Consider the following 113,390-nt stretch of genomic DNA (forward strand, 5'->3'; position numbering starts at 1 on the left):
ATTCCTTTCCTGGGACGACGGGGTTCGCGACAGATTCCGACGGCGGTGCCGCCGTCGGGCGGCAGGTCGCCTGAGTGAGCACCAGCAGCCCACAGACACACAGCACGCCGCCCGTCGCAGCGAGTGCCACATCAACCGACCCGGCCGCGGCGATGCCGCCGACGAGTGGGCCGAGCATCATGCCGAGGCTGTAGCTCACGTTGAACGCGGCGTAGACGGTGGCGTAGGCGCGGCCGCTATGGCGCTCGGCAACCGAGGCAAGTTCTGGCAGCGCTGGCACGATGACGAGCCCGTAGACGATGGCGAACGTGACGAGCACGGCGCTGATCGCGAACGCGGTGTCGGCGAAAGCGAACCCGGGCAGCACTCCGCCGCAGGCGACGAGTCCCGCGCCGATCATGCAGTCGCGGCGCCAGCGGTCGGCGGCGATGCCGATCAGCGGGCTGGTCGCGGCGTTGGCGAGGGTAGCCGCGCCGAATGCCAAGCCCACCACGAGTGGTCCCGCGCCCAGCGCGTCCAATTCCAGCGGCAGAATCGGCTCGAGCATGCTCAGCGCCGATGCCGCAGCGAACACCGCGATCACCGTGCCGCGCAGGCCTCGGTCGTAGAGCAGCCTGCGGACCGGTGGACTTGGCGCGCCCGGCCGTGACGGCTCTGCGATCAGCTGTAGCTGCGCCAGCCCGCTCGTCACGGTGATTGCCGCAAGGACGAGGAATGGCGCCCGGTGCCCGCCCAGTTCAGCGAGCGCGCCGCCGACCGGCGGGCCGAGCACGAGACCAGCCGACATGCACGCCATCACCGTGCCCATGGACCGCCCGACCCGCTCACGCGGGACGAGGTCAGCCACCAGCGCGATTCCCGCGGTCCACACTGCTGCGGCGGCCGCGCCCTGCAGGAACCGAGCGGCGAGCAGCAGCGCATAAGTGTCGGCAGCCGTATAGATCACCGTGGTGACCGCCAGTGCTGCGGAGCCGAGCAGTATTGGCCGCCGTCTGCCGTACCGGTTTGAGTACCAGGCGAGCAGCGGGGTCGCCAGCACGAGCCCGACCGCGTAGGAGGCGAACAGCACGCCGATGGCGAAGCTGGAGGCGCCCAGGTCCGCGGTGTAGACCGGCAGCACCGGCACGACGACGCTGTAGAGCATGCTGTCGACCAGCATGGCGACGCACACCGCGGCGACTCCGGCAACCGTCGCAGGCGAGGCTGGCCCTTTGGATACCGCCACTTCAAACTCCGAGCAGGGTCGGTTCAGCGACGTCATCCACCAACTCCGCAGCGATCGCGGAGACCACGTGGTCGAGCTGCGCGCGGGTGTGAGTTGCCATGAAGCTCATCCGCAGCCGGCACGACGCCGCGGGCGGCACCACCGCGTTGACGTACACCCCTCGGGCGAGGAGGTTCTTCCACACCGAGAAGGTGCGCAGCACGTTCTCCAGTGGCACTGGGACGATCGGGGTCATGCTTGCACCGATGTTCACGCCTCGATCGGTCAGCGCGCGACGCACATACGCGGCGTTGCTCTGGGCACGCTCGGCCCGCCACGGCTCCTCAGTGAGCACCCGCAGCGCCGCCAGCGCCGCCGCGGTGTTCGCCGGCGTCATGCTGGCGCTGAAAATGAGGCTCCGGGCGTGATGGCGCAGGTAGTGGATGACCTCGCGGCTTCCGACGACGGCACCGCCGGCCGAGGCCAGGGACTTGGAGAAGGTGACCGTGATGAGGTCCGCCTGGGGACCGCCGGACCCATCAGGTACGGCGAAGTGCGCCTCGGTGCCTCGCCCGCCTGCGAGCACACCAAGCCCATGCGCGTCGTCGAGCAGGACCCGCGCGCCGTACCGGCGTGCCAGTTCATCGACCTCTGGCAGCGAGCAGATGTCGCCTGCCATCGAGTACACGCCCTCGACCGCCACCAGGACCCCTGCGTCCGGTGAGCGCGCGGCGAGCTGCTGCTCCAGCGAAGCGGCGTCATTGTGCCGGAAGAACTTGACCCTCGCGCCGCTAAGCCGGGCCGCGTCGATCGCCGAGGCGTGCGCCTCCTGATCAAGCAGCACCACGTCGCCGCGGCTCGCGATGGCGCTGATCGTGCCGAGGTTGGCCTGGAAGCCGGTAGGAAAGACCAGTGCGTCTTCCTTGCGGTAGAACTCCGCTAGCTTCGCCTCCAGTTCCTCGTGCAATCGCAGGTTGCCGTTGAGGAGCCGGGACCCGGTGCAGGACGTGCCGAACTTGGCCAGCGCCGCGGCGCTGGCCTCGATCACCCGGGGGTCATTGGTCAGACCAAGGTAGTTGTTCGAGCCGCACATGATCGCGTCCTTGCCGGCCAGGCGTACCTCGGTCCCTTCGTGCCGGTCGAGGACGCCGAAGTACGGGTACAGGCCTGCGGCAATCGCGTCTCGGGCGTCGGTGTAACCGTGGATCTTGTCGAACACGTCCATCGTCGGTGTCTTCTCTCTACTTCTGGACAGCCCAACCCATCCACCGCTCACGTAGCCGGGACGACCCAACAGGTGCTACGATGACCGACCGTCTGGACGGTTTGGAGGGGTTTTGCTGCGGAAACGGATCCTTGACGGTGCTGAGCGGCTCCTGCTGAAGGAGGGATTGGATGGCTTTCGACTCGACGCGGTCGCCGCTGAGGCGGGCGTCAGCAAAGGTGGGTTGCTGCATCACTTCAGAAGCAAGCAGGCGCTTGTCGACGGTGTCTTGCTGAGACGAGTCGATGAGTTCGACGCGTTTCTTCCTGAGCCAGGCGACCCGCCTGGGGTGTTCACCCGCGCGTGGCTGGACGCTGCTGTCCCCGAGGTTGCTCCGGAGACCGGGGGTTCACACGACCAGATCGTGGTCGTGTTGTTGAGCGCGCTCGCCGGAGGATCGTCGATGGAGATCCTGCGCGAGCGCTACGAAACCTGGCAGCACAAACTGGCGGCCGACGGCCTCGACCCGGTGGTAGCGACTCTCGTGCGAGTGGCCGCAGATGGCTGGTGGTTGAGCCACGTGCTCAACCTGGCGCCCCCGCAGGGTCTGCTATACCAACAGATGCGTGCCGAGATCCTGCGGCTGCTTTCTTAGCCGTGAATGTAGCGCCGTTGGCTGTGCATGCCCTCGACACTTCAGATGCGACGAATGCCTCAGCTCGAAGGGTCGCCGACATGAGCCCCGAAAATGTGACGACCGTTCGCACGAATATGGATCATTGTCTCGACCGGTGCTCAACGTCGAGCATGACCCGCCGATGGAGGTCTTCATGGCCTGTTCCTCCTGGTTCATCAGAGTCGACCCAGCCGAGCATGCCCCATGCCCAGCTTCATATTGACGTCGAGTTGTCAGGTGCCTGCTGCGAACATATGGCAAACAGGTGGAGGTAAGTGTGTACGCGCACTTTTGTCTGACCCGACAGCAAAGGTGACAAGCGGTTCGGGCATTCGTTCACTGTGAGTCACGCGGGGCGAGGCAGAGCGCAACTTATGTTCGCAGCAGCACCTGGGGCCCAAAGAAAGCGATGCTCTACACTCTGACGTCGCGAAAGTCGGCGCGGCGGAGTGATCAAGAAAGGGTGCCTGCTGCTTCCGAATGCCTCACCGTGCGGAGGGAGGCTCGAAGACAATTGTCTCCGTCACTGCGAGGAGCATCTGCGTGGAACCAACATGTCCGGCAGCACGTGGCCATATGTCACCCGACCACAGGTAACGGAGGTGCGCTAGTGCGCTCATTAGAACCGGACAAGGACTTCAGCGCCTTTACCACGTATAAGCTGATCAGGCCAATCGAGTGGGTTGCGCCGCTACTTCAGGCCACCAACATGGTCACCAGCATCATTAACGACAAGTACCTGCCGTATGGGCGTACTGTTATGGTGGGGTTGGCTGTGCTGCACATCGCGCTCGCGATATTCTCAGTATGCCACCGAGGATCGCTGACCCGCGGCGGCGCTTGGCCCGCCGCCTGGGCGGCCTCGATGCTCGTGATGCCACTCATACTGGTGCACCTCATCGCCCCCGGTGACTACGGGTCAACCGGGGTCGGTTTCCAAATGGGCGGCTATGCCATGATCACGCTGGCCGTCTTCGCCTTCCATCCGTGGTGGATACACTTTCCGAACCGCCTTACCCAATGGTCAGTGCAGGTTACCCTCGTCCTGATTGTTGCATTCGAACCGCTGTTGCTCGTCGGATCCATGAGGAACTGGGAACTCGATGCCGCCCACTACAAAAGCGCGCTGGTCCACGCAATATGGGTCGCTGTTTGGTATGCCGTAGGAATGGGAATTGGTGCGCTGTGCAGGATTGCCGTCGAAGGAGAACGAGAAGCATTGCTCACGAGTTTCCGTGAGGCGCTTCTTGGGCTGCACAACATCGCTTCCACGGCCGCCATACGAATCGAATCGGGGGAAGATGCCAGGCAGGTCGCACGGGAATTCAAAGCTGCGGTGAACCGGCGCCAACGTCGGCTATTGACCAAAGATGCGCGAATTTCAGTGGCGAGCATCCTCTCGGATGCCATCGAGATGTTCGGCACCGCCCTCCGTGTCCCGCCCGAGAGTCCGGGAATGGTCAGTCTCCATCGTGACACCGCCATCCCATTCGAAGACGGCCTACATAGCCTGCTGAAAAATATCGTGGTTCACGGCGGGGGTGTGGGCGAGGTCGAGTTCGAAACCGACGGCCATCTGGCCGTTTTGTCAGTTCGTGACTGCGGTCCAGGCTTCAATGAGAGTCGACTGGACGACGAAGGCGGCAACCTGTTCCTCATACGTCAGAACATTCGAAAAGTGGGCGGCGAGCTCAGGAAGTTGCCTTCGGAAAATGGATCTGTCCTTCAGTTGACTGTTCCGTTCAATCCATCAAGGTAGGAACATGGCATATCTTGTTGTCGAAGACATGGTATCGAACGCGGTCGGGGCGTATACCGAGCTGCGTCGAGATTCCATGCACGAAGTGCATGTGGCGACCGACCTGCGCGAGGGAATCAGCCTGCTGTCGAAGTATCGATACCACGCAATGTTGGTGGATATTCTCTTTCAAGAACACAGCAGGGAATTCCAGCAGCGATTGAGATCTCGAAAGGTAACCCTCGGCGATCCGGAACTTCACCTCAGCGGTCTCGCATTGGTGCATGCTGCCCGACGGTTGCCCCAGGGGCCCAAATGCGTACTGTGGACGACAGGCGACGACAACCGTCATTTGCACCTTCGGTTCGCCTACGAAGAACTCGGCGTCCGTGCCTTCTGTTCGAAGTCGAATACGAGGCAGCTCGTCCGGGCTATGGAACACGCCACAGCGGGAGAAGAGTTCATTGATCCGCCGCTGGCCATGTATGTTTCTGGCTCAAGCGGTCTTCAGGTAAGAGATCTACTGCTAGACGATCCCACGAAATTGAAGATTTGGCGCCTGCACGCTCTTGGGATACACCGGCAGCAGAAGATCGCCAAAGAGGTCGGCCTTACTTATGGCGCCACTCGCACCGCCATCGGCGCCATGCGGCGAAAGCTCGGGAGATTTGACTCAGGATTGGACGCCGAGAACAGCCCCGGCGGAGAGATCATCCGATACTCTGCGCAGAATTGGGAGTTTCTTCTCGATGACACCGTCAAGAGGATGTATCCGTGAAGCGTAGAAAAGAGCGCAACGAGCCGCAAGTCTTGACACGCCCCAGTCATCGATGGTCGTACATTGTCCTTGTCGGGGTGGTACTGCTAGGTTTCTTCCTTGCAATTACGCTGCCGAATGCGCAGCCGCAGGAGCTACGGTTGCGGGTTTCCTGTCTGTCAGGTGCTCGCGTCGTGGGTGTCTGGGTGGAGGCCGAACGAGGCGGATCAGGATGGGCCGAGTCAACAGGGGAAAATGGTGACGACAAAGACGCCTACCGCTACCGCCTTGAATTCGGCGGCGAATTCCACGCCAACATCGGGTGCGGCGGCAACTCGGGGGACTGGAAGATATCTGCCCAATCCGGTTCCAAGGCCAACACGCAACGCACTTTGGAATGCGATGATCTAGCTCCTGGTCCCGTATGGCGTTGCCGGGACACGTCTTGACGTGCTTCGCGCACGACAGCTCGGCTCAGACAAATGTCTCTCGTGACGCCTGACCTAAATGCTGTGTGAGATAGTAAACAGGGTGGACCTTTCGAGAGACTCGGCAAGCCGCAGGACCTGCCGAGTTCTCGAACGTCCTATTTCGCGCCATGCATCGGCTCCGATGCGGGGTGTGAACCGGCAGAGGCAAGACTGTTCGTACATGCGGCCATCATAATTACAGGAGGACACTGTGAGACAGAGGCGCCAAATGGGTATCGTGGGCGTAGTCGCCGGAATCATTTTCTCCATTCTAGGAACAATCGCTCTGCCTGTGCAGGCTCGTGCTGCGAGTTCGGCATCAGACTTTGCCGAACGTGTTCGGTACGCGAACGAGACGATCGACCTCACCTACGACCAGTATGTCGCCCGTCAGCAAGATTTCCGTGCCCACGGCTGCGCGTCCGCCGCGCCGCCGGCCGATCAGGTCTGCGGGAAGCCGACTCCATACGACAGTTTCGATTGGAACGACGACGGCTGCAGCGGTGTCGACATTATCGGCCGGTTGTCGAACGTGTACCGTAATCTGTTCAACAAGCCATGCCGGCTACATGACTTCGGATACCGCAACTTCGGTAAGGGGTTGACTCTCGGGCGTACGGAGAGTAAACGGACCGAGATTGACGCCCGTTTCCGCGTCGAGATGGAGCGGCTGTGCAACGCGACCTTCACGAGATGGTGGCAAGCGGCGAACAAGCAGCTCTGCCTGCGAGAAGCCGATGTGGTCTGGGCGGCGGTGCACTACAACCCGTTCGAGAACTGGAACTCTCCCGTCTTTCCAAATGAGTGCTGCACGCCGCCGTCGACACTCACACCCACACCCACACCCACACCGTCGACGTCGACGGCCCCGCCGTCAACGTCGACCACCGGGCCGGTAACGTCGGCCCCGCCTGCGCCTGGACCAGCCACTGTGACCCTCGCGCAAGGCCCTTCGTCGCCGGTGGGATCCCGCTACGCAATCACCCTGTCGTCGTTCCCCTCGAACACTGCGGTCACCATCACGTGCCATGACTCAGTAGACTCTGGAGGCTTCTACACCTTCGCATTGACAACAGACTCAAGTGGTGGTGCCTACACCGCGAGTCAGTGCTACTCCGGCGATCATCCCGATCACTGGGTGCGCGCAGACGGTGTCGAATCCAGTCATGTGACCTGGTAAGACGGCACGGTCGTGGCCTTCGACATCAAGGCCACACTTGAGGAGACGATCATCGGAGAGCTGCTGGAGCCGATGCGCCCGGCGGGCTGATCCGGCTCTCGTGTCGATGATGGTGGCGAACGAACTGGCCCACCTTTGAAATGGGTTAAGGGCCAGCACGTTCGCCGGCACCGCGGTGTACCCACCGCAGTGTGCGCGCCACCCGCACAGAAGAATGCGGGACCGCGACCAGTGACGAGGAACAGGTCTCTTCCCTGTTCGCCAAGGCCGTCGACCAACTCGACCGCGCCGGAGTCGAGCATCGGCAGGCTCGCCTAGCTTGAGTTTTAACCTGTTCGGCGGGGTCGTGGGTTGCTCGACCTGGTGTTCTTGCCGTGCTTGGATTTTCGGGTGTTCGTGCTGGTGACGGTATGGACGTCATGACGTGATGCGGGTCGTTGATTGGGTGTTCCGGCGGGACGTCCAGGGCCGGGCTGTGAGGGTTTCGGGACACCGGCTGGACAGGCGAGCTGTGGACGCAGGTTCCGAAACCCTCGGCGGACCCGCGCTGGGGTGAGCCGGCCCGCTGGTCGGGGTTTCTCCCAGGGGCGGCGCAGATCCGCTGTGAGCTCACGGGCCAGGCGCAGCTGGGTGTAGGCGGTCAGCAGCAGCCAGGTCCAGCGGTCGGCTGCCTCGGGCGAGCGAAGTTTCGGGGTGGTCCAGCCGAGGGTTTGCTTGAGCATGCGGAAGGTGTGTTCGATGTCGAACCGGCGCAGGAACGCCTGCCAGGCCAGGTCGACCTCGGCGTGGTCGAGGCCGGTGCGGGAGTGCCAGAGCCACACGGGTTTCGGGATCGCGCCGGAGGGCAGGCGCTGGACTTCGAGCCGGATCACGGTGCCTTCGATGATCGGCAAGGGACCGTCGTGGCCGGCCCAGGCGATGCGGTGGGTCAGTCGTGGGTGAAGCCGGTCCCAGGCCCGGATCAGCGCGGGACCGTAGAGCCGGGTCGTGGTGTCGGTGACGACGTCGGGTTGCCCCCAGGTGGCCGGGTCGCCGAAGGCGAGTTCGTTGCCGTGGCGACGAGGTCTGCCTAGCGTGGCGGGCGGCTGCGGAGGGACCGGGCTGTGCAGGACCCGGTCGGTGCGCATCCGCACCAGCACGGTGATCGGGAGATCGGCCAGCACGTGGGCCAGGCGGGGGCCGTCGTAGCCGGCGTCGGCGACCAGCAGGATCTCCGGGTCGCCCGGCCGCCAGTGCCCGGCCGCGACCAGGCGACCCACCACGGCGCGCAGTTGCCGGGCGGTCACGTTCGCGGCGTTGTCGCCGGGTGTGAGCCGGACCGCGTCCAGCGGCGCGGTCCACGAACCCCCGCCCTGACTCCAGCGCCACGATCACGGAGTAGGGCCAGCCCGGCACCATCATGTGCTGATCCTTCCCGCGGCCGTAGGTGTGACACAAGATCCGCTGCGGGCAGGTGTGGGCTTCGGGACGCAGCCAGCAGGTCACGTCCACCGCCAGGACCAGCCGGCCGTCCGCGGCGCGAGGCAGCGAGACCCTGCTCAAAGCGGTGCGTAACCGATCGATGTCGATGCGTCCGCGTGCCAGCGCGGCATAGCTGCTGCCGTGGCCACGACGGTGCTCACCGGCCAGCGACAGCTCCGCGATCGACCGCACCGGGCCGTCCGCGCACAACACCGCCTCGGTCAGCTCGAACAACGCGTCCGCCCGCCGGGTCAGGCATCGGTGGAACTCTTGCCGGAGCGCAGAGAGCTCCCCGGCCGCGCCGGCGTCACCGGTGTGATGCACACTGATCAATTGAAGCCTTTGGTTCGATCTTCCGTCTGTCGCAAGAAGGAATGATCGACCAGGGGCTTCACTCATGATCGGCAGGGTCTCCGTCGACCACTCAGACGTTAAAACTCAAGCTAGGGCGTGTCCTGTAAGCGGTTGAGCTGGACCTCTGGTAATCGTGTGCGGTGGTTGGCCGAGGAGAACTGACAGACCGGGCATGGGCAGTGATCGAACCGCTGCTGCCACCGCAACAAAGCGGTGGCCGGCGGTGGCGGGACCACCGCCAGGTGATCAACGCGATCCTCTGGAAACTCCGCACCGGTGCCCCGTGGCGTGACCTGCCCGAACGCTTCGGTCCCTGGAAACCGCGCACGAACGACTGCGGCTGTGGACTGCAGACGGGACCTGGGACAAGATCCTCGACCACGTCATCGTCAAAGACGACGCTCTTTCGCCTGACGAGGCACTGGCTTTACTTGAAGACAAAGTTGGCACGGAACGAATTGAGGCCGATCTTCACCTCGCAAATGAAGTCGTCCGCCATTGCGGCTATCACCCGCTGGCAGTAGCACTTGTGGCTGGCTTGTTAGTGAGTCACTCCACCTGGTCGCTCAGCTACTTGATTCGAGAGTTGGAGAAGGCAGTCGCGCGTCTGCCCCGGGAATAAGAAAGCGACCATCCGAAAGAGTGATCTTCAAGTTGTCGTCCCCGTCTTGCGTAGCGCGACGTCGCGCACATGTAAGGGACGTGAAACTGCAGGTCAGGGCGCATAGATCACTTTCGACGCTCGGAAAACTGGACCAGGGCGACGCCGCGGCCGAGTCGTGAGCGGACCGCGGTAGCGACGGTGGTCTTGCCAGCGCCGGACGGGCCCCGGAGCACGACCAGCTGGGTGTGCGGTGAGCCAGTCGGTCCGATCGGCGGTTCCTGTGACGTCGCTGTCGTTGGCGGTGTAGCCGTTTCAGGCGCTGCCGCATGAGACCTGATCGATCCGGCGTCGGCGGGCTTGAGGTGCGGTTCGTCGCTGCGCGCGGTCACGATGCTCACTAGTACCCGACGAGCTGGATGACGGTGGACGGGGACCGCCTCGTCCGGGTTCGCTCACGCGGTGCGCGGGTTTCAGCGTGGCACCGAGCGGTGCAGGAATCCGCGCCGGCCACTGATCGTCTACGCGCAGGCTTGGCGCCACTGCAACGCGGCGCGCCAGGTCGCGATCAAGGCTTCGTCGTCGGCGAAGCCGGGCGTGGCGCCGAGCGGTACCCACGTCTGCTCCACCGGCCGCCCGTCTTCGACGTGCACCACGCAGATCCCGGTGTAGCGCAGCACCTCACCCTCCGGCTCGGCGGAGATGCTGACTTCGCGGCTGGTCACCACCAGTCGCACTTGCCGTTCACTCATTACGCGTACCCGCCCGCCTCGTAGTCGACAATATCATCGCGCATAATCCGCCATTTGTAGCAAGTTCTCCTCTCGTTGTGGCGCGAATCGCTCGCAGCGGAACCTTATGGCCGGATGTCGGGTTCCCGTCCCGCGAAGAGCCGCGATCGCGTCGTTCTGCGCGCGACGTGCTGTGCAGCTGGTGCGGACAGGACAAGGAAAGCGCCTGAGGCGGCGGCAGTCTCGGGGGAGGAAAGCTGCCGCCGGTTTCAGGCCCGCGGCGGATGCCGCAATGCCGATGTCGGCCTGCCGTTCCCGGTTGTTACGCCGTCGACGCGTCGGCGAGGTGTCTGCGAAAGTGTGCGGTACCGAGCTTTTCGCCGTCGAAAAGCGTCGTCGGCGGGAAGCCGGGCGGGGTGCCGGGCTCGCCCCTACGCGAGCCCGGCACCCCGCATCCCCTGGTGGCGACCTCGGGCTACCTAGCCGTCGAGGACGCCGGTCCCCGCGCGCGGCTCCGACAACTGCGCACGCCGGTGAAACTCCCACATCTGCGTTCCGTGACGAGAGTGCAGATCATGAACACCCGGCCGGGGGATGTTCGACAGCTACGCGAGGCGACGGTCCACGTTGCTCTCCGCCGACTTCCCGCAGGTCGACCGCGGTATCGCTCCCATGACGGACTTCTGCAGCTGGCTAGTGTAGTTGGGCGTAGGACTGGTCTATTCGAGTTACGGTGACCTGCGGAAACGTGCTGCATGTCGACCTTCGGGAGCTGGTGGCCGGGACGGAGGCAGCCATGGCGGCGAGGCGATGCGACGGGACGGGTGCTGCACCTGGCCGGCCTGTTCGACTCGGGGGCCGCCTGAGCGCTTGTGTCGTCGCGGCGTCCAGGCCATTCGGATACGTTACGTCGGTGTCGTTCGATTTGACGAGGTTGGGCAGTCAGCGGTTCGAGCACTTGGTGCAGGCGCTGGCGCTGGACCATATCGGCCCCGGCGTAAAGATCTTTGGGGCTGGCCCCGACGGCGGCCGCGAAGCCACCTTCACCGGCGATGTGGACCTCGGGGGCGCTGTGGCGTGGTCGGGCTACGGAGTCATCCAGGCCAAGTACCGGAGCCGGCTGACCAGCACTTCCGACGACCAGAAATGGTTCTTCGAGCGAGTCACCGAAGAACTCGATGCATGGATAGATCCCACAAGCTTCCGCAGCTATCGTCAGCCGAAATACTTTGTCATCGCGACGAACGTGCCTCTGACCGCGGTCGCCGAGTCCGGTGGACTCGACCGCCTCGACAAGCTCATCGCTCGTTATCGCGACCTGAAAGACGAAAAAGGCCGCCCGATCGGTCTTCCTGGCATCGAGGGCCATGTGGTCTGGCACGCCGAGTACCTCTACCGTCTGCTGGAGGGCAACGAGAGCGTCCGCCACGCGTACGCCGATCTGGTCCTCCCAGGTGATGTCCTGAGCCGGCTCTACGACTCCCTCGCCGATAGCGAGGATCGCGTCGCGGAGGCGTGGATCGCCTACCTCGCCCGGTCGATCACCGCCGACTCCAACGTCGAGCTGGGAGAGTCGGGCGATCACGAGAACACCCCGTTCGCCCTGGCCGACGTCGCTGTGGACCTGCCTGCCACATTCAGCAACCCGCAGGACAACACAACGGCGCTCACGGCGATTGTTCAGCGTGCTGACCAGGTCCTTCACCCTGCGTTCCGCCCAGTGGCGAACGATCGAATGGTGGTCCTGGGTGGGCCCGGGTCCGGGAAGTCGACGCTGTCGAAGCTGGTGTGCCAGATCTATCGCAGCGCGATGCTCGCCACCTTCGCCCAAGGTCGGGTGACCCGGCAGGTCAGCAGACTGGCGAGTGACCTGAGGGAAGCATTCGTCGCCGGCGGGCTCGCCCACCCCAGCCTGCACCGGCTGCCCGTGAGGGTGGTGCTGAGCGCGTATGCCGACGCCGTCAGCGGACCTGGTGAACTGACGTTGCTCCAGTACGTGACCGACCTGATCAACCACCGGGCCTCGGATCCGATCAACGTCACCGAGACCAAGAAACTGATGGTGAAGTGGCCTACGCTCCTGGTCCTCGACGGCCTTGACGAGGTCTCCTCGGCCACAGTGCGCGCTGAAGTATCCACCAGGATCGTGGACTTCCTCACCGAGATGGCGGCAGCGCAGGCCGACGTGCTGGTGTTGTGCACGTCGCGTCCGATCGGCTATGAGGACGACGAACGTGTGGGCTACGAGCGCCTGGAACTGCTGCCGCTGACCGTCGACGACGCGACCCACTACGCGCGCCGCCTGTTGGCCAAGCGCTTCCAGGACAACCCCGATCGGCAAGACCTGACGCTGCAACGGATCGTGGAGTCGGCGAACAACGACGACATTGCCAAGGTCATGACGACACCGCTGCAGGTGACGATCTTGACACTGATCCTGGAGCGCCGCACCCGAGCGCCCGCGAGCCGGTGGGCGCTGTTCAGCGCCTACTACGAGACGATCTTTGCCCGCGAATGCAACAAGGCTGGTGCCCTCGGCGAGCTCCTGGAGCGCCATCAGGGGCTTATCAATGAGATCCATCAGCGATGCGCGCTGACCATCCATTGCCGAGCTGAGCGGGCGGGTGACGCCGAGTCGATCCTGCCGGTCGATGAGGTCGAACGGATCGCCCAGGCCACCCTAGACAAAGACGGCTTCGCAGCCGCAGCAGCTGAATCGCTGATCGAGCAGCTTCTTCGGCTTGAGCGGGAACGCCTGGTACTCATGGTGCCGCGCCAGGACGGCCTGGCGTTCGAGGTCCGTAGCCTGACCGAGTTCTTCGCCGCGCGAGCGCTCATGGCCGACGAGGACGTGGCGGACACGCTGCAGCTGCTCACCCCGTCGGCGCACTGGAACAACACCTGGCTGCTGGCGGCGGGCCACATCTTCAGCGAACGCCGCAGCTTGCGGGACGCGGTGGTGGCCAGGCTCGACAGGACTGATCAGGACTCGTGGGCGTGCCGGCTGGTCATGCCCGGCGCGTTGCTGGCCATCGATGCGCTGGCCGACGGTCTGGCCGCGGGCGCGCCGGGTTACGAAATCCAGCTCGCGCAATCCGCGATGCGCCTGCTCAGCGGGCCGATCGGCTCGCACGTGACTCGACTCGCCCACACGCTGGCACCGCTGATGAGCGCGTCAGCGCCGATGACGGCCGCGGTCTACCGGGACGTCGATGCACGAATCGCGCAAGGAACGCCGGGGGCGGTCCGCGCGTTTCTGTCCGGCCTCGCCAGTTCGGGCGTGGATGAGGTGGACACGGCCGCCACTGCGAAGCTGGCGCGATACGACGAGACGAAGGAGACGACGCCGAGCCGACCGGTCGGCACCGGGGGTGACGGCCATGCGCTCATTGACCTCCATGACCGTCTGAAGTCCTGCGGTGTGCCCGATCCCTATCTTGCGCGAGTGTCGATTTCGACAGCTGCGCTGTCCGTCAGTTACGACGGAACAGCCAGAACAAGTTGGGTGCCCTCCGCACGTGAGGTGCTGGCCGAGTATGCGATGGGTTCCGCAGATGAACAGTTTCCTGCACGACGGCTCCTGAGCGAGGCGATGCAGCGCGACGACGTGAGCCGCGTCCTGCTCAGCGACACCGACTAGACGGAATCGGCTTACGCGCCTGCTGCTCACTCTCCGTCACTCGACCATTGTCCGTCCGGCCGCCCGGCGGCTCGCTCGGGGTTTCCAGCCCGTCACGGATGAAAGCACCGGGGTCTCGCGCTGGTCACCTCCGCCGACGCTGACGGGTCGCGTGCGATGCTCGGGAGCGTGAACGACCTCTACGCGCGCTTCCAGATTGCCCGCCCCGACTACCTCGGGGACGACCACTGGGCCTGCATCGAGCGGGAAGCGGACCGACTATGGCGCTCATTGGGCGCGGGCGACGGCTCTCAGGCACTCAGCGACATAAAATGCCTGGTGGAAAGCATTTCCCGCATCGTGCTGGAGATCGACGGAAGCCCAGCAGCAGCCAACACCGCGTTCGACACGGTCGTCACCCAGGCACACACGTTGCTGACCGGGCAGCCAGGGCACGAATTGGCTAATCAGTCCACGTTCGGTCAGCTCGCGACCCAGGCAAGCAAGATCGCGAGGAACCTCGGAAACATCAGGAACGAGTTCGGGGGTGGGCACGGTCGTGCGCGGACACCCGATCTCCGCAATGAGATGGTCGCTCTCGCTCTCGATGGTGGACTGCTCTGGTCCCGGTGGGCGTTGCGACGGCTCGGCTACTTCTCGGAAGGCCGTCCGACCTCGCTGATCAACGACCTCGTGGTGACGGGCGAGACCTTCTATGCGGGCACGCTGGAGCGGCGCCTACTCGCTGCGAATCTCCCCGGATTGGATCCGCGGCACCAGCGCAGCATCGGCGTGGCTGTCGGACAGCGTGTGATGCGAGGGACGTTCGTGGTCCGACGTGATGGGCTTGAGCCGTGCCTGGAGTCGGACGATTTGAGTACCTGGCCTCGGGATTACCGCATCGGCGTTGCCTACGGTCTGTGGTTCGATCCCATCGGCGGACTGACGCTGACGGCAAGTTCACTCGAGGACGCGCTTGGGGTGCTGGGACCCGTGCCGGATGGCGCGACCGACCTCGCCGACTGGGTGGCCAGGATCGCCGAGCGGAGATCCCCGGGCGGCCTCGGCGGGGAGTTCGCAGCATCGTTGGCTGCCGAGCAATTCGTTCGGCGGTGGATCACGTTTCGGCCTGCTAGCGAGCATGCGCCATTGACGGCACTCGCTGAGCTCATCAAGCCAGAGCCGCCGTTCTGACGGGCGTAACGCCAGGCTGGGTCTGTCTGTCGTCTGGTGGCTCGCCGCAATGCGTATGTACCGTGTGCGCCCGGCCATCTCCGTCCGTCATGCCGGAGGCAACGAGCGATTGGACGGGGCATGTCCGGAACGAATCCGGCGGAGACTGTCGTGATTGAGGTATGACTCAGATCGACGAGTGGACCGGTCAAGGCAGGGAGCAGCAGGTGACGGAGGGTGAGGTGTACGGCGAACAGGAGCCGACCCCTGCCGAGGTGCTGGAGTGGCGCCGCGATCACGTGTTCCTCCCGGAGGCGGACGCCTGCCCGGAGGAGTACCCGCACCTGCGGAACGTCTCGGCCGGGTACGTCTTCGGTGGCGTGGTCCGGCCGCTCGAACCGGCTGCGCCGGAGTACGTGACCCTCCCGGCCGCCCACACCCGACCTGAAGAGTTCCTCGCGATCGCACAGTGGAACATGCTGTGGGAAGCAGCCCAGTTCCGGCGGCGCTTCTTCGACCTGGACGACCTGCCGGAGCCGATGGCCAGGATCGCCGACCTCGGCGACGTCAACGTCACCTTCGTGCCGCGGACGCGGGCGCGGTACTTCGAGTACGCGCCACTGTTCCACCTGCTGCCTAAGCGAGTGCTGGACATGTTCGGGCTGCCGTTGCTGCGGGGCGGCCAGTGGCCATTCATGGCCGACTGGTCGGGCATCGACGACTTCCTGTCGCCCGATTTCGAGGAGCGGCTGGCCCGCGCGTGGGCGTGGACGGTGTGGCCGCACCTGGTGTCGGGGTCGAAGATGAAGGCGTTCTCGGCCGACGACCCGATCCGGCTGCTGGCTCACAACCTGGACTTCTGGGTGCCCGCCGTCACCGCCACCATCCAGGAGCGCCTGCGGGACTTCCCCGAGGTCGACAAGGGCAAGGCACCCGGCCCGGTCACTTTGGAGGACGGCAGCGTGCTCGCCGGGGCCGTCGCCGGCAACCCGCGGACGGGCGGACAAGTCTGGTTCGGCGAGGACGATGCCTGCGACGCCGTAGTCGAGACCGTGGAGGCAGCCGACCGGACCGGCCGGCTGCGCGGCATCCTGGACGCGGTTCGGTCCCACCGGGTCGAGGACGACTTCTCCAGCCACTGGTCGTACGCCCGCGAGGACTTCGAACGCAAGCTGCACGGGAAGCGGCGCAAGGTGACGGTGAAATTCGTCGAGCTGACCGACACCGTCCCCGTCCAGGGGCCGGAAAGCGGGGTGCTGGGCAACCTGATCACCAACGACTTCCTCACGCTCCTGGATGGCCGGAACCGGCAGATCGTCGTGCTGCTCAGCAGCGGCGTCACCAGCAAGACCGAGATCGCTGACCTTCTCGGGTATGCCAACCACAGCGCCGTGTCGAAGCGACTCGCGCAGATCCGCCGTGCCGCCGAGGCGTACTTCGACGAGAACTGACCCCTCTGCTCGACTCAGCCGCGCTCGACACCACCCGTGTGAGTGATCATGGCCGAGGTAGAAGAGGTGCCCAGGCACCTAAGTTCTCTCAACAGGGCGCCGCCGCGTGGCGCATCAGCGACCACGTCTGCGGCCTCACCAACCACGACAACGACTGCGCCCGGGGAACCAGCGGCGACGGACAAGCCGCTCGATATGACCGGCCTCGACCAGCTTCAAGACGTCGCGGCGGATCGCAGCGGCCGAGTAACAACGAGAATTACGCAGCTCAGCCACATCGGTTTCGTCAGTGCTGGAGGGCGTACTCACTCTAGTGGATCACGCGGCATGCGGCGTTGAACATGTTGCGGGCGACAGCTTCGTTCACTCGTTCGCCGGGGGTGAGTGGCCGGCCAGAAGGACCGTCCCAATCAACGTAGAACCCGCTCATTTTGCCCTCGCCGACCGCCTTGACGAACTTGCTGCCGTCGGCGGTCATGACGCCACGGGCATGGTTCCAGACAGCTCCCCCGCCGCCCCCGGGTGGCCGCACGCTGTCGAGGAGCGCCCCTGACCACTCCCGAGTCTTGGGGTCGTGGGTCTTCAGATCACTCCAGAAGTTGCTCCAGTTCGCGGGCGGCCTGGTGGCGACCTCCTCGCAGAGCCGGAACTTGCCGTACTCCTCGATTGCCAGGGCGGCGAGGGCGTACGACCGAGCCCACTTGTGGTGTTCGAGCAGGACCTTGACGTCATCGAGTAGCGTAACGGCGTTGGCCAGGGCCGCTTTCCCCAAAGCGCGTGCTTGCTCAGGCGTGAGCGCCGTCGTTCGCGGGGGCATGGTGTACTCCTTCGATCAGGAGGAGAAGCCTGATCGATCGCTGGTCGGCGGTCAAACCGGTTACTACGCTGTCTCCGACCGGCGGGCTGCAACACTTCCGCGGCACGAGCTGTGCAAGGGCGACAGGCCTGGAGCCGCTCGTCCTGTTCCTGGCGGTTAGCGCGCTAGCCCGGTCCCGCTACCTGAGTTTCGTCTACCCGGTTCACGGCAAGAAGGCATGCGGCCTCGTCGCTGGCTTCGATCCGGCCGCAGGTTCGCGCGGCCGGTATCGATCGACTTGCTGCCGGGCGTCCTCGCAGTTTCGGAGAACACGCCACGCGATCGGGGCAGTGCGCAGGGGCTGAGCTGCTCATCGAGGGAGTCTCCGCAGAGGGACCTAGGCTCGGGTCCCCTCGCGGAAGATGGTGAGGAGTCCGCGGCAACGGACCCTCGTGCGCTTCGAGCCTCGCCTGGACGATTCGACAGAGGTTCTGGGTCGTACGCCCCCTTGTCGTAACGAGCGACCAGATGCGTTCCCTGTTTGAGACAAACACTGGAAAAAGCGTCGCCGCCAGGGCTGACGTGTGCAGCGCGTGATCACGACGTGAAGCAGTAGCCGAAATCGGATCTAACTAGCAAGGAAGATACACGCGCTGAATATTACGTTCAGGTAACGGCTATTACGGAGAATATGACAGATTGTTGCCGACGGTCACTCGGCGGACAAGGATCTCCGTAACCTGGCCACGTGCCGAGGATCTCCACCCTGGACGGCAATCCGGGAACCTCGCCGAGGCCGACTCGCCTGGACGATTTGATCAAGGAGGATTCCGGTGTCTCCACTGGTGGGCAGATCCATGCCCTTGTACCGCCCGCGCCCCGGGCGGAGAAAATCGGCCCTGCCGGCCGAAGTCGACCCCGCAGTGAAAGCGCTGAAGAAGTGGCTGCGCGGATTCGTCGGTGACATGTCGCTGGAGGACGTCGCCGCAGCCGCGAGGTACTCCATCAGCGCCGTGTCGAGCGCGCTCGGTGGCGCCGAGCTGCCCCGGCTGCGGCTGGTTCAGGGCATCGCGACCGGCGTGAACGCGCCGGCGCACGAGGCCCACCGGCTCTGGTGGGCCGCCGCGCTGGAGGAGTTCACCAAGCGCCATCCGGACCCGCCGGCAGACCCGGTCGCCCAGCTCGCGCAGGACCTGCGCCGCGTCATGCTCCGCAACGACCTGGGCAAGACCGAGGTGCTGCGCCGAATGGTCCGGCTGTGCGAGTCCAAGGGCAACGTCACCACGGCTATGTCGCGGGCCACTCTCTGTCGGCTGCTGGCCGGGGCGACGCTGCCGCGAACCAACCAGATGTCTGTCTTCCTGCGGGTGCTGAACCTGCGCGACGACGAAGTCGAGGCGTTGATCAGCCGCTACGAGCGGCTCATGGCCGCTCGCCGCGGCGGGCGGCAACCGGTGGCATCGGCACGCCAGCAGGTTACGATCGGCGCCGGCTGATGAGCGGCGGCAACGTCATCGGGCTGATCGAGAAGATCGTCACTAGCACCCCGAACACTCTCCGGACGGTGCTGGCAATCGTGTTCGTGATCGTCACCGTCGCGTTCTGTTTGTGGGTGCTGAAGGCCAACTTGACGGCCGGGCCGATCAGCGTCACTGGCCGGGAACCGGTCGATACCGGTACCGCACCCTGCTTGCCGGACACCGCGACGAGGACGGTGTCGGTTGTCTGCAGCCGCTGACCGGCCGCGTCCGACGCCTTCCCGGTCTGCCGACACCGGATCCGGCGGCGTCACCGCCGCCGGATCCGGTGATCTGCTTGCCACTGAGTCCGCCGCCGTTGAGGGTGACCCTCGGGCCGTCGAACGGTTGCTGGCCGCGATCCGTCCGCTGGTGGTGCGGTACTGCCGCGCCCGGATCGGTCATAAGGAGTGCGCGGGAGTCTCGGCTGACGACGTCGCGCAGGAAGTGTGCCTCGCGGTGCTGACCGCGCTGCCCAATTACCGGGATAGTGGACGGCCATTCCTGGCTTTCGTCTACGGGATCGCCCAGCACAAGGTGGCCGACGCGCATCGTGCGGCAGCCCGCAACCGGGCCGAACCGGTTCCCGAGCTGCCCGAACAACATGCCACCGGGCGCGGGCCCGAGAGCGATGCCTTGGCCGGCGAGCTCAACAAGCGCATGAGCGAGGCGCTAAGGCTCCTGCCGCTGCGCCAACGAGAGGTCGTCGTCTTGCGTGTCGTTGTCGGTCTCTCGGCGGAGGAGACCGGTGACGCCTTGGGGATGTCGCCGGGCGGGGTCCGGGTGGCACAGCACCGCGCATTGGCCCAATTGCGCAAGGTCTGGGTCGACGCTGAAGATTGACCCGCATCACGCCGGTGATCGCCCATACGATCTGCGTCCAGCGGTCTAGTCGAGCGGACCGCGCCGTGCAGTGCCGCGATGAGTACGTCGGCGGCCTTCGGCTGGTCGACCGCCGCGCCTGGGACCTCGTCGGATTGCTGGCCGTTAACGTGGTGAGGCCGACGCCCTTCGGTAGGTCAAGACCACATCGATCGCCGAGTCGACGAGAGTCTGACGATGCTGCACGCGCACCGCGACGAGCCGGTGTCCGGTCACCTCGTCACCACGGCGGGCTTTCTGACCGCCGGCTACGCCGCCCAGGCGGCTGCAGCGACGCGGCGCCGTGGAAGCGTGACGTGACATCGACGCCGAGCCGGAAAACGGCGGTGATCTTGATCAGGCGTCTGTTGACGTGCGCGAGTGGCGCCCAGTGACTTCGAGTCGGCATTCGGGACCCTCGTGGGCCTGACGCACCGCGTAGATGACGTTGTCGAAAATGATCAGTACGGCAATGTCGAATAGAAGGAGCGGAAGACCGACAACACGGCGCTGGCCCGGGTGTCCGGTCCGAGGTCTGGGTCGTCACTTGGCCCCGGTGGCCGACGGCGGTCATCAGGTTGTGGGACTTGACCGAGTTCGCGACCAGCGTCCGCCGTGGACCTTGATGGCGAGGTGCTCGGCGGGCGCGGCCGTCCGCGCTCTCTGCGAAGCTCTGGGCATCGCCCGAGGGACGGGCCGCTCATCGAGGGCAAATCCGCGAGGGTGGACCCGGGCGTAGGCCCGGGTCCACCCTCGGAAGAGGGTGAGGAGTCCGCGGCAACGGATCCTCGCGTGCTTCGAGCCTCGCCTGGACGATTCGACGGAGGTTCTCGGTCTTACGCTCTCTTGTCGTAACGAACGACCAGAAGCGTTCCCCGTCTGAGACAAACAGCGGAGAAAGCGTCGCTACCTGGGGCGACGTTTTAAACGCATGATCACATTGTGAGGTTCGATGTCAGTACCCCGTGGGCCGCACCCGGCTCGGCCGCCTTACGCCGCGGTGGGCATTAACGGCCTTCGCGTCGCTGGACGGTGAGCTATGCCGTCGACAAACACGTCGCATCGAACTGGACACGCAGAAGACCAAAGCGGGTGCCAGGTAGCCGAGCGCGTGCCCGGCTCCTAGGTCGCGTCAGCGCGGGCAGCTCATGCGGAACCCCACTCGACGCCGGCTGCCTCGAACCGGTCCAGGTAGAGCAACACTCCTCGCACCTCTTTGGCGGTGAGCAGGAGGTGCTGAAGCACCGCCTGGTGAATCAGAAGATCGTTCACGCCGCCGAGTTGCGTGTACAGTTCCGCCTTCTCATAATCCAGGTGGTAACTGTCGCCGTAATACTGAAGGTCGACCAAGTCGGCTGGATAGAGCTCGTTTTCCTTCTTTTTTCCTGAAGGTTTGTACCATCGATTCCGCTCCTCGCGCTGGGCTTTGCGTAGCGCGCCCCACTTCTTCGCGAGATCGTCGAACCCCAGTCTTTTTAGTTCCTGGACAACGACATTGTTGATCGTTTCGAGCGCCACGCCGCCCGAGTCGTTGCGCTGCTCGAAGACGCGGGCGTCGAGCATGAGCAGTCTTAGCCGGTCCGGGTCGGCGCGTGTGCCCTCAACCTGAAAGGTGCCGTCGGCGAGTCGCACCGCTTGCGTCCGGACGTGCGTTACCTTCTGAACCAGCGGGTTGGCTTGCAGTATGGCCGCCTTCTCGCGGAATTTAGCGATTCGTGCGGACGGTGACCACGAGGGCACGGTTGGCATGCACGGATTCCTTTGTGCTCGGGCGGCGTTGCGATACCCGAAGTTTCCCACGTTAACCCGGTTCGAGTACACCGTTAGCCTTGATTTCGCCGTCCGAGGTCGTAGAACTCGGCGCATGGTTCCGCCACTTCAACCTGCTGACGGTAGCGCTCCAGCGGCGCCGTGGCTTCGCTTGTGTGCGCTCGTGTGGCCGGATGAAGAGCGGCTGGCCTCAGTAACGGAGTGTCATGTTGTCAAATTGTTGACATCGGGCAGCCGACGATGGATGTCGACGGCTTCGCTGATCGCGACCACAGCGTCGTCGTGCCGGCCCAGATCACCGAGCCGGTTCGCGAGGTCAACCCGGGCCTGTCCTGCGGGACCTGCCGCGCCTCCTGTCGCGGTGAAGACCAGAACTGCGACGACTACACGTTCAATCGAGGCATCTCTGGCACTGTCGGGCTCGGTGCCTGCCTGGTCGCGCTCGCGCTGGGCCGCACCCGTGTCCTCGGTGCCGACCGCGACGCCGCGCTGCTGGCCGACGTCAAGGCGATTGCGCCGGACCGCATCGACGTCGACGCCGTCAGCATCGGCGACCTGCGCACCTGGGGCGTCTTGAACCCACGGCGTCAAGCTAGGGTTTGGGAGATGCAGCAACCGCCGCCTCCGACCATCGTGGTCAATCCGCCGGTTCCGGACGTAATCGTCAATCCGCCTCCCTCGCCCTCCACAGCGCAGACCGTGACCACTCTGATCCTGCCTGTCCTCTCGGCGATTCTCGCTGCCGTGGCGACGCACGTCTTCGCCCAACAACGGGCCAAGGCCGACGCCGTCGAGTCTCGACGGCGCGAGGAGCTTGGTTACGCAGCTGCGATGTTGGCCGCAGCGATACCGTGGGTCCGGGCAGCCGAATACTGCGTTCAGTACATGGCTCTGAAGGTCCACGACGAGGGACTGGCGGAGATTGTGGCCCGTCACACGGAGAAACTGAACGTCGCCGACAGGGAGTTCCTTATTGCGAGAACTACCGCGAAATTGGCTATTGGGAACGTCGCGGTCATGGAATGTATCAAGAAAATCCAAGACAGCTATGACGGCTTCGCGGAGAGGTTCGATCAAGCGCGACGTGGGCTTGGCGTGAAGGACAACGTCGCGGAGTGCCGACGCTTTCGGGAGCTACTCGACCAGATGAACAGCGCAGTTGCAGCTAACTACGCTCCAAAGGTCAAACTCGGTCGATCGAGTAAATGAAGTGGTCGTCAGGTGGCCAGCGCAGCGGGCGGTGCGGAGCCAGGGGCGGGCCGTTGGTTCACCTAGCGACACGCCGAGTTTGAGACCAGGTCTTAGCGCGGCAAGGTTTAACGGGCGGGGCGGTGAACTTCTCGCCTGACGACCCACGAGTGTCAATCGACGAGAATGACGAAGCGCCGGACGGCTCTACTCGGTGAGGGGGTGGATTGCTGAGACCTTAACGCAGAAGGATACGTAGAGTGCGTACTGATAGCCGGCGCGTAACTTGCCGTCGAGTTTGTCGTATCCGAGTTGCATACCGGGATCATGGAAATATGAATCGGGCAGCGACAACCCTGTGGAGCCGAAACTATTCGTTTGCAGTTTGCTGGTTCCGGGAACGAGATCAAGACGAACTGCGCTTTCGGAGGAGAGCAGTAGTACGTACCAATACTTACTCGGGTTTGCGTTTGCGGTAGTTAGTATCGCACTCGTAACGGCCTGTCCGGCGGATTCAGTCTTCGGATCACCAACTACGTCTGGAAAGTTAATTCGTAGCCTTAGGTCTTCGATAGTGTGTGATCCGTCTGCATCGAGACTGTCTGCAACGGAGTTTTCAGCATAAACTCGAAACTGAAGGCGGTCGCCGTCTGAAATCTTTTCATGCCGCCCCCATAGTGAATCATTTCCTTTGCAATCTGCTGCCACGTGGCGAACGCCGTAAAACTGTCGCTCGTCTCCGATGTTAGGGTTATCTGAGATCGAGTTTAGTGTCACGTAGGCGGCCGGCCTACTCATAGTAAAAATCTGCCGTTCTGGCCCCCAGCCGGGTGCGATGTTGGCTTCCCGCTGGTCGGGCGCCGGCACGGGCGACGCGGGCGCAGTCATGCTGGGCAATTGGCTGCCAGTCGCAGGGTTCCAAGCATCCTCAATCGGCTTGGCTAGTACCGGTAATCCGAAAGCGACGATCAATGCAACAGTGGCCAATGCCACACCAGCTTCTACCTTGCGCTGTTTGCGTAAGTATAACCAAGTGATTACGCAGCCTGCGAGTATTATGCCCAGTCCGACGGCGCTGATAACGACAGGACGCGTCATGGCTCCCCTGATGGCAATTGTCTCGAACTCCCTACCGAGGAGTCGCCTGCTCCACGTGTCACGTTACGCTTGACGTTGGATCGTCGAAGGAGTCTGCGGCAGGTAGCTGTCGCAGGTACGCGCTCTGATCTGCGGTGTGAGTGCTATGGTCAAGTTGTAGCCCCCGTAGCTCAGGGGATAGAGCACGGCTCTCCTAAAGCCGGTGTCGCAGGTTCGATTCCTGCCGGGGGCGCTCTGACCAGGCATTATGCTTGGAATTGGGCTGGATGTAGGTCGTCTGTCTGATGACGGATCGCGAGTCAAAGGCTTACGAAGGCCGTGACGACAGTCGGCTCGCCCGAGTTACGGACGATCAGCTCGAAGTCGCCGATGTCGGCGTCGGCTCCGGCGGTGTGCCGCCTGACGGCGCTTCGCAAGAGCCGGTCGAGCTGCCGAGCATCTGCGGGGTCCGCCTCGGCGGCGAACACCTTCACCGCACTGCCGAGGTAGTGCAACTCGAGGTTAAGCGGGCGCTGTCCTTCTCTGCGTAAAGCTGCTGCTACTGACTGTCCATCTTTAGGTTGCTCGGTCGTGGGCTGTTGAGGAGCGGGGCGCAAGATCAGCGGGCGCTTGCCTCTGCCGCCTGCTGAAAGCATGCCCCACTGTCGGAGCAGGTCGGCTGCACGGTGGGCGGTGCCGACGGCGACCTCGTAGGTGGCGGCTACCTCCTTAATCGAGGGTGCGACAGATCCATCGGCTAGATCACCGGCGAGGATCCGGCTGCGGATGCGCGAGGCGACGCGCTCGAACGGCGCTTCCGGAGCTGTCTTGGCCCGCTCGATCTGGTCGAGCACGGCGGGGAGCTCGGGCAGCCGGGCTGCGAGGTCGCCAGCCGCCCGCTGGTGTGCCTCGGAGGCCCAGGCGGCGTAGAAGCGCAGAGTCGTGCTTCCGCCGCCGCCGTGGCCGAGACGGCCGGCCACGGTGCGGATGTCCACGCCGGCGGCGATGAGTTCCGTGGCGTTGAAGTGCCGCAAGCATTTGAGCTGGGTGTCGAGGCCCATGGCGCGAGTCATCCGGCGGTAGCGCTGAGTGACCGATCGCGGTCTCAGCGGCGTACTGTGGTCCGGCTTCAGCGAGAAGAAGAACGCGTCGTCGTCCAGGTCGTATCCGGCCTCGGACGCTGCGGCGTCGAGGGCGGCCCAGTAGTCGATCAGCAGCTGGTTCGAAGTGTCGTCCAGGACGATGTGGCGGGCGATCTCGTTCTTGATGCCTTTCTCGATGAGCTCGTTGGTCTCGTCGAGCTGGGCGATGGCGTCCCGCAGGTACAGAACCTTCTTGATCGGATCGTGGTGGCGACGGCGCAGCGCCACGACTTCGCCGCGGCGGGCTCCGGAGATCATGGCGATGAAGAGGAGCACGCCCCAGGTGAGTTCCCGGCGGAACGCCTCGTTCACGATCGCGGCGGCGTCCGTGGTGCTCGGCGGAACCGGGTCGGTTTTCTCGAACGACGGCGGCGCGAGCCCGTCGATCGGGTTGACCGACCACCACTCCCATTCCGCGAGCGCCATCGTGTACGCGCCGGAGAGGATCGCGTGAATTTTGCGGACCGTGTTGTTGGCCAGGCCCTTGCACCGGTGTTTCCGGCAGCGGGCATCGCACTCGTGCTTCCGGGACGTGCGGTGCTCGATCCAATTCGTATTGGTGCAATGGTGGCGGCACCGCTGGCAATCCTTGTAGAGGGCGCGGATCGTTTTCCGGGCGTCCTTGGTTGCGCTCTTGCTGCCGATGTAGGGAATGATGTGCCGGGCGATTAGGCTGCCGTCTTTTTCGATGGTGGTGCGTGCGGCCTTGCGCTCGTCCTGGTAGTTGAGCACCAGGTGGCCGATGTCGACCTTCGTTTTCGGGTGCCGTTGTTCGTCGACCTCGTTGAGCAGGCGGGTGAGGGCTACCTCTGCCTGGTGTTCGTCGTCCGGGCCGGGCGGGACGATGACGGTCGGTCGGTGCCGCTTGCCGGTGATCGGGTCCGCCCCGGCGTCGACACGGACCCGCAGGGATCCGCTGTCCAGGCGGTCGATGGAACCTCGGTGCCGGCTGCGCCTGCTGCTGTGACCACTGCGAGTGCGCTTGCCCCGGGTGGGTGTCGCCGTCGTCTCTGCCGTGTTCATGTCCCGATGATATTGAAATTTTCGGGTCACGTTTCGGGTCACGACGGTGCCGTCGAGCTGAAGCGCGTCTCGCTGACCTGCATCAACTAGCGAAGTTCGAGGGTGTGACGCCCACATTAGGAGAGCGGTGCTCTATCCCCTGAGCTACGAGGGCGTGTACTGCCAGCCTCAGCGTACCGGGCCCGGGACACGCGCAGGCGTAGGGGCACGGATGGAGTAACCCGACCTCCGTCGTCACCCGACTGAGTGGTTCTGACCGCGGCCCTACACCCCCAGGGTGGGCCTATGGCGCCTGACCTGGTCGGACCAGCAGCTCACCTGGTCGTGTCTGGTTTCGAACTGCTGAACAACAGTAGGTAACCTTCGTTAACGGGACGCGGGGAGCCGCCTCCTACTGGCTGTTGCGGAGGGCTTCGTTGATCAAGCTCATGTTCGCCGACGACGAGGAACTGGTGCGCTCGGGGTTGCGCGCGATGATGTCCGGGGCCCAGGACATCGAGATCGTGGGCGAGGCGAGCGACGGCAGATCCGCGGTGGAAGTCGCCCGCCGTTATCACCCTGACGTGGCCCTTCTCGACATCAAGATGCGCGCGCCCGACGATGGCATCCGGGCGCTGCGGGCCATCCTCGCGCTGCCCGATCCGCCCACCGTCGCCATGCTGACCACCTTCGACATCGACGAGTACGTGAGCCTCGCGCTGCGGCTCGGGGCCAACGGCTTCCTGCTGAAGGACATCGACCCCGCCGCGCTGCTCCGGGCCGTGCGTGACCTGGCCAAGGGCGGCGCCGTCCTCGATCCGGGGGTGGCCGCGCGGATGGTGCAGTCGCACCGGGACGAACAACGCGCTGCTCAGCCGGCTCGCAAGCTGCTCGCCTCGCTGTCCGAACGGGAACGCGAGGTCGTCGCACTGATCGGGCAGGGTCTCAGCAACGCCGAGATCGGGGGCCGGCTCCACCTGTCCGAGGCCACCGTCAAGGGGTACGTCTCCGCCGTGCTCTCCAAGATCGGGGCGGCCAACCGCGTGCAGGCCGCGCTGCTGGCCTACCGCGGTGGCCTGCTCGACCAATAGATGCTGCTCACGGCGCTGGAGTTCCTCGGGCTCGTCGCCTTCGCGGCGTCCGGGGCGCTGGCCGCCGTGCGGGCCCGGCTCGACGTCTTCGGCGTCGTCGTGGTCGGGCTCACCACCGCGCTCGGCGGTGGGGTCATCCGGGACGTCCTGCTCGGCATCCACCCGCCGACGACGCTGCGGAACTGGCCCTACCTCGCCGTCTGCGCGGTGACGGCGCTCGTCGTGTTCGCCTTCCACCCGCAGGTCGCGCGGCTGCGGCGGGGCGTGCTGCTCGCCGACGCGCTCGGCCTCGGCGTGTTCGCCACCGCCGGGACGACCATCGCGCTCAACGCCGGCGCGACCGTCTACGCCGCGTGCTTGATCGGCATGACGACCGGGATCGGCGGTGGTGCCGTGCGCGATCTGCTGCTCCGGGAAATCCCGCTGGTCCTGCGGAAGGAGATCTACGCCGTGGCCGCGCTGGCCGGCTCGGTGCTCGTCGCCGTCGGTCACGCTCTGCGACTGCCCGAAGGGCCGGTCACCGTCGTGGCGGCCGCGGCCGTGGTGGCCGTGCGGATGGTCGCGCTCTGGCGGCACTGGAACGCGCCGGTCGCGCGTGGTCCGGAGTGAGAGAAACTCTTTGTGTGTTCTGTGTGTGTTCTTAGGCGAGTCTCAGCACGCTGAGTAAAACTATCGCCATGCGCATCCTTGTGGTGGACGACGACCGCGCCGTCCGTGATTCGCTCCGGCGGTCCCTGGAGTTCAACGGCTACCAGGTCGAGCTGGCCAGCGACGGTGCGCAGGCGCTGGAGGCGATCATCGCCAACCGGCCGGACGCGATGGTCCTGGACGTCATGATGCCGCGGCTCGACGGCTTGGAGGTCGCCCGCCGCCTGCGCAGCACCGGCGACGACCTGCCGATCCTCGTGCTGACGGCCCGCGACACCGTCTCGGACCGGGTGTCCGGGCTGGACGCCGGCGCCGACGACTACCTGCCGAAACCGTTCGCGCTCGAGGAACTGCTCGCCAGGCTGCGCGCGCTGCTGCGCCGCGCCGTCCCGGAAGGACCCAACGGACAGGCGTCCGAGACACTGTCCTTCGCGGACCTCACCCTCGACCCGGGCACGCGCGAGGTCCGCCGCGGCGGCCGCGAGATCAGCCTGACCCGGACCGAGTTCGCACTGCTCGAGCTGTTCCTTTCCTACCCGAAGCACGTCCTCACGCGGGGCCGGATACTGGAGGAAGTATGGGGTTACGACTTCCCGACGTCGGGCAACGCCCTGGAGGTCTACGTCGGCTATTTGCGCCGCAAGACGGAGGCCGAAGCGGAGCCGAGGCTGATCCACACGGTGCGGGGGGTGGGTTACGTCCTGAGGGAAACCCCGCCGTGATCGACCCGCCGGGGGAGGAGGACCCGCGCGGCACCCGCTGGGGTACGCGCCGGTTCTCCCTGCGCGGCCGGGTGACCCTGCTCGCCGCGGCCTGCGTGGCCGGCGCCGTCGCGCTGGTCTCCCTCGGCGCGTACATGGTCGTCAGCAGCAACCTCTACCAGCAGCTGGACGACGGCCTCGTCGCGCGCGCCGAGGCGGCGGTCAACTCGCCGCAGGTGCAGACCGAGCTGCGGCAGGTCCCCGGCGCCTTCCTGGCGAGCGCGGATCTGCAGATCGGGCAGCTCAACGCCGCCCCCGACGTCCAGCACGCCGTGATGACCTACCCGCTGTCGAGCTCGGCGCCGCCGTTCGACCAGCGGGAGCTCGACGTCGCCAACGGCGATTCGCCGCAGTCGCTGCGGACGGACTTCCACACGGACAGCCGGGTCGTCGCGCTGCCCTCCGGGCACGGCGAGGCCATCGTGCTGGCCCAGTCGATGGGCCCGACCAAGCGCACGCTGAACGAGCTCGCGCTGGTGCTGTTCCTGATCGGCGGCGCGGGCATCCTGGTCGCCGCCGCGGCGGGCACCGCGGTCGCGCGCGCCGGCCTGCGCCCGGTCGACCGGCTGACGTCGGCCGCCGAGCGCGTCTCCAAGACCGGTGACCTGCGGCCGATCCCGGTCAGCGGCGACGACGAGCTGGCCCGCCTCACCCAGACGTTCAACACCATGCTCGGCACGGTCGCGGACTCGCAGGAGCGGCAGCGCCAGCTGGTCGCGGACGCGGGCCACGAGCTGCGGACGCCGTTGACGTCGTTGCGCACCAACCTCGAGCTGCTGCTCGCCGCGAGCAAGCCGGGCGCGCCGCCGCTGCCGGACGCCGACCGCGTCGACATCGTCGCGGACATCAGCGGCCAGCTCGACGAGCTGACCCAGCTCATCGGCGACCTCGTCGAGCTCGCCCGCCAGGACGAGCCGCGCGAACGCTTCGAGCGCGTCGAGCTGCTGGACGTCGTCGAGCGGGCGCTGGACCGGGCGCGGCGCCGCGCGGGCGAGATCAACTTCGACGTCTCGCTGCAGCCGTGGGTGCTCACCGGGGACAACAGCTCGATCGAACGCGCCATCCTGAACCTGCTGGACAACGCGGTGAAGTTCTCGCCGCCGGACGCGACGGTCTGGGTGCGGCTCTACCCGCTCGGCGACGGCACGGCGGTGGTCGAGGTGGCGGACGCCGGCCCGGGCATCGCCGAGGAGGACCTGCCGAAGGTGTTCGACCGCTTCTACCGCTCGTCGGAGGCGCGGACGCTGCCCGGTTCCGGACTCGGCCTCGCGATCGTCAAGCACGCGGCCGAGCGCCACGGCGGGGCGGTCTACGCCGCGCGGGCGCCGGAGGGCGGCGCGCTGATGACGATCCGGCTGCCGGGCGCACCCGGCTGAGGTCGCAGTCGCGTAACTCCCGGGACGGCCGCCGTGGTGTCCGGCCAGGATCGGCGCATGCTGCTGCGTCGATGCCTGGCCGCCGGGGGAGCCGGCGTGGTCGCGGCGGTGACCGTGACGCAGGTGCCGACGACCGGCTGGTGCACCGGAGGCAGCTGCGTTCTCCTTCCGTTCGTACTGGTTCCGCTCGTGCTGCTGGCCGCCGTCCTGCTCGCCTGGGCGGTCATGGGCGTGGCCAGCGTCCCCCCGAGGTTGGCTGGCCGCGCTGGTCACCTCCGACGCGCTGCCGGCGGGTTGCGCTCGTGTCGCCGGTGGTGGTGTTGTTCGGCTGGGGTGTTCTGCTGCCCCTTGTGGTTCCCGGCCTGTGACCTGGTGTTTCAAAGTTCACCCCGATCGCCTCAGCGGATACCGTGTTGAATCGTGTAGGATTTTGTGTGGTTGGGGAGCCGACTCGGGACGGAGTGAACGGTGCTGGCGCGTCAGCGACAGGCGGTGATCCTGGAAGAGGCACGCCGGACCGGCGCGGTCCGGGTCAGTGACCTCGTGACCAGGCTGGGCGTGTCCGACATGACGGTGCGCCGCGACCTGGACGTCCTCGCCGGGCGCGGGCTCGTCGAGAAGGTTTACGGCGGTGCCACGTCGATCGTCGGCAAGAGCACCGACGAACCCGGTTTCGAGGCCAAGTCCGTCCGCCAGCGCGCGCAGAAGGAAGCGATCGCCGAGCTCGCGGCGAACCTCGTCCGGCCGGGCACCGCGATCGGCATCTCCGCCGGCACCACCACGTGGACGCTCGCGCGGGCGCTCGACGCGATCTCCGGGCTCACCATCGTGACCAACTCGATCCAGGTCGCGGACGTCCTGCGCGGGTCGACGCAGCCGGACCGCACCGTCGTGCTCACCGGCGGCGTGCGGACGCCGTCGGACGCGCTGGTCGGGCCGGTCGCCGTGCACAGCCTGCGGTCGCTGCACCTCGACGTCGTCTTCCTCGGGGTGCACGGGATGTCCGACGGGCCGGGGTTCACGACGCCGAACCTGACCGAGAGCGAGACCGACCGCGCGCTGGTCGAGGCCGGGCGCAAGCTGGTCGTGCTCGCCGACCACACCAAGTGGGGCACCGTCGGCATCTCGACGATCGCCGACCTGGACGAGGCCGACGTCGTCGTCACCGACGACGGGATTTCCGCCGAAGCCAAGGAAATACTCGCCGAAAGGGCAGGGGAACTCATGATCGCCGAGACGGCGGAGACAGTCGAGGCTGAAGAAGCGTGAAGCGCACGTCACGGCGCCTGGCCGATGGCCGGGAGATCATCTACTTCGACCAGCCCGGCGCGCCCGAGCGCGTCGCCGAGGACACCCGCGACCTGCCGCCGGTTTCGGCCGCGTCGGAGATCCGGCTCGACCCGCTGACCCACGAGTGGGTCGCGATGGCCGCGCACCGGCAGACGCGGACGTACAAGCCGCCCGCCGACCTCTGTCCACTGTGTCCGAGCAAGCCCGGAAAACCCAGTGAGATCCCGGAAAGCGACTACGACGTCGTCGTGTTCGAGAACCGCTTTCCGTCCTTCGCCGAGGATGTGACCGGCGAACCGACCACTGTGGACGGTCTCGGGCTGGTGCCGGTCAAGCCGGGGCGCGGTCGCTGCGAGGTCGTCTGCTTCACCAGCAACCACGACGGTTCCTTCGCCGGTCTGACACCGAAGCAGGTGCGGGCCGTGGTGGACGCCTGGGCCGACCGGACCGCCGGACTGTCCGAAGTGCCCGGTGTGGAGCAGGTCTTCCCGTTCGAGAACCGCGGTGAGGAGATCGGCGTCACGCTGTCCCACCCGCACGGGCAGATCTACGGCTACCCGTTCGTCACGCCCCGGACCGCGCGCATGCTCGACGTCGCCCGCGCCTACCAGGCCGAACACGGGCGCCCGGTGCTCGGTGACGTCCTGGCGGCCGAACGCAAGTCCGGCGCGCGCGTCGTGGCGTCCGGTGAGCACTGGACGGCGTTCGTGCCGCCGGCGGCCCGCTGGCCGGTCCAGGTGCAGATCGTGCCGCACCGGCAGGTTCCGGACATCCCCGCGCTGACCGACGCCGAGCGCGACGACTTCGCCGACGTCTACCTGGACGTCCTGCGCCGCTGTGACGCCCTGTACGACCGGCCGTTGCCCTACATCGCGGCGTGGCACCAGGCGCCGGTGCGCCAGGACCGCGAGCTCGGCTGGCTCCACCTGGAGCTGTTCTCCGTGTTGCGCGCGAAGGACAAGCTGAAGTACCTGGCGGGGTCCGAATCGGGCATGGCGGTCTGGGTGAACGACGCGACACCGGAGCAAATCGCGGAACGGCTCCGCGCGGCGGGGTGACCCGGCCATACTCATCTCCGATGCACAGGTTCGGCTCAGGAACCTCTCAGGACCGTCCCGCAAGGTGATGACATGACCGAGAACGACCCCACCGCGCACGACCCCGCGACCCCGCGGCCTTCCGCGGACGCCCAGCCCGGCTCCGGGCAGGATGCCGCTCAGGGCGGTTGGGCCGGGAGTCCTTACGGCGAGCAGAGCGCGCCCGCCAGTCCGTACGGCGAGCAGAGCGCGTCCGGCAGCCCCTACGGCGACCCGGGCACGGCGACTCCGTCCGGGGGCACACCGCACTACGCGGCGCCGGCCGAGCCGTCCTACCACGCGGTCACGGGGGCCGACCCGTCCTACGGGGCGCAGAGCGCGAACCCCTGGTCCGCGCCGAGTGCGCAGACGCCGCCGCAGGGTCACCCCCAGCAGAGCGTCTACCCGCCGCCGAACACGTACGGGCCGCCCGGCACGTCGATCTACAACGCGCCCGCCGCCCCGCCGCCGAAGCAGAAGCGTTCCGGCGGCAAGCTGCTCGCCGGCGTCGCGCTGGTCGCGCTGCTGGTCGGCGGCATCGCCGGCGGCACGGTCGGGTACCTGACGGGCGGGACGTCGGGCCCGTCGAGCAACGCGCTCGACGCGCCGAAGCCGGCCCAGCAGACCGGCAACGCGCCCGCAGGCTCGGTCGAGTCCGTCGCGCAGAAGCTGTCGCCGAGCGTCGTCGAGCTGCAGGTGAGCGGGCAGCAGGGGGCCGGCGAGGGCTCCGGGTTCGTCATCAGCACCGACGGCTACATCCTGACCAACAACCACGTCGTCGAGGTCGCCGCGGGCGGCGGGCAGATCCAGGCCGTGTTCCAGGACGGCCGGAAGGCTGCCGCCAAGGTCGTCGGCCGCGACCCGACCACGGACATCGCGGTGGTCAAGGTCGACGGCGTCGGCAACCTGACCCCGGTCGAGATCGGCCGGTCCGACGACCTGCGTGTCGGCCAGTCCGTCGTCGCCATCGGCTCGCCGTTCGAGCTGGCCGGCACGGTCACCTCGGGCATCGTCAGCTCGCTGCACCGGCCGGTGCGGGCGGGCGGCAGCACCGGTGACCAGACCACGGTGATGGACGCCGTCCAGACCGACGCGGCGATCAACCCGGGCAACTCGGGCGGTCCGCTGGCCAACATGTCCGGCCAGGTCATCGGCATCAACTCGGCGATCTACAGCCCGCAGTCCGCGCAGGGTGGCCAGGGGCAGGGCCAGGGCGCGTCCGAGGGCGGCAACGTCGGCATCGGCTTCGCCATCCCGATCGACCAGGCCCGCCGCACGGCGGACACGATCATCAAGACCGGCCAGGCCGTGCAGACCTACATCGGCGCGCAGGTCAAGGACGCCCCGCAGGGCGGCGCCGAGCTCGGCGCCATCACGGCGGGCAGCCCGGCGGAGAAGGCCGGCCTGAAGTCCGGCGACATCGTGACGAAGATCGACGACCGGAACATCGACTCGTCCGACACGCTCGTCGCCGCGATCCGCACCCGGGCGCCGGACGAGAAGGCGACGTTCACCCTCCAGGGTGGCCGCACGGTCGAGGTGACCCTCGGCGGGCAGCCCGTCACCCCCAACTGATCCATTCCAGACGCTCGGCCGCCCTGGCGCGGCCGAGACCAACTTGGCTCGACCCCCGTAGCTTTCGGGGCCGGACCCACAAGGCCACGCGCGACCGGATTTCGATGCCGGTCGCGCGTGGCCGTATTTGTGGGGGCTTGCGGACGGGCTGTTCGCGTGTCTGGCTGGGCATCGCGCGTGATCAGGGAGGCATCACGCGTGATTGGAGGGTCGACACACGTGATTGGAAGGGCATCACGCGTGTCTGGAGGGACGACACGCGTACCTGGGTGGACGACACGCGTACCTGGAGGGTCGGCTTGCGTACCTGGGAGGTCGGGTTGCGTGCCTGGAGGGTCGGTTAGGTGCGGCGAGTTTGTGGGCGGGTGGGGCGTTTGCGGTGGGGTGTCAGGCGGTGGCGTAGGGCCGTCAGGACTACCGCCAGCCAGACCGCGGCCAGGGTCAAGGTGAGGCCTAGCGCTGGGTTGCCGTCGTGGAGGCCGGGCATGGGCGCGGTGCCGTAGGGACGCCAGAGCAGCGGGAACGCCAGGATCAGCAGGACGCCCGTGAGGACGGTGCCGGTGACCACCGGGGTCTTCCAGGGTTGCGGGAGGACGCGGGCCAAGGTGAGGCCGAGGATCGCCGTCAGTGGGGCGATGACGGCGTCGTTGAGGATCGGGCCGCCCACGAGCCAGCCGATCGTGCCGAAGACGTCCGGGCGCAACGGCAGCGCGTAGTCGGCGAACAGGACCACACCCCACACCAGGGCCGCGAGGCCCGGTAAGGCGAGGAGTACACGCGCGCTCTTCACAGGGCCTCCAGTTTTGTGACCCACTTCGTCTGCAGCACCCCGGGCCGGTTCGGCGCGATGATCCGGCACGGGAAGCCGTGGTCGAGGTCGAGGACGTCGCCGTTGAGCTCCAGCGCGAGCAGTGTCAGGTCGTCGGCCGTGTGCTCGCCCGGGAGCACGCTGACGCCGTACAGCCCGGCACGCTCCAAAGAGGACACTCGCACCGCCGTGCCCGGTTGTGACCCGGTGGCCTTCAGCAGCGTCGGCAGGGAAATCCCGCGCCAGGTCGCCGACTGGCTCCAGCCCTCGACGCACGCGATCGGCAGCTCGGCCGTCGTCTGCGGCAGGGCGCGCAGCTCGTCGAGCGAGAACTTCGTGGTGCCGCGCGGGGTCACCACCGAGAGCCGCCAGACCGCCGCCTGCGCCGTCTGCGTGACGCCCGCGGCCACGGCCGTGCGGTTCACCGGCAGGCCCTGCGTGCCCTTGCCCGTCTTCCAGGCGAGGCCGGAAACGCCGCGCAGGAAGGGAACCGTGGCCCCGGCGGTGGCGACCACCGCGACGCCGGTCGCCAGTCCCGTGGTGCGGAGGAAGCCGCGCCGCGACAGTCCGACGGCCGGCGTTTCCTCGATTTCCGAGTTGAACCGGCTCAGCGCGCGGCGGATGACCGGCAGCTTGACCGCGACGTGCACCAGGATCGACCCGATCGCCAGCCACGCGACCGCGTAGTGGACCTGCGGGAAGTAGAACCCCCACGGGTAGTTCTGCGCGACGTTCAGCAGGCCGGTCGTCAGCTCGAAGAACGCCGAACCCGACAGCACCAGGATCGAGAGACGTTCGAGAGCGTGCGGCAGCGAGCGGACCAGCGGCCGGCCGAACAGCTTCGGGTAGACGCTCCACAGTTTCGCCAGCAGCAGGGGAATCGACGCCACGCCGGAGATCACGTGCAGCCCCTGCGTGACCCGGTAGAGCCCGACCGGGCGGCTCGGCCAGAAGAACCACTCCGGCGGGTGCTGGATGAAGTGGCTGATCAGGCCCGTCACGAAGCAGGTCGTGAACGTGACCGCGAGCGCCAGCCCGATCTTCGACGTCACGCGCTCGTGGTGCGCCGCCGCCTCGAACTGTTCTTCCTTGGGGATCGGCAGCTGGTCGACGCGGTCGTTCAGCCGGGCCCGGGCTTCGCGGGCGCGCACCGCGAGGGGCGTGCGTTTGGGCTTCACGGCTTCTCCAACCGGGCGAACCAGCGGTGGCCGTGCCGGGTGGTGCGGTGGACGTGCAGCCCGGCCCGGTTCGCGACCTCGGCGATGGCGTCCGCGCCGACCCAGGCCCAGGTGAACCACGCGACGTCGGCGTGGCCGGGCCGCAGCCGGACGCGCTCGTGCCGCAGGCCGCCGCCGGGTGGGTCCAGTTCCACCAGGACATCGCCGTCATCGGCGATCAGTTCGGCCGCACGACGCAGCAGCACCGCGGGGTCGCCGCCGATGCCGATGTTGCCGTCGGCCAGCAGGACGTGCCGCCAGCGGCCTTCGCCGGGCACGTGGTCGAAGACGTTGCGGTGCAACGCACTCCCGCCGCGACGCCGGGTCAGGCGGACGGCTGTGCGTGAGCTGTCCACGCCCAGCGCGACGATGCCGCGTTCGGCCAACGCGGCGGTCAGCCGACCCGGGCCGCAGCCGATGTCGAGGGTCGGGCCGGTGCAGGCGTCGAGCAGCACCTCGTCGCCGTCGGACGCCTGGGCCCAACGCTCGACCGGCAACTCGATCTGTTCGCCGCTGGGCAGCTCGAGCCAGCAGCGGTGGCCGAGCAGGCCGCGGTCGAACTCGCTTCCGGTGCTCGCCGGCGCCGTCATCAGGCGGCCGCCCGATCAACGGCCGCGACGGCGCGGGCGAACCGGCTGTCCGGGCATTCGAGCGCCACTCGGCGAGCGTCGGTCATCGTGTCCACATCGGACAGTTCGGCCGCCTGCCACGGCTCCAGCCCGCACGTGATGAGGGCACGCAGCGTGCGTTCGCCGGTGTCGTCGCGGGACATCGGGACGCCCGCGAGGGCCTGCGCCCGCCGCGGGTCGGTGAGGCCGAGGGCCCACCAGCCGCCGTCCGCGGCCGGGCCGAGCACGCAGTCACGGCCGTCTTGCAGGACCGGGGCGATCGTCGCGGCCAGCGAATCCGGCGTGACCTGCGGGGTGTCCATGCCGATCTGCAGGATCGGGAGGCCGGCGTGCACCGCGGCGGCGTCGGCGTGGGCGTTCGCCAGCCGGGCGCCGAAGTCCCAGCCACGCTGCGGGATCACGGTCGCGCGGCGCAGCGCGACCCCGATTTCGGCGCCCCGGGCGGCGGCGTCGAGGTCGCCGGTCATCGCGACGACCGGCGCGGCGCCGGGTACCGCGCAGGCCGCGTCAAGGGTGTCGAGCAACGCGGACGCGGCGATCTCCGCCGCCTGGGCCGGTGTCGCGGGCGGGCAGAGCCGGGTCTTGGCGAACCCCGGCACCGGCGCCTTGGCCACGACCAGCAGCACGAATTCGGCCTTCATCGCGCCAGCACCCGCCCGAAGTCGCGGACCGCACGCAGCGTGCCCCGCACCGAGCCGGACACCTTCGACTTCGTGCCCTTCGCCCGCTCGCCGTACCGGACGTCGAACTCGCGGACCCGCCACCCGGCGCGCTGCGCCCTGATCAGCAGCTCGAGGGGATAGCCGAACGCGCGATCCGTGATGCCGAGGCCGAGCAGCGCTTGCCGGTCCGCGGCGCGCAACGGCGCGATGTCCCGCACCGGCAGCCCACGGGTGCGCAGCAACAGCGACAGCACGACGTTGCCCGCCCGCGCGTGCCACGGCCACACCCCGGGCCCGGTCGGCACCCGGCGTCCGACGGCCAGGTCGGCGCCGGCCACGACCGCCGCCACCAGCCGCGGCAGGTCGGCGAGGTCCAGGGAGCCGTCGGCGTCGGCGAAGCACACGATGTCCGCGGTGGCGGCTTCCAAGCCGGTGTGCACGGCCGCGCCGTACCCGCGACGCGGCTCGTGGACCACCTTCGCGCCGAGCGCGGCGGCCACTTCGGGTGAGCCGTCGGCCGAGCCGTTGTCGACCACGATCGCGCGGTAGCCCGGCGGCAGTCCGCCGAGCACACCGGGCAGGGCGCCCGCCTCGTCGAGGCAGGGAAGGACCACGTCCACTTCCAAGTCAGTCACGCCGCTGACGGTAGGTCTATCGTGGACGGTGGGAAACCGTTGCAGTGCTTACTGAATCATGACATTGACCGATCGGGTGACGAGTTCTTACCGGCTCGTTACGGCTGCCGTCGCCGGACCGCGGATCCCGGCACAGGGCCCTAAGGTGGACGGCGATGAGCGAGCCGAAGTCGGCAGCCGGGCTTGCCGAGCCGTCTGCCCGCGAACCCGAAGACCTGCCACCCGATCGACCCGCGCGCCGCGCCCGCCGGGCCGATCTCCTCGCCGTCGCGGCGGCCGTGGTGCTCGTAGCTGCGGCCGCCGCGGCCGGCCTCTACTACAACCGGCCGAACTCCGGTGTGGTCATCTTCGTCAGCGCGCCGCCGCTGTTCGCCGACTGGCTGCCGCACGTCGGCCCCGGGTCGGTGTTCGCGGTGCTCATCGCCGCAGCGGTGGTGCTTTACGGCCCGGTCCTGGCCACTCGCCTGCCGTGGCGCCGCGCCCTCGTCGCCGGCTACTTCGCGTCGCTCGCCTGGATCTTTTCGCTGACCTTGGTCGACGGCTGGGCGCGCGGGTTCGCCGGGCACCTCACCATTCCCCAGGAGTACCTGCACGAGGTACCCGGGATCACCGACATCCCGCGGATGATGCGCGAGTTCTCCTCCCGCATCCTCGACTTCCAGCCGAACTCCTGGACCACTCACGTGTCCGGGCACCCGCCGGGCGCGACGCTGGTCTTCGTCTGGCTGGACCGGCTCGGCCTGCACGGCGGCGCGTGGGCGGCGACGGCCGTCGTGCTCGTCGGCAGCCTGGTGGCGGTGGCCGTGCCCGCCACGGTCGCCTTGCTCGGCCGGCCGGAAGCGGCTCGCTCGGTGCTGCCCTTCGCCGTGCTCACCCCCGGTGCGGTGTGGATCGGCGTGTCGGCGGACGGCCTGTTCGCCGGGGTGACGGCGACCGGCCTGGCGTTGCTGGCGCTGTCCGCGAACGGGTTCGCCCACGGCCGCCGGTACGCCGTCCCCGCCGGGCTGGCCGCGGGCGGGCTGCTGGGCTTCGGCATCTTTCTGTCCTACGGACTGGTGCTGCTGGGCGTGGTCGCGCTGGCCGTGGCCGTGCTCGGACGGCAGTGGCGGGCGGCGGCACTGGCGATCGTGGCGGCGCTGGCTGTCGTCGCCCTCTTCGCCTGGGCGGGTTTCTGGTGGCTCGACGGCTATCACCTGGTCGTCGAGCGCTACTACCAGGGAGTGGCCCTGGTCCGGCCGTACTCCTACTGGGTGTGGGCGGACCTGGCCGCGGTCGCGGTGGCGCTCGGCCCCGCGGTCGTGGCCGCCCTCCGGCGTGGCCTGACCGAGGCGTTCCTGCCCCGCCCCCGCCGCGCGGTGTGGGCCGAACCGGTGCTCCTCCTCGGCATCGCCGCCCTGCTCGCGATCATCTTCGCCGACGTTTCGGGCCTGTCGAAAGCGGAGACCGAACGGATCTGGCTACCGTTCGGGGCGTGGCTGCTGCCGATGACGGCTCTGCTGCCACGGCCGGGGCGCCGGTGGTGGCTGGCCGCGCAGGCCGCGACGGCGCTGGCGGTCAACCATCTGCTGCTGACGGGCTGGTGAAGACATGACAGGCGATCTGGCCGGGCGCGTGCTCGTGGTCGACGACGACGAGACCGTGCGCGACGTCGTGCGCCGCTACCTCGAGGTGGCCGGGTTCACCGTCGACATGGCCGGCGACGGCGCCGAGGGGCTGGCGAAGTTCGCCGCCCACGAGCCCGACCTGGTCGTCCTCGACGTCATGATGCCGGGGATCAACGGCCTGGAGGTGTGCAAGCGGCTGCGCCAGGTCAGCCAGGTGCCGATCGTCATGCTCACCGCGCTCGGCGAGGAGGAGAACCGGATCGCCGGGCTCCAGCTCGGCGCCGACGACTACGTGACGAAACCCTTCAGCCCCAAGGAACTCGCCTTGCGCGTGGCCTCCGTGCTGCGCCGCGCGCGGATGCCCCGCCCGGAACCGGCGGCCGCGGAACTCGTCGACGGCGACCTGCGGCTGCAGATGACCGCCCGCACCGCGACCCTCGGCGGCCGCGAACTCCCGCTCACCACCCGGGAGTTCGACCTGCTGGCGTTCTTCCTCGGCCACGCCGGTGTCGCCTACTCGCGGGCGGACCTGCTGGAGAAGGTCTGGGGCTGGGACTTCGGCGACCAGTCGACGGTGACCGTCCACGTGCGACGGTTGCGCGAGAAGATCGAGCGCGAACCGGCCAAGCCGACCCGGGTCGCGACCGTCTGGGGCGTCGGCTACCGCTACGACCGGGAGCAACCGTGATCGAACCCGGAGAGTCCTTCGGCGAGATTCTGGCGCACCTCTGGCACATCCTGCCGCTGGCGTTGCTGTTCGCCCTTCCCGTGGCCGTGCTGGGCGGCGTGGTGCTCTACGTGCTGCGCCGCGGTTCCCTGGCCACCACGCTGACCGTGCTGGTGCTGATCCCGGTGCTCTCGACGCTCGTCGGCGTGCTGGGCGTCAGCGGGTTCATGTTCACCCCGGCGCTGACCACGATGCTGCTGGTCTGCCTGCTCGTCGCGGTGATCACCGTGCCCGCCGCGATCATCCTCGGCCGGGCCATCGCCCGCCGCAGTGTGTGGGAGCGCGAGGCGCGGAACCGGGAGCGCGCGGCCGAGGCGTCGCGGCGCGAGCTGGTCGCCTGGATCAGCCACGACCTGCGCAGCCCGCTGGCCGGCATCCAGGCGATGGCGGAGGCGCTGGCCGACGGCGTCGTCTCCGAACGCGACGAGGTCGCCGACTACGCCCAGCGGATCAGCGGGGAGACCACCCGGCTGTCCGGGATGGTCGGCGACCTGTTCGAGCTTTCGCGGATCACCGCGGGCGCCCTAGAGCTCACCATGTCCGCGGTGCCGCTGCGCGACGTCGTCAGCGACGCCGTCGCCGCCCAGAGCCCGGTCGCCGAGCGGAAGCGGGTGCGCGTACTCGCCAATGCCGAGTCCTGGCCGATCGTCTCCGGCAGCGACCCGGAACTGGCCCGGATCGTGCGGAACCTGGTGTCCAACGCGATCCGCCACACCCCGCCGGACGGGACGGTCGCGGTGCAGATCGGCGTCGACGGCGACGAGGCCCTGCTCGCCGTCGACGACTCCTGCGGCGGCATCCCGGACGACGAGATCGGCCGCGTCTTCGACGTCGCCTTCCGCGGCACGCAGGCCCGCACGCCCGAGCGCAGCGGGACGACCACCGGCGGCGGCCTCGGCCTGGCCATCGCCAAGGGCCTGGTCGAGGCGCACCGGGGGAAGATCGGCGTGCACAACCACGGCCCGGGCTGCCGGTTCGAAGTCCGCCTGCCGCTGGCGATGTCGTAGAGATGGGTGACACCCACATCGGTGGGACCGCCGGCTGATCCGAGTCCCGGCCGCCGCGGCCGGTCACCTTCCCGTCAGAGGCTGGATCACTCTGACCAGGGAGGAACCATGAAGAGGGCGTTGCCCGGGGTCGCACTCTGCGCATTCTTGGAGCAGTGGACCGGGTTCGGCGCCGGGACGCGCGGCGAGAGCGGCCGGCTGCCCTGGGGAACTCGCTCGCCATGAAGTCGATGAAGTTCCAGTCGATCAACGTGCTCGGCGCGATCGTCGACTGGTCGTGACCCGGGCGCTGTGCCGGCTCCCGGCGCGGTGGAGACGGCCGTGCGCGACTACGTGGCCCTGCGCAACGAAGCCCTAGACGGCGACCGGGGTCCGGCCCGGGCCGAGGCGGAGGAACTCCAGGCCGGGGAAGTGGGCCGGGGCGATCACCGCCGATGTGCGCTCCGCCTCGTCCAGCCAGCGCTGACGGGTGCGGGCCACCTCGGTCGGGTCGTGGTCGGCGATGAAGTGGATCCGGTCGTCGCGCAGCTGCACCGGTGCGTGGATGACGTCGCCGAGCAGGATCAGCCGCTCGTCGTCCGCCTCGACGTCGAGGACGTAGTGCCCGGGGGTGTGGCCCGGCGCGTGGCGTGCGGTGACGCCGGGAGCCAGCGGGACGGCTTCGCCGTGGATCGCCTCGATGCTCCCGGCCGTGCGCACCGCCTCCAGCCCGACGCGGCTCCAGTCGTCGTGACCGAGCCGTTCGACCATCGGGTGCCAGTCCGCTGCGCCGTGGACGACCCGGGCGCGGGCGAACGCAGGCGTGCCCTCCGGCGCCAGCCAGCCCACGTGGTCCGAGTGCAGGTGCGTGACGAACACCGTGTCGACGTCCTCGGGTGCCGTGCCCGCCTTGGCCAGCGCGGCCAGGAGGTCGCCGCCTTCGCCCATCGGCGGCGCCGGGTCGCCCGTGGCCGGCGTGACGCCGTGCGGGAAGCCGGTCTCGCGCGGGCCGAACCCGGTGTCGACCAGGATCGTGCGGCCCTGGCCGCGGACCAGGAACGCGCCGATCGGCACGTGCACGGTGCCGTCCGGGTCGAGGACCTCGGGGTGCTCGACCGGGTCCAGTCCGGGGAAGAACGGGATCGGGATCCGGCACAGGCCGTCGGTCAGCGCTTCGATCGTGTAGTCGCCCACGGTGATCCGGTGCATGACCGGAACAAGTGCGACGGCCGCCGAGCCATTCCCGTCAGACCGAAACCGGGTCCCGCAGTTCCGCCGTCGCGAAGCCGTCGATCCCGGTCGCGAAGCCGACTTCCGCGGTGAACCCGAGCAGCTCCCGGGCCCGCGCGGGGTCGGCGACGACGTGCCGGACGTCCGCAGCCCGGGCCCCGCCGACGACCCGCGGCGCCGGGCCGTCGCACGCCCGTGCCAGCTCCCCGGCCAGCTCGCCGACGGTGTGCGGGGTGCCGGAGCAGACGTTGACCGGGGTGCTGTCGCCCGCCGGTCCGGGCGTGTGGAGGGCGAGCACGTTGGCCCGCGCGACGTCGTGGACGTGCACGAAGTCGCGCTGCTGACGGCCGTCCTCCAGCACCAGCGGGGCTTCGCCGCGGACCAGCGCCGAGCGGAACAGGGACGCGACGCCGGCGTACGGGGTGTTCTGGGGCATCCGCGGGCCGTAGACGTTGTGGTAGCGCATCGCCCAGACGCTGCCGCCGGTCTGTCGGGCCCACGCGCCGGCCAGGTGTTCCTGCGCCAGTTTTGTCGCCGCGTACGTGCTGCGAGGGTTCAGCGGGGCGTCTTCGGGCACCAGCTGCCAGGCCAGTTCGGTGCCGCAGACCGGGCAGCGCGGCTCGAACCGGCCTGCGTCCACATCGGACACCCGGCGCGGCGACGGCGGCACGACACCGTGGTCGGTGCACGAGTACCGGCCTTCGCCGTAGACGACCATCGACGACGCGAGCACCAGTTTCCGCACGCCGGCCGCGTGCATCCCGGCCAGCAGCACCGCCGTGCCGTAGTCGTTGTGCAGGGCGTACGACGGCGCGTCCGACGGGTCGATCCCGTGCCCGACGACGGCCGCTTGGTGGCACACCGCGTCGACGCCGTCCAGCAGTTCGGCGACGATCTCGGCGTCGGTCACGTCGCCGCGCAGGAACCGGTGCCTGCCGGTGTACGCCGGTGGCGTGCGGGAGCCGTGGGCCGTGGCGAGCAGGTTGTCGAGCACCACGACGTCGTCGCCCGCATCGGCCAGCTGATCGGCGATGTGTGACCCGATGAACCCGGCTCCGCCGGTGACCAGTACGCGCATAACGGACACGCTAGGTGCTCGCGCCGGGCGCCGTCACGACGAGCGCGGTCACGTCACGGAATCGTCAGAACTCGCCGGGCACCTCCCGGCAGTGGGCCGCCGAAACCGACTACGGTGGGCGCCATGGAACGGAGTGCACAACGGCTGGGCCGGGCCCTCGTGGTCATCGTGGACGATCGCGTGGCGCACGGCGAGCACGAGGACGGCACGGGGCCCCTGGTGACCGAGCTGCTCGAAGAAGCGGGCTTCATCGTCGACGGCGTGGTCGTCGTCGAGGCCGAGTCCGTGGGTATCCGCAATGCGCTCAACACCGCCGTGATCGGCGGTGCCGACCTGGTGATCACCGTCGGCGGCACCGGTGTGCTGCCGCGTGACAACACCCCCGACGCCACCGCCGGCGTGCTCGACCGGCCCATCCCGGGCATCAGCGAGGCGATCCGCGCGTCCGGCCTGGCCGCCGGCGCCGTCGACGCCGGGATCTCGCGAGGGCTCGCGGGCGTGTCCGGCAGCACCCTGGTGGTCAACCTCGCCGGCTCGCGCTCCGCGGTGCGGGACGGGATGGCGACCCTGACCTCGCTCGTGCCGCACGTGATCGACGAGCTTTCGGGCCTCGAAGAGGTGTGATGCCCGGTCGCGCGCTGCGGATCCACAGCGCGCGCCGGGCACCGCCCGGACGAGAGCGTTCCTTCGCTCTGGAGTTGTCAATGAACGCGTCGTGGGACACTGGGGCCATGCCGGGCAAAGAACGCGACCACCAGGCCGGCAGCGCGCAGCGCCGCCGGGTCGACGAGATCTTCGGGGACGTCCTGCCCGAGACGACCTCCGACGAGCGCGACCCGGACCGGCGCACCGGCCTCCCGGACGACTGGTACCGGGAGAACCGGCCGCCGCACCACGACCGCTGACCTCAGCCGCGGCCGCCGTCGCGCTGGGCCTGAGCCCGCAGCAGGTCGCGGATCTCGATGAGCAGCTCGACGTCGGTCGGCTCCGAGGGGCCCGGCTCCTGGCCGCGCTTGCGGCGCTCCTGCACGTGCTTCACCGGCAGCACGATCACGAAGTAGACGACCGCCGCGACCAGCACGAAGTTGATCGCCGCGTTGATCACGTTGCCGAAGTCCAGGAACGTGCCGGGGTTGTTGTCGAAGATCTGGTAGCCGAGGCCCTTGGCGGCGTCCGTGCCGCCGATCGTGTTGATCAGCGGCTTGACGAGGCCGGTGGTGAACGCCGTGACGATGGCCGTGAACGCCGAGCCGATGACCACCGCGACGGCGAGGTCGACGACGTTGCCGCGCATCAGGAAGTCCTTGAAACCCTTGAGCACTGGTTCTCCTCACGAACGGGGACGGTGCTCCACCGCCCCGAAGCCTGCCGGGGGATGCCGTCGCCCGTCTCGGCGGACGCGGGCTAGCGGAGAGTAACCGTTACCGGACGGTCCAGTGAAATCGCCGCCACCCTCGTCGCGACTTCTTCCGGAAGCCGAAGCAGCACAAGCGGTCCCTTGGCCGGTCCGGCGAGCGGACGCGCCGAGCCGGCTTCCGGTGACGAGATCGTCACCACCGTGGCCCCACTGGCCAGCACGGACGCGGACCCGCCCGGCGCGGCCACGACGTCGACGCGCTGTCCGGGGCGCAGCAGTTCGGCCACGGCCGCGTCGGCGAGCCGGACCGGCACGGTCGCCGTCGCGGGATCACCCGAAGCGGGGATGGTGATCGCCAGCCGGACGTCGGTCAGGGGTTCACCGGCGCGGACGGCGCCCGACAGCAGCCGCCCGGCGGCGACGTCGAGGGTGCTCAGGGCCCCGGAAGGGCGTGTCTCGCCGGGGAAATCGGCCAGCCGGACGTCGGCGGCGCGGAGCGTGGCGCCGGACGGGAGATCGCGCGCCGCGACGACGGTCGGGGTCGTCGGTGCGCCCCGCGCGGAGCCAGGATGCGCGACGAGCAGGGTCCCGGTCAGCAGCAGGCCGACGGCGAGCCAGCGGCGGAGCAGCCGTGTCCGCCGGCTCGGCAGCCGGGTGAGATCGAGTGTGCGGAGCTTCGCCAAGACGTCCACAGGTGCTCCTCGGTCGGATCGGGTGCGGCCACGTGCCGCACAAGATCGACGTTAGGAGCAGCGGACGGGCCGCCGGAAGGGCCTCGCCCGCACCCTGTGGACAACCGGGGTGTTGTGGATAACTCCGGGCTCAGGAGGCCGCGGCGGCGGTTTTTGTCGTACCCGAGGAGGAGGATGCCGAGCCCGAGTCGGACTTGGGCTTCGACTCCGTCTTGGTCTCCGGCTTCGACTCGGACTTGCCTTCGCTCTTGCCCTCGCTCTTCGCCGGGGTCGAGGTGGTGCTCGACTTGCTGGCTTCACGCGAGTCGGTGCGGTAGAAACCGCTGCCCTTGAAGACGACGCCGACCGAGCTGAAGACCTTGCGGAGCGGGCCGGAGCACTGCGGGCAGACCGTCAGGCTGGGGTCCGAGAACGACTGCACGGCTTCGAACCGGTGGTCGCATTCTTTGCAGGCGTACTGGTACGTAGGCACTGAGGGCTCCTTTGCTGGCACTCATCCGACAAGAGTGCCAACTAGATTGTGCTTGAAAGCATTCCCCGAACGCAATTCCTCGTTGCTCACATCGGCAGCTCGAGCACGCCTCGACCCGGGGTCAAGACGCCGCTCATCCGCACGTCGTGAGGTTGTCCGGGCAGCCGGTCGACCAGCTCTTCGTCGCGGACGACGGCGAGCAGGCGCGCCCCGGCCGCGGCGAACACCAGCGAGCGATCGTAGTGCCCGGCGCCGCGGCCCAGGCGGACACCCTGGCGGTCCACGGCCAGCGCGGGCACCAGGACCAGCTCGGCCGCGCCCACGGCGGCGGCACCCAGGCGTTTTCCGCTCGGTTCGAGGACGCCGCGCAGCCGGCCGGGCGCGAGATCGGCCGCGCCGGTGTACTCCGCCCAGTCCAGTGGACCGGGGGCCGGGGCGATCACCGGCAGCAGGACCCGCGCCCCGCCGGCGGCCAGCGCGTCGACGAGCGCCGTTGTGCCCGGTTCGGTGCCGAACGGCAGGTACGCGCACACGGTCGTGGCTGTGACCTTCGACACCGCACTGACCAGCGCCGATGCCTCGTGGGCGTGCGATTCGGCGGGCTGTTCCGCTCTCGCGCGCGTGAGGCGGGTACGCCACTCCGCCTTGCTCAGGTGCTCATTGCCCAGCGCATGCATGGCCTCACGTTAGGCTTTGCGCCCATGACGGGCGCCGCAACCTCCAAGACGTTCAGAACCGCCATCGTGCCTGCCGCCGGGCTCGGTACACGCTTCCTGCCGGCGACGAAGGCCGTGCCCAAGGAACTCCTGCCCGTGGTGGACACGCCGGGGATCGAGCTGGTCGCGGCCGAGGCCGCGGCCGCCGGCGCGGAACGCCTGGTCATCGTGACCTCGCCGGGCAAGGAAGCCGTCGTCAAGTACTTCGAGGAGCAGCCCGAGCTGGAGGCGAACCTCGAGGCCAAGGGCAAGACCGAGCTGCTGGCGAAGGTCCGGCGCGGGCCCGCTCTGCTGGCCGTCGAGACCGCCATCCAGGAGCAGGCCCTCGGCCTCGGCCACGCCGTCGCGCAGGCCGAGCCGAACCTGACGCCCGAGGACGAGGCCGTCGCGGTGCTGCTGCCGGACGACATCGTGCTGCCCACCGGCGTGCTCGAGCGGATGAGCGAGGTGCGGGCCAAGCACGGCGGCAGCGTGCTCTGCGCGTTCGACATCCCGAAGGCCGAGATCTCGCCGTACGGCGTCTTCGACGTCAGCGACACCGGCGAGGACGACGTCAAGCAGGTGCACGGCATGGTCGAGAAGCCGAAGCCGGAGGACGCGCCGTCGACCTTCGCCGCGGCCGGCCGCTACCTGCTCGACCGGGCGATCTTCGACGCGCTGAAGCGCATCACCCCGGGCTCCGGCGGCGAGCTCCAGCTGACCGACGCGGTCGCGCTCCTGATCACCGAAGGACACCCCGTGCACATCGTCGTGCACCGTGGCGGACGTCACGACCTGGGGAATCCGGGTGGTTTCCTGCGCGCCGCGGTCGATTTCGCGCTTGAAACGCCCGAGTACGGTCCATCTTTACGGGCGTGGCTGACGGAACGGATCGGGACAGATCGCCCATGACGGAATCCCTCGACGAGGCGCGGCCCGAAGTGGCCGAGGACGAGGAGGCCGAGTTCCGCTCGGTCGAGTCGCAGATCGCGATGACGCTGGACGCCGCCGTCCGGCCCCGCCCGGTGCGGGTGGCGATCTCCGAGGCCCAGGGACTGCTCTGCGCCGAGGAGGTGGTCGCCGAGCACGCGCTGCCCGGGTTCGACCAGGCGGCGGTCGACGGGTACGCGGTGCGCAGCGTCGACGTGCGCACGGCCGGGCAGGAGCCGGTGCAGCTGCCGGTGGTCGGGGAGATCGCGGCGGGCTCGCGCCAGCCGCGACGGCTCCAGCCGGGCCAGGCGGTGCGCGTCGACACCGGCGCGCCGCTGCCGACGCTGGCCGACGCCGTCGTGCCGCTCGCCTACACCGACGGGCACCAGGCCAAGGTCACCGTGCACCGCTCGGTGCCGTCGGCGGGGTACGTGCGGCGGGCCGGCGAGGACGTCCAGATCGGCGACGTCGCGGTCCGCAGCGGCGACACGATCGGGTCGGCGCAGGTCGGCCTGCTCGCCGCGGTCGGCCGGGCGAAGGTGCTGGTCTACCCGCGGCCGCGGGTCTCGATCGTGTCGGTCGGCGACGAGCTGGTCGACATCGACCGGACGCCGTCGGTCGGGCAGGTCTACGACGTCAACTCCTACGCCTTGGCCGCGGCCGCGCGGGACGCGGGCGCCGAGGTCAGCCGGGTCGGCATCGTGTCGAGCGAGCCGAAGCGGCTGCGGGAGATCGTCGAAGGCCGGCTGCTGATGTCGGAGATCGTGGTCGTCGCCGGCGGTGCCGGGGGCAGCACCGGCGACGAGGTCCACTCGGCGCTGTCCGACCTCGGCCGGATCGACGCGACGCGCATCGCGATGCACCCCGGCTCGGTCCAGGGGTTCGGTCGGCTCGGGCCCGACTCGGTGCCGACGTTCCTGCTCCCGGGCAACCCGATGAGTGCGCTGGTGGTGTTCGAGGTGCTGGTGCGGCCGCTCATCCGGGCAGCCCGCGGTACGCGCAACCCGCACCGGCGGATCGTCGGCGCGCGGCTGCTTTCGCCGATCACCTCGACCGAAGGCCGGCGCGGCTTCCTGCGCGGGCAGCTCCTGCGTGACGAGGCCAACGGCGAGTACCTGGTCCAGCCGCTCGGCCAGTCCGGGGCGCACCTGCTCGCGTCGCTGGCCGAAGCGAACTGCCTCATCAACGTGCCGGAGGAGATGACGGAGGTCGCCGCGGGCGAGCAGGTCCAGGTCACCTTCCTGGCGCAACGGGCCTGATGAACTCCGTGTCGGGCGTCTCCTACCCGGTCGAAAGCCGGCACCCGGGCTGGCCGTCGCGGCTCGGCCCGCTGCGGGTGCCCGCCGGGGAGGTCGCGATCCGGCCGGTGCGGCTGCGCGACGCCGGCGAGTGGAGCCGGATCCGGCTCCGGGACCGGGCGCACCTCGAGATGTGGGAGCCGACCGGCGTCGGGCCGTGGCCCGAACGCAACGCTTTCTGGTCGTGGCCGTCGCAGTGGGCGGCGTTGCGGTCGCTCGCACGGCGTGGTCAGTGCCTGCCGTTCACGATCACCCTCGACGGTCGTCTGGCCGGTCAGATCACTGTCGGTAACGTCGTCCGGGCGTCGCTGCGGTCCGCGTGGATCGGCTACTGGGTCTCGTCCGAAATCGTCCGCGGCGGGGTCGCGACGGCCGCCGTCGCGCTGGTCACCGACCACGCCTTCGCCGCGTCCGGGCTGCACCGGCTGGAGGCCACCGTGCGCCCCGAGAACGCCGCCAGCCTGCGGGTTCTCACCAAAGCGGGGTACCGGCAGGAGGGGCTGTTCGAGCGCTACCTCGACGTCGCCGGCGCTTGGCGGGACCACTACTGCTTCGCCGTCACGCGCGAGGAGACCGGCGCCGGGCTGGTGTCGCGGCTGGTCGCGGCGGGGCGTGCCGACTACGCCTGAGGGTGATTACCCATCCGGGGCTGTGAGCGCGTTACCACATGCTGTGAGATTCACCTAATCCGGTGAGGCATTTCCGTGATCGAACCCGGCGAGCCTCCGCCCGATCTGTTACTCCTGTGACTAGCGTGATTTCAGGTGAAGGATTCGGGGGAGGTGACGGGGGATGCCCAGCTCCGTGATCATCGTCGCGCTCGCCGCGGCATGGCTCGTCGTACTCGTGCCCATGGTCGCGCGCCGGCGGCAGCAGGTCGCGAGGACCGCTGACTCCGCGTTGGCGGCCAGGGTCGTGCGCAGTGGTGGTGGACGCAACGAAGACCGGGAGGAATTCGCCATGTCCGACAGTCCCGTCAAGTCCAATCCGGTGAAGTCCCGGCCCTCGGTCGAGGACGACCTCGCGGAGCTGGAGGCGGAGCTCGAACTCGACGACGACCTCGACGAGGAAGAGCCCGAGCCGCTCCCACCGCCGGGCCGTGCCGAGCGGCGGGCCGAACGCGAGCGCGAGCGGGCCGGCTACCGGCCGGGCCGCGGCGGCTTCGACCCCGAGGCGGCGGAGATGGCCGCCCGCGCGAAGTACAGCTTCCGGCAGCGCGTCGTCGTCATCCTGCTCGTCGTCGCGGTGATCACCGCCGGCGTCGCGGGCTTCCTGTTCCCGCTCGTCTGGTGGGGCCACGCCGTCGCCGACGTCGTGCTGGTCGGGTACCTCGTCTACCTGCGCCGCCAGGTGCGCATCGAGGAGGAGATCCGGCAGCGCCGCCTCGCGCGGTACAACGGCACCCGCGCCCCGCGCCGCCCGTCGGAGCCCGGCCCCCGGCCGTCGGTTTCGGCTTCCGTTGACGACGACGTCGAGCTGGAGGACGAGGCCGACGACGTCGCCGCCGTGGAGGTCGTCGAACCGGCCCGCCGCGAGATCGTGGAACGCCGCCCGTCGCCGACATCCCGCATCCGCCGCAGCGCGGTCGTCGTCGACCTGGACGACGAAGACCCGGCGTTCGAGGAGCTCGACGAGCCCGGGACCGGGCCTTACCGCCGGGCCGTCGGAGAGTGACCCCCCGCGTGTCGTGCTCGTAGGGCACTGCTAAGCTCTACGAGCACGATCAAGGGGCTGTAGCGCAGTTGGTAGCGCGTCTCGTTCGCATCGAGAAGGTCAGGGGTTCGATTCCCCTCAGCTCCACGAGATCGCTGGAGAGCCCTGTTCGCGGAAAGCGCGAATAGGGCTCTCTTCGTTGTGTCCTCTGGGGGTGCAACCCCCAGACCCCGCCCGGGGGCTCGCCCCCGGACCCCTGTGTGTGGTTGCGTTCTCGTGGTCGTTCGGCTGTGGCTGTCAGGTCAGGTCTTGGTAGTGGTGTAGCAGGCTGGACCAATGCTCCGCTGGATCCTGAAGGACGCCCTGGACCTAAGCGCAGCTCGCCAGGCTGGAAGAACGGTGTGGCCATCTTGCCGTAGCGTCGGGCCACGTCCGCGGTCGTGACTATGCCCATCGCGACCTTGCTACGAAACGGTCTTCAGCCAGTTCGTCACCTGGGCGAAGTACGTTCCCGCGTTCGGGGCGTAGTTGATCGCGTGGCCGTAGCCGTTCAGGATGTATGTCTGGAGGCGGGCTGCCGGGGCGAAGAACGGGGCTTCCGACGCGCGTAGCGCCTCCGGGGTTGAGCAGTCGCTCGCCAACGGGCCGCAGAAGTGGGGGTCGTTGCCTACCACCAACAGAACCGGGACCGTGATCTGCAGCGAGGCCGGGATGATCACCGTGGTCAACGCGATCGTGTCCACGGCTTCCGTTGCCGCGAATACGTCCTTTGTGGACTCGTCGTAGGCGATCGCTCCTGCGTCGTTCGGGCCTGGGGTGTGGAAAGCCGTGTAGCGGGTTCCTGGGGACGTCGTCAGGTAGCCGACGTCCAGGCCGCGGCTCGACAGGCGGGGGTCCAGGGGTGCGGGGATCATGTTGGCCAGCACCGGGATCACCGTGACGTAGTTCATCCGGTGCGTCATGTCCGTCACCAGGACGCCGTCTACGTCGTGGAAGGTTCCGGCCTCGATCATTGCCATGGCCGAGCCGATCGAGTGGCCGCCGACGATCACCTTCGTGAACCGGGCTCGGATCGACTGGATCACCTGGTGGACGGCGTTCGCCTGGGCTGTTGCCGACAGGAGGGCGCTCAGGGGTTTGGAGCTCGAGCCCGTGCCCATGCGGTCCACTACGAGCGTCGCGACGCCTGCCTGGTTCATCGCCAGGCGGAACGAACGCAGTTCCGGGGTGTAGGCGATGTCCCAATAGGACGCGTTGTACGTGCCGCCGGGGATCAGGACCACCACCGTTTGCGCCTGGGCCGGGGCGCAGAGGCGGCCGTGCATCTGGCCGAGTGCTACCGGGACGTACAGGTCCTGGCAGGTGACCGTGTCCGCGTGGGCCGGGGTTGGCACGGCGAGCGCCGCCGCGGTCAGCAACAGGGCAGCACAAAGGCGGCGGAAAGCTTGGCGAAGCAAGGAGAACTACCTCCAACTAGCGACGGACTGCCGTCATCGGCAGGCTTTCGGGGTAGGCGGCCGAGGTGAACTTGACGCGCACCGGCCGGCCCGGGACCGGGACCAGCCGCCAGTGCGCGGCCACCGTGGCCACCGTGATGACGATTTCGTTCTGGGCGAAGACATTCCCGACGCACTGACGGGTGCCCGCCCCGAACGGGATGAACGCGCCCTTCGGCAGCTGCTTCGCCCGCTCCGGCGACCAGCGGCCGGGATCGAACGTCTCCGGGGCCTCGAAGCTGGCGGGATCGTGGTGCAGCGCGTGCGGGCTGACGATCACCTCGGCGCCCTCCGGCAGCCGCTCGTCGCCGAGCCGGACTTCCGTGAGGGTGCGGCGCATCAGCATCCAGAGCGGGTACTGGCGCAGCACCTCGTCGACGACCTGCCGGACGTAGACCAGCCGGCGCAGGTCGTCGCCGGTGACCGGACGGCCGGCCAGCACCTCGTCGACTTCGGCGTGCACCCGCGCTTCGACGTCCGGGTTGCGGCCCAGCTCGTGGAACATCCAGGACAGCGCGAGCGCGGTCGTCTCGATGCCGGCGGTGAGCAGGGTGAGGACCTCGTCGCGTGCCTGCTCGTCGGTCATGCCGGCCAGCAGCAGCATCGACAACAGGTCGCCGCGGTCGACGCCGTCGGCCCGCCACTCGCGGATCACCTCCAGCACGATCGCCTGCATCCGCGTGATGGCTTCGTCGAACCGGCGGTTTCCGGGGATCGGCAGCTTTTCGACGAACTTCGGCGACAGTGCGCGAATCATGCCCTGCTGGATGATCACGTAGATGGAACGGCGTGCTTCGGCGATCGCCTCTTTTCCGAGCTCGGTGGAGAACAGGGCCTCGCCGACGATCGTCACCGCCAGCCCCTGCAGGTCTTCGTCGATCTTCCGCACTTCGCCCGGCCGCCACGAGTCGCTCAGCTCGGCCGCCGCGTGGCGCATGGTCTCCACGTACGCGGTCAAGCGGTCGCGGTGGAACGCCGGCTGCATCAGCCGGCGCTGCCGCAGGTGGAAGTCACCGTTCGAAAGCACCAAGCCGTTGCCGACGAACGGCCGGAACTTGTCGAACATGGCGCCCTTGCGGAACTTCGGCCCGGCCGTGACCAGCACCTCGTGGCTCAGCCGCGGGCTGGTGACGAAGTACGTGGGTGACGGGCCGAGATAAATTTTGACGATCTCGCCGTGTTCGCGCAATGCGTCGGTGAATACGAAGCGTCGCCGCAAGAGCGCCGGGGTGTGCCCGAGAAAAGGCCACCGGCCCGGCGCGACCGGGACGGTCATGAGGACTCCTCGTTACGCCATTGTGTGGATTCCGCCAACGAGACGGCCTACGGTAGGCGCGTCCGGCCGAGCGTGACAGTGCCCGAACGGGTGGTCTGTGGTCACGCATATGGCGCAGCGAAGAGATCGCGCGAGATGGCTAAACTCGGAGCCATTCCCGATGTGACTAGAAGGTGTTCTCTGTGACACGATCACCGGAATGGGTGCCACCGGGTGTCGATATCTCCGTGCCGAGCATGGCCCGCACCTACGACTTCATGCTGGGGGGAGGGCACAACTTCGCCGTCGATCGCGCGGTGGGCGCGCAGATCGAGCACGCGATGCCCGGCCTGCGCGAGGCCGCGCGCGTGAACCGCGCGTTCCTCGGGCGCGCGGTGCGGTTCATGGCCGACCGCGGGATCCGGCAGTTCCTCGACGTGGGCTCGGGAATCCCGACGGTGGCGAACGTGCACGAGGTGGCGCAGGCCCGCGACCCGGAGTGCCGGGTGGTGTACGTCGACCGCGACCCGGTGGCGGTCGCGCACAGCGAATTGATGTTGGCGGGCAACGATCACGCCGCTGTCGTGCACGCAGACATGCGGGACCCGGAGAAGATCCTCGAGTCACCGCAGGTCCGTGGCCTGCTCGACCTCGACGAGCCGGTCGGGCTGCTGATGTTGCTGATGCTGCACTGGATCCCGGACGAGTCCGGGCCGCTCGAGCTCGTCGGCCGCTACGGCGCGGCGCTGGCGGACGGCAGTTTTCTCGCCATCACCCACGTCACCGGCGACCACCAGGGCGAGAACCTCACGGAAGCGACCGACGCGATCAAGGAAAGCCGGAGCCCGGACCAGGTGACATTGCGAACGCACGAAGAAGTGACGAAGTTGTTCGCCGGATTCGAAATCGTCGAACCCGGTCTTGTGGGGTGCGGTGAATGGCGTCCGGCCGGTCCGGCGGACATCTCCGGCACCTCCGAGATGAATATGCTGGTTTACGCCGGAATCGGCCGCAAGAACGCCATAGGTCACCGGTCCGCACACGCGAAAACACAGCAAGGCTGAACCAATGGCGAAACCCGATCACGCGCGCGCGGACACGGCCGATCCGGAGCGGGAGCGGAATCTGCTCGCGCGCAAGTGGGCGTACCTGCTCAGCGGCGTCACCGTCGTGTCGCTGAGCCGGGAGGGGCTCGAGGCAGAGCTGCGCGGCCTGCTCGACGCGTTCTGCGCGAACCTGCTGGACGGCTCGGCGGACACCGCGCCCGCGGAACGCATCGGCGCCCGGCTGGTGTCGCTCGGTTACGTCGGTGAGCCGGGGCTGCGCTGCACCCTCGAAGTCCTCGGGAAGGGCCTGCCGTCGCTGGCGGAGCTCCGGCCGCCGGACCGGTTCGCCGAGCGGATCGTGCTCGGGCTGGGCGCGCTCTCGTGCGGGTTCCTGATCGCGCACGAACGCAGCGTCCTCGACCAGCAGGAGATCATGCACCTGTCGCTGCTCAAGGCGGTGCGGGACGCGCAGTGGAACCTCAAGGAGAGCGAGGCGCGCTTCGACGAGGTCGTCACGACTTCGGCGAGCGGCATCGCGGTCGTCGGGCTCGACGGCCGCATCGTGCGGGCCAACACCGCCCTGGCCGAGATGCTCGGGCGCCCCGCCGGCGCGCTGACCGGGACCGGGCTCTACGACCTCGTGCACCCGGACTCCGTCAAGGCCCTCCGGGAGGCCCTGCGGACGCTGGCCGAGGACGGCAGCCGGGACCGGGTCCGGCAGTCGCAGCGGCTGTTGCGCAAGGACGGCGACGTCGCGCGCATCACGCTCACGGCCTCGCTGCTGCGGGACGCCGGTGACCGGCCCGCGTACTTCGTCGTGGTGGCCGAGGACGGCACCGAGCTGATGCTGCTGCAGAGCGAGCTGAGCCGGCAGGCCCTGCACGACGTGCTGACCGGCCTGCCGAACCGCCAGTACTTCGGCACCCACCTCGAGACCGCGCTGCGGCGCGCGGACCCGGTCCACGGCGTCACGCTGCTCCACGTGGACCTCGACGCGTTCGGCATGATCTGCAACAGCCTCGGCCGGCGCGTCGGCGAACAGGTGCTCGTGCACTTCGCGCAGCGGCTGAAGGCCGTCGTGGCCCGCGAGCGGGCGATGATCGCCCGCTTCCACAGCGACGAGTTCGGCATCCTGATCGAGAACACCGCGATGACGCCGGACATCAACACCATCGTGCGCGCCATCAACGACGAGCTCGCCGAGCCGTTCTTCGTCGAGGGTCACGGGCTGGCGCTGTCCGCCAGCGCCGGGGTGGTGCACCGGCCGGTGCGGGGCATCGACCCGGCCGAGCTGCTGCGCGCGGCGGACCAGACGCTGCGGCGGGCCAAGGCGCGGCGACGCGGCCAGTGGAAGATGTTCGACCCGGTGGCCGACGCCGCGGACCGGCGGGCGCAGGGCCTCGCCGTCGGCATGGCCGGGGCGTGGGAGAATGGCGAGATCGAGGTGCGGTACCGGCCGATGGTGCGGCTGGCGGACGGCGGGCTGGCCGGCGTCGAGGCCCGGCTGCAGTGGGACCGCCCCGGCCGGCCGACGCTGGCGCACGAACGCTGCGCGGCGCTGGCCGAGGCGACCGGGCTCGTCCTGCCGCTGGGCGACTGGGCGTTGCGGACGGCGAGCCGGCAGGGCGAGTGGTGGCACCAGCGCCTGGACTTCGGCCTGCCGGTGGTCGCCGGCCTGACCGAGCACCAGGTGACGGACGAGGCGCTGGGCACCCGCGTCACCTGCCTGTTGGAGGACTCCGGCCTGCCGCCCGAGCAGCTGATGATCGGCGTCCCGGTGGGCGCGGTGGCGACGTCCGGGGTCGTCGAGAACCTGACCGCGCTGGCCGGGCTCGGTGTCCGGGTGCTGCTCGACGAGTTCGGCATGGGGCCGGACGACCTGCGGGCGGTCGAGGACCTCCCGGTCGGGGTCGTGCGGGTCGCCCGCCGGCTCGCCGAATGGCAGGCGTGGACGGAATCGACGTTCCTCGGCGAGCTCGTGCCGCTGGTCCGGCAGGTCGGCGCGACGCTGGTCGTCGACGGGATCGACACCGCGGGCCAGGCGGACTGGTGGCGGGACGCCGGCGCGGAACTGGCCACCGGCGACTACTTCGGCACCGCCAGCGCACCGGGCGCGGTCGTGGAGCTGCTCGTCTGAGCCTTCCCATCACCGTGCCGGAGCCGATTCGAGAGGTGCCACCGGGTTCCAGAGGCGGTCGCCGACCAGGGACAGGGCCGCCGGGAGCAGGACGCCCCTGACCACCGTCGCGTCCAGGAGGATCGCGAACGCCATGCCCAGCCCCAGCATCTTGTACTCGATCGCCGCGAGGCTCAGGAAGATGCTGAACACGCCCGTCATGATCAACGCCGCGCTCGTCACCACGCCGGAGCTGCTCGCCGTGCCTTCGACGATCGCGTCGCGAGCCGGGTGGCCCGCCTGCCGGCGTTCGCGGATCCGGCTGAGGATGAAGATGTGGTAGTCCATGCTCAGGCCGAACAACAGCACGAACAGGAACATCGGCAGCCAGCCGAGCACGCCGCCGTAGGGCGTGAAACCCAGTAGTGGCGCGAGAAAGCCGTCCTGGAACACCAAGGTCAGCACGCCGTAGGCCGCGCCGACCGACAGCAGGTTGAGCAGGATCGACACCGCCGGCACCACCACCGACCGGAACACCAGGAGCAGCAGCACGAACGCGAGCAGCAGGATGAACCCGAAGACGTACGGCGCCCGCTGCAGCACTTGCGCGGTGAAGTCGTGGGCCTCCGCCGTCCGGCCCGCGACCGCGAAGTGGACACCGTCGAGCCGGCCGATCGTCTGCGGCAGCAGGGTTTCCCGCAACGCCGTGAGTGAGCGGTCGGCCACTTCGTCGTTTCCGGTGCCGCCGAGCGGGATCCGCACCACGAGGGCGTCGCCCACCGGCACCACGACCGCCGGCTTCGGCGTCTGCGCGGTGAGTTCGTCGATCGCCCGGCGGACCGCCGGGGTGTCGACCGGGCCGCGGTCGCTCCAGAGGACGACGTGCGCCGGCATCGTCACACCGGGGAACGCTTCCTGGACGTGCGCGGCCGCGTCGATCACCGGGACGCTGCGCGGCAGGCTTTCGGTCGGGGCCGGGTCCTGCAGCCGGATTCCGGCGGCGGGCAGGGCGAGCAGGACCAGGAGCCCGGCGGCGAGCCCGGTCCACAGCGCCGGCCGCCGCGTCACCGTCGAGGCGACGCTGGCCCAGAACCGCGAGCGGGTGCCCCGCTTGCCCAGCCACGGGACCCGGAGGCGGTCGACGCGGGTACCGAGCAGCGAGAGCGTCGCGGGGAGCACGGTCACCGACGCGAGCACGGCGAGGCCGACGACGAGGATCGTGCTCACGGTCAGGCCACGGAGGTTGTCGAGCCCGGTGAAGAGCAGGCCGGTGACGCACAGGGCCACGGTCAGCCCCGACACGACGATGACGTGCCCGGACGTCCGCGCGGCGATCCGCAGGGACTCGTCGACGCCGTGGGCGCGTTCTTCCCTTACCCGGCGCAGGAAGAACAGCGAGTAGTCGACGCCGACGGCCATGCCGATCAGCAACGTCATCGAGGAAGTGGCGCTGTTGACCGGGATCCAGTTGTCCACTGCGGACAGCAGGCCGAAGGTCGCGAGCACCGTGGTGCCCGCGAGCAGCACCGGGACGGCGGCCGCGACCAGCGAGCCGAACACGGCCAGCAGGATCAGCAGGGTGAGCGGCAGCGAGCGCGTCTCGGACCGCTTGATGTCCTCCTTGATGCTCTGGTCGACCGCGCCGGACACGCTGAGGTCGCCCGCTTGCGCGAGCCGGACGTCCGGGTGCCGGGCGGCGACAGTCGCGACGACGGCGGTCGCCGTCGCGAGGTGCGGCTTGATTTCCGGGCCGGTGCCGAGGATCCGGAAGGTGACGAGGCCGGCCCGGCCGCCGGCGGAGACCTGGGCCGGGTCGTCGAGCGGGGAGCGGATGTCCGCGACCGCGCCGGACGTCGTCAACGTCGTCACCAGGTCGGTCACCGCCGGCGAATCCCTGGGTACCAGGACGTTCTCCCAGAACGGTTCGCGGACGTCTTGGCGATCGAGGACCGCTTGGCCGGTGCCGGCGTCGCCGGCGGGGCTCGAGCGCGCGTCGGTGCCGGGGGCGAACGTGCCGATGACCCAGGCGAGCGCGACGAGCGCCAGCCAGCCGGAGATCGCGGCGGCGCGGTGGTGCACCGCCCAGTTCGCGACGCGTTCGACCACAGGCCTGCGTGCAGGCAGCATGAACTAAAGTCCTTCCGTGAAGGAGTGATCCGATGAGAGCTCGCCCTCGGGCGAGTGGGTGCTTCTTCCTCCTGGGCCGCCGAGTTGCCGCTCGGCGGTCCAGGGCCTCAGGTCAGTCGACCTCCTTGAGCACGTGTTCGATGGACCGCAGGCGGTCCTGGACGTCCCGCAGCTGCCGTTCGGTTTCTTCCTGTGTCCGGACGGCTTTCTCCGCCAGCACGCGGTATTCGTGCTCGCGGGCGAGCGCGGCCTTGGCGCGCCAGGTCGAGGCCAGCTGCACGATCGCGACCGTGAGCACGACGGTGATCAGGACGAAGACCCCGGTCACGCCGATGATCTCCTGCCACTGGTGCCAGTTCATGTCCGTCCCTCCTCGCCGTCCGCGTGGACGGACTCCGGTGTGCTCAGCGTCGGCACGGCGGCCGCGATCGCTTCGGGCGTCAGCACGACGGAGAACGGCGTGAGCTCGTAGAACCGCAGCGTCTTGCCGTCTTCGCCGACCTCGAAGCTGGCCGTGACCAGACCCGCGGCTTCGAGTTTGCGCAGGTGCACCTGCAGGAGCGCGCGGCTGATCCGCAGCGCGCGCGCCAGTTCGCTGACGTACGCGCGTTCGGCCAGCAGGGCCGCGACGATCCGCAGCCGGTGCGGGTTCGCCAGGGTCCCCAGCAGCCGGACGAGCTCGTCCCCGGTGGGCTCGGTCACGGCGTCCTCCACATGCAAACAAAAGCTAGCAGGTAGCGGCGCGGGGGTCCATCAGGGTGATCCCCGAGGCTTACATCGGGTGGTCCATCCAGACGTTCGGCTCCACGTAGGTCGCCGTGTCGTGGGCCGTCGACGCGTACACCGGCGCGATGCCGCCGGGGATGAAGTTCTCGCCTTCCGCCAGCTTGACGCCGGTCCACTCGCGCCAGTCGGCCAGCGAACCCGCCAGCGTCACCGCGAACGGGCAGACCTTGACGACCCGGGCGCCCAGCCGCTCGTGCGTGCGCAGCCAGCGGTCGGCCAGCAGGCCGTCCTCCCGGCGGCGGGCCGCGTACTCCGGCATCGGGACGGCCGGCTCCTGCTCCTTGCCGATCGGGCGGACCGACACGATCAGCTTGCGCAGCCCCGTTTCCGCGGCCCGCGCCTTCAACGCCTTCAGCATCGGCGCCGACAGGCCGGAGCCACGCAGGTGGGGCGCGATCACGACTTCCAGCGCGCACAACGCGTTCGGCGCGCGGCCGTCCATGACGTCCTGCGCCGCCCACTCGATGGCCTGGTCCCAGCCGTGGTCCGGCAGCTCCGTGCGGTCTTCCGCCGGGAACGCCAGTGGGACCGAGAGAGCGCGCGCGATCGGGACGCCGTCGTCGTCCAGCGCGATCAGGAAGTACCGCGCCCAGTGCCGCAGGAACCGCTCGCCGGTGATCATCCGGCCGCTCGCGCCCTGGTAGATGAACCGGCCGCCGACGTCACCGAGGTTCAAGGCGGGTTCGAGCAGGTCAGGACGGTCGGCAAGATCCACCACGCGCATCCGCCCAGTCAAGCGGAAACGATCAACGCCGGGATAGCGGCAACCGGGCGACAGTCAGCGGACGGGCAGGGCCTTGCGACGCCGGGTGAGCGCCGACGGGTCGAGGTTAGCCTTGGTACCGGCGTCGTGGCCGTCGAGGTAGCCGCTGCCGGACAGCCGCCGCGGCGCGGCCGAGCGCAGGTCGCCGTACTCCTCGTCGAACCGGTGCTGGACCATCGCGGAGCGGTCGCGGACGACCAGCTCGGCCGAGCGCGCGCCGGGCGCGGCCGTGCGGACGGCTTCCTGCTCGGCCAGCGAAAGCCGCTCGTGGACGGCGCGGGCGAAACCGTGCAGCCACGTGCGCCGGTACGCGGCCAGCGACTCGCCGGGGAAGAAGCCGCCCGGCCGGACGCGGTTCAGCTGGGTGCTCGCCTGCAGCAGGAGGCTGGTGAACAGCAGCTCCACGCGGCCGAGGTCGGACTGGTAGCCGAACACCGTGACGCTCTCGACCTTCTGGCCGACGCGGTGCAGCAGGGTCCGGCAGCGCAGCGGGTAGGCGACCGAGGTGAGCAGGCTCGCCTTGTCCCGGCTGTACGGGTCGTTCATCGGGATGGTGAGCGTGCCGATGTCGTCGACGCTCGCACCGGCCTCGGCGAGCATCGCCTGGTCGATGCCGTACCGGGCGACGAGCTCGGCGGCCTTCTTGTTGTACGCCTCGGCTTCCGCTTCGGTGACCGCCGGGTCCTCGGCCTTGGCGAGGAGCTTGCGGATGCGCTCGAGCTGCGGGTCTGACTCGGACATGGGCGGAGCTTATTCGATCAGGTGTTCGGACGCTCGCACCGGGTGAGCGTGTCGCGGACACCGGGGTCGTGACGAGCACCGTGGTGATCGGTCGGCGCGATCCACACGGCGGGATCTCAGCCGCCCGGCTGGACCAGGCCGGTTTCGTAGGCCACCACCACCGCCTGCGCGCGGCTGGAGATGCCGAGCTTGGTCATCAGGCGGTTGAGGTGGGTCTTGACCGTCGCCTCGCTGACCCGCAGCTCGGCCGCGATCCAGCCGTTCGGGACGCCCGTGCCGACGAACCGCAGCACCTCCAGCTCGCGGTCGGTCAAGGCGGCCAGTGCCGGTGACGCCGCAGGTGGTTCCGGTGGGGTGCGGGTGAACGCCTCGACGAGCCTGCGGGTGATCGTCGGGCCGAACAGCATGTCGCCGCGGGCGACCGCGTGGATGCCGGCTACCAGCGTCTCCGTCGGGCTGTCCTTGAGCAGGAAGCCCGCCGCGCCCGCGCGCAGCGCCGTGTAGACGTATTCGTCGAGGTCGAAGACGGTCAGCATGAGCACGCTCGGCCGCGGTGACCCCGCCGCGGCGAGGATCCGCTCGGTCGCCTTGACGCCGTCCAGGCCCGGCAGCCGGATGTCCATCAGGATGACGTCCGGCCGCAGCGCCGCCGCCTTCTCGACCGCCTCCAGGCCGTCACGCGCTTCGCCGGCGACGTCGATGTCCGGGACGGCGCCCAGCAGCGCGACGAACCCGGCGCGGACGAGGTCCTGGTCGTCGACCACCAGCACACTCGTCACTCGGGCTCCTGCGGTTGGGGGACCGGCCGCGGGTACGGCAGCGTCAGCACCACGGCGAACCCGGCCGGGTCGCGGGGGCCGATCTCGATCACGCCACCGTACATCCGGGCGCGTTCGCGCATGCCGATCAGCCCGTGCCCGCCCGGGTTCGGCGCGGCGGCCGGCGCGCCGCCGGGGTCCGTGACGCCGAGGACCAGGTGCTCGGCGCGGTAGTCGAGGGTCAGCTCGGCCGTGGCGCCGCCGTGCTTGAGGACGTTCGTCAGCGCCTCCTGCGCGACGCGGAACGCGCACAGCTGCTGGCCGGGCGGCAGCGGCCGGGCCGCGCCGGTGACGCGCAGCTCGACCGCGATCCCGGCCTCGCGGACCCGGGCGGCGAGCGTCCCGAGGTCGCCGAGCCCGGGCTGCGGCCGGTACCCCTCGAGCGGGTACTGCGGCGGGCGCAGCACGCTGAGGAGGCGACGCAGCTCGTCGAGCGCTTCGGTCGTCGTGCCGGTGATCGTGTCCAACGCGCCGCGCGCGGTGTCCGGCGCCGACTCGAAGACGTACTTCGCGAGGTTGGCCTGCACCGAGATCACCGAAAGGTGGTGCGAGACGACGTCGTGCAGCTCGTGCGCGATCCGGACGCGTTCCTCCGCGACGGCCAGCTCCGTGTCGTGCTCGGCGTCGCGGATCCGGTGGCTGCGGACGTAGGCGGTGCGCCCGATCGCCGCGACGCCGACCGCGAGCAGCAGCGACAGCAGCGTGTCGCCGACCGGCGAGACCGGGCTGCCGAACAGCATCGACGTCTCGTAGGCGATCAGGCCGAGCACGGTGACGGCGAGCGCGTCGCGGAAGCGGCAGTGCGCCCAGACCGTGTAGGCGGCGATCATGACGCTGAGCTGGCCGAGCTGCGACCGGAAGCCGAGCGCGTAGAACACGCCCATCAGGGCGACGCAGGTGACCACCGTCGTGATCGGGAACCGGCGGCGCGCGGCGAGCGGCAGGGCGCTGAGCGCGGCCAGGACGAGCCCGAGCGGACGCGCGTGCGTGCCGAACGCGCCGCCCAGCTCGGTGGCGCCGGCCACCTGGTAACCCGCGACGAGCACCGCGAGCACGGCGTCGGTCAGCCGTGGCCGCGCGCGAAGTCCCCGCAGTGTCGTCACCGGCAGAAAGCTACCTGTGTACCGCGAAGGTTTACCTCGGCTACGTCGTCAGTTGCTTCCGCTGCGTGGTCGTTCGCCACTACGGTCGGCCCTTGACTCGGCGGAGAGGGTGCCCCACCGGGGCCGGGGGAGGTCTCCGGAGCCCCTCTTCGCCGGGCGTCAACCTCGCCGGGAGTCAACCTCGCCGGGCGTCAACCTAGGTACGCGTCCAGGGTGACGGCCAGCGCCGACTCCGGCGACGGCGCGAAGCTCGCCCCGGCCAGCCCGCCCCAGAGCCACAGCTGCGCGAGGCCGTGCAACGCGGCCCACAGCGACGCGGCGACCAGCCGCAGGTCGGCGCCGGACCGCGCGATCGGCGTCGGCACGGCGGCCACCAGCACGGCGAAGGTGTCGAAGACCGCGCTCGCCGCGGCCGAGAGCGCCGGGTCGGCCGGGTCGATCAGGTCGCGGCGGAACATCAGCTCGAACATCGCCGGGTTGGTGAGCGCGAAGTCGACGTAGCTGTGGCAGGCGGCGGTCAGCCGGGCTCGCGGCGACGTCTCCGGCAGCGTCTCGCGGCGGGCGAGCAGGTCGGCGTAACCACGCGTCGCGACGGCCGACAGCAGCTCGGCGCGGCCGGAGAAGTGCCGCAGCGGAGCGCCGTGCGACACGCCCGCCGCCTTCGCGATCCCGCGCAGCGTGACGGCGTCGACGCCTTCGCCGGCCAGCAACTCGGACGCCGTGTCGATCAGGCGTTGCCGGGTGCCCACGCCTCGTCCAGGGTGATCGGCAGCAGGTCGGGGCGCTTGGCGAAGAAGCCGTCGCCGGGCTGGCGGCCGATCAGCCGGTTGCGCGTGCGCGTGACGGCGACCGGGAGCACCTCGCGGGCCAGCCACCGCAGGTCGGCGCGCCAGCTGCCGGCGGCCGCGGTGCCCGGCAGCGGAGCGAGCCACGCGGGATCGTGGTCGAGGCCGAGCCGGTCGAGGACGTAGGCGGCGAGCCGGTGGTGCCCGTGCGTGGACAGGTGCAGCCGGTCGGCGCCGAAGTAGCGCGAGTCGGCGGCGGCCTGGTCGGGCCACAGGTCGACGAGCCGCGCGCCGTAGCTGACGGCGGCTTCGCGGATGGCGTCGTTGAGCGCGACGATCCGCGGCCGCATCCGCGCGCCCAGCGGCATCCGGCTGGAGACGTCGCTGAGGGTGAAGGTGACGACGGTGGGCGCGATCTCCGTGCAGGCCCGGATCGCGGCGTCGACGCGGCGGGCGACGGTCCGCGCGTCCCAGCCCCGGCTCATGACGTCGTTGCCGCCGCCGAAGAGCGCGATCAGGTCGGGCTCGAGCTTCGTCGCGGCGGGCACCTGCTCGGGCACGATCTGGTCGAGCCGCCGCCCGCGGACGGCGAGGTTCGCGTACCGGAAGCGCGGGTCTTCCTCGGCGAGCCGCGCGGCGACGAAGTCCGCCCAGCCCCGGTACTGGTGCCGGCCGGGGTACGGGTCGTCGAGCCCTTCGGCGCAGCTGTCGCCGAGGACGACGAAACGGTGGTAGCTCATCCCGATCTCCGTAACCAGCAGTTCATCTTGTAGACACTGTCTATCAAACTTCTGTAGACGCTGTCTACGTGCCGGACACGACGACGGAGAGTCAGGACGAACGTCCTGGGGGCCGGGTCAGCGCAAGCGGGCGCGGTGGGCCGCGACGGCCGCGCGGCGGGGGTCCGCCGGCGGGAGCGTCTTCAGCAGCGCGTCCAGGACCTCGAAGTCGTCGACGCCACAGGGGGTCTCCCAGAACGACCACAGCACCGCCGGGTCGGTGCTGTTCAACGCCACCTGGCGGACCTGGGCCGTGAGCGTCTCGCGCTCTTCGCGGATCGCCGGGGCCTCCGACTCCGGCAGCAGCGGCCCGCGGAAGACGCGCATGACGTCCGCCGGGGAGCTGGACCGCAGGGCCGCGCGAGCCTGGACGAAGTCCGCGTCCACCTCGGCCGCCAGCCGGTACGGGCGGGTCTGCACCACCGTCGCGCCCAGCTGGGAGCGCAGGCGGTGGATCTCGGCGCGGACCGTCACCGGGTTGCCCGTCTCGCCGTAGAGCTGCAGGGCCAGCCGCTCGGCCGAGAGGCCGTTCGGGTGCAAGGTCAGCAGCGTCAGGATCTCCGCGTGGCGCAAGGTGAACGGCACGTCGCGACCGTCCACTGTGGTCGTTCCGGCGCCCTCGGCCAGGTACTCGAGACGCAGCCGGCGGCGGTGCCCGCCGCTGCCGCTGCCGGTCGCGCGCAGCCGGAGCAGGTAGCCCTCGGCCAGCGGCTCCATCGTCGCGATCCGGCCGTCGGGGAGGGCGACCGTGCCGCCGCCGCGACGGACGTCCACTGTGGCCGGCAGCAGGCACGCCTGGGCCGCGAGCACCCGGCCGCCCGCCGAGAGCAGGGCGCCGGGGCGGCCGCGCAGGGCCTCCAGGTGGGGCATGTTGGCCCGCCGCAGCCGCTCGTCGCGGACCGCGAGCTGGGCGCGCAGCTGCCCTTCGGCGAGCTGCGCGGTGGCCGTGACCAGCGACAACATCGCCGGGTGCACCGTGCGCAGCGGGCCGCTGACGTCGATCGACCCGAGTAGCACCCCCGTCTCCGGGTCGCGCACGGGCGCCGCCGCGCACGTCCACGTGTGGTAACGCCGGACCAGGTGCTCGGCCGAGTAGATCTGCACCGGCTCCCCGGTCGCCAGCGTTGTGCCCATGGCGTTCGTGCCGATCGCCGACTCGCTCCACCGGGTGCCTTCGGAGAGGCCGACGCGGTCGGCGCGCACCAGCTGGTTCGCCGCGCCCTCGCGCCACAGGATCAGGCCCTCGGCGTCGGTCACGATCATCACGTGCTCGGCGTCGTCGGCGATGCTCACCAGCATCTGCCGCAGCACCGGGAGCACCGGCGCCAGCGGGTGGGCCTCCCGCAGCGCGGTCAGCACGTCGACGTCGTAGACGAACGGGGCCTCGCCCTCGTCCGGGTCGACGTGCGCGGCCAGCGAGCGGTCCCAGGACGCCGAGACCACCGAGCGTGGCGAGCGCGGGCCCGGCAGCCCGGCCAGCACCGCCGCCCGGACGTGTTCGAGCAGCCGCGCGTACGACTCCGGATCGCGCAGCAGTTCGGGCTCGGGCGCCTCTGCCACGCTCTTCAGAGTAGAGACCCAGCTCACAGCGCTGCAACGCTCGTGCAACGTTGCCCGGCCTACGTTCGGCGGGAGCCCGAGCACCGCCGTCACTCCGAGCAATGAGGCAGGGAAGATGGTCCAGTACGCCGCACCGAACACCGAAGGCAGCGTCGTCAGCTTCGAATCGCGCTACGACCACTACATCGGCGGCGAATACGTGCCGCCCGCCGGCGGCCAGTACTTCGAGAACCCGACTCCCGTCACCGGGAAGACCTTCTGCGAGATCGCCCGGGGCACCGCGCCGGACGTCGAGAAGGCCCTCGACGCGGCCTGGGGCGCGGCCCCCGCGTGGGGCAAGACCTCCGTCGAGGAACGCGCCGGCGTCCTGCTCAAGATCGCCGACCGGATGGAGCAGAACCTCGAGAAGATCGCGGTCGCCGAGGCCTGGGAGAACGGCAAGGCCGTCCGCGAGACGCTCGCCGCCGACATCCCGCTGGCGATCGACCACTTCCGCTACTTCGCCGGCGCGCTGCGCGCCCAGGAGGGCGGCATCTCGCAGATCGACGAGAACACCGTCGCCTACCACTTCCACGAGCCGCTCGGCGTGGTCGGCCAGATCATCCCGTGGAACTTCCCGATCCTGATGGCGGTCTGGAAGCTCGCCCCGGCGCTGGCCGCGGGCAACGCGATCGTGCTCAAGCCGGCCGAGCAGACCCCGGCGTCGATCCACGTGCTGATGTCGATCATCGGCGACCTGATCCCGCCGGGCGTGCTGAACATCGTCAACGGCTTCGGCGTCGAGGCCGGCAAGCCGCTGGCCTCCAGCAACCGCGTCCGCAAGGTGGCCTTCACCGGCGAGACGACCACCGGCCGGCTGATCCTGCAGTACGCCAGCGAGAACATCATCCCGGTGACCGTCGAGCTGGGCGGCAAGAGCCCGAACATCTTCTTCGACGACGTCGCCGCGCAGAACGACGCCTTCTACAACAAGGCGCAGGAGGGCTTCACGCTCTTCGCGCTGAACCAGGGCGAGGTCTGCACCTGCCCGTCGCGGGCGCTGGTCCAGACGGGCATCTACGACAAGTTCATGGGCGACGCCGTCGAGCGCGTCCGCAAGATCAAGCAGGGCCACCCGCTCGACACCGACACGATGATCGGCGCGCAGGCCTCCAACGACCAGCTCGAGAAGATCCTGTCCTACATCGACATCGGCAAGCAGGAGGGCGCCGAGATCCTGATCGGCGGCGGCCGCAGCGACCTCGGCGGCGAGCTGTCCGGCGGCTACTACGTCGAGCCGACGGTCTTCGCGGGCGACAACAAGATGCGGATCTTCCAGGAGGAGATCTTCGGCCCGGTCGTGTCGGTGACGAAGTTCGACGACTACGACGACGCCATGAAGATCGCCAACGACACCCTCTACGGCCTCGGCGCCGGTGTCTGGTCCCGGGACGGCAACACCGCCTACCGGGCCGGCCGCGACATCCAGGCGGGTCGCGTGTGGGTGAACAACTACCACGCCTACCCGGCCCACGCGGCCTTCGGCGGTTACAAGGCGTCCGGCATCGGGCGGGAGAACCACAAGATGATGCTGGATCACTACCAGCAGACGAAGAACATGCTGGTCTCCTACTCCGACCAGGCGCTCGGGTTCTTCTGATGACCGAGCGGGTGGCGTTGACGGAGGAGGCGGCCGACCTCCTCCGGAAGCTCGCGGCGACCCACGGACCGGTGATGTTCCACCAGTCCGGCGGGTGCTGCGACGGAAGCGCCCCGATGTGCTACCCGAAGGGCGAGTTCAAGACCGGCCAGACCGACGTGCGCCTCGGCGACCTGGTCGTCGAGGGCATGGAAGACGTGCCGTTCTGGATGTCCGGGCCGCAGTTCGCGTACTGGAAGCACACCCACCTGACGGTCGACGTCGTTCCCGGTCGCGGAAGCGGGTTTTCGCTGGAGGCGCCCGAAGGCGTGCGTTTCCTGATCCGCTCCCGCCTGTTCAGCGACGAAGAGTCGGCGGCGCTGAACTGAAGGCACTGAACAACGCCGTGGCGAGCACCAGCCCTTCCCGGGCGACCGGGGCGAGCTGGTGCTCGTCCGGCGCGTGCTGCAGGCAACCCGGGTAGGAGTGCGGCAGCCACAGCGTCGCCAGGCCGAGGACGTCGGTGAAGACGTGGTTGGGCAGGCCGCCGCCGAAGTTCGGCAGGACCGCGACGGGCGTCGCGGCGACCTCGTCGAGCGCGGCCTTCGCCCACGCGACCCACGGGTCGTCGACCGGCGTGCGGCTGGCCCGGAAGTCGCCGCCGACCCTCACCTCGACCATCGGGAAACCTTGTGCGGCAAGGTGTTCCTTGACGGCGACCGGGATCTTGTCGACGTCGGTCCCGGCGACGTACCGCAGTTGCAGCACCGCCCGCGCGCGGCCGGGGATCGCGTTGACCGGGCGGTCGACGTTGCCCGCGTCGAGCGCGAGGACTTCGAGGGTGTTCCAGCCGTAGAGCCGTTCCGCGCCGGTCAGGCCGGGCGCGCCCCAGCCTTCGTCCGGCACCGGGTCGCCGGGAGTGTTGGCGATCTCGAGCCCGTCGAGCGCCGCGCGCACGCCGTCCGGGAGTTCCGGCGGGAGCAGTTCGGGCACCTGGACACGGCCGTGGCCGTCGACCAGGCTCGCGATCGCCCCCGTGAGCGTGGTGGCCGGGTTGCGCAGGACCCCGCCCCAGTTGCCGGAGTGGTAGGCGTCCGGGCGCAGGTCGACGTCGAGCGCGAACCGGATGGCACCGCGCGCGCCGAGGAACAGCGTCGGCGTCGCGGCGTCCAGGCGCGGGCCGTCGGAGGCGATGAGGACGTCGGCTTTCAGGAGGTCCTGTTCCTGTTCGGCGAACTCCGTGAGGCCGGGCGAGCCGATCTCTTCGCCGGTCTCGAAGAGGAACTTGAGGTTGAAGCCGAGCTTTCCGCGGTCGGCCAGCAGGAGCCGCAACGCCGTGAGGTTGATCAGGTGCTGGCCCTTGTTGTCCGCGGTGCCGCGGCCGTACCAGCGGTCGCCGTCGGCGGTGAGCGTCCACGGGTCACGGCCCTCGCCCCACTCGCCGGCTTCGCCCACGACGTCGGCGTGGCCGTAGCAGAGCAGCGTCGGCCGGTCCGGCGATTCGGTGCGGACGCCGACGAGGAACGGCCCGCCCGCCGGGTCGGGGTTGGCGTGCTGCGTGACTTCGCAGCCCAACGCCGTCAACGCGGGGGTGAGGACTTCGTCGAGGTAGGCCTGGATGGCGACGCGGCCCTCGGGGGCGTCGCTGACCGTGGGGTACGCGACGAGCGTGGCCAGTTCGGCGAAGAGGGCGCCGGAGTCGACGTGGGCGCGGGCCTGGTCGAGCAGTTCCATGTCCGCCAGCCTAGAGGGGGTAAACAATACGAACGATCGTGCTATCTTCGAGGCATGAACGTCGACAGCGTTTACGTGGGGGAACCGAGCGTCCTGGGGTACCGACGCGAGCTGCCGGTGCTGAGCGGGATCACCAAGGCGCTGGTCACGGCGCCGGAGCTGAAGCTCGCCGAGCTGAACCTCGACGGCGACCGGCAGGCCGACCTCACCGTGCACGGCGGCCCCGACAAGGCGGTCTACGTCTACCCGGCCGAGCACTACGCGGCCTGGCGCGAGGACGGCTTCGAGGTGTCGACGGCCGACTTCGGCGAGAACATCTCACTATCGGGGGTCACCGAGGACGACGTGCGGATCGGGGACGTCTGGGCCTGGGGTGACGCGCTCGTGCAGGTCTCCCAGCCGCGGTCGCCGTGCTTCAAGCTCGCGATGAAGACCGGCCGCAAGGACATCACCCCGGCGATGATCGACTCGGGGCGCTCCGGGTGGTACCTGCGCGTGCTGCGGCCGGGCACCGTGCCGACGTCGGGCGCGGTCGAGGTGGTCGAGCGTGCGGACGCGCCGACGGTCGCCGAGGTGTACGTCATCTCGTTCGCGAACTACGGGCAGCTGCCACCGGAGCACGTCGGGGCGGCGCTGGACTTCGCCGACCGCGTGCTGGCGACGCCCGCGCTCGCCGAGCAGTGGAGCGTCTGGATCCGGTCCACTGTGGACCGGTGGCGGGCTCGCCGTGCCGGTTGACGGCCGGGTCGCCCGCGGCGACGTCACGCGCAAGCTGGTGCTGCGGCGGGCGGTGGACGTCGCGTCGGTGGACGGCCTCGACGGGCTGTCCCTCGGCCGGCTGGCCGCCGAGCTGGAGCTGAGCAAGAGCGGCGTCTTCGCCCTGTTCGGGTCCAAGGAGGACCTGCAGCTCGCGACGGTCGAAGCGGCTCTCGAGATCTTCCGCTCGTACGTCGTGACGCCGGCCTCGGACGAGCCGCCGGGCTTGCCGCGGCTGCGGGCGATCTGCGAGAACTGGCTGGACTACTCGGAAAAGCGAATCTTCCCGGGAGGCTGTTTCTTCTTCAACGTCGGCGCGGAGTTCGACGCGCGCCCGGGCCGGGTCCACGACGCGGTGGCCGCGGCGAACGGCTCGTTCGCGGCCTTCATCCGCGCGTCGGCTCTCGAAGCCGTCACCCTCGGCCACGTCGACGTCGACCCCGAAGTCCTGGCGTTCGAGCTGCACGCGCTGGGCCGAGCGGCGAACGCGGACTCCGTCCTCACCGGCACCACCACGCCGTACGCCGTGGCCCGCCGCGCCATCCACGCCCACCTGGGGGCCGAAAGTCCGTGAATGCCACATTGAGGGACATAGTGTCCCTCAATGTGGCATTCACGGACTTTGGACTACTTCCAGTCGACCTGGGGGCTGCGGTAGAAGTTGATGCCCTGCAGGGTCCAGCGGGGGGACTGCTTCGCCAGGCGCAGGCGGTAGGCGTCCCAGTTGTGCGTGGACTTCGGGGACCAGCCGATCTCCGCGATGCCCGGCAGGCGCGGGAACGCCATGTACTCGAGGTCGTCGCTCGTCCGGAGCGTCTCCGTCCACAGTGGAGCTTCGACGCCCGCGACCTGGTTCTCGCCGACGCCGGTCACCAGTGACGCCGGGTCCCAGTTGTAGCCGTCGCGCACCTCGATCAGCGCCGCCCAGTCCTGGCCCAGCGGCGTCGACTCGTCGTACTTCATGTCCAGGTACGCGTAGTTCGCCGGCGACATCAGGATCTTGTTGCCCCGGGCGGCCGCGGCCGCGACGGAGGCGTCGTCACCACCGAAGTCCCAGTACTGCGGGATCGCCGACACCGGCGGCGAGGCCTTGGCGATCTCGTGCCAGCCGGTGATCTTCTTGCCGTACTTCGCGACGATCGGCGCCACCTTCTGCTCGAAGGTGATGTAGTCCGCCGGCGGTGTCGCGTGCGCCTCGTCGCCGCCGATGTGCAGGTACTGGCCCGGCGTGATGGCCGCCAGCTCGCGCACGACGTCGTCGACGAACCGGTACGTGATCGGCGAGGAGATGCACAGCGAGCTGTAGCCGACCTCGGTGTCCGTCCGCGGCGGGACGGCGACGCCGTCGCAGTTCAGCTCCGCGTACGTCGACTGCGCCGCGTTCGTGTGGCCCGGCATGTCGATCTCGGGGATCACGGTGATGTGCCGCGAAGCCGCGTACGCGACGATGTCCTTGTACTGCTTCTGCGTGTAGTAGCCGCCCGGGTCGCCGTCGGCCGCGGTCTTGCCGCCGACGGTCGCCAGCTTCGGCCAGCTCTTGATCTCGATGCGCCAGCCCTGGTCGTCGGCCAGGTGCAGGTGCAGGGTGTTGAGCTTGTACTGGGCGATCTGGTCGATGTAGAGCTTGACCTGGTCCGGCTGGAAGAAGTGCCGCGCGACGTCGAGCATCGCGCCGCGCTCGCCGAAGCGCGGGTAGTCGAGGATCGTGCCGCCCGCGACGGTCCACGTCCGGTGCTGCACGTGCTTCGCCTCGATCGCCGACGGCAGCAGCTGCCGCAGTGACTGGACGCCTTCGAAGAGGCCGTCCGCGGTGTTGGCGCTGAGCTTGACGCCGTCGCGCGCGACCTTCAGCTGGTAACCCTCGGTGCCGATCCGGGCGTCGTGGCCCAGTTCGAGCGAGATCGCCGGCAGGCCCCACGCGCGCGGCACGACCGGCAGCGGGTAGCCGGTGGCCGGGCGCAGCAGGCCGCGCAGGTAGTCCGCGACCTGGCCGGCGCCGCGGTCGGCGCTGATCACGGTGAACGGCGTGAGCCGGAAGTCCGCCTTCGCGTCGGCCTTCGCCGACACCGGCGCGGGGACGACGTCGGTCACGCTCCGTTCTGGGGCCGCCGGAGTGGCTTCGGCGGTGGCGGCGGGCAGGCCGACTGCCGTCAGACTCACGACAGCCGCGGTCAAGACGGCTCGGGACAAGCGCATCAAGGCACCTCCGGTCGGGGACTCCCTCACAAAGGTACAGACCAGCCGGTGTATTTGGAACAATACTTTACGAAGTGCGCAACGCCGCCCGGATCGCGTCCAGCACGGCGGGATCCTCGATGGTCGACGGCACCGCCTCGTCGCGGCCGTCGGCGATCGCGCGCATGGTCTTGCGCAGGATCTTCCCGGACCGCGTCTTCGGCAGAGCGTCCACAATGGACACGTCGCGGAACGCGGCAACCGGGCCGATGTCGCGGCGCACCGTCGCCACCAGCTCGTCGCGCAGCTGGTCCGCGGGCGTGTCGACGCCCGCCTTGAGCACGACGAACCCGCGTGGCAGCTGGCCCTTGAGCTGGTCGGCGACGCCGATGACCGCGCACTCCGCGACCGCCGGGTGCGAGGCCAGCGCGGCCTCCATCGACCCCGTCGACAGCCGGTGCCCGGCGACGTTGATGACGTCGTCGGTGCGGCCCATGACGAACAGGTAGCCGTCTTCGTCGAGGTACCCGGAGTCGCCGGTCAGGTAGTGGCCGTCGTAGCGGGAGAGGTAGGCCTCGCGGTAGCGCTCGTCGTCGCCCCAGAGCGTCGGCAGCGAGCCCGGCGGCAGCGGCAGCTTGATCGTGATGGCGCCCTCGCGACCGGCCGGCAGCTCGTCGCCGGCCTGGTCGAGGATCCGGACGTCCCAGCCCGGCACGGGCTTGGTCGCCGACCCGGGCTTGACGTCCATCGGCTCCAGGCCGCGGAGGTTGGCCGCGATCGGCCAGCCCGTCTCGGTCTGCCACCAGTGGTCGATCACCGGCGTGCCCAGCTTCTCGCGCGCCCAGTGGTAGGTCTCCGGGTCGAGCCGCTCGCCGGCCATGAACAGCGTCCGGAACTGCTTGAGGTCGTACTTCTCGAGTTCTTTCGCGTCCGGGTCGACCTTCTTGATCGCCCGCAGCGCGGTCGGCGCGGTGAACAGCGCCTGGACGCCGTGCTCGGCGATGACGCGCCAGAACGCGCCCGCGTCCGGCGTCCCGACCGGCTTGCCCTCGTAGAGCACCGTCGTCGCCCCGGCCAGCAGCGGCGCGTAGACGATGTAGGAGTGCCCGACGACCCAGCCGACGTCGGACGCCGTCCACCAGACGTCGCCCGGGTGGACGTCGTAGATCGCGGCCATCGACCAGGCCAGCGCCACCGCGTGCCCGCCGGTGTCGCGGACGACGCCCTTCGGCTTCCCGGTGGTCCCGGACGTGTAGAGGATGTAGAGCGGGTCGGTCGCCTTGACCGGCACCGGGCCGGCCGGGGACGCGCTCGCGGCCAGCTCGCGCCAGTCGACGTCCCGCTCGCCCAGCTCGGCCGGCGCCTGCTCGCGCTGCAGCACGACGACGTGGTCCGGCTGGTGCTCGGTCAGCGCCAGCGCGGCGTCGATGATGGGCTTGTACTCGACGACGCGCGTCGGCTCGATCCCGCACGACGCGGCCAGGATGACCTTCGGCTTCGCGTCCTCGATCCGGGCCGCCAGCTCCTTCGGCGCGAACCCGCCGAAGACCACCGAGTGCACCGCGCCGATCCGCGCGCAGGCCAGCATCGCGATCACGGCTTCGGGGACCATCGGCAGGTAGACGATCACCCGGTCACCGTGCGTCACGCCGAGGGAACTCAGCGCACCGGCGAAGCGCGCGACCTCGTCGCGGAGCTGTTCGTAGGTGAACGTGTGTTGCTGTCCGGTCACGGGGGAGTCCCAGATCAGCGCGTCCTGCCCGCCGCGGCCGGCCTCGACGTGGCGGTCCAGGGCGTTGTAGGAGGTGTTCAGCTCGCCGTCGGGGAACCAGCGGTAGAAGGGCGGGTTCGTGTCGTCGAGGGCCCGTTCCGGGGTCTTCGTCCAGGTGATCGTCTTGGCCGCTTCCAGCCAGAACGCGTCCGGCTCGGCCAGGCTCCGCCGGTAGGCTTCGGAGTACGCGCCCATTGCCGCTCCTTCGCGTCGAACGTCCCGCCGGTCCCATCATGACGCCGCGACGGCGGGCCCGCCGGATTCCGTGCGGGATTCGGCCGCCGGAAAGACCCGGCAACCCAACGGCGGCGGCGAGCGTCCTAAGCTGGACCGCGGGGAAATGCCGCGTGACGGTAAGACGTGAACACGGACAGTGAGGGGAGCCCGGCAGTGAACGGACTCGCGAGCGCGTTGCTCTCGCTAGCCCATTCCTTGTTCGGCCCGGGCTTCTGCCCCGGCGACTGGGTCTGGGCCACGAGTGCGGCGGGCGCGCTCGTCGCGTTGCTGCCGCCGATCGGCGCGCTCGTCGTCTCGATCATCCGCAAGGGCACCGGCAACCGGTACGACCTGACGACGCTGTCGGTGTTCGGCGTGATCGGCCTGCTCAGCACGCTGGTGCTGCCGTGGCTGCTGTCGAACGGCGTGTCGGGCGTCTACCGCATGGTGTTCGCCGGCCAGAAGTCCGGGCTGTCCGCGAGCGAGGTCGCGACCCTGAAGGGGCCCGGCGGCTGCTGGGTCGACTCCCAGGTCAACTACCTGGGCGGCCGGCAGACGGTCTTCGACGTGCTCTCCTCCGGCAGCACCGGCGCCGACGACCTCCCGTTCTTCGTGTACCTGCTGGCCTTCATCGTGCTGCCGGCCGGGTCGCTGCTGTTCGTGATGCTGCAGGGGCGCACGGCGTTCCGCCGCGGTCCGAAGTGGCCGTCGCGGTTCTTCTGGATCCCGTTCGTCGCGATGGCCTTGTTCAGCGTCGGCATGGAAGCGAACACCGCGCTGCACTTCTGGCTCGGGTTCCTGCCGTTCAGCGTGCTGGGCCTGATCCCGGTCGCGATGGTCGGCCCGCCGCCGTGGTCGGTGATCAACCGGCCGGACGTGCCGCCGCGCCGCGAGCAGGAGCCCTACCGGCCGCCGCAGCAGCCGCCGTCGCAGGTCCAGCCGCGGCCCACCCCGCCGCCGCCTCCGCCGCCCCCGATCAACAAGCCGTACCCGAAGACGGCGCTGGCGTCCGCGCCCGAGCCGCCCCCGATGGCGGGCGCGCTGGCCGCGGCGCCGGGCCCGATCCCGCCGCCGCCCGGCTCGCGCAACGCCGGCGGCAGCCGCTACCGGCGCGTCAAGCAGCTCGGCGCCGGTGGTTTCGGCACGGTCTGGCAGGCCGTCGACACCCAGCTCAACCGCACGGTCGCGCTGAAGATCGCGCACGCGCCGGACCGCGACACCGCCGAGCGCATGCAGCGCGAGGCCCGCGCGCTGGCCGTCGTCAGCCACCCGAACTGCGTCAAGGTGTACGACCTGGCCGAGGAGCCGGACGGCCTCGCGCTGGTCATGGAGTACCTCGAGGGCCGGCCGCTGGCCGAGCTGGTCGACGGCCAGGGCCCGCTCGACGACATCGCCGCGGGCCGGCTGTGGGCGACCATGGCGGGCGCGCTCGCGGCCGCGCACGAGAAGGGCGTGCTGCACCGCGACATCAAGCCGTCGAACGTCGTGCTCGACCCCAGCGGCTTGGCCCACCTGATCGACTTCGGCATCGCCCGCAGCCAGGGCGACTCCAAGATGACGGCGACCGGCATGATGATCGGCACGCCGGACTTCGTCGCCCCGGAGCAGGCGATGGGCGCGACGGCCTCACCGGCGTCCGACGCCTGGCAGCTGGCGGCGACGATCAGCTACGCACTGACCGGCCAGCCCCCACGCGGCACCCGCGAGACGCCGATGGCCGCGCTGATGGCCGCGGCCCGTGCGGAACCGGTGTCCCGGCTGCCCCAGCGCAGCGCCCACGCACGGCTGCTGGCGGCATCGCTGGACCCGGAACCGCGACGCCGTCCGACGCTCAACTCGGTGCGGCGCGAGGTGGAGGGCTGGCTGTCGAGGGCGGGCAAGTCCCTGGACGGCCCGGTGACCCGGGTGGTCCCGCGCCAGCCCCACCGGTGACGGTGCTCGTGAGTGGTAATTCGGGTTAGAACCCTAATTACCACTCACGACAAGCCGCGGCAGACCCCTCAACCCGGCTTCGACGCGGAGAAGATCACCAGCTCCTTCGGCCGGACCTCGACGTCCACCTGCTCGAAGCCCGCCTTCGCCAACCGCGCGGGGAACGTGCCCGCGTCGATGACGTTCATCGTGTCGCCGATGTGCAGCAGGCGGAACCTGAGGTTGAGCTGGCCGTCGCTGCCGCAGTACGTGCCGCCCGGGCGCAGGACCCGCGCGGCCTCGGCGAAGATCGCGTCCTGCAGCCGGTCGGTCGGCACGTGGTGCAGCATCGTGAAGCAGACGACCGCGGAGAACCGGCCGGACTCGAACGGCATCTCCGCGCCGCTGCCCTCGACGACGTCCGCGCGGGCGCCGTACTTCGCGCGCAGCAGCTGGGTCGACGCGGGGTCGATCTCCAGGACCGTCAGCTTCGGCACCACGTCCAGCAGCACCTTCGTCGTGGCGCCGAAGCCGGGGCCGATCTCGAGGACGTCGTCGCCCAGCTCTCGCTCCGCGAGCCACGGCGCGAGGCGCTCCTCGACCGTGTTCGCCCACTTCTCCGAGCTGCAGATCTTGCGGTGGATCAGGTTCATCGGCATGGCTTCGACGTTAGGGAGCCGCCGCGGTGACCGGTAGCCGATAGACTGACAACCGATGTCGCAAACCGGCCAACCCCACGCGATGCTGCTCGGCGAGGTCGACCTGCCGGCCGGCACCTGGTTCCCGTGGCACGAACACCCCGTCCACCAGCTCGTCTGGGCGGCCAGCGGGGTCATCGCGGTCAAAGCGGGCGACGCCGGCTGGGTCCTGCCGCCGACACGCGCGCTGTGGATGCCCGCCGGCGTCCAGCACCGCACCGGCGCGCTCGGCAAGGCCGCGCTGCGCGGCATCTACGCGCACCCCGACCGCAGCCCGGTGTCGTGGCCGGAGCCGCGGCTGGTCGCCGTCCGGCCGCTGCTGCACGAGCTGCTGGAGTACCTGACCGGCGACGGCGTCGCCCCGGAGGCGCGGCTGCGGGCCGAAGCCGTCGCGTTCGACCTGCTGGAACCGCTCGACGTCGTGCCGATCGTGGTGCCGTCGCCCGCCGACCCGCGGGCCCGGGACGTCGAGGCGGCGGTGCTGGCCAACCCGGCCGATCCGCGCGGCCTCGCCGAGTTCGGCCGGGACGTCGGCGCGGCCGAGCGCACGCTGGCGCGGATCTTCGTCCGCGAGTGCCGGATGCCGTTCGGGACGTGGCGCACCCAGGTGCGGTTACGTGCGGCGCTGCCGTTGCTGGCGCAGGGAATCCCGCTGACGACGGTCGCGCACCGCGTCGGCTACAGCTCGGCGAGCGCGTTCGTCGCCGCGTTCCGGCGCGCGGTCGGCGTCACGCCGAGGGCGTACTTCGCGGGCTGAGCTACCGCCAGGACGGCAGCCAGCGTTCGGCTTCCCACTGGCCGGTCGTGATCGCGATGCCGTTGAGGATCGGCCACAGCCAGGCGAAGTTGGCCACGACGAGCCCGACGTACAGGCTGACGACGAGCAGACCGGTCCCGCGTCTTTCGAACCCGCGTTTCGCGCTGCCCAGGATCTGGCCCAGGCACAACGTCAACCCCAGCACGAGGAACGCGGCCAGCGGCGTCGCGTAGAAGAAGTACATCTGCCGGTCGATGTTGGTGTACCAGAAGACGTAGCCGCCGAGGTAGCCGACGAGGACGGCGGCGTAGCGCCAGTCCGCGCGGAAGATCGAGCGCCAGGCCGACCAGGCGAGCATCGGGATGGCCAGCCACCACATCGCCGGCGTGCCGATCAGCATCGTCGCGCTGACGCAGCGGGACTCGCCGCAGCCGGTGACTTCGCCGTCGTAGCTGTAGAGCATCGGGCGCAGCCCCATCGGCCACGTCCAGGGCTTCGACTCCCACGGGTGCGGGTTGTCCTTGGGCGTGACCAGGGTTTCGTGGAAGTGCAGGACGTTCGCCGAGTAGTCGCCGAGCGAGCGCAGCGACGCCGGGATCCAGCCCCAGACGCCCGGCGCGATGTCCTTGATCTCGGTGTAGTGCCGGTCGGTCGCCGTCTCACTGGCGAACCACGCCCAGTACGCGCCGAGGTACATCACGAGCGGGATGAGCAGGATCGCCCACAGCGCGGGCGCGACGTCCCGGCGGATCGTGCCCAGCCAGGGCCGTTCGACGCCGGCCGCGCGCCGCGCCGCGACGTCGAACCCGACGCACAGCAGCCCGAACGCGACGATGTAGTAGAGCGCCGACCACTTGACGCCGAAGGTCAGGCCGATCATCAGCCCGGTCGCGAACCGCCACCAGCGGAAGCCGAGCTTCGGCCCCCAGACCGTCTCGTTGACCCAGCCCTCGCGGACGGCCGTCGCGAGCCTGGTGCGCACCTGGTCGCGGTCGACGAGCAGGCAGGCGAACGCGGCGAGCACGAACAGCGCGATGAAGATGTCGAGCATGCCCATCCGCGACTGCAGGTGCAGGACGCCGTCGCTGATCACCAGGATGCCGGCGATGGCGCCGAGCAGCGTGGACCGGGTGAGCCGGCGGGCGATGCGGATGGTCAGGAAGATGATGAGCGTGCCGGCCAGCGCGGGCATGATCCGCCAGCCCCAGCCGTTGTAGCCGAACAGCCACTCGCCGACCGCGATCAGCTGCTTGGCCAGCGGCGGGTGGACGACCAGCTCGTAGCCGTAGTTGTCCTCGTAACCGCCGTTGCGCAGCACCTGCCACGCCTGCGGGACGTAGTGCTTCTCGTCGAAGACCGGGCTGCCCTTGTCGGTCGGGCTGCCGAGGTTTTGCAGCCGGACGATGCCGCCGATCACGGTGAGCACGATGGTCACGAGCCAAGCGCGCAGCCGGTCGTCCGGCATGCCGCGGCCGAGCAGGGTCGTCTCGCGGTCGGTCGGCGGCCGGAGCGCCTCGACCGGGCCCGGCCGGACGCTTTCGTCGTCGGGACGGGTCAGCACGGCGGTCACGGGGCGATCCTACGGGCGGGACAGGGCGTACGTCGTCCGGATCCGCCGACCCGCCTAGGCTGGCCGGGTGAGCTCATCGGTGACAACCGGCCGCTTGGTCCTGGCCGCTACCCCACTCGGCGACGTCCGCGACGCTTCGCCCCGCCTGGCGGAAGCGCTGGCCGAAGCCGACGTCGTGGCCGCTGAGGACACCCGCCGCTTCCGGTCGCTGGCCTCGGCCCTGGACATCACCCCGCGCGGCCGCGTGGTGAGTTTCTACGAGGACGTCGAGACGGCGCGCCTGCCCAGGTTGCTCGAATCGTTACAGGCGGGCGAGACGGTGGTGCTGGTGACGGACGCCGGTATGCCCAGTGTGTCCGATCCGGGCTTCCGCCTGGTGGCCGCGTGCGTCGAAGCGGACATTCCGGTGACGTGCCTGCCGGGCCCGTCCGCGGTGACGACGGCGCTCGCTTTGTCCGGTTTGCCGTGTGACCGGTTCTGTTTCGAGGGTTTCGCGCCACGCAAGCCGGGCGAGCGGACGAAGTGGCTCACGTCGCTGGTCTCCGAGCCGCGCACGGTGGTGTTCTTCGAGTCCCCGCACCGGCTGGCCTCCCTGCTGTCGGACGCGGCCACGACGCTGGGCGCAGACCGGCGCGCGGCGGTGTGCCGTGAGCTGACGAAGACGTACGAAGAGGTGAAGCGGGGCTCGTTGGCGTCGCTGGCCGAGTGGGCCGCGGACGGCGTGCGCGGCGAGATCACGGTGGTGCTGTCGGGCGCCGAGCCGCGCTCGGTGTCGGTGGCGGACCTGGTGGCGGAGGTGGCGGACCGGGTCTCGGCGGGCGAGCGGTTGAAGTCCGCGGCGGCCGAGGTCGCGGAGGCGACCGGAGTGTCCAAAAAGGAACTGTACGACGCGGTCCTGGCGGCGCGGAAGTCCTGAGCCGGTGTCCATCTCGCCTGAGCTGCGTGCCGCGTTGCGCGCGCTGGGAAGGGCTCGGGACGAGAAGCCCGACGGCGGAGACCTCGCCGCGTGGCGTGAGCGGGTCGCGGAGGCCCTGGAGACGCTGGCGCCGTTGCTGATCTTCCCGGAAGACCGGCGCCGGGCGGCCGCGGAGGCTGCCGAAGCCCGAGCCGAAGCGGCACGGATCCGCACATCGCGGCCACCCGAGTGACGCGCTCCGGGCCGGCGAGCATCGCGCCGAACCGCCCGTTCACTCCAGGGCAATGTCCTGTATGTGCGACTTGTGGCGTGTGAGATCGAGATTGAGCCGTTCGGTCGCTACCGCCGCAGTCGATCATCGACGATCGTTCCCGGTGGGCGCGGCCAGGACTGTCCAGGTCGCGGAGGAGGGGTTTCCGCGTGTCTTCCGTTGTGCGTTCTTCCCGGTCGAGAGCCGGCCGTGGCGGGCTCTTCCTCGTGCTGGCCGTGGTGTCCGGGATCATCCCCGCCGCGGTCTTCGCGCGTCCGGCTGACGGCGCGACCGTCCCGCAGGCGCCCGGCGCGCCTGCGGTTTCCTCGCAGACGTACCCGGCCGATACGTTCGGCGGCGGCCCGGGTGTGCCTGGTGACTTCACGTTCACGCCGGCCGGCACCGGGTCCCCGGTCGACCACTACGTCTGGCGACTGGACAACGCGGTCTCGCCGAGCTGCAACGGCGTCGAGGCCGGCACGGTGAAGCCGACGGTGCCGGGCGGTCCCGTCACCACGACCATCGCACCCGCCGGTTCGGGTCCGCACGTGCTGAGCGCGTGGGCGTGCGACAGCGCGGAGACACCGTCGGCGCGGACCGACTACTCCTTCTCGGTCAAGGACGCCGCGGCGCCGGTGGCGGCGTGGCAGTTCGAGGGCGACACCCGCTCGCAGTTCGCCGGCCTGCGCTACGCGGGTGCCGGTTCGGCCCCCTTCGCGCCGGGCAAGCTCGGTCAGGCGGTGCCCGTGAGCGGCCGGCCCGGCGACTACCTGGCGACGAGCGCGCGGGTCCTGGACCTCGGCAAGTCGTTCTCGGTGTCGGCGTGGGTCGACGCGGCCGACCTGAGCAAGCGGCGGGTGGTGCTGTCCCAGGACGGCGCCCGGACGAGCGGGTTCGCCCTGCAGTACCTGGAAACCGGCAAGTGGGCGTTCAGCCTGAGCGGCTCGGACGTCGCGAACCCGGTCGTGCGGTCGGCGGTCTCGACGGCGGCTCCGGCGACGGGCGTCTGGACGCACCTCGCCGGCGTCTACAACGCGGCGGCGCACACAGCGACGCTGTACGTCGACGGCCAGGCCCAGCAGACGATCCTGGCCACGGCTTCGGGCGGGGCAGGCCCGCTGGTCCTCGGCGGCGGCCTGGCCGCGGGAGCGCGGGCGGACCTCTTCCACGGGGCGATCGACGAGGTGACGGCCTTCGGACGCGCCCTGTCCGCCGCCGACGTCACCACGCTCTACAACCAGAACGGCTTCCCGACCGGACTTTCCGCCACCCGTGAGTACACATTGGACGGTGACACGGCCGACGCCACCGGCGCCGACGGCACGCTGACCGGGGCGAACGTCGCCTACGGTCCGGGCTACTCGGATTCGCCGGGCCGGTCCGCGACCGACGACTCGATCGGCCACGGCCGGGGCCAGGCGCTGGCGGGCACCGGCGCGGTGACGTCGTCCCCGGTGGTGGACACCGCGGGAGGCCTGGCGGTTTCGGCCTGGGTGAAGCTGGACAAGCCCGGCTGCTACACCTTCGCCGCGCAGGGAGGCACCTCCGGCGACGCGTTCAGCCTCGGTGCCACGTCCGACAGCCTCGAGTTCGGGCTGAGCACCACCGGGGGCCTCTGGCGGTGGGCGAAGACTTCCATCACCCCGCATCTCGGGAAGTGGACCCACCTGACGGGTGTCCACGACGTGCTCGCGGGCAAGGAACGGCTGTACGTCGACGGCACGCTCGCCGCGGAAACGACGATCCCGGCGGGCACCGCGTGGCGGTCGACCGGCCCGTTCCGGATCGGCGCCTTCGCGGGATCGATCGACCAGGTCCAGGTGTGGGACCGCGCGCTGCCGGCCGCCGAGGTGGCCGAGCTCGCCAACACCGCCGTGCTGCGGGCGAACTACCAGCTCGACGGCACCACGACGGACTCGGTCAGCGGTGTCACGGGCACCCCGGGCGGGAGTTTCCAGCTGACGACCGACGACGACGGCGCGGACGTCGGCCGCTTCCCGTTCGACGGCGCCGCCCAGGTCGAAGGGCCGCGCCCGCAGAACTTCCGCAGCGACCGGAGCTTCACGGCCGAAGCCTGGGTCAAGCACACCTGGACCGAGGCGGACGCCGAGCGGGAGAAGCAGCGTGACCCGTCCGACCCCGCGGGCGTGGACAAGGCCGGCCGCACGGCGCTCGGCGCGAACAGCGCATCCTCCTCGCCGTACCTCCTGGGCTACCGCGGCGCGCAGGACGCGAACGGCACCTGGCGCCCCAGGTGGAACTGGACACTGGGCACGACCCAGGTGACGCCGGACGGGGACGCCGAGTCCGGCGTCTGGACCCACCTCGCCGGGACGTACGACGCCGTGACGCACCAGGCGTGCCTGTACGCGACGACGGACGCGTACGAGTACAGCCCGAAGTGCGTCGGTGACGTCACCGGCTGGAACGGCGCGAGCGATCTCGAGGACCTCTTCCTCGGGCGTGGTCGTGTCAACGGCCAGGACAGCGATCACTGGTACGGCGACCTGCGAGGCATCCGGGTTTACAGCGGCGTGCTCGACCAGCAGCACATCAACGTCGACACCATCCTCGACCACCCCTAGGACGGCGGTGGTGACCGATGCGGGAGACGGGCCGTGGCGCGCGGAGATGGTCGAACTGGTTCGACGAGGTGACGTCGCCCGGCTCGATCACGAGATCGGTCCGGCGCTCGTGGCCAGGCTGCGCGAGCTGGAGAAGGATCTTGTTCTCGGTGGGATCGCCGAAGACGCGTTCGCCGATGTCGTCTCCTTCGCAGGTGGCGCTTGACGGGTCAACCGTCCCGGACCACCCCTAGGACAGCAGTGCCGTCACCGCGGCGTGCGCCTTCCCGGCATCGGGCGCGCCTCCGGTGATCACGTCCGTGTAGACGAACGACTCGCCGATCCGCACCAGCAGGTAGGCCAGGTCCGACACGGGTAACGGGGGTACGAGACGGCCCGCCTTGGCCTCCGTCGACAGCAGGGACTCCAGTTCGGCGATGGTCCGCTGCTGGCAGACGCTTGCCCGGGTCGTCAGCAGGCGCAGGGCCCGCTCCGGCTCCCGGCGCAGGAAGTCCCGGAACGGCGGGGACTCGTTCGCCGATCGGACGAAGCCGCTGACGAAGTCCGCGATACCGGCGGTTCCGCGTCCGACGCACGAGGGCAGCAGGTGAGCAATCGATGCGGACGAAAGGGACCACAGGATCTCGCCCAGCAACCGGTCCCGGGAGCCGATGCGGCGGTGCAGCGTCGCGCGGCTGATGGACAGTGCCGCCGCCAGTTCTCCCATGTCCAGCCGGCGGCCGGACAGGAACCAGGTGCGGGCCAGCTCGAACTCGTGAGACATATGTCAGAATGTCTCACACGACGATCGAGAGGACCAGCAGATGCGCGCAGTGCAGGTGACCGAGTTCGGTGGACCCGAGGTGCTCACGCCCGTCGAACTGCCCGATCCGGTGGCCGGGCCCGGTGAGGTGCTGATCGACGTCGAGCGCGTCGGCGTCAACTACGCCGACACCCACCAGGCCGAGAACTCCTACCTCGCCCCGGCGAAGCTGCCGCTCGTGCCCGGTGGCGAGGTCGTCGGGCGCACGCCGGACGGCAAGCGCGTCGTCGCACTGCTCAACAGCGGTGGCGGGTACGCCGAAAAGGCCGTCGCACCCGAGGTCACCACGTTCCCGGTGCCCGACGGCATCGACGACTTGACCGCGCTGTCCATGCTGGTCCAGGGCGCGACCGCCTGGGTGCTGCTGCGCAAGAACGCCCACCTCGAGCCGGGCGAGTCCGTCGTCGTGCACGCGGCCGCCGGCGGGGTCGGGACGATCGCCGTGCAGCTCGCCAAGGCGTGGGGCGCGGGCCGCGTCATCGCGACCGCCAGCAACGACGAGAAGCGCGCGCTCGCCCTCGAACTCGGCGCCGACGTCGCGGTCGACTCGCGCGCCGAGGACATGACCGCGACGCTGCTCGAGGCCAACGGCGGCCGCCGCGTCGACGTCGTGCTCGACATGGTCGGCGGCAGGACGACCGACCAGAGCATCGCCGCGCTGGCGGCATTCGGCCGGCTGGCGTTCTACGGCATGGCCGGGCGCGAGTCGCCGAAGCCGCTGGACCTGCGCAACATCCTCGGCCACAGCACGACGGTCAGCGGCATGTGGCTGCCGCACGTCTTCCGCCTGCCGGGCAACGTCTTCGGCACGGCGCTGACCGAGCTGTTCGACCTGGTCCTGGCCGGGAACCTCCGCGCGATCCCGGGCGGCGAGTACGCCCTGACGAACGCCCGCGGCGCACACGAAGCCCTGCGCTCCCGCGGCACGGTCGGCAAGCTCCTCCTCGACCCGACGAAGTAAAGCCGTGAAGGCCTCCTTACCGGCCATAAGAGCCGGTAAGGAGGCCTTCACGGCTTTGAAGCCAGCAGGGCCTCCAGCGGCGCGGCCTTGTGGAGGCACTCCTGCCACTCCGCCTCCGGGTCCGAATCCGCCGTGATACCGCCGCCGACGCCCAGGGTTATCGAGCCGTCCGCGATCTCGAACGTCCGGATCGCGACGTTCAGCTCCAGGCCCGCCGCCGGCGAAACCAGGCCGATGGCTCCCGTGTAGACGCCGCGGCCGGACGGCTCCAGTTCCGCGATCAGGTCCTGCGCGCGGATCTTCGGCGCGCCCGTCACCGAGCCCGGCGGGAACGTCGCGGCCAGCAGTTGGGCGTCGGACACCGACGGGCCCAGCACACCCGAGACCGTCGACTCCAGGTGCCACACCCCCGGCGCCGGGCGCACCCGCAGCAGCGACGGCACCGTCACCGAGCCCACCTCGCACACCCGGCCCAGGTCGTTGCGCACCAGGTCCGTGATCATCACGTTCTCCGCGACGTCTTTCGTGGACTGACGCAGCAGCGAAGCGTTCCCGGCGTCAAGAGGCCCGCGCCGGGGGAGCGTTCCCTTGATCGGCGTCGACAGCACCGAACGGCCGTGGCGCGCCAGGAACAGCTCCGGCGAGAACGACACGACCGAACCCCACGAACCCGACAGGAACGCCGCCCGGCGCGGGTTCAGCCGGGAGACGCCGGTGGCGAACAGCGCGGCCGGCGAGCCCGCGAACGAGCCCGTGAAGCGGGTGCAGATGTTCGCCTGGAACAGCTCCCCGGCCTCGATCGCGTGCACGCACGCCTTCACCGCGTCCCGGTGTTCCGACGGCAGCGGACGTCGTAGAGGACCGGCCGTCCAGGAAGGAGCGACCGGCGAAGAATCCAGCAGAGACTCCATTGTGGACACCGACGGGCCGCCGCCGTCCAGGGACTCCAGGTGGCAGGTGCCCGACGCCGACCAGCGCAGCACGTGGTCCGTCCAGCCCCACGCCGTCGCGGGCAGGGCGCCGCGCCGGCCCGACGGGTCCGCCGAGTCGTAGGACAGGTAGCCGAACCAGCCGCCGCCGACCACGCCGTGCGGGGCGTCTACCGGTGCGGGCCAGGACACCGGGCCCGGGGACACCTCAAGCGACGGTGCGATCACCGCGCGTGAGCCGAACCAGTCGCCCGACAGCATCGCGGGCGGCGGCAGGCCACGGGCCCGGGCGTGCGCGGCCAGGACCAGGAGCGCGCGCGACGGCGTCACGTTCGTCCGGAGTGTCCTGCTCTGCACGCGCATGGCGACATTGTCACCGGTCCTACAGCAAAAGGTCGCCCAATGTGAACGGATACACGACGGCGTTCTGCTCCACCGGCCCGCTGATCCCCGGTACCCCCGGCGCGCACGCGTGCTGGTGGATGCCGAGCCGCGCGTGGAACCAGCCCGCCCGGCCCGGGATGCCGTTGTGCCGGATCAGCCAGAGCACGACCTCGGAGTCGGCCCAGCGGTCCGGGTGCAGGCGCTGCTGCCAGCAGTCGTAGTCGGCGTAGATCAGCACCCGCTCGATCCGCGCCGCCTGCCGGACGTGCTTGATCCACAGCTTGATGAACCGGTCGTCGACGCTCGGCGCCGCCACCTCCAGCGCCGGCGCCAGCGACCCGGGCGAGAACGCGCCGAGCTTGCTCGCCGTCCGGACGAAGTGGTCGGCCTGGTCGTGCACCGCGCCGGGCCGCGCGTAGTGGCGGCCGCCGACGTGCAGTCCCGCTTCCTGCGCGCCGGCCAGGCTGCGCTCCGCGGCCGAGCTGCTCCAGTTGACGTTCTCGCTGATCGTCACCGAGACGAACTTGGCCTGCGCGCCGCGGACGGCCTGCCAGTCCGTGACGCGCTCGCGGTGGGACAGCGAGATGCCGAGTTCGGCTTCCGGCTCCGTCACAGTCCGCCCCCGGCGCGTAGATGAGAGCACACCATACGTCGCCGGGAGCGGACCCGCAGTCGCACCACACCGGGTTGATCAGGCGTTTTCGGTCAGGCGCTCTCGCGCTGGAACGTCCGCGTGCCCCACCACACCGACAGCACCGCGAGCGCCGGCAGGACGACGCTCCCGCGCCGGCTGCGCGATCAGCGCCGAGGTGAGCTCCGGGTCGGACAGCGCCTTCGACAGCAGGAGCCGGTACTCCTGCTCGCCGACGTCGGTGAGCCGGTAGGCGACGCGGTCCGGGCCGCCGTCGCCCGGCTCGACGTCGATCTGCTCCAGCAGGTTCAGCGCGTGGTGGATCGACCCCGGCTGGACGTCGGCCACTTGTCCGCCGACCAGCTCAGCAGCTCGCGCCGCACCTGGTAGCCGTGCGCGCGGCCGTACATGCGCACGACCCCGAGGACGAGCAGACGCGTCGCGGACAACCTGGCCTCCTGTACCTGCCGAAATCGCCTTGGGTGGCATCCGTAGGCTAATAAGGTATGAGCACCCCAGTGTTGACTGCGGTGGCCTGGCCCTACGCCAACGGCCCCCGCCACATCGGCCACGTGTCCGGATTCGGCGTCCCGTCCGACGTCTTCTCCCGCTACCAGCGAATGGCCGGCAACCGGGTGCTCATGGTGTCCGGCACCGACGAACACGGCACGCCGATCACCGTCCAGGCCGACAAGGAAGGCCTCACCTCCCAGCAGACCGCCGACAAGTACACCCGTCAGATCGGCAACGACCTGCAGGGCCTCGGCCTGTCCTACGACCTGTTCACCCGGACCACCACCGGCAACCACGCCGACGTGACGCAGCAGATCTTCCTGGCGCTGCACCGCAACGGCTACGTCGTGCCGAAGACCACGCGCGGCGCGATCAGCCCGTCCACCGGCCGCACGCTGCCCGACCGCTACGTCGAGGGCACCTGCCCGATCTGCGGGTACGACGGCGCGCGCGGCGACCAGTGCGACAACTGCGGCAACCAGCTCGACGCCGCGGAGCTGATCAACCCCAAGTCGCGGATCAACGGCGAGACGCCCAAGTTCGTCGAGACCGAGCACTACTTCCTCGACCTCCCGGCGTTCACCAAGACCCTCGGCGACTGGCTCTCGACCAAGACCGACTGGCGCCCGAACGTCCTCAACTTCACCAAGAACCTGATCGACGACATGCGGCCCCGGCCGATCACCCGCGACCTCGACTGGGGCGTCAAGATCCCGCTCGACGGCTGGAGCGACCAGCCGATGAAGCGGTTCTACGTCTGGTTCGACGCGGTGATCGGCTACTTCTCGGCCAGTGTCGAGTGGGCGCGGCGCTCCGGGAACCCGGACGCGTGGCAGGAGTGGTGGACCAACCCCGACGCGCGGTCCTACTACTTCATGGGCAAGGACAACATCACCTTCCACGCCCAGATCTGGCCGGCGCTGCTGTTCGGCCACAACGGCGAGGGCGACAAGGGCGGCGAGGCCGGGAAGTACGGCAAGCTGCACCTGCCGGACGAGATCGTCTCCAGCGAGTTCCTCACCATGAGCGGCTCGAAGTTCTCGACCTCGCGCGGGCGCGTCATCTACGTCGAGGACTTCCTGCGCGACTTCGGCCCGGACACGCTGCGGTACTTCATCTCGGTCGCCGGCCCGGAGACCCAGGACACCGACTTCACCTGGGACGAGTTCGTCCGCCGGACCAACTTCGAGCTGGCCAACGAGTGGGGCAACCTGGTCAACCGGTCCATCTCGATGGCGCACAAGAACGTCGGCGCGATCCCGCGCCCGGAGGCGCCGGCCCCGGCCGACGAAGAGCTGAAGGCGTTGTCCCGCAAGGCGTTCGACACCGTCGGGGCACACCTGGCCCGGTCGCGGTTCAAGCAGGCGGCCGGCGAGGCGATGCGCGTCGTCACGGCGGCGAACAAGTACCTGTCGGACCAGGAGCCGTGGAAGCTCAAGGACGACCCGGCGCGCCGCGACAGCGTGCTGCACACCGCGCTGCAGGTCGTCAGCGACGCCAACACGCTGCTGACGCCGTTCCTGCCGCACTCGGCCCAGAAGATCCACGAGGCCCTCGGCGGCACCGGCGTGTGGGCCGCGCAGCCGGAGCTCAAGGAGGTCGAGGACCTCGACATCGCCGGGCGGGTCAACCCGATCCTCACCGGCGACTACGCGGCGGAGCAGGCGAAGTGGGAGTCGAAGCCGATCGAGGTCGGCGTCCCGCTCGCCAAGCCGTCGCCGCTGTTCACGAAGCTCGACCCGGAGCTCGGGGAGACCGGCCCCGAGTGGGCCCCGATCACGAAGTAAGAGGTACGCGAGTTGGGTGACGAGAAGCGCGAACTGCCCCCGGTCCCGGACCGGCTCCCGGTGGCGGTGGTGGACGCGCACACCCACCTCGACGCGTGCGGCGCGGTCACCGCGGCCGATGTGACGGCCATGGTCGACCGCGCCGAGCGCGCGGGCGTCGCGCGCGTGGTGACGGTGGCCGACGACCTCGCCTCCGCCCGCTGGGCGGCCGAGGCGGCGACGTGGGACCGGCGGGTCTGGGCTGCGGTCGCCGTCCACCCGACGCGGACCAAGGCCTTCGGCGACGCCGAGAAGGCCGAAGTGGAGCGCCTGGCGGGCCAGGACCGCGTGGTCGCCGTCGGCGAGACCGGCCTCGACTACTACTGGGACTACTCGCCCCACGACGCCCAGCAGGACGCCTTCCGCTGGCACATCGACCTCGCGAAGCGGCTCGGCAAGCCGCTGATGATCCACGACCGCGAGGCCCACGAGGACGTATTGCGCATTCTGGTCGAAGAGGGTGCGCCGAATGCCGTAATCTTCCATTGTTTTTCCGGCGACGCGGAAATCGCGCGGCGCTGCATCGACGCCGGTTACGTGCTTTCGTTCGCCGGCACCGTGACGTTCAAGAACGCCAAGGGGCTCCACGAGGCGGCGCGGCTCTGCCCGCCCGACGGTTACCTCGTCGAGACCGACGCGCCGTTTCTGACCCCCCACCCCTTCCGTGGGCGGCCGAACGAGCCGTACGGCGCCGCCTACACCGTCCGTCACCTCGCGGCGCTCAGGGGCGAAGCTGTCCACGAGGTCGCCGAAGCCGTCCGGACCACGGCCGAGCGGATCTACCGACTCCCCAGTGTCACAACGGGTTGAACGCATTGCGACAACCGGGTTCCATGATCGCCCACTCGATGGAGTGACCCAGATCACGACACTCCGGGGGGTGTTTGCGCAACCCGGCGGGACCCGTTACTGTCCCGTGATCGTGCCGGTCGGTACTGCACCATGTAGTTGCCGGCTGTTACGCCCTCAGTCACGTCAGTGCACGTCGGGGAAGCGGAACCGGGTGGTACGACCGGGACCGTGACGATGGCGCCGACTGCGGGCCCAGACGTAAAGATGCCGCCCCGAACGGCGTCTTGGGAAAGGGAACGACCCGGTGACAGGTAGCAGACAGGCTGGAGCACGCTCCGCCGCCGTCCTCGACCGCAATTACTTCGAGGACACCGCGTACGGCCAGCTCGACTTTTCTGACGACCCGAACATCACGCAGCAGGACATCCTCGCCGCGCTCGGCCCCGACGCCGACGCGATGATGGCGTCGATCGACGTCGACGTCGACGAGCTGATCCGCCTCATCAACGCCGAGACCACGTACCTCCCGCCGATCGTCATCCCGGATGAGATCGAGGCGGACCGGACCGCGTCCCCGCAGGCCAAGAAGGCCTTGATGGACGAGAGCATCCGGCAGACCTCCAAGGTCTGGAAGCGCCGCTTCCTCAAGGGCGCCGTCCTCGGCGTCATGATCAGCATCGCCGGCGGCGGCGCGGCCGCGCTGGCGATGAACAAGAGCGTCACCGTCGACGTCGACGGCCAGCAGACCACCGTGCACTCGTTCGGCGACACCGTCGGCGAGGTGCTGGAGGACGCGGGCCTGTCCGTCGGCGCGCACGACTCGCTCTCCCCGTCCCCGCAGGCCGAGGTCGGCGACGGCGGCGTCATCAAGCTCGAGCGCGGCCGCCAGCTGAAGCTGGTCGTGGACGGCGCCGAGCGCACCTCCTGGGTCCGCGCGACCCACCTGGGCGACGCCCTGTCCCAGCTCGGCATGCAGCAGGCCGAGCAGGCCGGCACGTGGATGTCGATGCCGAAGGACGGCGAACTGCCGCTCGAGGGCGCGACCGTCCAGATCAAGACCCTCAAGCACATCACGCTCTACGACGGCGCGAACCAGCCGAAGCAGATCACCACGACCGCGGTCACCACGAAGGAGTTCCTGGGCGAGTACAAGCTCACCCTGGGCCCGGAGGACGCGGCCGAGGGCGGCCTGGACGTCAAGCTGACCGACGGTGCCGAGGTCCACATCAGCCGCACCGGCGTCTCGATGGTCAACCAGAAGGAGACCATCGACCCGCCCGAGCAGAAGGTCGACGACCCGGACCTCGACAAGGGCAAGACCCAGGTCGAGGACCCAGGCACGCCCGGCGAGAAGATGGTGACCTACAAGGTCACGCAGAAGAACGGCAAAGAGGTCTCGCGGCAGTCGATGTCGGAGCAGGTGATCACTCCGGCCAAGCCGAAGATCATCCACGTCGGCACCAAGAAGGCCGCGACCCCCGACATCGGCGACGGTTCCGCGTGGGACCGCATCGCGCAGTGCGAGTCGGGCGGCAACTGGGCCATCAACACCGGCAACGGTTACTACGGCGGCCTCCAGTTCGACAAGCAGACCTGGAACGCCTACGGCGGCTCCCAGTACGCGGCGCTCCCGAACCAGGCTTCGCGTGAAGAGCAGATCGCGGTGGCGGAGAAGGTCCGCGCCGGACGCGGCGGCAGCTACAGCGCCTGGCCGGTCTGCGGCAAGAAGGCCTGACTTCCTTTCCCGAAACGGCCCCCGCCACACGGCGGGGGCCGTTTCGCGTCCCCAGCGAGGCATGACCCGAGTTCCGCCGCCAATCACGTGAGTCACGGGTCTGATCACGCGAGTGTCGGGTCTGATCACGTCGGTTCCGCCTGCGATCACGCGTGTTGACCGCTCAATCACGCGTGTTGACCGCTCAATCACGTGTGTTGACCGCTTAATCACGCGTGTCGGCCTGCTGATCACGCGAGCCGACCGCCCGGGTACGCGAGTCGACCGTCCGGGTACGCGGGCCGACCCGCTGGGTACGCGAGCCGACCGTCCACGTACGCGGGCCGACCGTCCGGGTACGTGGGTCGACCCTCTGGGGCAGGACTCCGGGCGGGCGTGCAGAGGGGGCCGGGTTGTCCTGGGTAGGCTCGTCCGGTGGTTGAACTGTTGGGACCTGCCGAGATCCGCGGGTTGGCGGCCGAGCTGGACGTGCGGCCGACCAAGAAGCTCGGGCAGAACTTCGTGCACGATCCCAACACCGTGCGGCGGATCGTCGACCTCGCGCACCTCGGGCCGGACGACGTCGTCCTCGAGGTCGGGCCCGGGCTCGGGTCCCTGACCCTCGGGCTGCTCGCCGCGGGGGCGCGGGTCGTGGCCGTCGAGATCGATCGCAAGCTCGCCGAACGGCTGCCGAAGACCGTCGCCGAACGCGGGCCGGACGTCGCGGGCCGGCTGGACGTCCTCGAGGCCGACGCCATGCGCGTCTCGAACGCCGACCTGCCCGCCGCGCCCACCGCGCTCGTGGCCAACCTGCCCTACAACGTCGCCGTGCCGGTCGTGCTGCACCTGCTCGCCGAGGTGCCTTCCCTCAAGTCCGGCCTCGTGATGGTCCAGACCGAGGTCGCCGACCGGATGGCCGCGGGCCCGGGCAGCCGGATCTACGGCGTCCCGAGCGTCAAGCTCGCCTGGTACGGCCCGGCGCGCAAGGTCGCCGCCGTGCCACGCTCGGTGTTCTGGCCGGTACCCAACGTCGATTCCGCGCTCGTCGCGTTCGAGCGCGGGGAGACGCCGGCGTCCGAGGACCGGGATCGGCTGTTCGGTCTCGTGGACGCCGCGTTCTCACAACGCAGGAAGACCCTCCGCGCCGCGCTCGCCGGCTGGGCGGGGTCGGCCGAGCGGGCCGGCGAGCTGCTGGTGGCCGCCGGGATCGACCCGAAGACCCGCGGTGAGCAGCTGGACGTGCACGACTTCGCCCGGCTCGCCGCCGTCCGGTGACGCGTCCTCAGTGGAACTGACGGTGCCCGCCGACGCCGGAGCGTGCGCGTCGCGGCGAAATAAGTCTTCCTGAGTGCTGTTCCCGCGATTCGGACACCTCCAGTCGTGTGATCTGGCCCAACAGGCTTGCTTTCGCTCCTCGGGATCGGTTTTACTCAGTACGTCCATCCCGAGCGACTGAGAGACCTGGCTCGCCGAAGTCGCAGCAACCACCCTCCGCAGGGCAGGTGCTACCGCCAGGACCGATGGAGGCCGTCCCGATGAAGAGGGTTGCTCGCCCGCTGCTGCTGACCAAACGCCGCGTTGTCGACGAGGGTCGCCGCTCCGTGACCGCATGTCGACGCTCCAACTGAGCTTGCTCGACCCGTCACACCTCTTCTTCATGCACCGTCCATAGAGGACGGACACTCGCTTGCGGCCGGACGCGCTTCTCTGCGCGCCCCGTTTTCTGGAGCCTTCGTGATCACCGTCGAAAACCTGTCCAAGTCCTTTGCCCTCAACGGAAATCCGGTCGTCGCGCTGCGGGACGTGAGCGTCGACGTCCAGGCCGGCTCACTGTTCGGCGTGGTCGGCCCGGCCGGTTCCGGCAAGTCCGTCCTCGCCCGGTGCATCGCGCTGCAGGAGCGGCCGGACCGCGGTGTCGTCCGGCTCGACGGCCTCAACACCGGCACCCTCGACGGCCGCCGGCTCCGTGAGATCCGCCGCCAGCTCGGCGTCGTCGGCACCAAGCCGGAGCTGATCGCCGAGCGCACCATCGCCGGCAACATCGCGTCCCCGCTGGAGCAGCTGGGCGTCGACGGCCCGCAGCGCCGCAGCAAGGTCGGCTCGCTGCTCGACCTCGTCGGCCTGACCCCGCGCGCCGCGCAGCGTCCCGGCGAGCTCACCGAGGGGCAGCTCCGCCGCGTCGCCGTGGCGAAGGCCCTGGCCGCGGCCCCCGCCGTGCTGCTCGCCGACGACCCGACCGCCGGGATCGACCCGGAGGAGGCCGGCGCGGTGCTCACCGTGCTCGACCGGGCCCGCGCCGAGCTGGGTGTCACCATCGTCATCACGACGCCGGACGCGAGCGTCGTCCGCCGGGTGTGCGACGACGTCGCGGTGCTCGAAGACGGCACCGTCGTCGAGCGTGGCTCCGTGCTCGACCTGATCTCGAACCCGGCCAGCCGCACCGCGCAGGCGCTGCTGCCCGCCATCGAGACCACCCGCTCGCAGTCGTCGCGCTACGACCGCTCGGTCGACGTCGTGCTGGTCGGCTTCGCTTCGGTCGGCGCGCTGCTGCCCGAGGCCGCGGGCCGCTTCGACGTCGAGTTCGCCACCATCGGCGGCGGCCTGACCCGGATCGGCGACACCCCGGTCGGCCGGTTCCGCCTCGGCGTCCGCGGCGAGCGGGCCGACGCGGCGCTGGCGTGGGTCGCCGAGCGCGGCGGTCACGTCACGCACACCGCCCGCGGCCCCCAGGTCGTCGCCGCGGCCTGACCCCGAACGTCCGTGAATGCCACATTGAGGGACGCTATGTCCCTCAATGTGGCATTCACGGCTTTCAGCGGGTGCCGCGCGGGAGCAGCAGGAGTGCGGTGAGCGCGGCCGTGGCGACCAGGGCCGCCGCCCAGGCCGCGGCTGTTGTGTAGCCGTGGACGATCGCCGTCGACGTCGTGAGCCCGGCCGCCGCCGCGGTGGCGATCGTGTTCAGCGTCGCCGTCCCCAGTGACGCGCCGACCTGCTGCGACGTCGTCACGAACGCCGATGCGGCTCCGGCGTCCCGCGCGCCGACGTCGCGGGTCGCGACGTTCAGCACCACCGGCATGCACAGCCCGGCGCCCAGGCCCAGCAGCAGCTGCATCGGCAGGATCACCGCGGCGTACGACGAGTCCGGCTTCAACCGGGTGGCCAGCAGCAACCCGCCCGCCAGCACGAAGAGCCCGCCCGCGAGCAGCGGACGCGGGCCGAAGCGGGCCAGCAACCGCCCCGACAGCTGCGTCGAGGCGAAGAGGTTCGCGCCCAGCGTCGGCAGGAACGCCAGCGCCGCGGCGAGCGCGCCGTAGCCCATCACCGCCTGCAGCTGATACGTCAGGAACAGGAACATCCCGAACGCGCCGAACGACGCGGTCCCGACGGTCAGGTACGCGACGGCGCGGGCGCGGTCGCGCACCACCGCGAGCGGCAGCAGCGGGTGCGGGTGGCGGGCCTGCCGGCTGACGAACGCGCCGAGCAGCACCACCGCGAGCGCGAGGAAACCCAGTACCCACAACGAGTTCCAGCCCAGCGTCGCCGCTTCGGACAGCGCGTGCACCAGCACGACGACGCCGCCGCAGCTGAGCAGCGTACTGGTCCAGTCCAGCTTGGTGTCGCGGTGCCCGGCCGTGGCCGGCACGGCGAACCAGGCGCCCAGCCCGGCCACCACGGCGAGCGGCACGTTGATGTAGAGCGACCAGCGCCAGTCGAGGAACCGCGTGAGCGCGCCGCCGAGCGTGAGGCCGAGCGCGGAGCCGGAGATCATGATGGCGCTGAAGATCCCGAACGCCTTCCCGCGTTCGCGCGGGTCGGTGAAGGTGAGCGTCAGCAGGGACATCGTCGACGGCGCGAGCAGCGCGGCGAACACACCCTGGGCGGCGCGCGCGGCGATCAGCCAGCCGGCGCTCGGCGCCGCGCCGCCGAGCGCGGAGGCGACGGCGAACCCGGCGACGCCGACGAGCAGCGTCGTGCGGCGGCCGAGCCGGTCGGCCAGCCGGCCGCCGAGCAGCAGCAGGCCGCCGAACGCCAGCGTGTACGCGGAGATCGTCCACTGGCGGCCGGTGTCGGACATGCCGAGCGCGCGCTGCGCCGAGGGCAGCGCGATGTTCACGACGGTCGTGTCGAGCACGACCATGAGCTGGGCCAGACCCAGCGCGGCGAGCGCGAGCCGGCGGCTCACGGCGCGCGGTGGCGCGAGTGCGGTCATGGTGGACCCCCGAGGTAGGCTGTGGATGCATTGCTTGACGGCCGACTAGCAATGCCGAAGGTAGGTCATTGCTAGTCGGCCGTCAAGTAAGTTGAGGAGTGAGGCATGGCCGGGCGGCGCACCGACACGCGCGAACGTATCCAGCGCGTCGCGCTCGAACTGTTCGCCGAGCAGGGCTACGAGGGCAGCTCGCTGCGGGAGATCGCCGAGCGGCTGGACGTCACGAAAGCCGCGCTGTACTACCACTTCCGCACGAAGGAGGACATCGTCTCGAGCCTCCTCGAGGACTGGGGGACCGCGCTCGACGACCTTCTGGCGCGCGAGACGGGCCCGGCCGAGCTGCTCACCGCGTACGCCGGGCTGGTCGAGACCCGGTTCGGCCCGGTGATGGGCCTGGTCCAGCGCAACACGTCGGCGTTGAAGGCGATCGCGGCCGGCGCGGGCCTGGCGGATCGGATGCTGCGGCTGCACGAGCGGCTCCGCGGCGGTTCGGCCGACCCCGAGTCCGATCTGCGGGCCCGGCTCGCGCTCGTGGCCGTCCAGCTCAACAGCGCCGAGGGCGGCCCGGGCACGCCGCCGGGCGTCGCGCTCGCCGTCGCGCTCGACGTCCTTTCTCCTGACGGGAAGCCGGCCGGTGCGGGCACGTAGGCTGGTCGGGTGCTCGCTGTAGTCCCGCCCCCAGTCACCGTCCGGGTCCCGGCCAAGGTCAACTTGCACCTGGCGGTCGACGACCTGCGCGAGGACGGTTACCACGAGCTGGTGACCGTGTTCCAGGCCTTGTCACTGACCGACGAGGTGACCGTCGCGGTCACCGACGACCCGGGCCTGGAGATCTACGGCGAGGGTGAGGGCTCGGTGCCCACCGACGCCACGAACCTGGCCTGGCGCGCCGTCGAAGCGCTGGCCGCGCACGTCGGCCGCACCGAAGAGCCGAAGATCCGCGTGGTGCTGCGCAAGGGCATCCCGGTCGCCGGCGGCATGGCGGGCGGCAGCGCCGACGCGGCGGCGACGCTCGTCGGGCTCGCCTCCCTCTGGAACCTCGAGATCACGCGCGACGAGCTGGCCGGGATCGCCGCCGGCCTGGGCAGCGACGTCCCGTTCGCGCTCTACGGCGGCACGGCGCTGGGCACCGGCCGCGGCGAGCAGCTGGTCCCGGTGCTGTCGCGGCACACGTTCCACTGGGTGCTGGCCTTCGACCAGCGCGGCCTGTCGACGCCGAAGGTGTTCGGCGAGCTGGACCGGCTGCGCGCGGAGGGCAACCCGCCGCGGATCGGCTCGCACACGCCGGTCGCCGAGGCGCTGGCCTCGGGCGACCCGCGTCAGCTGGCTCTGCTGCTGGGCAACGACCTTCAGGCGGCGGCGGTCTCGCTGCGCCCGGGCCTGCGCCGCACGCTGCGGGCCGGCGTCAACGCGGGTGCGCTCGCGGGCACGGTCTCCGGCTCCGGCCCGACGTGCGCGTTCCTCTGCGAAGACGCGCAGGCGGCGGTCGAGGTCGCGGCCGAGCTGTCGGGCGCGGGGGTGTGCCGCACCGTCCGCGTGGCCCACGGTCCGGTGCCCGGAGCGCGGGTGGTCGGCGGGGACGACGCACCGCGTCCGTCGCCGCCGCGGGTGCACGCGTGAAGCGCGCCGAGTTCGCGTTCCCGGGACCGTTGCGGGACAAGCTCGTCGGGGCGATCCTCGACGGCACGAAGACGACGACGTCCGCGTTGCTCGCCGGCTACGAAATCGACGGCGAGGCGCCGCCCGCGGTGGGCGAGCGTGAACTGGTCGTCGACTCCGCCGACAAGGGCGTCGCGATCATCGAGATCCGCGAAGTGCGGGTCGTCCCACTGTCCGAAGTGGACCTCGCGCACGCGGTCGGTGAGGGCGAGGGCTTCACCACCGTCGCCGAGTGGCGCGCGGACCACACCTCCTTCTGGCACACGGCCGAAGTGCGCGCCGAGCTGGGAGATCCCGAATTCACCGTGGACGACACGACACTGGTCGTGGCGACCCGGTTCACGATCGTGGAAAGGATCGGCTGAGCGCATGGCCAACCTGGTCAACCTGGAGGCGGTGAGCAAGTCCTACGGGGTGAAGCCACTGCTGGACGGCGTCTCGCTGGGCGTCGCGGCCGGGCAGCGCATCGGCGTCGTCGGTCTCAACGGCGGCGGCAAGACCACGCTCCTCGAAGTCCTTTCCGGACTCGCCACGCCGGATTCCGGGCGGGTGAGCCACGTCGGCGGCCTGCGGATGGCCGTCGTCACCCAGCGGACCGAGCTGCCGGACGGCAGCAGCGTCGGCGAAGTCGTGCTCGAACGCTACGGCGCCGAGCACGAATGGGCCGCCGACGCGCGCGTCCGGTCCATTGTGGACGGATTGGGCATCACCGCGATCGGGCTCGAGACGCCCACCGCGAACCTCTCCGGCGGTGAGCGGCGCCGGGTTTCGCTGGCCGCCGCGCTGACCGGCGAGCTCGACCTCGTCGTGCTCGACGAGCCGACGAACCACCTGGACGTCGAAGGTGTCCAGTGGCTCGCCGACCACCTGCTGACCCGGCGCATCGCGGTTGTGGTCGTCACGCACGACCGGTGGTTCCTGGACACCGTCGCGAGCGTGACCTGGGAGGTGGCCAACGGCCGCGTCGAGAACTACGAAGGCGGTTACGCGGACTGGATCTTCGCGCGCGCCGAGCGGGCGCGGCTGGCCGCGACGGCCGAGGAGAAGCGGCAGAACCTGGCGCGCAAGGAGCTGGCGTGGCTGCGCCGCGGCCCGCAGGCGCGCTCGTCCAAGCCGCGCTACCGGATCGACGCCGCCGAGGCGCTGATCGCGGACGTCCCGCCGCCGCGCGACTCCGTCGAGCTGATGGCGTTCGCGAAGCGGCGGCTCGGCAAGACCGTGCTGGAGCTGGAAGACACGACGTACACGGTGGGTGAGCGGACGCTGCTCGACCACGTCACCTGGCGGGTCGGCCCCGGCGACCGGATCGGCCTGGTCGGCATCAACGGCTCCGGCAAGACATCGCTGCTCAAGCTGCTCGGCGGCGACGTCGAGGGCTCGACGGGGCGCCGGATCGAGGGCAAGACCGTCGCGCTCGCGCACCTGCGCCAGGAGCTCGACGACCTGCCCGCCGACCTGCGTGTGCTGCAGGCGATCGAGCAGGTCGCCGGGCGCGTGGTCTTCGGCAAGCAGGAGATGACGGCGTCGCAGCTCGGCGAGAAGCTCGGCTTCCCGCAGGCCCGCCAGTGGACACCGGTCGGCGACCTCTCCGGCGGCGAGCGGCGCCGGCTGCAGCTGTGCCGGCTGCTGATGGCCGAGCCGAACGTCCTGCTCCTCGACGAGCCGACGAACGACCTGGACATCGACACCCTGCAGCAGCTGGAAGACCTGCTCGACGGCTGGCCGGGCACGATGATCGTCGTCTCGCACGACCGCTACCTGGTCGAACGCGTCTGCGACACGATCGTCGCCCTCTTCGGCGACGGCCGCATCACCCACCTGCCGGGCGGCATCGAGGAGTACCTGAACCGCCGCGCCCTCGCCAAGGAACCGGCGGGCGCGACGGCCCCGACGGCGGCAAAAGCCGAGGCCAAGAAGTCAGCGGCGGACCTCCGCGCGGCGCAGAAGGACCTGGGGCGCCTGGAGCGCAAGCTGGACCAGCTGCACGCGAAGGAGGAGAAGCTCCACGCGGCCCTGCTCGAGGCGGCGACGGACCCGGCGAAGCTGATGGAGCTGAACGCCCAGCTGAAGGGCGTCAAGGGCGAGATCGAGGACGTCGAGGCACGCTGGCTGGAGACGTCCGAGCTGCTGGAGTGACCGGTTTCCGCGTTGGTCGGCGGGTGTTGACACCCAGACAGTAATCTGACGCGCATGAGCAGGTTCGTGGACACGCTCGTCGCCACCGCGGCGGGGCGAGGTCAGCAGCGTGGCATGGTTACCGGGGAGCCGAAGGAGCCGGTCCGGCGGACCTGGGGTGAGGTGCACGAACGGGCCCGGCGGATCGCCGGTGGCCTGGTCGCCTCGGGGTTCGAGCGGGGCGGGGCCGTTGCGGTGCTGGCCGCGGCGCCGGTGTTGATCGCGCCCACCGTGCAGGCCGTGTGGCTGGCCGGGGGCAGCGTCACCATGCTGCACCAGCCGACCCCGCGGACCGACCTCGCCGAGTGGGCCGAGGACACCGTGCGCATCCTGGGGATGATCGGGTCGGACCTGGTGCTGCTGGGCGAGCCGTTCGACCAGCTGGCCCCGGTGCTGGAGCAGAAGGGCATCGGCTTCAAGCTCATCAACGAGCTGGCCGGCGCCGAGCCGCTCGCCGAGGTCGTCGTCACCGATGAGGGCGAGACCGCGCTGCTGCAGCTGACCAGCGGGTCGACCGCCGACCCGAAGGCCGTGCGGATCACTTACGGCAACCTGTACTCCAACGTCAAGGCCATGGTCGACCGCGCGGAGTTCGACTTCGACACCGACGTGATGGTGTCCTGGCTGCCGACCTTCCACGACATGGGGATGGTCGGGTTCCTGACCGTGCCGATGACGTTCGGCGTCGAGCTGGTCAAGATCACCCCGGTCGAGTTCCTGTCCGGGCCGCTGATCTGGCCCGAGCTGATCACGAAGTACCACGGCACGACGACGGCGGCGCCGAACTTCGCCTACGCGATCGTCGGGCGCCGGATGGCCCGCGTCGACGACGACGACGCCTACGACCTGTCGACGCTGCGGATCGCCCTGAACGGTGCCGAACCCGTCGACGAGACCGCCGTCCAGACCTTTGTGGACGCCGGTGCCCGCTTCAAGATGCCCGCGGAGTGCGTCTTCCCGGCCTACGGCATGGCCGAGGCGACGCTCGCGGTGTCGTTCGCGCCGCTGTTCACCGGGCTCACCCTGGACGTCGTCGAAGCCGACGCGCTCGAGGCCGACAACCGCGCGGTGCCGGTGCCCGAGGGCGACGAACGGCGCGGCACCGACAGCGTCCGCTCGTTCGCGGTCCTCGGCCGGCCGCTCGACGGGCTCGAGGCGGAGATCGTCGACGACAAGGGCGGGCGGCTCGGCGAGCGCGAGGTCGGCGAGATCCGGCTGCGCGGCGAGGCCGTCACACCCGGCTACCTGACGATGAACGGGCCGCTCGACACCCAGGACGCCGACGGCTGGCTCGACACCGGCGACCTCGGCTACCTGATCGACGGCCAGATCGTCATCTGCGGCCGCCGCAAGGACGTCATCATCATGGGCGGCCGCAACCTGTACCCGACGGACATCGAGCGCGCGGCCACGTCGGTCGAGGGTGTGCGCGCGGGCAACGCGGTCGCCGTGCGCATCGACGCCGGCAGCCGTCGCGAGCGCTTCGCGGTGGTCCTGGAGTCCAAGCTGGCAGGTGACGCCGACGCCGAGAAGAACCTGGTGAAGCAGGTGTCGGCCCGGGTCCGCGACGCCGTCGACATGCGGCCGTACGCGGTGGTCGTGCTCCCGGCGGGCAGCCTGCCGAAGACGCCGTCCGGCAAGGTCAAGCGCGCGGCGACGGCCACCCAGTTCGCGGACAAGATCAAGAAGAACGCGGACGCCTGACGCGTCACTTCCACGTGAAAGTGCCCACCCGGGGGCGGCACTTTCACGTGAAAGTGCCGCTCTAGCGCTGTGGGAGGTGGTCCGCCAGCTCGGCGGGTGGGGTGGCGCGCTCCGCGGTGGCTTCCACCGAGGTGCGCGCGCCCGGGAGGTCCGGGGCGCGGCCCGAGCGGGCGGCGAGCTGGTCCTCGGCCGAGTCGAGGAACTCGTCGACCTCGCGCTCGTCGTACCCGCGCTTGCCGATCAGGGGCTTCGAGAACACCACGTGGTGCACTTCCGCGGCGGTCAGGTCGTCCTCCTCGGCGAACGTCTTGGCGATGCGCCGGACGAGCTCGTCGACCTCGTGCTTGGCGTAGCCACGGCGACCGATCGGGGCGTTACCGAATGTGACCTCGGCGAGGTCTTCGGCGGTGAACGACATGGAACTCTCTCCGATTCCGGGGTTGGCGGTGCGAACTCCCGTACACCGTCCTAACCCGTGAACAGGCTCCTCGGAAGGGGCAACCCCGAACCTCACCCCGACGGGCGCCCCGGCGCCCGCCATCGAGTGAGCGGAACTACCCAGCGCCATGTGGCGGGTTTCACACTTCGACCAGCGGGTTCAGCCGCGGCCGAACCACTTCCGGGTGCCCGGCGGCGGGGCTTCCCCGGCCACCGGGGGCGGCGGGGTCCGCAACGCGATCAGCGCCGCCTCGGCCTCGTCGAGGAACATGTCGACCTGCGCCTGGTCGTAGCTGCGCGCGCCGATCGGCATGATCGTGAAGTCGACGTAGTGGATGTCGTCGGCGGTCAGGATGTTGCGCCCGGCGAGCGCCTCGGCGATGAGGTCGAGGAACGCGTCGACTTGGTCTTCGTCGTAACCGCGACGGCCGAACCGGGGCTTGCCGAACGCGATCGCCCGGACTTCGTCAGGGGTCATGGAGTCACCTTGCCACCCGTGTCAGCCCGCGTGAAAGGTGTTCTGCGCCGCAGCGAGGCCGGTCCCGACCAGGGCCTCGGTGGCGTCCGCGCAGCGGTCCACCTCGAACGGGAGCTCCTTGCGCTCGACCGTCGAAAAGTCCTTCAGCACGAAGTCCGCCGGGTCCTGGCGGCCGGGCGGGCGGCCGATGCCGAACCGCACCCGGTAGTACTCGCGGGTGCCGAGCGACTTCGTGATCGAGCGGAGCCCGTTGTGGCCGTTGTCGCCGCCGCCGAACTTGAGCTTCAGGGCGCCGAAGTCGACGTCCAGCTCGTCGTGCACCACGACGACGCCGGTCGGCGGCACCTTGAAGAACTTCGCCGCGCCGGCCACCGGCCCGCCGGAGAGGTTCATGTAGGACCGCGGCTTCACGAGCACGACCCGCCGGCCGCCGAGACGGCCTTCGACCACGTCCGCGCCGCTCTTGTGCGACTTGAACTTGCCGCCGATCCGGCCGGCGAGCTCGTCCAGCACCAGGAAGCCGACGTTGTGCCGGTTGCCGGCGTACTGGGGTCCGGGATTGCCGAGGCCGGCGAGCAGGATCAGCTCGCCGGCCCCGGGCAGGTCTTCGGTCACGCTTGAGCTACTCGCCGGCTTCGGCCGACTCGTCGCCCGCTTCGCCCGTGCCGTCTTCGCCCTCTTCCTCTTCACGCTGCGGCTCGTTGACGGCCACGACGAGGGAGTCCGGGTCGGTGATCAGGGCGGCGCCCTGGGGCAGCTCGACCTGGGAGGCGGTGATCTGGGTGCCGATCGGGGCGCCCTCGATGGAGACCTCGAACTGGTCCGGGATGTGCAGCGCCTCGACCTCGACCTGCAGGGTGCCGACGTCCTGGTTGACCAGGCCGCCGGGGCCCGGGTTGCCGGTGACGACGACGGGGACGTCGACGATGATCTTCTCGCCGCGCTTCACGACCAGCAGGTCGACGTGCTCGATGTAGTTCTTGAGCGGGTGCACGACGATGGTCTTCGTCAGCGCCAGCTCGTCGGAGCCCTCGAGGGCCAGGGTGATGACGGCGTTGGAGCCGTTCTCCCGGACGACGCGGGCGAACTCGATGGCCGGCAGCGCGAAGTGCCGCGGGTCCGAGCCGTGGCCGTACAGCACGGCGGGGATCTTGCCGGCGCGACGCGTGCGACGCGCGGCACCCTTGCCGAACTCGGTGCGCGGTTCGACGGACAGACGTACCTCGGACACGGTGTGGCACTCCTTCAAATCACGAACATGGTGCGGTGAACAGCATGCTGCGGCGGGGATGCGGTGGTCTTCTCGTTCAGGTGGTCGCGTTCGGCGGCGAGTTTCCGGGCGTGCACAACAGCCGGGAGCTACTCCGAGCCGCCGCGTCGATCACGCCGGGCACCCTGGAAGGGCCCCGCCTCGCCGAGACAACCTCAAGAGTGTAAACCAACCTCATCACGGTGGGTTGCGGCGGGTGCCAGGACCAGGCTAGAACCCTCTTGAGCCCGGGACGTGACGACACAAATCCGGTGGCGGAGCTCCGCCTGCCGGGGTGTGCTCGGCGGAGCGGGAGAGCAGGGGGCGCAGATGCGGGCTCGAGGCACGGTGGCGGCCGTGTTGCTGGTGGGTGGACTGCTGGCCGGTTGTCAGGTGGCGGTCCCCGGCACGGCCGGCGTCTCCGCGGCCGACCGGGAGAAGGCGGACCGGCGCGCCGAGCAGCGCACCGCCGTCGACGCCGCCCTCGCCGCGCTGGAACAGGCGCCCGCGCTCGCGCTGAAGTCGACGCTCAAGGGCGCCGAGCAGCAGTTCCGGGTCACCCGCGGCGGCAGCGCGGCCGGCGCCCTGCCGCTCGACGGCCGCGCCGTCCAGGTGGCGGCCGCCGACGGCCAGTTCTACCTGCAGGCCGACGCGGACTACTGGAAGGCGCACGCGATCGACGAGGGCACGCAGTTCGGCACGAGCTGGGTGCGCTCGCTCGGTTCCGAGCTGCCGCTGGACCCGGCGGCCAAGTTCGCCCCCGCCGCGCTGGCCGGCGCGCTGCGCAAGGCCGTCACCGGGATGGACCAGACGCGGGAGCCGGTCAAGACCAAGCTGCCGGACGGCACGGAGGTCTACGAGCTGGGCGCCGCGCCCAGCGTCCTGCGCGTCAGCACCGCCAAGCCCAACCGCGTCGTCAGCTTCGCCCCGGTGCTGCTCGACCCGCAGGGCGGGCCGGAGTTCGGCGCCGAGTTCCGGGTCACCCCGCTCACCGGGGACGCGCTGAAGACGTTCCACACCGACCTCGACAACACCGTCGGCGGGCTGGGCCAGCCGTTCGAGGGACTGGTGCAGGCGAGCGCCGTCGTCACGAACGACAACCTCGACTGCAAGGACTTCGTCGGCTCGTGCACGACGACCGTGGACGTCTCGACCAGCGTCGTCGGCACGCCGGCGTCCGGCGGGAAGAGCACCGTGCACATCACCCTGTCCGTCGAGGTGAGCGCCGACTCGCTCGGCGCGCAGACCTGCACGGCGGCGGCCGACGCGGAGCCGTACGCGACGGTCAAGATGTCCTGCGCGGTCAAGTTCAAGCTCCCCAACCGCACGGCCAGCTACCAGGTGCTGTCCAAGCCGACCGCGACCGCGGAGGTCCGCGCGGCGCTCGACGTCAACGCGGTGAAGCAGAAGCTGGCCACGGAGTTCGCGGCGCTGGGCGGCTGACCTGGACACCTACCCCGGGGTGCGTTGCGCCCGTTGAAGTAGGTGATCTTCCGTTCCTAACATCGGCTGTGACAGCCGAATTCGAACGGAGAACGTGATGGCCAAGCTGGTGGTTTTCGGGGGGACCGGGTACGCCGGGAGCAGGATCGGCGCCGAGGCGCTGCGCCGCGGGCACGAGGTCGTCGGCGTCGCGCGCAACCCCGGCGCGGTGCCCGAAGGCGTCGAAGCGGTGCAGGGTTCGTTGCACGACGAGGACTTCGTCGCGCGGGTGGCGAAGGACGCGGACGTCATCGTGGTCGCCACCCCGGCCCGCGCGCTCGACGGCGAGAAGCTGATCGACGCGGTGCCCGCGCTGTCCCGGATCGCGCGCGAGCAGGGCGTCCGCCTGTCGTTCGTGGGCGGCGCGTCGAGCCTGCTCGTCGCCGAGGGCGGCCCGCGGCTGTTCGACACCCCGGAGTTCCCGGACGAGTACAAGGAAGAGGCGGGCAACCACGCCGAGGTGCTGTCCCTGCTGCGTGAGCAGCCCGCGGACCTCGACTGGTTCTACGTCAGCCCCGCCGCCGAGTTCGGCGCCTGGATCCCCGGCGAGCGCCGGGGCGAGTACCGCGTCGGCGGCGATGTCCTGGTGACCGACGAGAACGGCAAGTCGCACATCGGCGGCGACGACTACGCGATCGCCTACGTCGACGAGATCGAGGACCCGAAGCACCGCCGGGCCCGTTTCACTGTTGCCTACTGACGGTTTTCAGCACCGGCGCGAACGTCTCGAGCATCGGCTCGAAGACGGTGATGTAGGTGAAGCCGTAACGCTTCCGCCGTTCTTCCAGTTGCCCGGCGATCTCCTCGACCGTACCCAGCAGCAGCTGGGGCGCGTCGAGGAGTTCGCGGGCGTCCGGCACGGCGCTGCGCTCGGTCTTCTCGTGCCACGCCTCGGCCGCTTTCTCGCGGTCGCCGGTGACTTCGACGTGCTGGACCAGCATGTTGTACTCGACGTCCCGGTTCGTTCTGGACCGGAAGTACGCGACGCGCTCGTCCATCGCCTCGGCGTTGTCGAGCTTGAAGGTGCCCGGCGGCTTGCCGGGCTGCTGCCTCAGGCCCGCGAAGCCCACGACGTCCGCGTGTTCCGCGGCCAGTCCGAGGACGCCGTCGCTGTTGCCCGCGATGAGCAGCCGCGGCATCGCGAGGCCTTCGTCGTCGAAGTGGTTCCGCAGGTAATCGAGGCTCTCAGCGAGGTAGCCGATCCTGGCCGACGCCTTCTGCCACGGCAGCCCGGCGTCGTCGAACTCCCGCTTCATGTGCCCGGAGCCGAGGCCCAGGTCGAGCCGCCCGTCGAGCAGCGCGGCCGTCGATGACGCTTCGCGGGCGAAGAGCGCGAGGTTGTAGAAGGGCACGTTGGACACCAGCGTCCCGAGCCGCGGCCGCTCGGTGACGGCGGCGGCCATGGCGAGCACCGGGAACGGCGCGAACCGCCCGGTACCGAGGTGATCGGGCACGGTGATGACGTCGTAACCGAGCTCTTCGGCCCGCCGGCACTTCGCGATCCACGCGTCCCGGCTGCCGATCTCGCGGAAGCTGACGCCGAACTTGAACTTCCCCATGCCGGCGACGTTAGCGCCGGAAACCGCCGCCGAGCGCGGAGTTCGCGCCCGGCGGACGGGTTCGTCAGGCTTGGCCGTCGAAGAGCGACGTGACCGAGCCGTCTTCGAAGACCTGCTGGATGGCCTCCGCCAGCATCGGGGCAATCGACAGGACCGTCAGGCCCTCGAACCGCTTCTCCTCGGGGATCGGGAGCGAGTTCGTGACGATGACCTCGCGCGCCTTGCACTGCGAGAGGCGCTCGGTCGCCGGGTCCGAGAGGATGCCGTGGGTCGTCGCGATGACGACGTCCGCCGCGCCCTCGTCGATCAGCGCCTCGGTGGCCTTCACGATCGTGCCGCCGGTGTCGATCATGTCGTCGATCAGGACGCAGAGCTTGCCCTCGACCTTGCCGACCACGCGGTTCGCGACGGCCTGGTTCGGCTTGTCCGGGTCGCGCGTCTTGTGGATGAACGCGATCGGGCGGTCACCCAGCGTCTGCGCCCACTTCTCGGCCAGCCGCACGCGGCCCGAGTCCGGCGAGACGACGGTGATGTCGGCGTCGCCGTAGGTCTTCTTGATGTGGTCGGCCAGCACGCTCTGGGCCATCAGGTGGTCGACCGGGCCGTCGAAGAAGCCCTGGATCTGCGCGGTGTGCAGGTCGACCGTCATGATCCGGTCGGCGCCCGCGGTCTTGAACAGGTCCGCGATCAGCCGGGCCGAGATCGGCTCGCGGCCCTTGTGCTTCTTGTCCTGGCGCGCGTACGGGTAGAACGGCATCACCACGGTGATCCGCTTCGCGCTCGCCCGCTTGAGCGCGTCCACCATGATCAGCTGTTCCATCACGTACTCGTTGATGGGGGTGGTGTGCGCCTGGATGACGAAGGCGTCGGTCCCGCGGACGGACTCCTCGAACCGGACGAACAGCTCGCCGTTGGCGAAGGTGTGCGCCGTCTGCGGGGTGATCGTCACGTTGAGGTGCTCGGCGACCTCTTCCGCGAGCTCCCGGTGCGCCCGTCCGGAGAAGAGCATCAAGTTCTTCTTCGGCGTACCTGACTTCGGACTCATGCTGGCGACTCCCCGTCGGTTCCTGCTGCTGAATCGGCGTCGAGGGCGGCCTGGGCCGCCTCCGCCGCGGGCGTACCCGGCCGGCGCCGGATCGCCCAGCCTTCGATGTTGCGCTGCGGCGGCGCCGACACCGCGAGTGTGCCCGGCGGGACATCCTCGCGGATCACGGCACCTGCACCACTGTAAGCGCCGTCACCGATCCGCACCGGGGCGACGAACGTGTTGTCCGCGCCCAACCGGACATGCGACCCGATAACGGTCTTGTGCTTGTTCACGCCGTCGTAGTTCACGAACACGCTGGAGCAGCCGATGTTGCTGTTCTCGCCGATCGTGGCGTCGCCGACGTAGGTCAGGTGCGGCACCTTCGTGCCGGCGCCGATGTCGGCGGCCTTCGTCTCGACGAACGCGCCGAGCTTGGCCTTGACGCCCAGCTTCGTGCCCGGGCGCAGGTACGTGAACGGGCCGACGTTGACGCGGTCGCCCAGCTCGGAGTCGGAGCCGTGCACCCGCACCACGGAGGCGCCGGCGCCGATCGAGACGTTCGTCAGCGTGCTGTCCGGGCCGACCGTGCTGCCCTCGCCGACCGACGTGGTGCCCTTGAGCTGCACGCCGGGCTCGAGCACGACGTCCCGCGAGAGGGTGACGCCCGCGTCGATCCAGGTCGAGGCCGGGTCGACGACCGTGACGCCCTCGCGCTGCCAGCGGCGGACGATCCGGCGGTTCAGCTCGGCGCCGAGCACCGACAGCTGGACGCGGTCGTTGACGCCCTCGGTCAGCCACGGGTCGTCGACGACCAGCGCGCCGACGCCCTTGCCGTCGCCGCGGGCGATGCCCAGCACGTCGGTGAGGTAGAGCTCACCCTGCGAGTTGTCGGTCGAGAGCCGGCCGAGGCCGTCCGAGAGGACCGCGGCGTCGAAGGCGTAGACGCCCGAGTTGATCTCGGTGATCTCGGCCTGCTCGGGGCTGGCGTCCTTGTGCTCGACGATCGCGGTGACCGCGCCCGCGGCGTCCCGGACGATCCGGCCGTAACCGGTCGGGTCGGGCACCACGGCGGTGAGCACGGTGACGGCGTTGCCCGAGCCGGTGTGCTCGGCCAGCAGGGCCGCCAGCGTCTCGGTGTCCAGGAGCGGGACGTCGCCGTAGCTGACGAGCACGGTGCCGGTGAGGTCCGCCGGGAGCGTGGCGAGCGCGCAGGACACGGCGTGGCCGGTGCCCTTCTGCTCGGCCTGCACGGCGGTGCCGACCTCGCGGCCGAGGTCCTTGGCGACGTCGGTGATGCGGTCGCCGACGGCTTCGCGACCGTGGCCGAGCACGACGACGAGGTGGGCCGGGTCCAGGCCGGCGGCGGCGCGGACGGCGTGCTCGACGAGGGGCCGCCCGGCGATCGGGTGCAGCACCTTCGGCGTCGAGGAACGCATGCGGGTGCCTTCACCCGCGGCGAGGATCAACGTGCTCAGCGGGCCGGTCAACGACGCTCCCAACGGTTACCACTAAATGGCTTCTGTCGGGCACTGATCCTAACTGTGCTCTTCGGGGTCCCACGCCGGGTCGGTCGGTAGGCCTTCGCTCGCCCACGCCGCGGCCGGGTCGGACGCCATCGAGTTCGCCGACGCCACCTGGTTGCCGCCGCCGCGTTTCGCCTGGTACATCGCCGCGTCCGCACGGGCGAGGACCTGCTCGCCGCGCTCCTGCGGGCGCAGCGAGACGAGCCCGATCGACAGCGTGACGCCGTGGGAGAGGTGGTGCGGCAGGCCGGCGACGGACTTCACCGCGCGGCCGAGCGCCATCTTCGCCGCCGACACCGGGGTGCCCGGCAGCAGCACGATGAACTCGTCGCCGCCGTAGCGCGCCACCAGGTCGTCGCCGCGCAGGGCGTCACGGAGCGTGCTCGCCACGACACGCAGCACGTTGTCGCCTTCGGCGTGCGACTGCTTGTCGTTGACGCCCTTGAAGCCGTCGAGGTCGACGAGCGCGACGGCCAGCGGCTGCGCGTCGGCCGAGGACGCCAGCTGGCGCAGCTTCTCGTCCAGCGCGCGCCGGTTCGGCAGGCCGGTGAGCGGGTCCTGCAGCGCCTGCTGGGTGATCGCGCCGTGCTCGGCGGACAGCCGTTCGTGCTCGCGGCGGGCGTTCAGCGTGGCGATCTGCGACTCGCGCAGGCTCCACATCTCCGACTCCAGCCGGGTCGCGTAGTCGATCAGCGACTGGCTGGCGCCGGACGCGTAGTCCGGGCTGGTGTCGAGGCGGGCCAGCTCGCGGGCGATGTTCAGCCGCATGGACGGCTGCGAGGAGTCGTCACCCAGTGATTCGCGGGCCTCGCGGAGCACGTTCAGCGCGTCTTCGCGGCGGCCGGCCTTGTCGAAGCAGCGGGCCAGCGCGATCGTCACGATCTCGCGTTCGCCCGGGTAGCCGATGCCGTCGTGGAGGCGCTGCAGCCGGTCGATCTGGTCCTCGTCGGGCTGGTGCAGGGCGAGCGCGGCGGCGAGCACGCCGACCTCGTCGACCGCGGCGACGCCGGCCTGGCGCGGGAACAGCGACTCGCTGTAGGGCCCCTCGATGGCCATCGCCATCGACGCGGCGGTGCGGAACTTCTCGGCGCTCTCGTCGTACTCTTCGATCCGCTCCAGCCGCAGGCCCCAGCCGAGCAGCATCTTCACCCGGTTCAGCAGCTGCAGGGTGATCTCGTGCGGGGTGGCGCTCTCGCGGATCGCGACGGCGGCGCGGCTGCTGACCTCTTCGGCGGCCTCGTACACACCGAGCTGGTTGAGCACGATCCAGCAGTCGTTCAGCGTCGACCACAGCAGCCGGTTCCAGGCGCGGACGCCGACCTGTCGGTCCGGGGTCGTCGAGTCGTCGAGGATGGCCAGCGCGCGGGCGATCTCGGTGAGCGCGGCGTCCTCCTGCGCGGCCAGCACGAGGCGGCGCCCGCGCAGCGCGTGCGCGTCGGCCCGCAGCAGCGCGAGGCCGTGGCGCCGGGTGTGCGCGAGCATCTCGTCGAGCCGCGGCTCCGCCTCGGCGGCCAGGCCCTTGGTGACCAGCCGCGCGGTCGCGGACGCGCGCAGCAGGCGCGCGACCAGCAGCGGTTCGCCGCGGCGCTGGGTCTCGTCGAGGAGCTCGTCCATCTGCGCGACGATCTCGAGCTGGCTGGCGTAGTCGGACCGTTGGACCACGGCGGTGAGCTCGCGCGCGCGCCCGACGAGCCAGGCGTCGGACATCTCGACCAGTGCGGGTCGCCTGGCCGCTACCGGGTCGGTCGCCTCTTCGGTCAGCGCCAACCTCCCGGTGTCGTGGTTCGGGGTACTCGGCAAATGGTGTTTCCGCTGCTCCGCCGCCAGGATTCGAACCTGAACTGTCAGAACCAAAATCTGAAGTGCTGCCGATTACACTACGGCGGATTGCTCCTGGTCAGGATAGCGACGATCGGGTGTCGTCCGCGCGGGGGATGCGTTACGCGCCCGTCTGCCGGGTACACGGGTCCGAAGTACCGGTGAGAGGTTCAGCCACTCCCCACCCGGCGCAACCTCCTGTACCGTAACTTACGGCATCGTAGGTTAGGTAACCCTTTGTAGGGGCACCACGCAGGAAGAAGTGAAGCGTATGACGGCCACGCTCGACCGTTCGCAGCCCACCGGGGAGCCGTCGGCTCCCAAGGGGCCCAAACCTGTCACCGAAGGCACCCGCGGAATCGGCGTGCAGCTTTCGGTCTACTTCGGTGTGATCGCGCCGTTGGTGGCACTGCTGGTCGCGGTGCCGTTCGCCTGGGGCTGGGGACTGAGCTGGGTCGACGTCGGCGTCTTCGTGGTGTTCTACGCGATCAGCGGGCTCGGCATCACGGTGTCGTACCACCGCTACTTCACGCACGGGTCGTTCAAGGCCAAGCAGTGGCTGCGCGTCGTCATGGCGATCGCGGGCAGCATCGCGTTGCAGGGCCCGGTCATCACCTGGGTCGCCGACCACCGTCGCCACCACGCGTTCTCCGACCGCGACGGCGACCCGCACTCCCCGTGGGCGTTCGGCACCTCGCCGTGGGCCATCGCCAAGGGCTTCTGGCACGCGCACATGGGCTGGCTGTTCGAGCGCGACCAGACCAACGCCGAGCGCTTCGCGCCGGACCTGGTGAAGGACCCGGCGATCAAGAAGGTCGACGACCTGTTCTGGCTGTGGGCCCTGGTCAGCCTGGCGCTGCCGGCGCTGGCGGGCGGGCTGATCTCGTGGTCGCTGTGGGGCGCCGTGACGGCGTTCTTCTGGGCCGGGCTGGTCCGCATCTGCGTGCTGCACCACGTGACGTGGTCGGTCAACTCGATCTGCCACATGATCGGCGAGCGCCCGTTCGCGGCGCGCGACAAGTCGGCGAACTTCTGGCCGCTGGCGATCTTCTCGTTCGGCGAGTCCTGGCACAACCTGCACCACGCGGACCCGACGTCCGCACGGCACGGCGTGAAGCGCGGCCAGATCGACATTTCCGCGCGCCTGATCTGGATCTTCGAGAAGTTCGGCTGGGTGCACGACGTGCGCTGGCCGACGCCGCAGCGATTGGCCCGAATCGCCACGGAGAAGAGCTAGCCTCACTGTAGGGTTCGGCGAGTGGCGGGGAGACGACGTTCAAAACGTGAGCAGGTCACCGGGGCACGTCCGGCCGCCCCGGTGACCCGCGTCCGGATGACCGGCACCGAGCGCCGTCAGCAGCTGCTGAACGTGGCGCGGGCCCTGTTCGCCGAAAAGGGTTTCGACGGCACGTCGATCGAGGAGATCGCGCACCGCGCCAACGTGTCGAAACCCGTGGTGTACGAACACTTCGGCGGCAAAGAGGGCATCTACGCGGTGGTCGTCGACCGCGAAACCCAGCTGCTGCTGGAGCGCATGGTCTCGACGCTCCACGGCGGCCACCCGCGCGTCATGCTGGAACAAGCGGCGATCGCGTTGCTGTCGTACGTCGAGGATTCCCACGACGGCTTCCGCATCCTGGTCCGCGACTCCCCGGTGGCGAGCTCCACGGGCACGTTTTCCACGGTCCTGAACGACATCGCGAGCCAGGTGGAGCACATCCTGGCCCAGCAGTTCGCGGCGCGCGGCTACGACGAGAAGCTGGCGGCGCTGTACGCCCAGGCATTGGTGGGCATGGTGGCGCTGACCGGGCAGTGGTGGCTCGACGCGCGGAAGCCGAAGCGCGACGAGGTCGCCGCGCACCTCGTGAACCTGGCGTGGAACGGGTTGTCGCACCTGGAGGACAAGCCCAAGCTCCGGCTGAGGTGAGTCACTTCAAGGCTTGAAGCGCGATCTTGCCGAGCATCGCGGTGAGCGCGGCTTCGAACTCCAGGGAGTTGTCGGATTCGCCGGAGACCGCGTGGGTGAGTTCGTGCAGCAGCGTCGCGCAGTACGCGGTGGCGCCGGCCAGCTGACTGCGGTGGATCACGATCCGGTTCTCGCCCGGCTCCCACAGGCCCAGGGTGGACTCCCCGGTCACGTCGAGGCGCATGGTCTCCGAGATCACGACGCTGTGCACGCCGGCCCGGCGCAGGTCGATCCCCGCGAGACGGGCGACGGCGTCGGTCAGTGCGTAGACGGAGTTCTCCCGCGGTGACAGCTCGGCCGTGCTCACCAGTGTGAAGACGAAGCTGTCGTTCCAGGCTTCGCGGTAGCCGCTCAGGTCGAGCAACGGCTTGCCGTCGAAGTCGGTCTGCTGGTTCAGCTTCGCCGACACCTCCCCGGAGACGGTCACCAAGCGGTAGCCCTCCTGCTCGGCGTAACGGAGCTGCGGGGTGCCCTCCTGCAGCTCCGACGGCGTCACGAAGACGACTTTCTCGTGGGTGGCCAGGACCGTGCACGCGTGCAGGGTGATCTCGCGCCAGCTCAGCTCGTCGTGCATCCGGCCGGTGGCGAACTCGGCGAGGTCGTCGGCCAAGGGGGAGGCGACCTGGGCCGAGCGGCACTGCTTGAGGATCGCCTTGACCCGGTCGGTGTAGGCGGACCGGCCGACGTTGCTGCGCTCGCGGTTGAGGGCGCGCCGCAACGGCGCGTTGATGTCGGTGATGTTGTAGGAGAACAGGA

At 69.7% G+C, this 113,390-nt stretch carries 106 protein-coding genes, 3 tRNA genes, 3 pseudogenes and 1 riboswitch (2 of these 113 running past the window's edge); of the genes and pseudogenes, 61 read left to right on the plus strand and 51 right to left on the minus strand.

Features of this window, described 5'->3' with window-relative positions:
• Both OG570_RS17005 and OG570_RS17010 read right to left on the minus strand, forming a co-directional pair.
• Positions 1-1,261: the 5' portion of an MFS transporter gene (locus tag OG570_RS17005; protein ID WP_326957577.1), read on the minus strand. 8 nt of this gene lie to the left of the window's left edge; 1,261 of the gene's 1,269 nt are visible here — the first part of the coding sequence; its start codon is at positions 1,259-1,261; the stop codon falls past the left edge of the window.
• Positions 1,227-2,429, minus strand: a complete 1,203-nt coding sequence (locus OG570_RS17010) for an aminotransferase class I/II-fold pyridoxal phosphate-dependent enzyme (protein ID WP_326957580.1) — start codon at positions 2,427-2,429, stop codon at positions 1,227-1,229. Before OG570_RS17010 ends, OG570_RS17005 begins: the two co-directional genes overlap by 35 nt.
• 112 nt (positions 2,430-2,541) lie before the next feature.
• Here OG570_RS17010 and OG570_RS17015 point away from each other — a divergent pair, with 112 nt between their 5' ends.
• The 4 genes from OG570_RS17015 (at position 2,542) to OG570_RS17030 (ending at position 7,229) form a co-directional block, all read left to right on the plus strand.
• On the plus strand, positions 2,542-3,063 hold the full coding sequence (locus tag OG570_RS17015) for a TetR/AcrR family transcriptional regulator (protein WP_326957582.1): 522 nt from the start codon (positions 2,542-2,544) through the stop codon (positions 3,061-3,063).
• Between the two features lie 631 nt (positions 3,064-3,694).
• Positions 3,695-4,843: an ATP-binding protein gene (locus OG570_RS17020; RefSeq protein ID WP_326957584.1), complete on the plus strand. Its 1,149-nt coding sequence runs from the start codon at positions 3,695-3,697 to the stop codon at positions 4,841-4,843.
• Between the two features lie 4 nt (positions 4,844-4,847).
• The gene (locus OG570_RS17025) at positions 4,848-5,600 is read left to right on the plus strand and encodes a hypothetical protein (protein WP_326957586.1); all 753 of its coding nucleotides are present in this window, start codon (positions 4,848-4,850) and stop codon (positions 5,598-5,600) included.
• Between the two features lie 678 nt (positions 5,601-6,278).
• Complete coding sequence (locus tag OG570_RS17030; RefSeq protein ID WP_326957588.1) at positions 6,279-7,229, plus strand: phospholipase A2; 951 nt, start codon at positions 6,279-6,281, stop codon at positions 7,227-7,229.
• A 326-nt stretch (positions 7,230-7,555) separates the two neighbouring features.
• Here the strand turns inward: OG570_RS17030 and OG570_RS48275 are convergent.
• Positions 7,556-9,089, minus strand: a pseudogene (locus OG570_RS48275) (NF041680 family putative transposase).
• A gap of 95 nt (positions 9,090-9,184) precedes the next feature.
• Here OG570_RS48275 and OG570_RS17040 point away from each other — a divergent pair.
• Both OG570_RS17040 and OG570_RS48280 read left to right on the plus strand, forming a co-directional pair.
• Positions 9,185-9,447, plus strand: a pseudogene (locus OG570_RS17040) (transposase); the annotation flags it as partial.
• A gap of 18 nt (positions 9,448-9,465) precedes the next feature.
• Complete coding sequence (locus OG570_RS48280; RefSeq protein ID WP_442788320.1) at positions 9,466-9,666, plus strand: hypothetical protein; 201 nt, start codon at positions 9,466-9,468, stop codon at positions 9,664-9,666.
• A 500-nt stretch (positions 9,667-10,166) separates the two neighbouring features.
• Here the strand turns inward: OG570_RS48280 and OG570_RS17045 are convergent, their stop codons facing one another.
• Positions 10,167-10,397 (minus strand): hypothetical protein, encoded by a 231-nt coding sequence (locus OG570_RS17045; RefSeq protein ID WP_326957592.1) that lies wholly within the window; start codon positions 10,395-10,397, stop codon positions 10,167-10,169.
• 892 nt (positions 10,398-11,289) lie between these two features.
• Here OG570_RS17045 and OG570_RS17050 point away from each other — a divergent pair.
• The 3 genes from OG570_RS17050 (at position 11,290) to OG570_RS17060 (ending at position 16,619) form a co-directional block, all read left to right on the plus strand.
• Positions 11,290-14,016 carry an NACHT domain-containing protein gene (locus OG570_RS17050; RefSeq protein ID WP_326957594.1) on the plus strand — a complete coding sequence of 909 codons (2,727 nt, stop codon included), beginning with the start codon at positions 11,290-11,292 and terminating at the stop codon, positions 14,014-14,016.
• Between the two features lie 168 nt (positions 14,017-14,184).
• Positions 14,185-15,189, plus strand: a complete 1,005-nt coding sequence (locus OG570_RS17055; RefSeq protein WP_326957596.1) for a hypothetical protein — start codon at positions 14,185-14,187, stop codon at positions 15,187-15,189.
• Between the two features lie 206 nt (positions 15,190-15,395).
• Complete coding sequence (locus OG570_RS17060; RefSeq protein ID WP_326957598.1) at positions 15,396-16,619, plus strand: sigma-70 family RNA polymerase sigma factor; 1,224 nt, start codon at positions 15,396-15,398, stop codon at positions 16,617-16,619.
• 310 nt (positions 16,620-16,929) lie between these two features.
• Here the strand turns inward: OG570_RS17060 and OG570_RS17065 are convergent, their stop codons facing one another.
• Positions 16,930-17,436 (minus strand): AbiV family abortive infection protein, encoded by a 507-nt coding sequence (locus OG570_RS17065; RefSeq protein WP_326957600.1) that lies wholly within the window; start codon positions 17,434-17,436, stop codon positions 16,930-16,932.
• Between the two features lie 812 nt (positions 17,437-18,248).
• Between OG570_RS17065 and OG570_RS17070 the strand changes: the two genes are divergently transcribed.
• The 4 genes from OG570_RS17070 to OG570_RS17085 all read left to right on the plus strand — a co-directional run bounded on the left by OG570_RS17070 (position 18,249) and on the right by OG570_RS17085 (position 20,114).
• Complete coding sequence (locus OG570_RS17070) at positions 18,249-18,911, plus strand: hypothetical protein (protein WP_326957602.1); 663 nt, start codon at positions 18,249-18,251, stop codon at positions 18,909-18,911.
• Positions 18,911-19,153, plus strand: coding sequence for a hypothetical protein (locus tag OG570_RS17075; RefSeq protein WP_326957604.1), 243 nt, complete (start codon positions 18,911-18,913; stop codon positions 19,151-19,153). Before OG570_RS17070 ends, OG570_RS17075 begins: the two co-directional genes overlap by 1 nt.
• Positions 19,154-19,226: 73 nt before the next feature.
• The gene (shbA, locus tag OG570_RS17080) at positions 19,227-19,775 is read left to right on the plus strand and encodes an RNA polymerase sigma factor ShbA (RefSeq protein ID WP_326960048.1); all 549 of its coding nucleotides are present in this window, start codon (positions 19,227-19,229) and stop codon (positions 19,773-19,775) included.
• Between the two features lie 216 nt (positions 19,776-19,991).
• On the plus strand, positions 19,992-20,114 hold the full coding sequence (locus OG570_RS17085) for a hypothetical protein (protein WP_326957606.1): 123 nt from the start codon (positions 19,992-19,994) through the stop codon (positions 20,112-20,114).
• Positions 20,115-20,939: 825 nt separating this feature from the next.
• On the opposite strand, the gene OG570_RS17090 is transcribed toward OG570_RS17085, so the two are convergent.
• Positions 20,940-21,542 (minus strand): hypothetical protein, encoded by a 603-nt coding sequence (locus OG570_RS17090; protein WP_326957608.1) that lies wholly within the window; start codon positions 21,540-21,542, stop codon positions 20,940-20,942.
• 261 nt (positions 21,543-21,803) lie between these two features.
• Here OG570_RS17090 and OG570_RS17095 point away from each other — a divergent pair, with 261 nt between their 5' ends.
• On the plus strand, positions 21,804-22,772 hold the full coding sequence (locus OG570_RS17095; RefSeq protein ID WP_326957610.1) for a hypothetical protein: 969 nt from the start codon (positions 21,804-21,806) through the stop codon (positions 22,770-22,772).
• Between the two features lie 186 nt (positions 22,773-22,958).
• Here OG570_RS17095 and OG570_RS17100 read toward each other — a convergent pair whose 3' ends face one another.
• Positions 22,959-23,849 (minus strand): hypothetical protein, encoded by an 891-nt coding sequence (locus OG570_RS17100; RefSeq protein ID WP_326957613.1) that lies wholly within the window; start codon positions 23,847-23,849, stop codon positions 22,959-22,961.
• 159 nt (positions 23,850-24,008) lie between these two features.
• On the opposite strand from OG570_RS17100, the gene OG570_RS17105 reads away from it, so the two are divergent.
• Positions 24,009-24,081 (plus strand) — tRNA-Arg (locus OG570_RS17105).
• A 67-nt stretch (positions 24,082-24,148) separates the two neighbouring features.
• Here the strand turns inward: OG570_RS17105 and OG570_RS17110 are convergent.
• Positions 24,149-25,993, minus strand: coding sequence for a tyrosine-type recombinase/integrase (locus OG570_RS17110; RefSeq protein ID WP_326957614.1), 1,845 nt, complete (start codon positions 25,991-25,993; stop codon positions 24,149-24,151).
• Positions 25,994-26,409: 416 nt separating this feature from the next.
• Here OG570_RS17110 and OG570_RS17115 point away from each other — a divergent pair, with 416 nt between their 5' ends.
• The 7 genes from OG570_RS17115 to OG570_RS17145 all read left to right on the plus strand — a co-directional run bounded on the left by OG570_RS17115 (position 26,410) and on the right by OG570_RS17145 (position 33,789).
• Positions 26,410-27,063, plus strand: coding sequence for a response regulator (locus OG570_RS17115; protein ID WP_247058120.1), 654 nt, complete (start codon positions 26,410-26,412; stop codon positions 27,061-27,063).
• Entirely contained in the window at positions 27,064-27,672 is a 609-nt protein-coding gene (locus OG570_RS17120; RefSeq protein WP_247058118.1) for a trimeric intracellular cation channel family protein, read from the plus strand.
• Positions 27,673-27,740: 68 nt separating this feature from the next.
• Complete coding sequence (locus tag OG570_RS17125; protein ID WP_247058116.1) at positions 27,741-28,433, plus strand: response regulator transcription factor; 693 nt, start codon at positions 27,741-27,743, stop codon at positions 28,431-28,433.
• Positions 28,430-29,848, plus strand: a complete 1,419-nt coding sequence (locus OG570_RS17130) for a HAMP domain-containing sensor histidine kinase (protein WP_442788275.1) — start codon at positions 28,430-28,432, stop codon at positions 29,846-29,848. Before OG570_RS17125 ends, OG570_RS17130 begins: the two co-directional genes overlap by 4 nt.
• Before the next feature lie 468 nt (positions 29,849-30,316).
• Positions 30,317-31,117, plus strand: a complete 801-nt coding sequence (locus OG570_RS17135) for a DeoR/GlpR family DNA-binding transcription regulator (RefSeq protein ID WP_326944562.1) — start codon at positions 30,317-30,319, stop codon at positions 31,115-31,117.
• Positions 31,114-32,196 (plus strand): galactose-1-phosphate uridylyltransferase, encoded by a 1,083-nt coding sequence (gene galT, locus OG570_RS17140; protein ID WP_326944561.1) that lies wholly within the window; start codon positions 31,114-31,116, stop codon positions 32,194-32,196. Before OG570_RS17135 ends, galT begins: the two co-directional genes overlap by 4 nt.
• Before the next feature lie 72 nt (positions 32,197-32,268).
• Positions 32,269-33,789 carry a S1C family serine protease gene (locus tag OG570_RS17145; RefSeq protein ID WP_326957617.1) on the plus strand — a complete coding sequence of 507 codons (1,521 nt, stop codon included), beginning with the start codon at positions 32,269-32,271 and terminating at the stop codon, positions 33,787-33,789.
• Positions 33,790-34,129: 340 nt separating this feature from the next.
• On the opposite strand, the gene OG570_RS17150 is transcribed toward OG570_RS17145, so the two are convergent.
• From OG570_RS17150 to OG570_RS17170, 5 genes are all read right to left on the minus strand, one after another.
• Positions 34,130-34,579: a hypothetical protein gene (locus OG570_RS17150; protein WP_326957619.1), complete on the minus strand. Its 450-nt coding sequence runs from the start codon at positions 34,577-34,579 to the stop codon at positions 34,130-34,132.
• Entirely contained in the window at positions 34,576-35,700 is a 1,125-nt protein-coding gene (locus OG570_RS17155; protein ID WP_326951671.1) for a molybdopterin-dependent oxidoreductase, read from the minus strand. Before OG570_RS17155 ends, OG570_RS17150 begins: the two co-directional genes overlap by 4 nt.
• Before the next feature lie 71 nt (positions 35,701-35,771).
• Positions 35,772-36,404, minus strand: coding sequence for a methyltransferase domain-containing protein (locus tag OG570_RS17160; RefSeq protein WP_326944558.1), 633 nt, complete (start codon positions 36,402-36,404; stop codon positions 35,772-35,774).
• A complete protein-coding gene (locus tag OG570_RS17165) occupies positions 36,404-37,084 on the minus strand; it encodes a TIGR04282 family arsenosugar biosynthesis glycosyltransferase (RefSeq protein WP_326957621.1) in 681 nt (226 codons plus the stop codon). The genes OG570_RS17160 and OG570_RS17165 overlap by 1 nt, the downstream gene beginning before the upstream one ends.
• On the minus strand, positions 37,081-37,725 hold the full coding sequence (locus OG570_RS17170; protein ID WP_326960052.1) for a glycosyltransferase family 2 protein: 645 nt from the start codon (positions 37,723-37,725) through the stop codon (positions 37,081-37,083). Before OG570_RS17170 ends, OG570_RS17165 begins: the two co-directional genes overlap by 4 nt.
• 170 nt (positions 37,726-37,895) lie before the next feature.
• On the opposite strand from OG570_RS17170, the gene OG570_RS17175 reads away from it, so the two are divergent.
• From OG570_RS17175 to OG570_RS17190, 4 genes are all read left to right on the plus strand, one after another.
• On the plus strand, positions 37,896-39,323 hold the full coding sequence (locus OG570_RS17175) for a hypothetical protein (protein WP_326957623.1): 1,428 nt from the start codon (positions 37,896-37,898) through the stop codon (positions 39,321-39,323).
• A 4-nt stretch (positions 39,324-39,327) separates the two neighbouring features.
• Positions 39,328-40,032, plus strand: a complete 705-nt coding sequence (locus OG570_RS17180; RefSeq protein WP_247058098.1) for a response regulator transcription factor — start codon at positions 39,328-39,330, stop codon at positions 40,030-40,032.
• Positions 40,029-41,078 carry a sensor histidine kinase gene (locus OG570_RS17185; protein ID WP_326944555.1) on the plus strand — a complete coding sequence of 350 codons (1,050 nt, stop codon included), beginning with the start codon at positions 40,029-40,031 and terminating at the stop codon, positions 41,076-41,078. The genes OG570_RS17180 and OG570_RS17185 overlap by 4 nt, the downstream gene beginning before the upstream one ends.
• Before the next feature lie 155 nt (positions 41,079-41,233).
• Positions 41,234-41,359: a hypothetical protein gene (locus OG570_RS17190; RefSeq protein ID WP_326957625.1), complete on the plus strand. Its 126-nt coding sequence runs from the start codon at positions 41,234-41,236 to the stop codon at positions 41,357-41,359.
• 73 nt (positions 41,360-41,432) lie between these two features.
• On the opposite strand, the gene OG570_RS17195 is transcribed toward OG570_RS17190, so the two are convergent.
• Positions 41,433-42,266 (minus strand): MBL fold metallo-hydrolase, encoded by an 834-nt coding sequence (locus OG570_RS17195; RefSeq protein ID WP_326957627.1) that lies wholly within the window; start codon positions 42,264-42,266, stop codon positions 41,433-41,435.
• 37 nt (positions 42,267-42,303) lie between these two features.
• Positions 42,304-43,365 (minus strand): NAD-dependent epimerase/dehydratase family protein, encoded by a 1,062-nt coding sequence (locus OG570_RS17200; RefSeq protein WP_326957629.1) that lies wholly within the window; start codon positions 43,363-43,365, stop codon positions 42,304-42,306.
• A 123-nt stretch (positions 43,366-43,488) separates the two neighbouring features.
• Between OG570_RS17200 and OG570_RS17205 the strand changes: the two genes are divergently transcribed.
• Positions 43,489-43,989 carry a MogA/MoaB family molybdenum cofactor biosynthesis protein gene (locus OG570_RS17205; RefSeq protein WP_247058089.1) on the plus strand — a complete coding sequence of 167 codons (501 nt, stop codon included), beginning with the start codon at positions 43,489-43,491 and terminating at the stop codon, positions 43,987-43,989.
• Positions 43,990-44,096: 107 nt separating this feature from the next.
• Positions 44,097-44,270, plus strand: a complete 174-nt coding sequence (locus OG570_RS17210; RefSeq protein ID WP_326944551.1) for a hypothetical protein — start codon at positions 44,097-44,099, stop codon at positions 44,268-44,270.
• Between the two features lie 2 nt (positions 44,271-44,272).
• Here OG570_RS17210 and mscL read toward each other — a convergent pair whose 3' ends face one another.
• The 4 genes from mscL to OG570_RS17230 all read right to left on the minus strand — a co-directional run bounded on the left by mscL (position 44,273) and on the right by OG570_RS17230 (position 46,563).
• Positions 44,273-44,686, minus strand: coding sequence for a large-conductance mechanosensitive channel protein MscL (mscL, locus tag OG570_RS17215; RefSeq protein ID WP_326944550.1), 414 nt, complete (start codon positions 44,684-44,686; stop codon positions 44,273-44,275).
• Positions 44,687-44,769: 83 nt separating this feature from the next.
• On the minus strand, positions 44,770-45,414 hold the full coding sequence (locus tag OG570_RS17220; RefSeq protein WP_326957632.1) for an SAF domain-containing protein: 645 nt from the start codon (positions 45,412-45,414) through the stop codon (positions 44,770-44,772).
• Between the two features lie 130 nt (positions 45,415-45,544).
• Positions 45,545-45,886: an FmdB family zinc ribbon protein gene (locus OG570_RS17225; RefSeq protein ID WP_247058081.1), complete on the minus strand. Its 342-nt coding sequence runs from the start codon at positions 45,884-45,886 to the stop codon at positions 45,545-45,547.
• 86 nt (positions 45,887-45,972) lie between these two features.
• A complete protein-coding gene (locus tag OG570_RS17230) occupies positions 45,973-46,563 on the minus strand; it encodes a 5-formyltetrahydrofolate cyclo-ligase (protein ID WP_326957634.1) in 591 nt (196 codons plus the stop codon).
• Positions 46,564-46,587: 24 nt separating this feature from the next.
• Between OG570_RS17230 and OG570_RS17235 the strand changes: the two genes are divergently transcribed.
• From OG570_RS17235 to OG570_RS17255, 5 genes are all read left to right on the plus strand, one after another.
• A complete protein-coding gene (locus OG570_RS17235) occupies positions 46,588-47,493 on the plus strand; it encodes a UTP--glucose-1-phosphate uridylyltransferase (RefSeq protein WP_326957636.1) in 906 nt (301 codons plus the stop codon).
• Positions 47,490-48,770, plus strand: coding sequence for a molybdotransferase-like divisome protein Glp (gene glp / locus OG570_RS17240; RefSeq protein ID WP_247058075.1), 1,281 nt, complete (start codon positions 47,490-47,492; stop codon positions 48,768-48,770). The genes OG570_RS17235 and glp overlap by 4 nt, the downstream gene beginning before the upstream one ends.
• Positions 48,770-49,438 carry a GNAT family N-acetyltransferase gene (locus OG570_RS17245; protein WP_326944546.1) on the plus strand — a complete coding sequence of 223 codons (669 nt, stop codon included), beginning with the start codon at positions 48,770-48,772 and terminating at the stop codon, positions 49,436-49,438. Before glp ends, OG570_RS17245 begins: the two co-directional genes overlap by 1 nt.
• 163 nt (positions 49,439-49,601) lie before the next feature.
• The gene (gene sepX / locus OG570_RS17250) at positions 49,602-50,483 is read left to right on the plus strand and encodes a divisome protein SepX/GlpR (protein ID WP_326957638.1); all 882 of its coding nucleotides are present in this window, start codon (positions 49,602-49,604) and stop codon (positions 50,481-50,483) included.
• 53 nt (positions 50,484-50,536) lie between these two features.
• Positions 50,537-50,609: transfer RNA gene (locus tag OG570_RS17255), tRNA-Ala, on the plus strand.
• A 317-nt stretch (positions 50,610-50,926) separates the two neighbouring features.
• Here OG570_RS17255 and OG570_RS17260 read toward each other — a convergent pair.
• Complete coding sequence (locus tag OG570_RS17260) at positions 50,927-51,880, minus strand: alpha/beta hydrolase (protein ID WP_326957640.1); 954 nt, start codon at positions 51,878-51,880, stop codon at positions 50,927-50,929.
• 55 nt (positions 51,881-51,935) lie between these two features.
• On the minus strand, positions 51,936-53,234 hold the full coding sequence (locus OG570_RS17265) for a cytochrome P450 (protein ID WP_326957642.1): 1,299 nt from the start codon (positions 53,232-53,234) through the stop codon (positions 51,936-51,938).
• Positions 53,235-53,470: 236 nt separating this feature from the next.
• Between OG570_RS17265 and OG570_RS17270 the strand changes: the two genes are divergently transcribed.
• Both OG570_RS17270 and OG570_RS17275 read left to right on the plus strand, forming a co-directional pair.
• Positions 53,471-54,277: an SAM-dependent methyltransferase gene (locus OG570_RS17270; protein ID WP_326957644.1), complete on the plus strand. Its 807-nt coding sequence runs from the start codon at positions 53,471-53,473 to the stop codon at positions 54,275-54,277.
• Between the two features lie 4 nt (positions 54,278-54,281).
• Positions 54,282-56,396, plus strand: coding sequence for a putative bifunctional diguanylate cyclase/phosphodiesterase (locus tag OG570_RS17275; protein WP_326957646.1), 2,115 nt, complete (start codon positions 54,282-54,284; stop codon positions 56,394-56,396).
• A gap of 9 nt (positions 56,397-56,405) precedes the next feature.
• Here the strand turns inward: OG570_RS17275 and OG570_RS17280 are convergent, their stop codons facing one another.
• From OG570_RS17280 to OG570_RS17325, 10 genes are all read right to left on the minus strand, one after another.
• Complete coding sequence (locus OG570_RS17280; protein ID WP_326957648.1) at positions 56,406-58,502, minus strand: MMPL family transporter; 2,097 nt, start codon at positions 58,500-58,502, stop codon at positions 56,406-56,408.
• A gap of 112 nt (positions 58,503-58,614) precedes the next feature.
• Entirely contained in the window at positions 58,615-58,863 is a 249-nt protein-coding gene (locus OG570_RS17285) for a hypothetical protein (RefSeq protein ID WP_326957650.1), read from the minus strand.
• Positions 58,860-59,204: an ArsR/SmtB family transcription factor gene (locus OG570_RS17290; protein ID WP_326944504.1), complete on the minus strand. Its 345-nt coding sequence runs from the start codon at positions 59,202-59,204 to the stop codon at positions 58,860-58,862. The genes OG570_RS17285 and OG570_RS17290 overlap by 4 nt, the downstream gene beginning before the upstream one ends.
• Positions 59,205-59,274: 70 nt before the next feature.
• Positions 59,275-60,012, minus strand: coding sequence for a Long-chain-fatty-acid--CoA ligase (locus OG570_RS17295; protein WP_326957652.1), 738 nt, complete (start codon positions 60,010-60,012; stop codon positions 59,275-59,277).
• 54 nt (positions 60,013-60,066) lie between these two features.
• Positions 60,067-60,792, minus strand: a complete 726-nt coding sequence (locus tag OG570_RS17300) for a DUF2786 domain-containing protein (RefSeq protein ID WP_326944502.1) — start codon at positions 60,790-60,792, stop codon at positions 60,067-60,069.
• A 116-nt stretch (positions 60,793-60,908) separates the two neighbouring features.
• Complete coding sequence (locus OG570_RS17305) at positions 60,909-61,571, minus strand: response regulator transcription factor (RefSeq protein WP_326957654.1); 663 nt, start codon at positions 61,569-61,571, stop codon at positions 60,909-60,911.
• Positions 61,568-62,713 (minus strand): sensor histidine kinase, encoded by a 1,146-nt coding sequence (locus OG570_RS17310; protein ID WP_326957656.1) that lies wholly within the window; start codon positions 62,711-62,713, stop codon positions 61,568-61,570. The genes OG570_RS17305 and OG570_RS17310 overlap by 4 nt, the downstream gene beginning before the upstream one ends.
• A 191-nt stretch (positions 62,714-62,904) precedes the next feature.
• Positions 62,905-63,462, minus strand: coding sequence for a TetR/AcrR family transcriptional regulator (locus OG570_RS17315; protein WP_247058014.1), 558 nt, complete (start codon positions 63,460-63,462; stop codon positions 62,905-62,907).
• Positions 63,441-64,238, minus strand: coding sequence for an SGNH/GDSL hydrolase family protein (locus OG570_RS17320; protein WP_326957657.1), 798 nt, complete (start codon positions 64,236-64,238; stop codon positions 63,441-63,443). The genes OG570_RS17315 and OG570_RS17320 overlap by 22 nt, the downstream gene beginning before the upstream one ends.
• Positions 64,239-64,355: 117 nt before the next feature.
• On the minus strand, positions 64,356-65,837 hold the full coding sequence (locus OG570_RS17325) for a GAF domain-containing protein (protein ID WP_326957659.1): 1,482 nt from the start codon (positions 65,835-65,837) through the stop codon (positions 64,356-64,358).
• 115 nt (positions 65,838-65,952) lie between these two features.
• Here OG570_RS17325 and adh point away from each other — a divergent pair, with 115 nt between their 5' ends.
• Both adh and OG570_RS17335 read left to right on the plus strand, forming a co-directional pair.
• The gene (adh, locus tag OG570_RS17330; protein WP_247058008.1) at positions 65,953-67,476 is read left to right on the plus strand and encodes an aldehyde dehydrogenase; all 1,524 of its coding nucleotides are present in this window, start codon (positions 65,953-65,955) and stop codon (positions 67,474-67,476) included.
• Positions 67,476-67,844 (plus strand): DUF779 domain-containing protein, encoded by a 369-nt coding sequence (locus OG570_RS17335; RefSeq protein WP_326944496.1) that lies wholly within the window; start codon positions 67,476-67,478, stop codon positions 67,842-67,844. Before adh ends, OG570_RS17335 begins: the two co-directional genes overlap by 1 nt.
• On the opposite strand, the gene OG570_RS17340 is transcribed toward OG570_RS17335, so the two are convergent.
• Positions 67,813-69,189 carry a M20 family metallopeptidase gene (locus OG570_RS17340; RefSeq protein ID WP_326957661.1) on the minus strand — a complete coding sequence of 459 codons (1,377 nt, stop codon included), beginning with the start codon at positions 69,187-69,189 and terminating at the stop codon, positions 67,813-67,815. The genes OG570_RS17335 and OG570_RS17340 overlap by 32 nt on opposite strands.
• A 54-nt stretch (positions 69,190-69,243) precedes the next feature.
• Here OG570_RS17340 and OG570_RS17345 point away from each other — a divergent pair, with 54 nt between their 5' ends.
• On the plus strand, positions 69,244-69,927 hold the full coding sequence (locus OG570_RS17345; protein WP_326957663.1) for an MOSC domain-containing protein: 684 nt from the start codon (positions 69,244-69,246) through the stop codon (positions 69,925-69,927).
• A complete protein-coding gene (locus tag OG570_RS17350; RefSeq protein WP_326957665.1) occupies positions 69,917-70,519 on the plus strand; it encodes a TetR/AcrR family transcriptional regulator in 603 nt (200 codons plus the stop codon). The genes OG570_RS17345 and OG570_RS17350 overlap by 11 nt, the downstream gene beginning before the upstream one ends.
• Positions 70,520-70,572: 53 nt before the next feature.
• On the opposite strand, the gene OG570_RS17355 is transcribed toward OG570_RS17350, so the two are convergent.
• Complete coding sequence (locus OG570_RS17355; RefSeq protein ID WP_326957667.1) at positions 70,573-72,141, minus strand: beta-N-acetylhexosaminidase; 1,569 nt, start codon at positions 72,139-72,141, stop codon at positions 70,573-70,575.
• A 67-nt stretch (positions 72,142-72,208) separates the two neighbouring features.
• A complete protein-coding gene (locus OG570_RS17360; RefSeq protein WP_326957669.1) occupies positions 72,209-74,086 on the minus strand; it encodes a propionyl-CoA synthetase in 1,878 nt (625 codons plus the stop codon).
• Positions 74,087-74,281: 195 nt separating this feature from the next.
• Here OG570_RS17360 and OG570_RS17365 point away from each other — a divergent pair, with 195 nt between their 5' ends.
• The gene (locus tag OG570_RS17365) at positions 74,282-76,039 is read left to right on the plus strand and encodes a serine/threonine-protein kinase (RefSeq protein ID WP_247057992.1); all 1,758 of its coding nucleotides are present in this window, start codon (positions 74,282-74,284) and stop codon (positions 76,037-76,039) included.
• 68 nt (positions 76,040-76,107) lie between these two features.
• Here the strand turns inward: OG570_RS17365 and OG570_RS17370 are convergent, their stop codons facing one another.
• The gene (locus tag OG570_RS17370) at positions 76,108-76,677 is read right to left on the minus strand and encodes a class I SAM-dependent methyltransferase (protein ID WP_326957671.1); all 570 of its coding nucleotides are present in this window, start codon (positions 76,675-76,677) and stop codon (positions 76,108-76,110) included.
• 82 nt (positions 76,678-76,759) lie between these two features.
• Here OG570_RS17370 and OG570_RS17375 point away from each other — a divergent pair, with 82 nt between their 5' ends.
• Positions 76,760-77,473, plus strand: a complete 714-nt coding sequence (locus OG570_RS17375; protein ID WP_326960054.1) for an AraC family transcriptional regulator — start codon at positions 76,760-76,762, stop codon at positions 77,471-77,473.
• A gap of 1 nt (position 77,474) precedes the next feature.
• On the opposite strand, the gene OG570_RS17380 is transcribed toward OG570_RS17375, so the two are convergent.
• The gene (locus OG570_RS17380) at positions 77,475-79,043 is read right to left on the minus strand and encodes a dolichyl-phosphate-mannose--protein mannosyltransferase (protein ID WP_326944488.1); all 1,569 of its coding nucleotides are present in this window, start codon (positions 79,041-79,043) and stop codon (positions 77,475-77,477) included.
• Positions 79,044-79,122: 79 nt separating this feature from the next.
• Between OG570_RS17380 and rsmI the strand changes: the two genes are divergently transcribed.
• From rsmI to OG570_RS17400, 4 genes are all read left to right on the plus strand, one after another.
• Positions 79,123-79,959: a 16S rRNA (cytidine(1402)-2'-O)-methyltransferase gene (rsmI, locus tag OG570_RS17385; RefSeq protein ID WP_326960056.1), complete on the plus strand. Its 837-nt coding sequence runs from the start codon at positions 79,123-79,125 to the stop codon at positions 79,957-79,959.
• A gap of 4 nt (positions 79,960-79,963) precedes the next feature.
• Positions 79,964-80,191: a hypothetical protein gene (locus OG570_RS17390; RefSeq protein WP_326957673.1), complete on the plus strand. Its 228-nt coding sequence runs from the start codon at positions 79,964-79,966 to the stop codon at positions 80,189-80,191.
• Between the two features lie 188 nt (positions 80,192-80,379).
• A complete protein-coding gene (locus OG570_RS17395) occupies positions 80,380-82,794 on the plus strand; it encodes a LamG domain-containing protein (protein WP_326957675.1) in 2,415 nt (804 codons plus the stop codon).
• A gap of 10 nt (positions 82,795-82,804) precedes the next feature.
• The gene (locus OG570_RS17400) at positions 82,805-82,999 is read left to right on the plus strand and encodes a hypothetical protein (protein ID WP_326957677.1); all 195 of its coding nucleotides are present in this window, start codon (positions 82,805-82,807) and stop codon (positions 82,997-82,999) included.
• Between the two features lie 24 nt (positions 83,000-83,023).
• Here the strand turns inward: OG570_RS17400 and OG570_RS17405 are convergent, their stop codons facing one another.
• Entirely contained in the window at positions 83,024-83,557 is a 534-nt protein-coding gene (locus tag OG570_RS17405) for a QsdR family transcriptional regulator (RefSeq protein WP_326957679.1), read from the minus strand.
• A 40-nt stretch (positions 83,558-83,597) separates the two neighbouring features.
• Here OG570_RS17405 and OG570_RS17410 point away from each other — a divergent pair, with 40 nt between their 5' ends.
• A complete protein-coding gene (locus tag OG570_RS17410) occupies positions 83,598-84,557 on the plus strand; it encodes a quinone oxidoreductase family protein (protein WP_326957680.1) in 960 nt (319 codons plus the stop codon).
• Between the two features lie 47 nt (positions 84,558-84,604).
• Here OG570_RS17410 and OG570_RS17415 read toward each other — a convergent pair whose 3' ends face one another.
• The 3 genes and pseudogenes from OG570_RS17415 to OG570_RS17425 form a co-directional block, all read right to left on the minus strand.
• A complete protein-coding gene (locus OG570_RS17415; RefSeq protein ID WP_326957681.1) occupies positions 84,605-85,849 on the minus strand; it encodes an aminodeoxychorismate synthase component I in 1,245 nt (414 codons plus the stop codon).
• 19 nt (positions 85,850-85,868) lie between these two features.
• On the minus strand, positions 85,869-86,483 hold the full coding sequence (locus OG570_RS17420) for a glycoside hydrolase family 25 protein (protein ID WP_326957682.1): 615 nt from the start codon (positions 86,481-86,483) through the stop codon (positions 85,869-85,871).
• 198 nt (positions 86,484-86,681) lie between these two features.
• Positions 86,682-86,950 (minus strand): annotated as a pseudogene (locus tag OG570_RS17425) (PadR family transcriptional regulator); the annotation flags it as partial.
• A gap of 57 nt (positions 86,951-87,007) precedes the next feature.
• Between OG570_RS17425 and metG the strand changes: the two are divergent.
• The 5 genes from metG to OG570_RS17450 all read left to right on the plus strand — a co-directional run bounded on the left by metG (position 87,008) and on the right by OG570_RS17450 (position 94,094).
• On the plus strand, positions 87,008-88,801 hold the full coding sequence (gene metG, locus OG570_RS17430) for a methionine--tRNA ligase (RefSeq protein WP_247057971.1): 1,794 nt from the start codon (positions 87,008-87,010) through the stop codon (positions 88,799-88,801).
• 12 nt (positions 88,802-88,813) lie between these two features.
• Positions 88,814-89,650, plus strand: a complete 837-nt coding sequence (locus OG570_RS17435; protein WP_326944484.1) for a TatD family hydrolase — start codon at positions 88,814-88,816, stop codon at positions 89,648-89,650.
• 286 nt (positions 89,651-89,936) lie between these two features.
• Positions 89,937-91,367: a transglycosylase family protein gene (locus OG570_RS17440; protein ID WP_326944483.1), complete on the plus strand. Its 1,431-nt coding sequence runs from the start codon at positions 89,937-89,939 to the stop codon at positions 91,365-91,367.
• 414 nt (positions 91,368-91,781) lie between these two features.
• Positions 91,782-92,621 carry a 16S rRNA (adenine(1518)-N(6)/adenine(1519)-N(6))-dimethyltransferase RsmA gene (gene rsmA, locus OG570_RS17445; RefSeq protein ID WP_247057964.1) on the plus strand — a complete coding sequence of 280 codons (840 nt, stop codon included), beginning with the start codon at positions 91,782-91,784 and terminating at the stop codon, positions 92,619-92,621.
• Positions 92,622-92,782: 161 nt separating this feature from the next.
• Positions 92,783-92,873: riboswitch (SAM riboswitch) on the plus strand.
• A gap of 207 nt (positions 92,874-93,080) precedes the next feature.
• Complete coding sequence (locus OG570_RS17450) at positions 93,081-94,094, plus strand: methionine ABC transporter ATP-binding protein (RefSeq protein WP_326957683.1); 1,014 nt, start codon at positions 93,081-93,083, stop codon at positions 94,092-94,094.
• Positions 94,095-94,158: 64 nt separating this feature from the next.
• Here the strand turns inward: OG570_RS17450 and OG570_RS17455 are convergent, their stop codons facing one another.
• Complete coding sequence (locus OG570_RS17455; RefSeq protein WP_326957685.1) at positions 94,159-95,556, minus strand: DHA2 family efflux MFS transporter permease subunit; 1,398 nt, start codon at positions 95,554-95,556, stop codon at positions 94,159-94,161.
• 105 nt (positions 95,557-95,661) lie between these two features.
• On the opposite strand from OG570_RS17455, the gene OG570_RS17460 reads away from it, so the two are divergent.
• The 5 genes from OG570_RS17460 to OG570_RS17480 are packed head-to-tail and all read left to right on the plus strand — an operon-like array spanning position 95,662 to position 101,094.
• On the plus strand, positions 95,662-96,204 hold the full coding sequence (locus tag OG570_RS17460) for a TetR/AcrR family transcriptional regulator (protein WP_326944479.1): 543 nt from the start codon (positions 95,662-95,664) through the stop codon (positions 96,202-96,204).
• A gap of 9 nt (positions 96,205-96,213) precedes the next feature.
• Complete coding sequence (locus tag OG570_RS17465) at positions 96,214-97,176, plus strand: 4-(cytidine 5'-diphospho)-2-C-methyl-D-erythritol kinase (protein WP_247057956.1); 963 nt, start codon at positions 96,214-96,216, stop codon at positions 97,174-97,176.
• The gene (locus OG570_RS17470) at positions 97,173-97,580 is read left to right on the plus strand and encodes an ASCH domain-containing protein (protein WP_326957687.1); all 408 of its coding nucleotides are present in this window, start codon (positions 97,173-97,175) and stop codon (positions 97,578-97,580) included. The genes OG570_RS17465 and OG570_RS17470 overlap by 4 nt, the downstream gene beginning before the upstream one ends.
• Positions 97,581-97,584: 4 nt before the next feature.
• A complete protein-coding gene (locus OG570_RS17475; protein WP_326957688.1) occupies positions 97,585-99,351 on the plus strand; it encodes an ABC-F family ATP-binding cassette domain-containing protein in 1,767 nt (588 codons plus the stop codon).
• Positions 99,352-99,405: 54 nt separating this feature from the next.
• Positions 99,406-101,094 (plus strand): fatty acyl-AMP ligase, encoded by a 1,689-nt coding sequence (locus OG570_RS17480; protein ID WP_326957690.1) that lies wholly within the window; start codon positions 99,406-99,408, stop codon positions 101,092-101,094.
• A 61-nt stretch (positions 101,095-101,155) separates the two neighbouring features.
• Here OG570_RS17480 and OG570_RS17485 read toward each other — a convergent pair whose 3' ends face one another.
• The 4 genes from OG570_RS17485 to OG570_RS17500 form a co-directional block, all read right to left on the minus strand.
• The gene (locus OG570_RS17485) at positions 101,156-101,512 is read right to left on the minus strand and encodes a DivIVA domain-containing protein (RefSeq protein WP_326957692.1); all 357 of its coding nucleotides are present in this window, start codon (positions 101,510-101,512) and stop codon (positions 101,156-101,158) included.
• A 180-nt stretch (positions 101,513-101,692) separates the two neighbouring features.
• Positions 101,693-102,010 carry a DivIVA domain-containing protein gene (locus OG570_RS17490; protein WP_305879357.1) on the minus strand — a complete coding sequence of 106 codons (318 nt, stop codon included), beginning with the start codon at positions 102,008-102,010 and terminating at the stop codon, positions 101,693-101,695.
• Positions 102,011-102,031: 21 nt separating this feature from the next.
• Positions 102,032-102,625 carry an aminoacyl-tRNA hydrolase gene (pth, locus tag OG570_RS17495; protein WP_247057946.1) on the minus strand — a complete coding sequence of 198 codons (594 nt, stop codon included), beginning with the start codon at positions 102,623-102,625 and terminating at the stop codon, positions 102,032-102,034.
• Positions 102,626-102,632: 7 nt separating this feature from the next.
• Positions 102,633-103,241, minus strand: coding sequence for a 50S ribosomal protein L25/general stress protein Ctc (locus tag OG570_RS17500; protein WP_326944474.1), 609 nt, complete (start codon positions 103,239-103,241; stop codon positions 102,633-102,635).
• A gap of 35 nt (positions 103,242-103,276) precedes the next feature.
• On the opposite strand from OG570_RS17500, the gene OG570_RS17505 reads away from it, so the two are divergent.
• The 3 genes from OG570_RS17505 to OG570_RS17515 all read left to right on the plus strand — a co-directional run bounded on the left by OG570_RS17505 (position 103,277) and on the right by OG570_RS17515 (position 105,441).
• On the plus strand, positions 103,277-103,447 hold the full coding sequence (locus OG570_RS17505) for a hypothetical protein (RefSeq protein WP_326944473.1): 171 nt from the start codon (positions 103,277-103,279) through the stop codon (positions 103,445-103,447).
• Positions 103,448-103,607: 160 nt separating this feature from the next.
• Entirely contained in the window at positions 103,608-104,702 is a 1,095-nt protein-coding gene (locus OG570_RS17510) for a hypothetical protein (protein WP_442788321.1), read from the plus strand.
• 97 nt (positions 104,703-104,799) lie between these two features.
• Positions 104,800-105,441 carry an NAD(P)-dependent oxidoreductase gene (locus OG570_RS17515; protein WP_326957696.1) on the plus strand — a complete coding sequence of 214 codons (642 nt, stop codon included), beginning with the start codon at positions 104,800-104,802 and terminating at the stop codon, positions 105,439-105,441.
• Here the strand turns inward: OG570_RS17515 and OG570_RS17520 are convergent.
• From OG570_RS17520 to OG570_RS17540, 5 genes are all read right to left on the minus strand, one after another.
• The gene (locus OG570_RS17520) at positions 105,425-106,300 is read right to left on the minus strand and encodes a TIGR03621 family F420-dependent LLM class oxidoreductase (protein WP_326957698.1); all 876 of its coding nucleotides are present in this window, start codon (positions 106,298-106,300) and stop codon (positions 105,425-105,427) included. The genes OG570_RS17515 and OG570_RS17520 overlap by 17 nt on opposite strands.
• Positions 106,301-106,364: 64 nt before the next feature.
• Positions 106,365-107,345 carry a ribose-phosphate diphosphokinase gene (locus OG570_RS17525; RefSeq protein ID WP_247057935.1) on the minus strand — a complete coding sequence of 327 codons (981 nt, stop codon included), beginning with the start codon at positions 107,343-107,345 and terminating at the stop codon, positions 106,365-106,367.
• The gene (gene glmU / locus OG570_RS17530) at positions 107,342-108,814 is read right to left on the minus strand and encodes a bifunctional UDP-N-acetylglucosamine diphosphorylase/glucosamine-1-phosphate N-acetyltransferase GlmU (RefSeq protein ID WP_326944469.1); all 1,473 of its coding nucleotides are present in this window, start codon (positions 108,812-108,814) and stop codon (positions 107,342-107,344) included. The genes OG570_RS17525 and glmU overlap by 4 nt, the downstream gene beginning before the upstream one ends.
• Positions 108,815-108,862: 48 nt before the next feature.
• Complete coding sequence (locus tag OG570_RS17535; RefSeq protein WP_247057931.1) at positions 108,863-110,617, minus strand: GGDEF domain-containing protein; 1,755 nt, start codon at positions 110,615-110,617, stop codon at positions 108,863-108,865.
• Positions 110,618-110,665: 48 nt separating this feature from the next.
• Positions 110,666-110,737 (minus strand) — tRNA-Gln (locus tag OG570_RS17540).
• Positions 110,738-110,939: 202 nt separating this feature from the next.
• Here OG570_RS17540 and OG570_RS17545 point away from each other — a divergent pair.
• Together OG570_RS17545 and OG570_RS17550 are read left to right on the plus strand one after the other, a co-directional pair.
• Positions 110,940-111,905, plus strand: a complete 966-nt coding sequence (locus OG570_RS17545; RefSeq protein ID WP_326944468.1) for an acyl-CoA desaturase — start codon at positions 110,940-110,942, stop codon at positions 111,903-111,905.
• A gap of 96 nt (positions 111,906-112,001) precedes the next feature.
• Positions 112,002-112,595, plus strand: coding sequence for a TetR/AcrR family transcriptional regulator (locus OG570_RS17550; protein WP_247057927.1), 594 nt, complete (start codon positions 112,002-112,004; stop codon positions 112,593-112,595).
• A 1-nt stretch (position 112,596) separates the two neighbouring features.
• Here OG570_RS17550 and OG570_RS17555 read toward each other — a convergent pair whose 3' ends face one another.
• Positions 112,597-113,390: the 3' portion of an ATP-binding protein gene (locus OG570_RS17555; RefSeq protein ID WP_326957700.1), read on the minus strand. It continues 616 nt past the right edge of the window; only the last 794 of its 1,410 coding nucleotides appear in the window; its start codon lies beyond the right edge, outside the window; it ends in the stop codon at positions 112,597-112,599.

This window comes from Amycolatopsis sp. NBC_01286, assembly GCF_035982555.1.
In the GTDB taxonomy this organism is placed as follows: Bacteria; Actinomycetota; Actinomycetes; order Mycobacteriales; family Pseudonocardiaceae; genus Amycolatopsis.

Excerpts from the sequence above, each read along its gene's own strand:
- OG570_RS17335 (WP_326944496.1), top strand. The coding sequence starts at position 67,476 with ATGACCGAGCGGGTGGCGTTGACGGAGGAGGCGGCCGACCTCCTCCGG.
- OG570_RS17550 (WP_247057927.1), top strand. The coding sequence starts at position 112,002 with ATGACCGGCACCGAGCGCCGTCAGCAGCTGCTGAACGTGGCGCGGGCC.
- glp (WP_247058075.1), top strand. The coding sequence starts at position 47,490 with ATGACGGAATCCCTCGACGAGGCGCGGCCCGAAGTGGCCGAGGACGAG.
- OG570_RS17090 (WP_326957608.1), bottom strand. The coding sequence starts at position 21,542 with ATGCCAACCGTGCCCTCGTGGTCACCGTCCGCACGAATCGCTAAATTC.
- OG570_RS17355 (WP_326957667.1), bottom strand. The coding sequence starts at position 72,141 with ATGCGCTTGTCCCGAGCCGTCTTGACCGCGGCTGTCGTGAGTCTGACG.
- OG570_RS17375 (WP_326960054.1), top strand. The coding sequence starts at position 76,760 with ATGCTGCTCGGCGAGGTCGACCTGCCGGCCGGCACCTGGTTCCCGTGG.
- OG570_RS17200 (WP_326957629.1), bottom strand. The coding sequence starts at position 43,365 with ATGCGCGTACTGGTCACCGGCGGAGCCGGGTTCATCGGGTCACACATC.
- OG570_RS17360 (WP_326957669.1), bottom strand. The coding sequence starts at position 74,086 with ATGGGCGCGTACTCCGAAGCCTACCGGCGGAGCCTGGCCGAGCCGGAC.
- OG570_RS17275 (WP_326957646.1), top strand. The coding sequence starts at position 54,282 with ATGGCGAAACCCGATCACGCGCGCGCGGACACGGCCGATCCGGAGCGG.
- OG570_RS17175 (WP_326957623.1), top strand. The coding sequence starts at position 37,896 with ATGAGCGAGCCGAAGTCGGCAGCCGGGCTTGCCGAGCCGTCTGCCCGC.
- OG570_RS17455 (WP_326957685.1), bottom strand. The coding sequence starts at position 95,556 with ATGACCGCACTCGCGCCACCGCGCGCCGTGAGCCGCCGGCTCGCGCTC.
- adh (WP_247058008.1), top strand. The coding sequence starts at position 65,953 with ATGGTCCAGTACGCCGCACCGAACACCGAAGGCAGCGTCGTCAGCTTC.
- OG570_RS17160 (WP_326944558.1), bottom strand. The coding sequence starts at position 36,404 with ATGACGGCGCCGGCGAGCACCGGAAGCGAGTTCGACCGCGGCCTGCTC.
- OG570_RS17010 (WP_326957580.1), bottom strand. The coding sequence starts at position 2,429 with ATGGACGTGTTCGACAAGATCCACGGTTACACCGACGCCCGAGACGCG.
- OG570_RS17410 (WP_326957680.1), top strand. The coding sequence starts at position 83,598 with ATGCGCGCAGTGCAGGTGACCGAGTTCGGTGGACCCGAGGTGCTCACG.
- OG570_RS17370 (WP_326957671.1), bottom strand. The coding sequence starts at position 76,677 with ATGCCGATGAACCTGATCCACCGCAAGATCTGCAGCTCGGAGAAGTGG.
- OG570_RS17480 (WP_326957690.1), top strand. The coding sequence starts at position 99,406 with ATGAGCAGGTTCGTGGACACGCTCGTCGCCACCGCGGCGGGGCGAGGT.
- OG570_RS17230 (WP_326957634.1), bottom strand. The coding sequence starts at position 46,563 with ATGCATGCGCTGGGCAATGAGCACCTGAGCAAGGCGGAGTGGCGTACC.
- OG570_RS17095 (WP_326957610.1), top strand. The coding sequence starts at position 21,804 with ATGGATGTCGACGGCTTCGCTGATCGCGACCACAGCGTCGTCGTGCCG.
- OG570_RS17475 (WP_326957688.1), top strand. The coding sequence starts at position 97,585 with ATGGCCAACCTGGTCAACCTGGAGGCGGTGAGCAAGTCCTACGGGGTG.
- OG570_RS17065 (WP_326957600.1), bottom strand. The coding sequence starts at position 17,436 with ATGCCCCCGCGAACGACGGCGCTCACGCCTGAGCAAGCACGCGCTTTG.
- OG570_RS17120 (WP_247058118.1), top strand. The coding sequence starts at position 27,064 with ATGCTGCTCACGGCGCTGGAGTTCCTCGGGCTCGTCGCCTTCGCGGCG.
- OG570_RS17235 (WP_326957636.1), top strand. The coding sequence starts at position 46,588 with ATGACGGGCGCCGCAACCTCCAAGACGTTCAGAACCGCCATCGTGCCT.
- OG570_RS17025 (WP_326957586.1), top strand. The coding sequence starts at position 4,848 with ATGGCATATCTTGTTGTCGAAGACATGGTATCGAACGCGGTCGGGGCG.
- OG570_RS17110 (WP_326957614.1), bottom strand. The coding sequence starts at position 25,993 with ATGAACACGGCAGAGACGACGGCGACACCCACCCGGGGCAAGCGCACT.
- OG570_RS17030 (WP_326957588.1), top strand. The coding sequence starts at position 6,279 with ATGGGTATCGTGGGCGTAGTCGCCGGAATCATTTTCTCCATTCTAGGA.
- OG570_RS17205 (WP_247058089.1), top strand. The coding sequence starts at position 43,489 with ATGGAACGGAGTGCACAACGGCTGGGCCGGGCCCTCGTGGTCATCGTG.
- OG570_RS17295 (WP_326957652.1), bottom strand. The coding sequence starts at position 60,012 with ATGCGCGTGGTGGATCTTGCCGACCGTCCTGACCTGCTCGAACCCGCC.
- OG570_RS17100 (WP_326957613.1), bottom strand. The coding sequence starts at position 23,849 with ATGACGCGTCCTGTCGTTATCAGCGCCGTCGGACTGGGCATAATACTC.
- OG570_RS17345 (WP_326957663.1), top strand. The coding sequence starts at position 69,244 with ATGAACGTCGACAGCGTTTACGTGGGGGAACCGAGCGTCCTGGGGTAC.
- OG570_RS17085 (WP_326957606.1), top strand. The coding sequence starts at position 19,992 with ATGCTGCACGCGCACCGCGACGAGCCGGTGTCCGGTCACCTCGTCACC.
- OG570_RS17125 (WP_247058116.1), top strand. The coding sequence starts at position 27,741 with ATGCGCATCCTTGTGGTGGACGACGACCGCGCCGTCCGTGATTCGCTC.
- OG570_RS17165 (WP_326957621.1), bottom strand. The coding sequence starts at position 37,084 with ATGAAGGCCGAATTCGTGCTGCTGGTCGTGGCCAAGGCGCCGGTGCCG.
- OG570_RS17245 (WP_326944546.1), top strand. The coding sequence starts at position 48,770 with ATGAACTCCGTGTCGGGCGTCTCCTACCCGGTCGAAAGCCGGCACCCG.
- OG570_RS17210 (WP_326944551.1), top strand. The coding sequence starts at position 44,097 with ATGCCGGGCAAAGAACGCGACCACCAGGCCGGCAGCGCGCAGCGCCGC.
- OG570_RS17545 (WP_326944468.1), top strand. The coding sequence starts at position 110,940 with ATGACGGCCACGCTCGACCGTTCGCAGCCCACCGGGGAGCCGTCGGCT.
- OG570_RS17270 (WP_326957644.1), top strand. The coding sequence starts at position 53,471 with ATGGCCCGCACCTACGACTTCATGCTGGGGGGAGGGCACAACTTCGCC.
- OG570_RS17415 (WP_326957681.1), bottom strand. The coding sequence starts at position 85,849 with ATGCGCGTGCAGAGCAGGACACTCCGGACGAACGTGACGCCGTCGCGC.
- OG570_RS17525 (WP_247057935.1), bottom strand. The coding sequence starts at position 107,345 with ATGAGTCCGAAGTCAGGTACGCCGAAGAAGAACTTGATGCTCTTCTCC.
- OG570_RS17340 (WP_326957661.1), bottom strand. The coding sequence starts at position 69,189 with ATGGAACTGCTCGACCAGGCCCGCGCCCACGTCGACTCCGGCGCCCTC.
- OG570_RS17145 (WP_326957617.1), top strand. The coding sequence starts at position 32,269 with ATGACCGAGAACGACCCCACCGCGCACGACCCCGCGACCCCGCGGCCT.
- OG570_RS17515 (WP_326957696.1), top strand. The coding sequence starts at position 104,800 with ATGGCCAAGCTGGTGGTTTTCGGGGGGACCGGGTACGCCGGGAGCAGG.
- OG570_RS17075 (WP_326957604.1), top strand. The coding sequence starts at position 18,911 with ATGAGCGGCGGCAACGTCATCGGGCTGATCGAGAAGATCGTCACTAGC.
- metG (WP_247057971.1), top strand. The coding sequence starts at position 87,008 with ATGAGCACCCCAGTGTTGACTGCGGTGGCCTGGCCCTACGCCAACGGC.
- OG570_RS17285 (WP_326957650.1), bottom strand. The coding sequence starts at position 58,863 with ATGAACTGGCACCAGTGGCAGGAGATCATCGGCGTGACCGGGGTCTTC.
- OG570_RS17265 (WP_326957642.1), bottom strand. The coding sequence starts at position 53,234 with ATGACCGTCCCGGTCGCGCCGGGCCGGTGGCCTTTTCTCGGGCACACC.
- OG570_RS17300 (WP_326944502.1), bottom strand. The coding sequence starts at position 60,792 with ATGTCCGAGTCAGACCCGCAGCTCGAGCGCATCCGCAAGCTCCTCGCC.
- OG570_RS17320 (WP_326957657.1), bottom strand. The coding sequence starts at position 64,238 with ATGAGCTACCACCGTTTCGTCGTCCTCGGCGACAGCTGCGCCGAAGGG.
- OG570_RS17405 (WP_326957679.1), bottom strand. The coding sequence starts at position 83,557 with ATGTCTCACGAGTTCGAGCTGGCCCGCACCTGGTTCCTGTCCGGCCGC.
- OG570_RS17280 (WP_326957648.1), bottom strand. The coding sequence starts at position 58,502 with ATGCTGCCTGCACGCAGGCCTGTGGTCGAACGCGTCGCGAACTGGGCG.
- OG570_RS17485 (WP_326957692.1), bottom strand. The coding sequence starts at position 101,512 with ATGTCGTTCACCGCCGAAGACCTCGCCGAGGTCACATTCGGTAACGCC.
- OG570_RS17520 (WP_326957698.1), bottom strand. The coding sequence starts at position 106,300 with ATGGGGAAGTTCAAGTTCGGCGTCAGCTTCCGCGAGATCGGCAGCCGG.
- OG570_RS17195 (WP_326957627.1), bottom strand. The coding sequence starts at position 42,266 with ATGCACCGGATCACCGTGGGCGACTACACGATCGAAGCGCTGACCGAC.
- sepX (WP_326957638.1), top strand. The coding sequence starts at position 49,602 with ATGCCCAGCTCCGTGATCATCGTCGCGCTCGCCGCGGCATGGCTCGTC.
- OG570_RS17180 (WP_247058098.1), top strand. The coding sequence starts at position 39,328 with ATGACAGGCGATCTGGCCGGGCGCGTGCTCGTGGTCGACGACGACGAG.
- OG570_RS17490 (WP_305879357.1), bottom strand. The coding sequence starts at position 102,010 with ATGACCCCTGACGAAGTCCGGGCGATCGCGTTCGGCAAGCCCCGGTTC.
- OG570_RS17460 (WP_326944479.1), top strand. The coding sequence starts at position 95,662 with ATGGCCGGGCGGCGCACCGACACGCGCGAACGTATCCAGCGCGTCGCG.
- OG570_RS17045 (WP_326957592.1), bottom strand. The coding sequence starts at position 10,397 with ATGAGTGAACGGCAAGTGCGACTGGTGGTGACCAGCCGCGAAGTCAGC.